General features: G+C 35.8%; 123 protein-coding genes, 1 tRNA gene and 1 pseudogene (2 of these 125 running past the window's edge). 28 read left to right on the top strand and 97 right to left on the bottom strand.

Translation table 11 applies throughout. The annotated features are described in order from the left end of the window. From CRS_RS13495 to CRS_RS24485, 5 genes are all read right to left on the bottom strand, one after another. On the bottom strand, window positions 1-212 hold the 5' portion of the coding sequence (locus CRS_RS13495; protein ID WP_142724559.1) for a hypothetical protein. 109 nt of this gene lie to the left of the window's left edge; only the first 212 of its 321 coding nucleotides appear in the window; the start codon lies at window positions 210-212; the stop codon falls past the left edge of the window. Continuing rightward, window positions 209-505, bottom strand: coding sequence for a hypothetical protein (locus CRS_RS13500; RefSeq protein ID WP_142724560.1), 297 nt, complete (start codon window positions 503-505; stop codon window positions 209-211). The genes CRS_RS13495 and CRS_RS13500 overlap by 4 nt, the downstream gene beginning before the upstream one ends. Then, window positions 495-734: a hypothetical protein gene (locus CRS_RS13505; RefSeq protein ID WP_142724561.1), complete on the bottom strand. Its 240-nt coding sequence runs from the start codon at window positions 732-734 to the stop codon at window positions 495-497. The genes CRS_RS13500 and CRS_RS13505 overlap by 11 nt, the downstream gene beginning before the upstream one ends. Window positions 735-809: 75 nt before the next feature. Beyond that, window positions 810-1,139, bottom strand: coding sequence for a hypothetical protein (locus CRS_RS13510; RefSeq protein WP_142724562.1), 330 nt, complete (start codon window positions 1,137-1,139; stop codon window positions 810-812). A gap of 40 nt (window positions 1,140-1,179) precedes the next feature. Continuing rightward, window positions 1,180-1,353 (bottom strand): hypothetical protein, encoded by a 174-nt coding sequence (locus tag CRS_RS24485; RefSeq protein WP_172617072.1) that lies wholly within the window; start codon window positions 1,351-1,353, stop codon window positions 1,180-1,182. A 123-nt stretch (window positions 1,354-1,476) separates the two neighbouring features. Here CRS_RS24485 and CRS_RS13515 point away from each other — a divergent pair, with 123 nt between their 5' ends. Further along, on the top strand, window positions 1,477-1,722 hold the full coding sequence (locus CRS_RS13515) for a helix-turn-helix domain-containing protein (RefSeq protein WP_142724563.1): 246 nt from the start codon (window positions 1,477-1,479) through the stop codon (window positions 1,720-1,722). Here CRS_RS13515 and CRS_RS13520 read toward each other — a convergent pair. From CRS_RS13520 to CRS_RS13590, 18 genes and pseudogenes are all read right to left on the bottom strand, one after another. Further along, a complete protein-coding gene (locus CRS_RS13520) occupies window positions 1,719-2,363 on the bottom strand; it encodes a hypothetical protein (RefSeq protein WP_142724564.1) in 645 nt (214 codons plus the stop codon). The two genes, CRS_RS13515 and CRS_RS13520, sit on opposite strands and share 4 nt — an antisense overlap. Further along, window positions 2,347-3,009, bottom strand: coding sequence for a hypothetical protein (locus CRS_RS24700; protein WP_228451254.1), 663 nt, complete (start codon window positions 3,007-3,009; stop codon window positions 2,347-2,349). Before CRS_RS24700 ends, CRS_RS13520 begins: the two co-directional genes overlap by 17 nt. An 85-nt stretch (window positions 3,010-3,094) precedes the next feature. Further along, window positions 3,095-4,003, bottom strand: a complete 909-nt coding sequence (locus CRS_RS13525; RefSeq protein ID WP_142724565.1) for a DUF6291 domain-containing protein — start codon at window positions 4,001-4,003, stop codon at window positions 3,095-3,097. Between the two features lie 70 nt (window positions 4,004-4,073). Further along, window positions 4,074-4,730, bottom strand: a complete 657-nt coding sequence (locus CRS_RS13530) for a DNA cytosine methyltransferase (RefSeq protein ID WP_142724566.1) — start codon at window positions 4,728-4,730, stop codon at window positions 4,074-4,076. Next, window positions 4,727-5,149 (bottom strand): helix-turn-helix domain-containing protein, encoded by a 423-nt coding sequence (locus tag CRS_RS13535; protein ID WP_142724567.1) that lies wholly within the window; start codon window positions 5,147-5,149, stop codon window positions 4,727-4,729. The genes CRS_RS13530 and CRS_RS13535 overlap by 4 nt, the downstream gene beginning before the upstream one ends. Then, window positions 5,118-5,252, bottom strand: coding sequence for a hypothetical protein (locus CRS_RS24750; RefSeq protein ID WP_262711790.1), 135 nt, complete (start codon window positions 5,250-5,252; stop codon window positions 5,118-5,120). Before CRS_RS24750 ends, CRS_RS13535 begins: the two co-directional genes overlap by 32 nt. Before the next feature lie 8 nt (window positions 5,253-5,260). Further along, window positions 5,261-5,527, bottom strand: a pseudogene (locus tag CRS_RS13540) (DUF3127 domain-containing protein); the annotation flags it as partial. Beyond that, window positions 5,527-5,757, bottom strand: coding sequence for a hypothetical protein (locus tag CRS_RS13545; RefSeq protein WP_142724569.1), 231 nt, complete (start codon window positions 5,755-5,757; stop codon window positions 5,527-5,529). The gene CRS_RS13545 and the pseudogene CRS_RS13540, both read right to left, overlap by 1 nt. A 1-nt stretch (window position 5,758) precedes the next feature. After that, a complete protein-coding gene (locus tag CRS_RS13550) occupies window positions 5,759-6,595 on the bottom strand; it encodes a hypothetical protein (protein WP_228451255.1) in 837 nt (278 codons plus the stop codon). Next, window positions 6,579-7,091 carry a hypothetical protein gene (locus CRS_RS13555; protein ID WP_142724571.1) on the bottom strand — a complete coding sequence of 171 codons (513 nt, stop codon included), beginning with the start codon at window positions 7,089-7,091 and terminating at the stop codon, window positions 6,579-6,581. Before CRS_RS13555 ends, CRS_RS13550 begins: the two co-directional genes overlap by 17 nt. A gap of 1 nt (window position 7,092) precedes the next feature. After that, window positions 7,093-7,368 carry a hypothetical protein gene (locus CRS_RS13560; RefSeq protein ID WP_142724572.1) on the bottom strand — a complete coding sequence of 92 codons (276 nt, stop codon included), beginning with the start codon at window positions 7,366-7,368 and terminating at the stop codon, window positions 7,093-7,095. Window positions 7,369-7,392: 24 nt separating this feature from the next. Then, complete coding sequence (locus CRS_RS13565) at window positions 7,393-7,920, bottom strand: hypothetical protein (RefSeq protein WP_142724573.1); 528 nt, start codon at window positions 7,918-7,920, stop codon at window positions 7,393-7,395. 2 nt (window positions 7,921-7,922) lie between these two features. Then, window positions 7,923-8,144, bottom strand: coding sequence for a hypothetical protein (locus CRS_RS13570; RefSeq protein WP_142724574.1), 222 nt, complete (start codon window positions 8,142-8,144; stop codon window positions 7,923-7,925). Then, window positions 8,129-8,281, bottom strand: a complete 153-nt coding sequence (locus tag CRS_RS24490) for a hypothetical protein (RefSeq protein ID WP_172617073.1) — start codon at window positions 8,279-8,281, stop codon at window positions 8,129-8,131. The genes CRS_RS13570 and CRS_RS24490 overlap by 16 nt, the downstream gene beginning before the upstream one ends. Beyond that, window positions 8,278-8,508 (bottom strand): hypothetical protein, encoded by a 231-nt coding sequence (locus CRS_RS13575; protein ID WP_142724575.1) that lies wholly within the window; start codon window positions 8,506-8,508, stop codon window positions 8,278-8,280. Before CRS_RS13575 ends, CRS_RS24490 begins: the two co-directional genes overlap by 4 nt. A gap of 79 nt (window positions 8,509-8,587) precedes the next feature. After that, window positions 8,588-8,989, bottom strand: coding sequence for a hypothetical protein (locus CRS_RS13580; RefSeq protein WP_142724576.1), 402 nt, complete (start codon window positions 8,987-8,989; stop codon window positions 8,588-8,590). A 59-nt stretch (window positions 8,990-9,048) separates the two neighbouring features. Then, on the bottom strand, window positions 9,049-9,312 hold the full coding sequence (locus CRS_RS13585) for a hypothetical protein (protein WP_142724577.1): 264 nt from the start codon (window positions 9,310-9,312) through the stop codon (window positions 9,049-9,051). Next, the gene (locus tag CRS_RS13590; protein ID WP_142724578.1) at window positions 9,279-9,548 is read right to left on the bottom strand and encodes a hypothetical protein; all 270 of its coding nucleotides are present in this window, start codon (window positions 9,546-9,548) and stop codon (window positions 9,279-9,281) included. The genes CRS_RS13585 and CRS_RS13590 overlap by 34 nt, the downstream gene beginning before the upstream one ends. A gap of 182 nt (window positions 9,549-9,730) precedes the next feature. On the opposite strand from CRS_RS13590, the gene CRS_RS13595 reads away from it, so the two are divergent. Beyond that, window positions 9,731-10,162 (top strand): hypothetical protein, encoded by a 432-nt coding sequence (locus CRS_RS13595; RefSeq protein ID WP_142724579.1) that lies wholly within the window; start codon window positions 9,731-9,733, stop codon window positions 10,160-10,162. Window positions 10,163-10,389: 227 nt separating this feature from the next. Here the strand turns inward: CRS_RS13595 and CRS_RS13600 are convergent, their stop codons facing one another. Beyond that, window positions 10,390-10,794: a hypothetical protein gene (locus CRS_RS13600; RefSeq protein WP_142724580.1), complete on the bottom strand. Its 405-nt coding sequence runs from the start codon at window positions 10,792-10,794 to the stop codon at window positions 10,390-10,392. A 46-nt stretch (window positions 10,795-10,840) separates the two neighbouring features. Next, window positions 10,841-11,140, bottom strand: coding sequence for a hypothetical protein (locus CRS_RS13605; protein WP_142724581.1), 300 nt, complete (start codon window positions 11,138-11,140; stop codon window positions 10,841-10,843). A gap of 222 nt (window positions 11,141-11,362) precedes the next feature. On the opposite strand from CRS_RS13605, the gene CRS_RS13610 reads away from it, so the two are divergent. Beyond that, the gene (locus tag CRS_RS13610; RefSeq protein WP_142724582.1) at window positions 11,363-11,809 is read left to right on the top strand and encodes a hypothetical protein; all 447 of its coding nucleotides are present in this window, start codon (window positions 11,363-11,365) and stop codon (window positions 11,807-11,809) included. A gap of 422 nt (window positions 11,810-12,231) precedes the next feature. Here CRS_RS13610 and CRS_RS13615 read toward each other — a convergent pair whose 3' ends face one another. The 9 genes from CRS_RS13615 to CRS_RS13655 form a co-directional block, all read right to left on the bottom strand. Beyond that, window positions 12,232-13,137, bottom strand: coding sequence for an AraC family transcriptional regulator (locus tag CRS_RS13615; protein WP_142724583.1), 906 nt, complete (start codon window positions 13,135-13,137; stop codon window positions 12,232-12,234). 183 nt (window positions 13,138-13,320) lie between these two features. Further along, window positions 13,321-13,821: a hypothetical protein gene (locus CRS_RS13620; protein ID WP_142724584.1), complete on the bottom strand. Its 501-nt coding sequence runs from the start codon at window positions 13,819-13,821 to the stop codon at window positions 13,321-13,323. A gap of 227 nt (window positions 13,822-14,048) precedes the next feature. Then, window positions 14,049-14,867 carry an oxidoreductase gene (locus CRS_RS13625; RefSeq protein ID WP_228451256.1) on the bottom strand — a complete coding sequence of 273 codons (819 nt, stop codon included), beginning with the start codon at window positions 14,865-14,867 and terminating at the stop codon, window positions 14,049-14,051. 278 nt (window positions 14,868-15,145) lie between these two features. After that, window positions 15,146-15,583 carry a DUF2147 domain-containing protein gene (locus tag CRS_RS13630; RefSeq protein WP_228451257.1) on the bottom strand — a complete coding sequence of 146 codons (438 nt, stop codon included), beginning with the start codon at window positions 15,581-15,583 and terminating at the stop codon, window positions 15,146-15,148. Between the two features lie 449 nt (window positions 15,584-16,032). Beyond that, window positions 16,033-17,148, bottom strand: a complete 1,116-nt coding sequence (locus CRS_RS13635) for a glycoside hydrolase family 43 protein (RefSeq protein ID WP_142724586.1) — start codon at window positions 17,146-17,148, stop codon at window positions 16,033-16,035. An 11-nt stretch (window positions 17,149-17,159) separates the two neighbouring features. Next, window positions 17,160-19,628 carry a glycosyl hydrolase 115 family protein gene (locus tag CRS_RS13640; protein ID WP_172617074.1) on the bottom strand — a complete coding sequence of 823 codons (2,469 nt, stop codon included), beginning with the start codon at window positions 19,626-19,628 and terminating at the stop codon, window positions 17,160-17,162. Between the two features lie 632 nt (window positions 19,629-20,260). Beyond that, entirely contained in the window at window positions 20,261-20,743 is a 483-nt protein-coding gene (locus tag CRS_RS13645) for a MaoC family dehydratase (RefSeq protein ID WP_228451258.1), read from the bottom strand. A 309-nt stretch (window positions 20,744-21,052) separates the two neighbouring features. Further along, entirely contained in the window at window positions 21,053-21,247 is a 195-nt protein-coding gene (locus CRS_RS13650) for a cold-shock protein (RefSeq protein WP_142724588.1), read from the bottom strand. 52 nt (window positions 21,248-21,299) lie between these two features. Then, window positions 21,300-22,418 carry a DEAD/DEAH box helicase gene (locus tag CRS_RS13655; RefSeq protein ID WP_142724767.1) on the bottom strand — a complete coding sequence of 373 codons (1,119 nt, stop codon included), beginning with the start codon at window positions 22,416-22,418 and terminating at the stop codon, window positions 21,300-21,302. Between the two features lie 458 nt (window positions 22,419-22,876). On the opposite strand from CRS_RS13655, the gene CRS_RS13660 reads away from it, so the two are divergent. Then, window positions 22,877-23,824 (top strand): beta-1,6-N-acetylglucosaminyltransferase, encoded by a 948-nt coding sequence (locus CRS_RS13660; RefSeq protein WP_142724589.1) that lies wholly within the window; start codon window positions 22,877-22,879, stop codon window positions 23,822-23,824. 88 nt (window positions 23,825-23,912) lie between these two features. Here the strand turns inward: CRS_RS13660 and CRS_RS13665 are convergent, their stop codons facing one another. The 18 genes from CRS_RS13665 to CRS_RS13750 all read right to left on the bottom strand — a co-directional run bounded on the left by CRS_RS13665 (window position 23,913) and on the right by CRS_RS13750 (window position 40,873). Then, entirely contained in the window at window positions 23,913-25,631 is a 1,719-nt protein-coding gene (locus CRS_RS13665; protein ID WP_142724590.1) for a S41 family peptidase, read from the bottom strand. An 83-nt stretch (window positions 25,632-25,714) separates the two neighbouring features. Continuing rightward, window positions 25,715-26,077 (bottom strand): hypothetical protein, encoded by a 363-nt coding sequence (locus CRS_RS13670; RefSeq protein ID WP_142724591.1) that lies wholly within the window; start codon window positions 26,075-26,077, stop codon window positions 25,715-25,717. Continuing rightward, window positions 26,074-26,913, bottom strand: coding sequence for a tetratricopeptide repeat protein (locus CRS_RS13675; RefSeq protein WP_142724592.1), 840 nt, complete (start codon window positions 26,911-26,913; stop codon window positions 26,074-26,076). Before CRS_RS13675 ends, CRS_RS13670 begins: the two co-directional genes overlap by 4 nt. 27 nt (window positions 26,914-26,940) lie before the next feature. After that, entirely contained in the window at window positions 26,941-27,360 is a 420-nt protein-coding gene (locus CRS_RS13680) for a hypothetical protein (RefSeq protein ID WP_142724593.1), read from the bottom strand. A gap of 6 nt (window positions 27,361-27,366) precedes the next feature. Next, the gene (locus tag CRS_RS13685) at window positions 27,367-27,942 is read right to left on the bottom strand and encodes a hypothetical protein (protein ID WP_142724594.1); all 576 of its coding nucleotides are present in this window, start codon (window positions 27,940-27,942) and stop codon (window positions 27,367-27,369) included. Between the two features lie 149 nt (window positions 27,943-28,091). Continuing rightward, window positions 28,092-29,036 carry a hypothetical protein gene (locus CRS_RS13690; RefSeq protein ID WP_142724595.1) on the bottom strand — a complete coding sequence of 315 codons (945 nt, stop codon included), beginning with the start codon at window positions 29,034-29,036 and terminating at the stop codon, window positions 28,092-28,094. 283 nt (window positions 29,037-29,319) lie between these two features. Further along, window positions 29,320-30,198 (bottom strand): M48 family metallopeptidase, encoded by an 879-nt coding sequence (locus tag CRS_RS13695; protein WP_142724596.1) that lies wholly within the window; start codon window positions 30,196-30,198, stop codon window positions 29,320-29,322. 19 nt (window positions 30,199-30,217) lie between these two features. Beyond that, a complete protein-coding gene (locus CRS_RS13700) occupies window positions 30,218-30,652 on the bottom strand; it encodes a hypothetical protein (protein ID WP_142724597.1) in 435 nt (144 codons plus the stop codon). Continuing rightward, entirely contained in the window at window positions 30,652-31,368 is a 717-nt protein-coding gene (locus tag CRS_RS13705; RefSeq protein ID WP_172617075.1) for a type IV pilus biogenesis/stability protein PilW, read from the bottom strand. Before CRS_RS13705 ends, CRS_RS13700 begins: the two co-directional genes overlap by 1 nt. After that, the gene (locus tag CRS_RS13710) at window positions 31,361-32,728 is read right to left on the bottom strand and encodes a glycoside hydrolase family 19 protein (RefSeq protein WP_142724599.1); all 1,368 of its coding nucleotides are present in this window, start codon (window positions 32,726-32,728) and stop codon (window positions 31,361-31,363) included. The genes CRS_RS13705 and CRS_RS13710 overlap by 8 nt, the downstream gene beginning before the upstream one ends. Then, entirely contained in the window at window positions 32,716-33,420 is a 705-nt protein-coding gene (locus tag CRS_RS13715; protein ID WP_142724600.1) for a hypothetical protein, read from the bottom strand. The genes CRS_RS13710 and CRS_RS13715 overlap by 13 nt, the downstream gene beginning before the upstream one ends. Continuing rightward, window positions 33,420-35,246, bottom strand: coding sequence for a phospholipase effector Tle1 domain-containing protein (locus tag CRS_RS13720; RefSeq protein WP_142724601.1), 1,827 nt, complete (start codon window positions 35,244-35,246; stop codon window positions 33,420-33,422). The genes CRS_RS13715 and CRS_RS13720 overlap by 1 nt, the downstream gene beginning before the upstream one ends. 21 nt (window positions 35,247-35,267) lie before the next feature. Then, entirely contained in the window at window positions 35,268-36,371 is a 1,104-nt protein-coding gene (locus tag CRS_RS13725) for a DUF2931 family protein (RefSeq protein WP_142724602.1), read from the bottom strand. Window positions 36,372-36,407: 36 nt separating this feature from the next. Then, on the bottom strand, window positions 36,408-36,704 hold the full coding sequence (locus CRS_RS13730) for a hypothetical protein (protein WP_142724603.1): 297 nt from the start codon (window positions 36,702-36,704) through the stop codon (window positions 36,408-36,410). A gap of 1 nt (window position 36,705) precedes the next feature. Then, the gene (locus CRS_RS13735; protein WP_142724604.1) at window positions 36,706-38,565 is read right to left on the bottom strand and encodes a type VI secretion system Vgr family protein; all 1,860 of its coding nucleotides are present in this window, start codon (window positions 38,563-38,565) and stop codon (window positions 36,706-36,708) included. Window positions 38,566-38,785: 220 nt separating this feature from the next. Then, on the bottom strand, window positions 38,786-39,199 hold the full coding sequence (gene tssD / locus CRS_RS13740; protein ID WP_142724605.1) for a type VI secretion system tube protein TssD: 414 nt from the start codon (window positions 39,197-39,199) through the stop codon (window positions 38,786-38,788). Between the two features lie 244 nt (window positions 39,200-39,443). Next, complete coding sequence (locus tag CRS_RS13745; RefSeq protein ID WP_142724606.1) at window positions 39,444-40,139, bottom strand: VIT family protein; 696 nt, start codon at window positions 40,137-40,139, stop codon at window positions 39,444-39,446. 410 nt (window positions 40,140-40,549) lie between these two features. After that, window positions 40,550-40,873 (bottom strand): low affinity iron permease family protein, encoded by a 324-nt coding sequence (locus CRS_RS13750; protein WP_142724607.1) that lies wholly within the window; start codon window positions 40,871-40,873, stop codon window positions 40,550-40,552. A 374-nt stretch (window positions 40,874-41,247) separates the two neighbouring features. Here CRS_RS13750 and lgt point away from each other — a divergent pair, with 374 nt between their 5' ends. Continuing rightward, window positions 41,248-42,084: a prolipoprotein diacylglyceryl transferase gene (gene lgt / locus CRS_RS13755; RefSeq protein WP_142724768.1), complete on the top strand. Its 837-nt coding sequence runs from the start codon at window positions 41,248-41,250 to the stop codon at window positions 42,082-42,084. Between the two features lie 75 nt (window positions 42,085-42,159). Here the strand turns inward: lgt and CRS_RS13760 are convergent, their stop codons facing one another. Continuing rightward, window positions 42,160-42,915 (bottom strand): SDR family oxidoreductase, encoded by a 756-nt coding sequence (locus CRS_RS13760; protein ID WP_142724608.1) that lies wholly within the window; start codon window positions 42,913-42,915, stop codon window positions 42,160-42,162. 683 nt (window positions 42,916-43,598) lie between these two features. On the opposite strand from CRS_RS13760, the gene CRS_RS13765 reads away from it, so the two are divergent. Further along, window positions 43,599-44,027: a cold shock domain-containing protein gene (locus CRS_RS13765; protein WP_142724609.1), complete on the top strand. Its 429-nt coding sequence runs from the start codon at window positions 43,599-43,601 to the stop codon at window positions 44,025-44,027. A 223-nt stretch (window positions 44,028-44,250) separates the two neighbouring features. Here the strand turns inward: CRS_RS13765 and CRS_RS13770 are convergent, their stop codons facing one another. From CRS_RS13770 to queG, 8 genes are all read right to left on the bottom strand, one after another. After that, window positions 44,251-45,702 (bottom strand): TolC family protein, encoded by a 1,452-nt coding sequence (locus tag CRS_RS13770; RefSeq protein ID WP_142724610.1) that lies wholly within the window; start codon window positions 45,700-45,702, stop codon window positions 44,251-44,253. Continuing rightward, the gene (locus tag CRS_RS13775) at window positions 45,683-48,805 is read right to left on the bottom strand and encodes an efflux RND transporter permease subunit (RefSeq protein ID WP_142724611.1); all 3,123 of its coding nucleotides are present in this window, start codon (window positions 48,803-48,805) and stop codon (window positions 45,683-45,685) included. Before CRS_RS13775 ends, CRS_RS13770 begins: the two co-directional genes overlap by 20 nt. Before the next feature lie 28 nt (window positions 48,806-48,833). Next, window positions 48,834-49,922, bottom strand: coding sequence for an efflux RND transporter periplasmic adaptor subunit (locus CRS_RS13780; RefSeq protein WP_142724612.1), 1,089 nt, complete (start codon window positions 49,920-49,922; stop codon window positions 48,834-48,836). Between the two features lie 61 nt (window positions 49,923-49,983). Then, window positions 49,984-50,316, bottom strand: a complete 333-nt coding sequence (locus CRS_RS13785; protein WP_142724613.1) for a hypothetical protein — start codon at window positions 50,314-50,316, stop codon at window positions 49,984-49,986. 284 nt (window positions 50,317-50,600) lie between these two features. Next, window positions 50,601-51,053, bottom strand: a complete 453-nt coding sequence (locus CRS_RS13790; RefSeq protein WP_142724614.1) for an SRPBCC family protein — start codon at window positions 51,051-51,053, stop codon at window positions 50,601-50,603. Between the two features lie 51 nt (window positions 51,054-51,104). Continuing rightward, a complete protein-coding gene (locus tag CRS_RS13795; protein ID WP_142724615.1) occupies window positions 51,105-51,752 on the bottom strand; it encodes a murein L,D-transpeptidase catalytic domain-containing protein in 648 nt (215 codons plus the stop codon). Window positions 51,753-51,755: 3 nt separating this feature from the next. Next, window positions 51,756-52,439 (bottom strand): TIGR02117 family protein, encoded by a 684-nt coding sequence (locus CRS_RS13800; RefSeq protein ID WP_142724616.1) that lies wholly within the window; start codon window positions 52,437-52,439, stop codon window positions 51,756-51,758. Window positions 52,440-52,799: 360 nt separating this feature from the next. After that, entirely contained in the window at window positions 52,800-53,738 is a 939-nt protein-coding gene (gene queG, locus CRS_RS13805) for a tRNA epoxyqueuosine(34) reductase QueG (RefSeq protein WP_142724769.1), read from the bottom strand. Window positions 53,739-53,908: 170 nt separating this feature from the next. On the opposite strand from queG, the gene CRS_RS13810 reads away from it, so the two are divergent. Further along, window positions 53,909-54,208, top strand: coding sequence for a rhodanese-like domain-containing protein (locus tag CRS_RS13810; protein WP_142724617.1), 300 nt, complete (start codon window positions 53,909-53,911; stop codon window positions 54,206-54,208). A 27-nt stretch (window positions 54,209-54,235) separates the two neighbouring features. Continuing rightward, window positions 54,236-54,853 carry a hypothetical protein gene (locus CRS_RS13815; RefSeq protein WP_142724618.1) on the top strand — a complete coding sequence of 206 codons (618 nt, stop codon included), beginning with the start codon at window positions 54,236-54,238 and terminating at the stop codon, window positions 54,851-54,853. Between the two features lie 88 nt (window positions 54,854-54,941). On the opposite strand, the gene CRS_RS13820 is transcribed toward CRS_RS13815, so the two are convergent. From CRS_RS13820 to CRS_RS13865, 10 genes are all read right to left on the bottom strand, one after another. After that, complete coding sequence (locus CRS_RS13820; RefSeq protein ID WP_142724619.1) at window positions 54,942-55,718, bottom strand: alpha/beta fold hydrolase; 777 nt, start codon at window positions 55,716-55,718, stop codon at window positions 54,942-54,944. A gap of 15 nt (window positions 55,719-55,733) precedes the next feature. Then, window positions 55,734-56,723, bottom strand: coding sequence for a nitronate monooxygenase family protein (locus tag CRS_RS13825; protein WP_228451259.1), 990 nt, complete (start codon window positions 56,721-56,723; stop codon window positions 55,734-55,736). A 70-nt stretch (window positions 56,724-56,793) separates the two neighbouring features. Then, complete coding sequence (locus tag CRS_RS13830) at window positions 56,794-57,291, bottom strand: hypothetical protein (protein WP_142724620.1); 498 nt, start codon at window positions 57,289-57,291, stop codon at window positions 56,794-56,796. A gap of 62 nt (window positions 57,292-57,353) precedes the next feature. Continuing rightward, on the bottom strand, window positions 57,354-58,721 hold the full coding sequence (locus tag CRS_RS13835; RefSeq protein ID WP_142724621.1) for a peptidylprolyl isomerase: 1,368 nt from the start codon (window positions 58,719-58,721) through the stop codon (window positions 57,354-57,356). Between the two features lie 86 nt (window positions 58,722-58,807). Beyond that, the gene (locus CRS_RS13840; protein ID WP_142724622.1) at window positions 58,808-59,731 is read right to left on the bottom strand and encodes a PfkB family carbohydrate kinase; all 924 of its coding nucleotides are present in this window, start codon (window positions 59,729-59,731) and stop codon (window positions 58,808-58,810) included. Between the two features lie 27 nt (window positions 59,732-59,758). Then, window positions 59,759-60,316 carry a gliding motility lipoprotein GldD gene (gldD, locus tag CRS_RS13845; RefSeq protein WP_142724623.1) on the bottom strand — a complete coding sequence of 186 codons (558 nt, stop codon included), beginning with the start codon at window positions 60,314-60,316 and terminating at the stop codon, window positions 59,759-59,761. A 44-nt stretch (window positions 60,317-60,360) separates the two neighbouring features. After that, complete coding sequence (gene mutY, locus CRS_RS13850) at window positions 60,361-61,443, bottom strand: A/G-specific adenine glycosylase (protein ID WP_172617083.1); 1,083 nt, start codon at window positions 61,441-61,443, stop codon at window positions 60,361-60,363. 84 nt (window positions 61,444-61,527) lie between these two features. Further along, window positions 61,528-61,989 (bottom strand): hypothetical protein, encoded by a 462-nt coding sequence (locus CRS_RS13855; protein WP_228451260.1) that lies wholly within the window; start codon window positions 61,987-61,989, stop codon window positions 61,528-61,530. 78 nt (window positions 61,990-62,067) lie between these two features. Further along, a complete protein-coding gene (locus tag CRS_RS13860; protein WP_142724625.1) occupies window positions 62,068-63,429 on the bottom strand; it encodes a DUF5458 family protein in 1,362 nt (453 codons plus the stop codon). 20 nt (window positions 63,430-63,449) lie between these two features. Beyond that, window positions 63,450-63,896, bottom strand: a complete 447-nt coding sequence (locus tag CRS_RS13865) for a type VI secretion system contractile sheath small subunit (RefSeq protein WP_228451261.1) — start codon at window positions 63,894-63,896, stop codon at window positions 63,450-63,452. 352 nt (window positions 63,897-64,248) lie between these two features. Here CRS_RS13865 and CRS_RS13870 point away from each other — a divergent pair, with 352 nt between their 5' ends. Further along, complete coding sequence (locus CRS_RS13870; protein WP_142724627.1) at window positions 64,249-65,295, top strand: hypothetical protein; 1,047 nt, start codon at window positions 64,249-64,251, stop codon at window positions 65,293-65,295. A gap of 64 nt (window positions 65,296-65,359) precedes the next feature. On the opposite strand, the gene CRS_RS13875 is transcribed toward CRS_RS13870, so the two are convergent. The 4 genes from CRS_RS13875 to CRS_RS13890 form a co-directional block, all read right to left on the bottom strand. Further along, entirely contained in the window at window positions 65,360-67,456 is a 2,097-nt protein-coding gene (locus tag CRS_RS13875; RefSeq protein ID WP_142724628.1) for a M13 family metallopeptidase, read from the bottom strand. Between the two features lie 378 nt (window positions 67,457-67,834). Then, a complete protein-coding gene (locus CRS_RS13880; RefSeq protein ID WP_142724629.1) occupies window positions 67,835-69,892 on the bottom strand; it encodes a M13 family metallopeptidase in 2,058 nt (685 codons plus the stop codon). Window positions 69,893-70,053: 161 nt separating this feature from the next. Then, window positions 70,054-73,452: a polysaccharide deacetylase family protein gene (locus CRS_RS13885; protein ID WP_142724630.1), complete on the bottom strand. Its 3,399-nt coding sequence runs from the start codon at window positions 73,450-73,452 to the stop codon at window positions 70,054-70,056. 89 nt (window positions 73,453-73,541) lie between these two features. Continuing rightward, a complete protein-coding gene (locus tag CRS_RS13890; RefSeq protein ID WP_142724631.1) occupies window positions 73,542-74,792 on the bottom strand; it encodes a CinA family nicotinamide mononucleotide deamidase-related protein in 1,251 nt (416 codons plus the stop codon). Window positions 74,793-74,905: 113 nt separating this feature from the next. Between CRS_RS13890 and CRS_RS13895 the strand changes: the two genes are divergently transcribed. Next, complete coding sequence (locus CRS_RS13895) at window positions 74,906-75,379, top strand: hypothetical protein (protein WP_142724632.1); 474 nt, start codon at window positions 74,906-74,908, stop codon at window positions 75,377-75,379. Between the two features lie 83 nt (window positions 75,380-75,462). On the opposite strand, the gene CRS_RS13900 is transcribed toward CRS_RS13895, so the two are convergent. Then, window positions 75,463-76,005 (bottom strand): lipocalin family protein, encoded by a 543-nt coding sequence (locus CRS_RS13900; protein WP_142724633.1) that lies wholly within the window; start codon window positions 76,003-76,005, stop codon window positions 75,463-75,465. A gap of 72 nt (window positions 76,006-76,077) precedes the next feature. Then, complete coding sequence (locus CRS_RS13905) at window positions 76,078-76,812, bottom strand: LytTR family DNA-binding domain-containing protein (protein WP_172617077.1); 735 nt, start codon at window positions 76,810-76,812, stop codon at window positions 76,078-76,080. Between the two features lie 242 nt (window positions 76,813-77,054). Here CRS_RS13905 and CRS_RS24495 point away from each other — a divergent pair, with 242 nt between their 5' ends. Continuing rightward, window positions 77,055-77,234, top strand: a complete 180-nt coding sequence (locus CRS_RS24495; protein ID WP_172617078.1) for a hypothetical protein — start codon at window positions 77,055-77,057, stop codon at window positions 77,232-77,234. A 90-nt stretch (window positions 77,235-77,324) separates the two neighbouring features. Here the strand turns inward: CRS_RS24495 and CRS_RS13915 are convergent, their stop codons facing one another. Together CRS_RS13915 and CRS_RS24755 are read right to left on the bottom strand one after the other, a co-directional pair. Beyond that, window positions 77,325-77,780, bottom strand: coding sequence for a DUF4386 domain-containing protein (locus tag CRS_RS13915; RefSeq protein WP_262711791.1), 456 nt, complete (start codon window positions 77,778-77,780; stop codon window positions 77,325-77,327). Beyond that, window positions 77,767-78,015: a DUF4386 domain-containing protein gene (locus tag CRS_RS24755; RefSeq protein ID WP_262711792.1), complete on the bottom strand. Its 249-nt coding sequence runs from the start codon at window positions 78,013-78,015 to the stop codon at window positions 77,767-77,769. Before CRS_RS24755 ends, CRS_RS13915 begins: the two co-directional genes overlap by 14 nt. A gap of 187 nt (window positions 78,016-78,202) precedes the next feature. Between CRS_RS24755 and CRS_RS13920 the strand changes: the two genes are divergently transcribed. Both CRS_RS13920 and CRS_RS13925 read left to right on the top strand, forming a co-directional pair. Next, a complete protein-coding gene (locus CRS_RS13920) occupies window positions 78,203-78,556 on the top strand; it encodes a WG repeat-containing protein (RefSeq protein WP_142724634.1) in 354 nt (117 codons plus the stop codon). Window positions 78,557-78,564: 8 nt separating this feature from the next. Beyond that, window positions 78,565-79,392, top strand: a complete 828-nt coding sequence (locus CRS_RS13925) for a GLPGLI family protein (RefSeq protein WP_142724635.1) — start codon at window positions 78,565-78,567, stop codon at window positions 79,390-79,392. Between the two features lie 6 nt (window positions 79,393-79,398). Here CRS_RS13925 and CRS_RS13930 read toward each other — a convergent pair whose 3' ends face one another. Then, the gene (locus tag CRS_RS13930; RefSeq protein WP_142724636.1) at window positions 79,399-81,192 is read right to left on the bottom strand and encodes a histidine kinase; all 1,794 of its coding nucleotides are present in this window, start codon (window positions 81,190-81,192) and stop codon (window positions 79,399-79,401) included. A 133-nt stretch (window positions 81,193-81,325) separates the two neighbouring features. On the opposite strand from CRS_RS13930, the gene CRS_RS13935 reads away from it, so the two are divergent. The 3 genes from CRS_RS13935 to CRS_RS13945 all read left to right on the top strand — a co-directional run bounded on the left by CRS_RS13935 (window position 81,326) and on the right by CRS_RS13945 (window position 84,423). Beyond that, on the top strand, window positions 81,326-82,243 hold the full coding sequence (locus CRS_RS13935; RefSeq protein ID WP_142724637.1) for an SIMPL domain-containing protein: 918 nt from the start codon (window positions 81,326-81,328) through the stop codon (window positions 82,241-82,243). Window positions 82,244-82,354: 111 nt separating this feature from the next. After that, a complete protein-coding gene (locus tag CRS_RS13940) occupies window positions 82,355-83,029 on the top strand; it encodes an SIMPL domain-containing protein (protein WP_142724638.1) in 675 nt (224 codons plus the stop codon). Window positions 83,030-83,232: 203 nt separating this feature from the next. Next, window positions 83,233-84,423: a VWA domain-containing protein gene (locus CRS_RS13945; protein ID WP_142724639.1), complete on the top strand. Its 1,191-nt coding sequence runs from the start codon at window positions 83,233-83,235 to the stop codon at window positions 84,421-84,423. A gap of 124 nt (window positions 84,424-84,547) precedes the next feature. Here CRS_RS13945 and CRS_RS13950 read toward each other — a convergent pair whose 3' ends face one another. Continuing rightward, window positions 84,548-85,753 (bottom strand): FAD-binding oxidoreductase, encoded by a 1,206-nt coding sequence (locus CRS_RS13950; protein ID WP_142724640.1) that lies wholly within the window; start codon window positions 85,751-85,753, stop codon window positions 84,548-84,550. 114 nt (window positions 85,754-85,867) lie between these two features. On the opposite strand from CRS_RS13950, the gene CRS_RS13955 reads away from it, so the two are divergent. Further along, a complete protein-coding gene (locus tag CRS_RS13955) occupies window positions 85,868-86,248 on the top strand; it encodes an STAS/SEC14 domain-containing protein (RefSeq protein WP_142724641.1) in 381 nt (126 codons plus the stop codon). 78 nt (window positions 86,249-86,326) lie between these two features. Here CRS_RS13955 and CRS_RS13960 read toward each other — a convergent pair whose 3' ends face one another. Beyond that, window positions 86,327-87,532, bottom strand: coding sequence for an MFS transporter (locus CRS_RS13960; RefSeq protein WP_142724642.1), 1,206 nt, complete (start codon window positions 87,530-87,532; stop codon window positions 86,327-86,329). A 172-nt stretch (window positions 87,533-87,704) separates the two neighbouring features. Between CRS_RS13960 and CRS_RS13965 the strand changes: the two genes are divergently transcribed. Further along, a complete protein-coding gene (locus CRS_RS13965) occupies window positions 87,705-88,604 on the top strand; it encodes an AraC family transcriptional regulator (protein ID WP_142724643.1) in 900 nt (299 codons plus the stop codon). Window positions 88,605-88,863: 259 nt separating this feature from the next. Here CRS_RS13965 and lipA read toward each other — a convergent pair whose 3' ends face one another. Beyond that, window positions 88,864-89,730, bottom strand: coding sequence for a lipoyl synthase (gene lipA / locus CRS_RS13970; protein WP_002981042.1), 867 nt, complete (start codon window positions 89,728-89,730; stop codon window positions 88,864-88,866). Window positions 89,731-89,845: 115 nt separating this feature from the next. On the opposite strand from lipA, the gene CRS_RS13975 reads away from it, so the two are divergent. After that, window positions 89,846-90,478 carry a hypothetical protein gene (locus CRS_RS13975; protein WP_228451262.1) on the top strand — a complete coding sequence of 211 codons (633 nt, stop codon included), beginning with the start codon at window positions 89,846-89,848 and terminating at the stop codon, window positions 90,476-90,478. A 58-nt stretch (window positions 90,479-90,536) separates the two neighbouring features. Here CRS_RS13975 and CRS_RS13980 read toward each other — a convergent pair whose 3' ends face one another. After that, window positions 90,537-91,097: an RNA polymerase sigma factor gene (locus CRS_RS13980; RefSeq protein ID WP_142724645.1), complete on the bottom strand. Its 561-nt coding sequence runs from the start codon at window positions 91,095-91,097 to the stop codon at window positions 90,537-90,539. Window positions 91,098-91,348: 251 nt separating this feature from the next. Between CRS_RS13980 and tyrS the strand changes: the two genes are divergently transcribed. Further along, window positions 91,349-92,644 carry a tyrosine--tRNA ligase gene (tyrS, locus tag CRS_RS13985; protein ID WP_142724646.1) on the top strand — a complete coding sequence of 432 codons (1,296 nt, stop codon included), beginning with the start codon at window positions 91,349-91,351 and terminating at the stop codon, window positions 92,642-92,644. A gap of 199 nt (window positions 92,645-92,843) precedes the next feature. On the opposite strand, the gene CRS_RS13990 is transcribed toward tyrS, so the two are convergent. Then, window positions 92,844-93,350: an outer membrane protein gene (locus CRS_RS13990; protein ID WP_142724647.1), complete on the bottom strand. Its 507-nt coding sequence runs from the start codon at window positions 93,348-93,350 to the stop codon at window positions 92,844-92,846. Window positions 93,351-93,534: 184 nt separating this feature from the next. Between CRS_RS13990 and CRS_RS13995 the strand changes: the two genes are divergently transcribed. Next, on the top strand, window positions 93,535-95,529 hold the full coding sequence (locus CRS_RS13995; protein WP_142724648.1) for a sensor histidine kinase: 1,995 nt from the start codon (window positions 93,535-93,537) through the stop codon (window positions 95,527-95,529). Next, window positions 95,519-96,157 (top strand): response regulator transcription factor, encoded by a 639-nt coding sequence (locus CRS_RS14000; protein ID WP_142724649.1) that lies wholly within the window; start codon window positions 95,519-95,521, stop codon window positions 96,155-96,157. Before CRS_RS13995 ends, CRS_RS14000 begins: the two co-directional genes overlap by 11 nt. 46 nt (window positions 96,158-96,203) lie before the next feature. Here the strand turns inward: CRS_RS14000 and CRS_RS14005 are convergent, their stop codons facing one another. Beyond that, a complete protein-coding gene (locus tag CRS_RS14005) occupies window positions 96,204-96,635 on the bottom strand; it encodes a hypothetical protein (RefSeq protein WP_228451263.1) in 432 nt (143 codons plus the stop codon). Window positions 96,636-96,881: 246 nt separating this feature from the next. Between CRS_RS14005 and CRS_RS14010 the strand changes: the two genes are divergently transcribed. The 3 genes from CRS_RS14010 (at window position 96,882) to CRS_RS14020 (ending at window position 99,484) form a co-directional block, all read left to right on the top strand. Further along, window positions 96,882-97,520, top strand: a complete 639-nt coding sequence (locus CRS_RS14010; RefSeq protein WP_142724651.1) for an alpha/beta hydrolase — start codon at window positions 96,882-96,884, stop codon at window positions 97,518-97,520. 112 nt (window positions 97,521-97,632) lie between these two features. Then, on the top strand, window positions 97,633-98,952 hold the full coding sequence (locus CRS_RS14015) for a PDZ domain-containing protein (RefSeq protein ID WP_142724652.1): 1,320 nt from the start codon (window positions 97,633-97,635) through the stop codon (window positions 98,950-98,952). 4 nt (window positions 98,953-98,956) lie between these two features. Continuing rightward, window positions 98,957-99,484, top strand: a complete 528-nt coding sequence (locus CRS_RS14020) for a hypothetical protein (protein ID WP_142724653.1) — start codon at window positions 98,957-98,959, stop codon at window positions 99,482-99,484. Here CRS_RS14020 and CRS_RS14025 read toward each other — a convergent pair. Continuing rightward, complete coding sequence (locus CRS_RS14025) at window positions 99,477-100,520, bottom strand: L,D-transpeptidase (protein WP_172617079.1); 1,044 nt, start codon at window positions 100,518-100,520, stop codon at window positions 99,477-99,479. The genes CRS_RS14020 and CRS_RS14025 overlap by 8 nt on opposite strands. 285 nt (window positions 100,521-100,805) lie before the next feature. On the opposite strand from CRS_RS14025, the gene CRS_RS14030 reads away from it, so the two are divergent. From CRS_RS14030 to CRS_RS14040, 3 genes are all read left to right on the top strand, one after another. Continuing rightward, complete coding sequence (locus tag CRS_RS14030) at window positions 100,806-101,855, top strand: response regulator transcription factor (RefSeq protein WP_142724655.1); 1,050 nt, start codon at window positions 100,806-100,808, stop codon at window positions 101,853-101,855. Window positions 101,856-101,990: 135 nt separating this feature from the next. Further along, window positions 101,991-104,837 carry a TonB-dependent receptor gene (locus tag CRS_RS14035; RefSeq protein ID WP_142724656.1) on the top strand — a complete coding sequence of 949 codons (2,847 nt, stop codon included), beginning with the start codon at window positions 101,991-101,993 and terminating at the stop codon, window positions 104,835-104,837. 19 nt (window positions 104,838-104,856) lie between these two features. Continuing rightward, window positions 104,857-106,038, top strand: a complete 1,182-nt coding sequence (locus tag CRS_RS14040) for a phosphatidylinositol-specific phospholipase C domain-containing protein (RefSeq protein WP_142724657.1) — start codon at window positions 104,857-104,859, stop codon at window positions 106,036-106,038. An 80-nt stretch (window positions 106,039-106,118) separates the two neighbouring features. Here CRS_RS14040 and CRS_RS14045 read toward each other — a convergent pair. From CRS_RS14045 to CRS_RS14090, 10 genes are all read right to left on the bottom strand, one after another. Continuing rightward, window positions 106,119-106,192: transfer RNA gene (locus CRS_RS14045), tRNA-Asp, on the bottom strand. Window positions 106,193-106,477: 285 nt separating this feature from the next. Beyond that, window positions 106,478-107,638, bottom strand: a complete 1,161-nt coding sequence (locus CRS_RS14050) for a DegT/DnrJ/EryC1/StrS aminotransferase family protein (protein ID WP_142724658.1) — start codon at window positions 107,636-107,638, stop codon at window positions 106,478-106,480. A gap of 12 nt (window positions 107,639-107,650) precedes the next feature. Beyond that, complete coding sequence (locus tag CRS_RS14055; RefSeq protein ID WP_142724659.1) at window positions 107,651-108,253, bottom strand: acetyltransferase; 603 nt, start codon at window positions 108,251-108,253, stop codon at window positions 107,651-107,653. 19 nt (window positions 108,254-108,272) lie between these two features. Beyond that, the gene (locus CRS_RS14060) at window positions 108,273-108,878 is read right to left on the bottom strand and encodes a sugar transferase (protein ID WP_142724660.1); all 606 of its coding nucleotides are present in this window, start codon (window positions 108,876-108,878) and stop codon (window positions 108,273-108,275) included. After that, window positions 108,871-109,968 (bottom strand): glycosyltransferase family 4 protein, encoded by a 1,098-nt coding sequence (locus tag CRS_RS14065; RefSeq protein WP_142724773.1) that lies wholly within the window; start codon window positions 109,966-109,968, stop codon window positions 108,871-108,873. The genes CRS_RS14060 and CRS_RS14065 overlap by 8 nt, the downstream gene beginning before the upstream one ends. A gap of 508 nt (window positions 109,969-110,476) precedes the next feature. Continuing rightward, window positions 110,477-111,613, bottom strand: coding sequence for a hypothetical protein (locus tag CRS_RS14070; RefSeq protein WP_142724661.1), 1,137 nt, complete (start codon window positions 111,611-111,613; stop codon window positions 110,477-110,479). Next, window positions 111,610-112,989 (bottom strand): phenylacetate--CoA ligase family protein, encoded by a 1,380-nt coding sequence (locus CRS_RS14075; protein WP_142724662.1) that lies wholly within the window; start codon window positions 112,987-112,989, stop codon window positions 111,610-111,612. The genes CRS_RS14070 and CRS_RS14075 overlap by 4 nt, the downstream gene beginning before the upstream one ends. Next, complete coding sequence (locus CRS_RS14080) at window positions 112,990-113,793, bottom strand: glycosyltransferase family 2 protein (protein ID WP_142724663.1); 804 nt, start codon at window positions 113,791-113,793, stop codon at window positions 112,990-112,992. After that, the gene (locus CRS_RS14085) at window positions 113,793-114,878 is read right to left on the bottom strand and encodes an EpsG family protein (protein ID WP_142724664.1); all 1,086 of its coding nucleotides are present in this window, start codon (window positions 114,876-114,878) and stop codon (window positions 113,793-113,795) included. Before CRS_RS14085 ends, CRS_RS14080 begins: the two co-directional genes overlap by 1 nt. A 10-nt stretch (window positions 114,879-114,888) precedes the next feature. Next, window positions 114,889-115,343: the 3' portion of a glycosyltransferase family 4 protein gene (locus CRS_RS14090; RefSeq protein WP_142724665.1), read on the bottom strand. It continues 628 nt past the right edge of the window; the window shows 455 of its 1,083 coding nt (coding positions 629-1,083); its start codon lies off the right edge, out of view; the stop codon is at window positions 114,889-114,891.

The following is a 115,343-nucleotide window of genomic DNA, read 5'->3' on the forward strand; positions in this document are numbered from 1 at the left end:
TCTATGGATTTAAGCATTTCAAGCATTTCAGGGGCTTTGGAGATTAGCAATGCGTTCGCTTCCATTTCCTCCCTTTGTCCAACGAGACCGCATCCATATCTATCATATCTATCTATTGATATTGTCGTATTATTAGGCAGAACTATATCAATAGAAGAATTGTCACCACCTGAATATTCCCATTTTCCTTTTGTTCCTTTGAATTCACTCATGATTCTTTTGTTTTTAGTTTGGTTAGTAATTCTTCGATTTTGTCTTCCATTTGACTTGGCAGTCCGTCAAGTGGCCATGCTTTTGAATAATTAAAAACTTCTTCCAGAATCTCCTTCATCTCATCCTCATAGTCGGGCTTTTCTTCTAGCCAGTGGGTAATACCTTTGAATCTTTCAAAATACATACTTCTACAAGTCATGATTGATGGTCCATTAGCTATTACACAGAAGTAATCACCTTCTTTCTCCGGAATTCGCTCCGATACGGATACTTTAATGTATTTAGTTTTCATTTTCTAAAGCTTTTAATAGTTCATCAGACATTATAACAGCCTCTTGTGCTAACATTATCCTGTGCCCTTGCTCAATAAAGGGACACAGACTAGAATTTGCAATAAATCCCTGTAATAACAGCCCTGCAAAGTATTCACGTTTTGTTAAACCACATCCATCTATTTCTCCATCTTTGAAATATGTTGGATTTGTTGGTTCATTTCCTAATTTTTGGATATTGTCACTCATAATATTTTTGATTTAATTGTTTGAAATAAAACCCCGGGCGACTGAAATGATCAGTCCGCCCGGAACAGTCAGCCGTTATAGGTGGCCAGCCTTTGTTTTTAAATCTCTCACCTTTTTCACCTGAATTCTCCCAGCCTCTTGAGAAGGTCGATAAGAATGTGTCACTTGCATTACTTCATAAATCGCTTTATCAGTTATGTAAAACTCTCCTTTTGACGGAGGAGTAATGTAGCAGCTCCCTCCAATATCTTTACCCGAATCTGAGTCCATGAAGATAAATTCCGATTCTAACCTTACAGCTATTGATGATTCAAAAAGATCTAAAATATCTTTTAATTTATCAGCTATTTCTTCATTAGTTTGTAATGTTAATAGCTCTAGTAAGCTTTGTTTGAATGTTTTCATTGTTGTAAATTTTAATTGTTGTTGATTTTGCTTTTGTTTTTTAATGGTATTTAATTGTTGACTTCGCACCCGCCCCGTGCTTTACTCCAACAGCATCAATTCCCACGAAGTTTTTTGATTTTACTTCTGTCTTAGCAGGATTTAATATTGCTGCTGTTGCTAAACCTCCAATTAATAATAAAGTGTAAGCGATAATGATTAATGTTGTTTTCATGTTGTTTGTTTTTGTTGATACAAATATAAAACTATAATTTGATATTTGCAAACTTTTATCAAACTTTTATTTTACGGATTTCCATAATTATCAAACTATAATTTTATTTACTATATTTGTAAAATGAAACTGAGAATAAAAGAAGTTGCTAAATCAAAAGGCATAGATCTTCAAACGCTGGCTAAAAAACTTGATATTACTTATCAGGCACTTAACGCTCGTATGGTAGGCAATCCTTCGATAAAAATTATTCAATCAATAGCTGACGCTCTCGAGTGTTCTGTTTTTGAGCTTATAGCTTCAGATCAGTATGCTGAACACTCTTACAATGAGAATGGAGAATGGCGAGGCGTTTTAAAAAAGAACTAGCTTTTCCTCAAAATCGACTCCTGAAATTTAATTACTCGCTGTTGATGCTCTTCGGTGGAAGTTAAAAAAGTGAAAACAAAATCTTCTATTCCTATTTCTTTCTGATCAAAGTTTTCATTACCAGTGAAGTGCTTATTAAGTTGCTTAAAGGCTGTTATCAGGTCAAATACTCCATCACGGGAATGAATTAAGCCTTTGTTTTTTAACATCTTGGTTCCGGTGTCAATAATTGTCGTTCCGATTGCGCAGAAACTTAACCATTTTTCTACTGCGTCTCTGTCCTTTTCATTGTAATTTTGAGGGCCTGTTAAAGGTTTGATCAGTGGCTTTTGCTTTACTTGTGCCGTGTTTATGAATGAAACTGATACAGGCACATTACCTGTTCTGTTTTTTAAAAGTTTCGAGTAATTCATTTTCTTGATAAAATTCTCTTCGTTGAAATTGTTGATTCTATTTTTAAATTCCTGATTGAACTTTGAAAGTCCTTCATACTTTCGTATGTGATACATTACTGTTGAGTGATCTTTTTTGACTATATGAGCAATATTCATCAGTGTATATCCTGCATTACGCAAATTGTAAATGAATATCGAAAGATCATCAAGCATATCCGTCGGTGTTCGGTTAACTTTTGTTTTCATGGCTTTTTATTTTTATTTGTTCTGAAACCCACTCATAAACCTTGTCATTTTTAACGTGAGTTATTGCCATTGCATGAAGTCTGTCAAAAGCAAATGCTATATCGTTAGTCATTGCTTTTTTCTTGTCTTCGAAATACTCGGAAAGCTGTTTTAATTCAAAAGCGTTAAACAGTACTGAATTTGGCTTTAATTTTTCATTAGCGAGTATTTGTACCATTTTCTCTTTTATTGCAGTTTTTTGACCATTTGTGTCACTTACAAAGCTTGACAATCCTCCTTTCTTGATTGCGAATTCATAAAACAGAAAAGCATGTTCACATTTTTCACCTTTTTTTACAGCATCCACCAAAGCATCCCAATTCTTTTTCTTTTCGGCCTTTATTTCTTCAGGAGATCTTTCAGGTTCAGGGTTTAATATTTTCTTCAGTTGTTCTCTTCCGGCTTCCAATTGCTTATCGTTTTGCTTGTATCGCTCATATGCTTTCAAAATTTTTCCGGTGGTATTGGTTGATAGCATTGGCAGGCATTCTATCTCGTTTCCGTTCTGATCAAGCAACTCTCGCTTCAATGCCATCCTATGCGCTTGAAAAATTTCCGAAGCTGTAAGGCGATAATCCATGATGAATAATAACCAAGTATCTTTCATTTCGTCTTTTTCCCTTTGTCGTTCCCTCACTTGAAAAAGCGTAAGAATATCATTCACTAGCTTCTCCTTGATTTCAGCTGATGATTTAGCGATAGACTCCAGGAATATTTCCCTTTGAAAAATCTTCGGCAAGTCTTCCAGCTGCCTCTTGGATATTATAAGTTGCTTGTTGTGCAGGTGTATTATTTCCTGCGGTTCCTGTTTGATTATTTGATTTTCCATAAATTGGTTTTAAGTGAGGTATGACATTACGGAGTTTGTTTTTCCAAGAAATAATTGGCTTTTTGTGACCATCTTTCCATCCTGATTCAATCCAACTGTTGTACTTTGCCCGTACAGCGAATTCGTATAGTGAAAAATCGAGTTTAAGTTCGTTTTGATATATTTCCCTGGCTGACTTTAAGAAAGTGTCCAAATCGGGCGGTTCTGCCTTTTCTTTTTTTTGCGCAACTTTTTTTCTTTTTTCGTCTTCAGATAATTTTACCGGATCAGGTTCATCTGAAAACAATTCTTCGGAATTTTCTTTTTTTAATTTTTCTTCTTTTGTTTCTTTTCCTAAAAGAATATCATTATCACTAACAGTAACACTTACATTATCACTAACAGTATCATTATCATTATCAGCGACGTTTGCGATAATTTTATCGCACTGCGATACTTTGCGATCTTTTGCGATCTTTTCGGCTTCTTCTAGAGATAACAATCCTGACTCGTATTTTTCATAAATCTCTGGATGCCACTTTTTTAAATTCCCAATCCTTCCGGATTCTGATTTCTTATCTAATTTTGTTTTATACTTCTTTAGATCTCTTTTCAAATGTTGCTTTACTGGTTCAAAGGCTAATTCAATTATAAAATCTTCGGTTTCCGGATTTTCATCATTGACATAACTCAAAATATGCATGAACAATTCTCCGGCTTTTTCCTTTGGTAATTTTCGAACAGAATGTATGAGATCTTTATACAGCAAAAAACCATTCTTATCTTCAGCCATATCTTATAATTTAACTTTTGTTAATTCAATCTATACCCATGCTAAAACATCACTAATGCATGGTAGTTTTTTAATCTTCAAGTATCATGTACTCGTTGTCAAACAGGCTATTTATTTTAAAATATGATTGTTTTGTATTCATTGCGGAATCTATAATATGTTTACCTAGTTCAGGGTCTACCATATTTCGCAAAGCCTTCCTTTTGTCTTTTATTTTGGAATCTTTTATATTGAAACCATAAATCGTTGAGTAACCTTTTATATTATCATGCTTTCTCTCATCTTCAACCTCAAATGGTAAAATTTTAAAATTAGACCAATAAAAGTGTCGATGTAGTTTATGCGTAGGAGGAATTAAAGGCTCATAATATGGCCGTACATTTTCTACCACCCATTTAGTTTCGTTTTTAGCAAAATTCATTAATAGAATTATTTCCTGATAAAGTTCCATTGCCGGATATAAAGCTTCATATTGGCCTGAATTAACTCCACACCTTCTTATGTCTGAATGAGTAGGGCATGGCGGAGAACTCCATATAAAATCAAAATTCATATAATTTTTCAACAAATAATCATGAGCATCTGTTACTATCATTTTATCATTTGGAAAAACTCTAGAATACTCATCAGCTGTAGCCTGATCATATTCAACGGCTGTAATTTCGTGTTCATCACCCCAAAGTTTTCTATTTCCTCCTATTCCTGCATAAAGATTAAGTATTTTCATAATTTATCAATAGCTCTTTGTATCCTCAATCTTTCAACATCTTCGCGTTTAAAGAAAAATCTTCCTCCTATCTTAGTACATTTTAGTTTTCCTGATCTTCTGTGATGCTGAATGTTTTTAGTTGTAATTCCGAGCTCTTTTGAAGCTTCTTTTGCATTCAATAGACCATTGCCTATATTTTCTTGTTTTGGATTTTTTGATCTTTGCTTTTCAAGTTCTATAGTGTACTGGCATTCGCCTTCTCTGGCCTTTCTAACAGGCCGATTAAGCTTTTTAGCGTATTCTAAGGTTGCTGTAGCATCTAATAATTCTACCATTTTAGCTACTCTACTGTTTGGAATATTACCTTCAGGAAGTAATTGCTGTTTTAGCCTATTTTTAATAGCTTCAATTTCTTGGTTTGGTTTTGGATTTTTCATTGGTTTTCTTTTTGTCTTTTTCGATTCGGATTAATCTCTTTTCATTCCACTTAAATAGGCCGTTAGAGTCACGGCCTGACCAGTATCCGTCTTTTTCTTTCATCAGGAAAGTTTTTGAATTTTCCACGCAACTATTGAGTTGAAATATTTAGTTTCGCCTAATGGAGAAGTCCACTCCCGACCCCGGATATTAATTCCTACATTTACATTATCGCCTTCTTTATACGGATCAAGTATATCAATCTTGTCTCCCATTATTTCGATATTGATTGGTTGTGGATATTGTTCTGTTGTAAGTATTACGAATTCTCTTTTTTGAAATCCTGAAGCAAATGTTTCAGTTTGTCCGATTCTTTTTATTGTTCCTTGTAATTCCATTATTTAAATTTTTCTGTTAGTAAGTTTTCATTGATCCAATCAAATGCTTCCGATTTCCACGTATTTGTTTTACGGATAAGAAGTCTTTGTTTATTGGGATAAATATCAATCCATCCGTGTTTTTCGTGATACAATCCATAACTGCCATTTTTCCGCATAAACACGCTATACTCAAACCCCAAGAACTGCAATACAACTTTTTTGAAGAAAACTTTATTTGATTGGCTCATTTTAAATTAATTGTAAGTGTTTTGCTAATGTTGTGTTTAGTGAGTTCAGATATTCTCTTGCCAGGACAATCATGTCTTTCATTTGAGCGATTACTTTTTCGTCTCTGTAAATGATGAATTCTTTAATTCTAGCCTCTTTGGGAATATCTGCATAAGTCATGTTGTTGGTTATTTCCTGATCTAAATCTTCAGGAAGACCATCAATAAATCCTAATTTCCATCCAGTTCTTCTTTTCTCATCAAGTATCAATTCGTCTGGAGTATCAACAAGTCCATAAACTAATCTTGCTTTCTTTACGTTGGGCCTTAGATCCATGTAAGCCTGCAGCTGGTATTCATAATCTTCATTCGGTACGTCATCATTAAAAAGAGGAAATGTTTCGTAATCCCATGAACTTTTAAAATCAATTATTTCGTCATCCTCTTCAATATCCATTTCTCCGGAGAAGAAATCGTTTTCATATCGAACCTCATTCTTAATTAAAAAAGTCCCTCGTACTTCATTGTACTGATTTATATTTTCCTCTTCAACAGATATTCCTTTTGCCAGGTACTTACTTTGAATATCTTTTTTCCTATTAAAAACCGTTTCCTTAAAAATTGTTTCTAAATATGTTTTTGCGCCATCTGATAATTCAGGCTTTGCATCCCTCTTTTTAATCAGCTCACCAAGAGTAACTATTTGCTTATCGGTAATTTTCCTAGACTGTATTTTTTGCATTAATCCAACCAATGTTTCGGACTGATTTTGTGTTAAAGGCTTCGGAAGTCCTTTCATTATCTTACCAATAGCATGAGGGCGAAACTTGTAATTTGAAAAATCATGCACTCTTAACATTCTCTAATTCTTTTTTTCGTTCAGTTACTAATACTTTGTATCTCTGTTGTTGCTCTTTTGACATCTTGCCAAATAACTTACCAAGCTCTGAAACCTCCTTACATGCGTTTATTTCGTTTGTCAGATCAGCATCAATGATTGGCTGCTTCCTTACTATTCTAACACCTCCAACTACGTCTCCTTTCATTTTTACTGTAGAGTCAATAAATAATTCAATTAATAATCCTTTCCAGTCTTCAACGAATGACGATCCGGAGAATCCTTTTAATACTGCAGCATTTGTTGCATTTAATACTAGAGGCTTAATGTTTTCTTCAAAATATGCGATATTGAAGTTTCCTTTTTTCCCCGCTACACTTACTCCCAACTCCTGTTTAACTTCCCGTATTTTGAAAACAAGCCTTCTACCCTCTTCCAGATAGTCTTCAAGATCTGCTACTCCAAGGTGATCAGACTTGTAAACTTTTCTGAAGTGTGTTTTAGATTGTTTTTCCATTTTAATTGATTGTTTTTGAATAGACCGCGTAAGATTTACTGCCGATCTTTCTTGATGTAATTTGATAGATTTTATGTTTTGCTTTTAGCTCTGAGAAGCGTCCGGAAATAGTGTGTATTGGAACTCCCAGTATATTTGCGATCTCAATTGTTGTTCTTATCCCATCTACTAGATCATATACTTTCTCCCACATTTTTGGAATAGTCACCTTTGCCTTTTGAAATGCCAGTTTGGAATTAGCGTTGTTACGCCCCCGGCTGTAGTCTTGAATATCCATATCTTCATTTTTGCTTTGGTTATTTTACCATTTAAAATTTCCGGCATCTAAGTAAACCTGACAGTGACGCCTTAAAACTGATTTATTTTCAAATGGATTGTTTACTGTCTTGGAATTAATTCCCAAATCTTTATGGCATGCCCTTATTAATCCGTGCCATGTAAATTCTTTTGCTGGCTGACCACAATGCCAATCTCTTTGGGTAAATCGGTGCCACTTTCCGGCTTCAACTTCATACTCTTCGCCGTATTCATCTTTAAAAATCGTTAATGGAGCATTTGACAACCATAAGTACATTGGTTTCGATTCATCAATTTTACTTTCATCTTCCTTTAATTCTGAATCTCTTGGTATCATATCTCTGTGCCAATTTGGAATACATGGGTACTGGTTAGGCATTAACATGTGAACTTTAACATCCCATATGAAATCATTAGGATTTTCAGGAAAAGATTTTAATAACTCTGCCAAATCAGGCATTAGTTCTAACACATCAGCATATTCTCCTTGGATTACTCCGCAATGTTGTTTTTTCCAATTTATATTTTCCATGATTATTGATTTGATTGTTTAACTTTTGATTTGATGTTTCGTTCGATTTGGACTGTTACGGTTTTCATACCTTTTTCGATACTGAATATCTTTCCGTAAATCTTTTTCTTTTTTCCATCCTTACCACGCCTTGTCGCGTAAGAAGTATCTCCCGGTTCTTGATAGCTCAATCTATATTCCCAAAACCAGCGATCATATGTTTGCTCGATTAACTGTGTTTGCATGAATTTGATTGTTTAAACTCTTTGATGAACTCGTTTAAGGCTGTTGTCTCCATTTCGGATAATGGCTCATGCCCAAGACGTTTGTGGTTTACATAGAAAACACCACCAACGTTTTCTATTATTACAGTTACTTTCATGATAAAGTGTTTTGAATGGTTTCTAAAAACTGTGAGAATTGAGACTCACTTTCAATCTTAATGTCTTTTTCCCTACCTGTACCGATACAAATCGAAGCAGAATTATTGTAGACATATACTATTACTGAAGGTTCTGAACTTGCTATTTGAGACTCATAATAAACCTCATCTGATATTTTCTTTGTGAAGCCATTTGAGATTAAGAATTCGTGTGATAAGTTTTTCATGGTTAATGATATTTGATTAAGTATTCAACGAAGTACATGTACTGTTGGCCGAACCAACGCATTGTTAATAGTAAGGTTCTCATGATGCGAGTTTTAAAAAGTTAGACCTGTTTTCTGAGAATTTAACCGTTGAGGTTCTGAATAAATTGATATTGTGCATTCCGTCAATCGCTCTGCTTCTCCAATAACTCACATGATGCATCTGTCCTCCTTTTGATCCTTTACGATAAGATGAAAACCATCTTGCAATCATTCTCTTTATCCTCTTATATCCCGGATTTGATTTTAACACCATTCCCGAAACCTGTCCTAAATTATTAATGATCTTAAATTCATTAAATCTTACATGTATTCTCTCTCCATCTTCCAACCACACAATCCCATGTACTCGCATTTTATTGAACTTGTAATCAAGTTGTTTGTAAAATTCAAAGCCCCTGATCTTTTTTCCTAAAATTGTTTTTTGTACTTTTGCTTCCATGTTGTAATAATTTTATTGTTACACGATTTTGCTTAAGTCGTCTGCGCCACAGGCGACTTTTATTTTCTATATCCTCTACGATTTGCAGCTCTTAACAAAGCAATCTGGACGCTTGGGCTAATTTCTCCGGCATCCACTCCGGATTCATTCTCTAATGCTAATTTTTCTAATAATTGAATTCGACTCCAAACATCTTCATTCTCCTTCTTCTGTTTTTTCTCTATTCCAATCTGCCTCATTTTTAAAGCCTGAATTTCATTCTCCAAAGCGCCCATGATTGATTTTATTTCTATTGTAGTATTTGACTTAATTCTTTCTTGCATCTTAAAGCCTCCTTTCTTTTCGCTTCTGCATTTTCTAAAGCTTTCTGAGCTAAGCATATAATTCCTTTTTCATTTCCTTCAGAAACATTGTTCGCTCTTCTTTTTACATAGTTAAGCGTAGAAATACTTACACCTGTCTCAGTGCTTACATTTGCTACATCTTCCTTAGTTGTAAAGTCTCTCAAATAATTGGAAAGTCTTAAACTAATAGGTTGACCGTATTTCAATTTTTCCATACTTTATTTATTTTAATTAAAAAATAGTTTTATCCCTGTTTTTTCACATTCAACAAAAAGACTAACTTTGCGTTGTTGTTTTGTTGAGACAAATATATAACAAGTTATATTACAAACCAAACTTTTTATATAATTTATTATACTTTTTATATAACTAGTTGATATTCAATTAAAAATATTTTATGGACAAAAGAGATTTATTGCTAAAAGAAGCATTGAAATTGATAAATAAGTATTCTATAACGGCTTACGACATTTCACAAGGTACAGGAATATCAGCAGTAGGAATACAAAAGATTATTAATGGGGAATCAAAACGTCCTTTGGAAAGAACATTAGAATCTATAACTAGTTACATAAAACAAAAGCATAGTTTAGAATCTTTAGAAACCAATGATGAAGAAGATATTGACATAAAAAACAAGCCACATGATGAACAAATGGCAATTCTTCACAACGAAATAATAGAATTAAAAAACGAAAACAATAAATTGTCAGATAAAATAGATGATACTATAGCATTAATAGAACTTTACCTATCACCTATTGCTATGAAAATGGAAATAAATATCGATCCAGATTTAAAAAAGAAAATACTTGATCATCTCAATTAGAACTGGTGCGTAGAATTGATATATAAAAATTAAATTGATTTAAGTCTAAATTTGATAAACATAGATTAAACAATATTATTGATTGTTGATCTGTAAATATCGATTTTTTTAATTTAATAAGTAATACATGGTTGTTGCTTACGTAGTCATCAAAAGTAATAAGACCACATCTATAAAGTTCCTCATTCCTAAAATGAAGAGTCATTATTTTTTTTCTGTTTTCTTTTTTACTTTCCATCTTTTTTATTTACGATTCGCTCAATTGTATTAAATTGTATTTCGTCTTTTAATTTTAAATCTTTTATATGTTCATTTAATCTATAAATAACATAAAATCCAGGTATAAGCATTATCAAAAAGCCAAGTCTATGCCACCAATCAGGATCAATTTCATATCCAAATCGCATTAATTCATACATTGTTAATGAATATAATGAAGCATATATTGGCAATATATAACAATGAGAATAAGCACGCATATATCTTCCTATACAACATAAAACAATAGCAACATAAAGACTCTCAATCCAGATGTCAGACCTTAGTTTCACACCTCTTCCATCTAACATTTCATTAAAAGCTGGATCAATCCAAGACCATATATTATCAGTAAAAGGTACAAAGCCCGACAATATAACTATTATCGAGCCAGTTAACTTTAAATATGTAAGTCTATGCTTACCTCCTAGGCGGTACAGGAACGTCTTTTGGGTCTCCTCCATCTTCCGGTATTGGATTTGGGTCTGGGTTAGGGTCTAAACCTAACGAATTACTGCTACGAATAATTATCGTATCCTTAGCAGCTTCAGGCTCTCCTTCTCGGGCCTGCATTCCAGACTGGTTTAACTTAAATTTTTGGTTACTAGCTTTGACCTTTTCAATAGCTTCATTTCTTGCCTCTTCATCTCGGTCATTAGAGCACGAATATACCGTTAAAGCTAATGCGATTCCGGCAATAATTAATCTTAATGTCTTCATTGTTAAAATTTTAAAGTGAATCACAAAAATACTAATTATAAAATGGTGTGCAGCTCACAACATATTCGTATCATCGTTGCGAATATAATATATTATTTCAATAAAAAATGGTTTTTATGTACCTATAACAAAACATTTTAATTGTGCAATCCGTATAAATACGGGTTTCAGTAAAAATTGAATATTTTTTAATTTTTATCTTTGTTGAAAAATAAATAAACTATGAAAAAAATTATTTTAATTATATTATTTTTTATTCCATACATATTTTTCTCTCAAATTAAAGAGATTGAGGTAAGAGAATGTAATAATATAGGCACAATAAGCCAGGGGGTATACTTTATAAAAAATGAAAAATGTACTGACGGAAACTATAAATTCACATTCAGAGATTTTAATTATTCCCACATAACTATTAACAGATTTTTCGAATTTAAAGATATAGATGGCGCTTATGATAAATTATTCGATTCAATTATTAATGGTTTCTCTGATATTAAAAAAGATTTATATTTTGAATTACCGAATCAAATTTTAATTATAAAATACTCAAGTACATTAGGAATGAAGGGATTTTCCTTTTATATCAAAGATAAAAAAACTGGCGAAGAAGGAGTTTCAAACATATTTTCTAAAAATCAAGCATATAAATTATTTGGTAAAAAATAAACCACCATTGTACTTCTATTTTTAAATATTTTTTTTATAATTGCCGTGTAAATTACCGTGTAAAATAGACGTGAAAACGCGTAATTTTAAGCAAACACAAAATACAACATATCTAACAATCAGCATGTTAGAAAATGAGATATACTACCCAGCTGGTCTCAAACACCAGTTCTTAGGAGTACCGGTTCGATCCCGGTCCTGGGTACAAAAAACCTCTGAAATCATTTGATTTTCAGAGGTTTTTCTTTTTAGGGTGATCAAAAAGGGTAGCTGACTTAAACTTTAATCAATAATCATCTTTTTAAACAAAAAATATTATTTTCAAATTCTAAACAGCTGTTAATAAAAAAATTGACTTAGTTATTAAGTTAATTTTCATAACAGATATATTATTGCCTATATGTCTAATAATAGAAGAGTTTTTAATTTAAATTACGATATTCCTGTGGTGTATTACCTGTTTTCTGTTTGAATAACTTGCTGAAATATTGTGGATACTCAAATCCCAACTGGTAAGCAATTTCGCTGATGCTTTTGTCACTACCCAGTAAGATATTCTTCGCTTCTTCTACCAGAAAATAATGGATTTGGTCTTTAGCATTCATCCCGGTTTCCTTTTTGAGAAGGTCGCTCAGATAATTGGGTGACAGGTTGATTTTTTCTGCCAGATAACTTACCGTTGGAAGTCCTTGCTCCCTGATCGTATTAGAGTTGAAATAATCCTGCAAAATACTCTCGACCTGCGAGACGATATCACGATTGGAAATTTTTCTTGTAATGAACTGTCTTCCATAATATCTCGTACAATAATTCAGAAGAACCTCTATATTGGATACGATGAGGCTCTGGCTGTAGTTGTCGATATTCTCTTCCAGCTCATTCTGTATTTTCTGTATGCAGTCGAATAATGTTGTCTTTTCTTTATCAGAGAGATGAAGAGCTTCAGAAGATTCATAAGAAAAGAATGTATATTCTTTCATTTTCGCGCCCAAAGAGGTCCCCCTAACCAAATCCGGATGAAAAAACAAGCCCCAGCCCATCATATCTTCTTTATTATCAATCTCGCTGTCCATTGTGAGAACCTGCCTTGGTCCTATACAGATCAGACTTCCGTCCTGAAAATCATAAGATTGTCTGCCATAACGCAGATTATTGGCACAGTAATTTTTAAACATGATGGAATAAAAGTCACAGCTTACACGTACATCTTCTTCAATCATCTCATCTACTTTACTAAAGTCGATAACTGCGACCAGCGGATGTTTCGTAACGCCTTTTACAAATTTATTGATTTCAGAAATACTTTTTATATGAATAATAGGTTGCATAAAACAAATAATTTAATGAGTTAAACGATAAAAAATAAGGCTTGTGCTGTTGAAGCACCGACAAAACAGGAGCCTCTACTCTTGCAATAAAAGGTGATGCTGTATGGAAAACCAGTTCATGCCCATTACGCCGGTTGCCAGAATTGGTTTATTTTATCGATTGTTGTCATTCCTGTATAATTTTCATGATTGTATTTCAGCCAAAATGGCTTTGTAATAAATATCTGCCCTTTCCTGTGAAAAATAATCTACAACAAGACCGGCCAGTGCAAAATAAGTCAGCACAATACCCATGCTCAGCCAAGTAGGATTTTTGGTGGTCCAGAATATCAGAAGAGTAGCCAAGAAAAAGACAGTTGCCACAATTTTAGAAACTTTGTATCCATATTGAAAATCATCTACCCGCTTTTTTTCCAGTTTCGCAAATTCCACCTTATCTTTCTGATAGATTTGTGGCAGCTCTACCATACGTTTCGGATTGGAATATAACATCCCGCCACCAATAGCAGAATAAATTGCCCCTGCAACGAGCAAGGGGATGAACAGTGCCTTTGCATTAGTCGTGGTCCCTATTTTCCAAAAAAGAAAACCAGCTATAATTGTTATAATGCCGAAAGCTACGATGAGTTTGGCTTCAAACAATTCGCCTTTTATCCAGCTGATGGTATGTTGTATCAATTCCATAATATGATTTTTTATATTTTTATTAACTGTACTTCGTCCAAAATTCTGCAGGATTCCAGTATATCTAAGCGTTCTGCAGGATTTAATGCATAATCCAGCATCAGGTCGGCAAGGGCATTTACCTGTAGACCTTACCATTAGCTCCGGAAACTCCTATCAGAATGGCTTTCATCATTCTCCTTTTTAAATTTAAACAAAATACAAACAACTCGGGAAGCAGAAACGGCCTAAGCCATTTTTGTAATTATACTATCAAACATCCTGTCACTGAAATATTTACGCATCCATAATACAGGACCTGCGAAATATCCTTTGGCATAGCGGGTTTTAGGTTTTGCCACTGTTGCTGCCTTCACAATTTCTTTAGCCAGCAATTCGGGCTCAGAAAGGTTTTTCCCGGAAGTGTACATTTGCTTCATATTATCAGCGGTTTTATTAGCGCCTGCCGCATACGCTCCGCTCCCTGATGTTTTCTTCAGGTTATCTGCTGCAATGCTTCCCCATTCAGTCTTGATTCCGCCCGGTTCTACGATCACCACATCAATCCCGAAAGGTTTGGTCTCGATTCTCAGACAGTCTGACCAGCCTTCCAAAGCATGTTTTGTGGCGTGATACCAGGCTCCGTAAGGCGTATAGATTTTCCCGCCAATAGATGAAATATTGACAATGCGACCAAAATGCTGCTTTCTCATTGAAGGAAGAATCAACTGGGTAAGACGTGCCAAACCAAATATATTGACCTCGAACTGTCTTTTTGCTTCTTCAATAGAGACATCTTCCACAGCTCCATAAGAACCGTAGCCTGCATTATTGATGAGGATATCGATTTTACCTTCTTTCTGAAGTATCGTATTGACACAATCGACAATGCTCTCGTCTTTGGTCAGGTCAAGTGAAATTACCGAAACACCTTTCGCTTCCAGAGATTTCATTTTATCTGTTCTTCTGGCAGCGCCATACACCTTATATCCCTTTTGACTTAATAAAACGGCTGTAATCTCCCCCATTCCGGAAGAAGCTCCTGTTACTAATGCTACTTTACTCATAGTATTCATTTTTATTGGTACAAAGTTCCGATTTATTAAGATCACCTGATAAGACAAATCCACTATTGTTGTATACAAATCCATTATGCCCTTTTGTAGAAATTCCTTTCATTTTGATCAAAAATTAAATAATAAAACCTCACAAACTAAAAAGTCTGTAAGGTTCTATTATTATAAAAAGAAATATTTTTTTAAAAATCCTTTCCTCTCATACCATCTATCATCACGGCTCCATTCTACCAATGACGATTCCATAATTTGAATTAATTTTTAAATTTTTACTTGATCCTATGGAATGTAGCTGTCTTTCCAAGCAATGATACCCCCATAAAGCCACGAAGGTTCATCTTTCCGTCTTTTATCCAGGCTTTACACTTGTAAGTGTCTCCACTTGGTGCATTGTATATCTTTCCGTCTACATACTCTTCTCCATCCCATGTAAGCCCTGTGAGGCTTGTCATTCCTATCAAATCTCTCGAGCGGAGTTTTACATCCGGGTTTTTGGTGTCTTTTTTAGAGGTCACCCCATCTTTCTCAACAATCTGGTTGCCCCAAAGATATCTGCCATAATATTTGTCGCCTTGTCTAAAGATTTCCATCTTCACATCTTTTTTGTCAGACTCCCATTTTCCCAATATGGCATCCGCTTTGTCCTGTGCAAAAGTTCTGCCGGCAAAAGTCAGCATCAATACGAATAAGATTTTTAGTGTTTTCATTGCTTAAAAATTTAATGGTTAAAAATTGGTTTATAATGATATATTCTTTTGCTTCAACTTACTGATGCAAAGATAACAAGAACAGTATTGAGGGAGATAATACAAATCCACGGTTGTTGTATACATTTTACAGAAATGTATAATTGGGCAGCTAGAGCATGAAAAACTGCAAACCAGTTATAAAAAACATTGTAACCTACTTATGAGTAGAAAAAGAATCAGGAAATCTTTAAAAACCTCAGGACAATGTCTGGTTTTTGAAAGGACATAGTTCGAATGATTTTATCTTTCAAATGGTTACACTGAGCTGAATCGGAATGAATTATTGATAATGATTATCGAATATTTTGCTGAATATGAATTATTAAGGACATAACAATATTATATTTCATGGTAATGGTGAAAGTATCAGAATATACAAGTTTCAACAAAAGGAAAATGATATTTAATTAATATTTAATAACCTGTTCCGTCCACGTAGGCCCGTCAATAAAAAACCTTCCGTCTTTGTAATGCACCGGCTCGATTCCCATTTGTGGACCCAGTTCCCAAGGTTCGAAGGTCTGGCTGTAAGGATACGGTCGTTTTTCATACATAAAATAGTGGCAGGAATTCCATAAGTTTCCATCCGGACCAATAAATAATGCGTTGTGGCCGGTTTCCTGATAAGGGTCTTCGGTATCGGTAAACTGCAAATTTTCATAACCACCGTCTTTTGCCATTTGCTGTCTGTAGCCTTTTTTGCGGGTTCCGAAAATCGGTTCAGGTGAAGCGAGTTTCCAGGGTCCTAAAGGTGATTTTGATTTCAGCAAACCAACTTCATAACCTCTTGTCCAAGTGGAAAAAAACATAAAATACAATCCTTCTTTTTTAGTAACGAAGGGACCTTCGATTCCACCAACCATCCATTCCGGCCAGCCTGGTTGTTTTTTATCCAGGAATTTTTGAATAGGCGTGGTTAACTTTCCTGTTTTTAAATCGATTTTAGCCTGAAACAATCCATTTCCGCTACAATACAGGTAGACCTGTCCGTCCTCATCTTCGAACAAAGTGGCATCGTTATTATATTGTGGAGTAAGCGGACCATTCAACAGTTTGTATGGACCCGTAACTTTATCTGCTGAGAACAGCCAAATGTTGTGCGTCGCCATTCCTTTCGGATCTTCTTTGGTTACCTTTCCGCTGTTTACAATCAAGTAATATTTTCCTTTAATGAAATGAATTTCTGGAGCCCAGAAACGACCGTTATAAGGACAATCTTTGGGAAGTTTCTTAGCATCAATCAAAAAAGAGTGCTGTTTCCAATTCACCATATCTTTTGAAACCAACATTCGGACGCCGGGATTTTTGCCTTCCCAAACAGGATTGGAAGTTCCCACGCAATACCATACATCATCAACCTTAATGATGAAATGGTCTCGCATAGAAATGGCAGTATCTCTGGTAATCGGATTGGTGTATCGAAATTCTCTTTTAGCTGAAACTTTTGGTTTTTCCTGAGCAAAATTCATATTTGAAGTAAGAATAAATAAAAATGATAACAGAATATTTTTAAAATTTTTCATATTTTGAATATTTATCTTTTATAAGGACTTTCATCCATCTTCAAGTAAGTTTCTTCATAACCATCGTTATCAATTACCACTTTGTACAGGACAATTCCCGGGTCTAAGGGTTCAATTGTCAACGTGTAATTTCCGTTTTGATTGGCAGGAAGCGTGAAGATTTCTACTTTTTCTACCAATCTTGCGGCGGCTGCCGGGTACATTTTGGAATAATTATTCGCCCATGTCAAATCCTGATTGATGTCGATGGTTTTTGTCGCATTCTTATCTAAATAAGCTTTGATGCTGTGACCGCCTTTTTTGAACGGAAGTGTAGAATCAAAGAATAAATGGACTTTTACGCTGAAAGGTTTATCTTTTAATTTGAATTGATATGCAATGGAAGTTCCATCCGTTTTTTCGGTGTAAGGCATCAGTGCAATCCCGGAAAGTGTTCTTCCCAAATCAGGAATTACTGTCCATTTTGTTTTTGATGAGGCTCTGTTTTCATAGAAATGTTCTGCTTCTATTGCAACCACACCATTTTTTTCTTCAAAAATATATCCGCCTGTTTTTGCTTCTTCTCTCTTGACTCTGTAAACGGACGGCTTGATGTTTCCTCCTTTCGGTTCCTCCCAGGATTTGTATCCGATGTGGATCTGGTCCATCATATGATTCCATTTTCCACTGGAAATATTGAGGTTGTAATCTTTGGTATATTCTGTATCTCTGGCAAAACACTCATTGGCATAATCTGCCCAATAATTGGCTTTCAAATCTTTTTCTTCAGCCAGTTTATGATTCATCGCAACTGCGTAATACATATCGTAAAGATTCGCCATTGCACGAATGGGATGCAGAACAATCTGTTTGTAGGTATCTCTGTAAGCCTCATCTAAATTGATGAATTGTCTCAAAGCTCTTGTTTCCAAAGATAAATAAGCATCTCTTACCTGCAAAAATTCACCACTTTGAAGATTGTAGGTTTTGTCGTTCAGCATTTCTGCCGAAACTCTTGAATTGTATTTACAGTAAAGATTAATGATTTCTGCAATTTCTTTTGCACTGGTCTTTTCAAAATGTTCTTCTGCAAACTTCACCGAATAATTTTCAAGATTGTCCTGTGTAAAAGAAGTGGGATTCCATGCCATATTCAGGAAGAAATCCATCGGATATTCATTCGGTTTCAAGTCTCCAACGTTCAGAATCCATATTTTATCAACTCCGTAACTGTACGTTAACTGCAACTGTTCCCACATATGTGGAATCTGCGTCATATTCAACCATTGATAGGCTCTCGGGGCACCGTGCAAATCGACGTGATAGTACATTCCGTAACCGCCTGGATGTTTTTTGGATTTCAGCTCAGGAAGCCGTCGCACATTACCCCAATTGTCGTCGCAAAGCAAAATAATGACATCATCTGGAACTTTCATTCCCTGATCGTAATATTCCAAAACCTCACTGTATAAAGCCCAAAGCTGAGGTGTTTTTTTAACAGGTTTTCCTGTTACTTTTTCAATAACTTTTCTTTGATCAGTCATTATCTGCTCCAATTGCTTAAAGTTGGCTTCGGCACTTCCCAGATTGGTCATCGGTTCGTCTCCATCGCCTCGCATTCCCATTGTTACAAGATTGTCATAATTTTTATTACGATTGAATCCGTCTTCCCAGAATTTCAAAAGAGCGTTTTTATTAGTGTGATAATTCCATTCTCCATTTCCGTATTCTTTGCGGTGATTGCCCCATTCTTTCTGGGCTCTCATCATTGGTTCGTGGTGGGAAGTTCCCATGACGATTCCATATTCATCGGCTACTTTAGGGTTGAGCGGATCGTCTTCATTAAAGGCTTTCCCCCACATTGCTGGCCAAAGATAATTGGCTCTGAGACGAAGCAGAAGTTCAAACACATGTGCATACATTTTACTGTTGATGCCTCCGAATTTCGTTCTTGCCCAGGTTCCAAAAGCAGGTTCTTCATCATTAATAAAAATTCCACGGTATTTCACTTTCGGTTCGCCTGAAGCAAAATATCCCGGAACTACATATGCTGAAGGACGTTTCTGAAAAGGAACATCATTCCACCAATGCCAAGGCGAAACGCCAAGCTGTTTTGAAATTTCATAAATTCCATAAATCGTTCCCCGTCTGTCACTTCCTGCAATGACGAGCTGTTTTTTAGATTTTGGATTTTCCACGGTTGTAATGACAAAACTCTCCCACTTTCCCTTCAAATCAACCGCTTTGATTTTTTTTGAGGTAATCAGTTGATCAATCTTCTTACTGGTTCCAACTGTTCCGATGATTACTTCAAATTCACCGGAAGTTTCTGAGGTGAAAAGATTAGGTAATTTTCCGGTCACTTTCTGAATGTCCGACTGTAAGTCTTTTGCAGCGCGAACCACGGCAACATTTTCGGATTTGTCATACCATAAATCTGCAGCTTTTCCTTCTTTTGACACCAACGGAAAACCGTTATCACCTGAAATGAGGCTTGCCATAATTCCAGAAGTTTGCTGGGCAGAAATCAAGGTAAAAAGTGAGAGACAGAGCATACAAGCAGCTATCATATGATAAATTCTGAACATTATGTTTACTTAGTATAATACATTTTTACTCTTAGATGAATTAGCTATATGTTGTAGGATACTTCTTTAATACACAAATTATCTTAGCCAAAGTAAATTTCATCTGCTTCAATAACAGCTTATAAAGATATTATTTTTAAATGTATTTTTTACATTTATTAATTAAAATCATGAAACTGCTCTCCACTTTACTCATAATTTGAAACAGAAAAAACTTATTATTTTATATCAAACCTTTGGTGAATTTTTACCTTATATAAGCCTAATTACTTATTTTAGAATTCCTGAAATTCTTTCCAAATCATCCGTCAAATTTTCGATATATCTTCGGTCCCAGGCACAAAAAATCCTCTGAAATCATTTTGATTTCAGAGGATTTTGATTTTTAGGGGGGGTGGTCAATTTTTTCTAAATTAAAATGATATTGAAGCCATTCATGAGGCAAAAAATTATGTGATTATTTAAAGATGTGCATCAGTTCAGGTATATATCTGACTGAATTATATGCCTCCCCTATCCGGATTCCTTTTATTTCATGTACCTCATCATAAAAAATGATAGAGAAAGATCACATCTCCTGTATAAGCGGCCTTCAATTGATCTTTAATCAGCAATTTTGCCTGAACTATTACTTTTACGGTTCCTTTAAGATTAGTTACAGACCTGATTGTGGCCTGCAGTTTCACCTCATGATCTACCGGAACTGCCTGCCCAAATTTGAAATTTTCGATCCCGTAATTAATTTCCATTTTAACATTTCTCACATCAGCAATCTGCTTCCAGAGATAAGGAATTAACGACAGTAAAAGATAGCCATGGGCTATGGTAGACTTAAAAGGGCCCTCATTCTCAGCTCTCAGTTTATCTGTATGAATCCACTGATAATCTAAAGTGGCTTCCGCAAACCGGTTGATCTGATCCTGGTCTATTAAATGCCATTCGGAAGTACCGATCATTTGGCCCTCGAAAGACTTATATTCATTAAAATTATTGATGATGGTCATAATATTTTCTGGTCTTCCGACCATTAGATTTTTCGTGGATGCTATTATTTTGGTATAATCAACGATTCTAAAAACCAATTTTCCCGCTTAGGAATCTCTCTTTCGATCGCAGATCAGTAAGGTATTTTATTCCATTTTTTTTAAACCCTTTAAAACCTCTCACCAAAGCGAGAGGTTTATGAACATCATGGAAAATAAAAAGTAATCTAACTTACATTAATGTTCTTTCAAACAATATATCCAGACCCAAAGGTCTATGGATTCTGAATCGTAAAAAAAATATAAAAAATATGATACTGAAAATTATTTAATACTGATGTATCCGAGGTTCAGCTATGCTAACTTTACGTTAATCGCGTTCAACCCCTTTTCACTCTTTTGTACATTGAAAACGACTTTATCGTTTTCACGGATTACACGGGTGTCTAATCCTGAAGAATGTACAAATATATCTTTACTCCCGTCTGCAGGAGAAATAAATCCGAAGCCTTTTGCTTCATTGAAAAATTTTACTGTGCCTTGTTGCATTGTAATTATTATTAAAAATTATATGTATTAAAATCTGTAAACTTTACAGGTTCTATTTTTGAAATAATCTGACAGGCATGGTAAATCCTATCAGCTTCTGAATATTTTTCAGATCCGGACGTTCATCCGAATCGCAAAATGAAATGACCGTTCCCTGCGCTCCTGCTCTGCCTGTTCTTCCGATCCTGTGAACATAGGTTTCAGGAATATTGGGAAGTTCGTAATTGACCACATGCGGAAGGTCATCTATATCAATCCCTCTTGCGGCAATATCTGTTGCTACCAATACTTTAATTTTGCTGCTTTTAAAGTCATCAAGAGCATTCTGTCTTGCCGTCTGCGATTTATTCCCATGGATCGCAGCTGCAAAGATTCCTACCTTTTCCAACTGCTGAACCAATTTATTGGCAACATGTTTGGTACGGGTAAAAACCAATGACCGTCTCATATTTTCATTTTGTAAGATATCAATCAAAAGACCGGTCTTATCTTCTTTTTCTACAAAATATACAGACTGCCGGATACTTTTGGATGTTGAAGAAACAGGATTCACAAAAACCTCCACAGGATTTCTGAGGATAGAGTCTGCAAATTTCCTGATACTGCCAGGCATTGTGGCAGAAAAAAACAGCGTCTGTCTTTTCTGAGGAATAAGGTTCAGAACTTTTTTCACATCGTTCACAAATCCCATATCAAGCATTCTGTCTGCTTCATCCAGAACAAATATTTCAATTTTGGAGAGATCAATATGTCTTTGGTTCACTAGATCCAGTAATCTGCCCGGTGTTGCGATCAGAATATCCACTCTTTTTCTCAATGCAGCAAGTTGACTTCCAATAGAAACCCCGCCAAAAATTGAGAGCTGTGACAATGGTAAATATTTGCTGTAAATGGCAAAATTCTCTTCAATCTGTACAGCCAGCTCACGGGTTGGGGTAAGGATTAAAGTTCTTATTTCTTTATGTTCAGGAGTATATCTTTTTAAGAGCTGCAGGATAGGCATAGCAAACGCAGCCGTCTTCCCGGTACCGGTTTGTGCACAACCTATAATATCTTTTCCGGCAAGAATATGGGGTATTGCAGTACTCTGTATTTCAGTAGGTTTTGAATATCCTGCTTCTGTTACGGCACGGATAATCGGATTGATTAAATTTAAGTTTTTAAAATTCATCATAAACTCGGGAATCCCGGTATTTTATAAACAAATCCGTTTTACAGAATTTGAATTGGGGTATTGTTGAGGATAAACAAATAAGAATTTTCTTTTCTATTCATCATTCTAATTTGCTTAACTTTTACAATATCTATTTATGATAAAAATAATACTGATAAGCCTGCAATAACGTATCATTCTAAAATAAAAAGAACCTTTAAAACACCAATTCTTATTATTCGAAACTAGATTGATAATAGGGCAGCTGAAAAAGCAAAAACTGAAAGAAAAAATGTGATTTTAAACTATTACAGAGTAGCAAAGGCAGAAACCTGTTTTATAAATGCACTGCAAAGCTACAATAAATTAAACTAATAAAATCCAATTTAATTCACTGATTATCAAAAATATATTCGTAGCTTTCGCACACAACTAAATTGTTTGCATAGTGCGGATGATTTTTAAATCCATTCTCAATGCAAACCTCAGCGACGATAACACAACCCCAGCCTCAGACTTTAAATACCTCTTCCGCTTCCCATATAAGAATTGCGTATTTTATTATGATCCATCATAAACCTGAGGTATTCAAAGACATGTTTCAGAAAATATATACCAGAGATCAATTTTATCTTATTCATATTGACAGAAAGGCCAATGCAGAAATGACAGAAGAAATACAGCTGTATTTGGTACATTTTCCCAATGTATATCTGCTGGAAAGCATGAATATTGTTTCCGGAGGATTCAGTATGATCCAGGCTGAGCTCAATGCGATGGAATATCTGCTGAATGTAAGTCTGGAATGGGATTATTTCATTAATTTAAGCGGTGAAGACTATCCCCTCAAATCACAAAATATTATACGCCAATTCCTTACGGCCAATAATGGAAGAAACTACCTTTTTTATTACGATCAGAAGTTTTACAGACCAGATACGCTTCAAAGAATACAAAATCATTTTACGGAACTGACACATAAAGTATCTTCCCTCATTTATAAAAGAGAATTTATGAAGGGGGTTATCCCCTATATTGGCGGAAAGTGGCTGATTTTTACCCGGGAAACCTGTGTATTTATGACCAATAACAAGAGGGTCATGGATTTTGAAGATTATTATCTTCATACGCTTTTGCCTGCCGAGTCATTCTTTCAGACTGTTCTCATGAATACGGCCTTCAGTGATATTATTGTAAATGATGATAAAAGAGCTATTATTGAAAAAGTTTTTTTTAACAAAGAACAGTATAGTTATGACTTTATTAAATCGCTGAAATCCGGCAATCAGCTTTTTATCAGAAAAGTCAATAATAAAACCGATAAAAATATTCTTCAGTATATCAGCGACAGTTATCTTCTTCCTTTACCTGAAGTTGACGAGGTAGAAAGGGAGCTCAAGAGAGACAGCCGTCAAAATAATTGATTAAAAGTTATTATAATCCATACATCATACTTCAAAAAGTTCAGTAATATAGAAAAGGAAAATAGAGAGTATCATTCTGTCGTAACAACTAATTCAGTCCTTTTAAAACCCTTTCAAGTTCCAGATCTTTTTTCTTGATCATATCGTCGTCAGAATACTTAATATATTCATCAATCTTTACTCCTACTTTTTGAGTCTGCGTATTATCATAATAGAAAATACCGTTTCCTGTAAATTCAAGGGTATAATTTCCAGGGAGTTTTATTATGCTGATGTCACCGTCAGCACCGGCTGTTCTCTGCCCAATGGTTTTGGCCTGAGGAAAGACATTCTGAAGATTCATGGTATTCCATTCGCTCATACTTAAAGTTTCAGGATTGACGATCAAAAAAACTTTCCCTTTGTAAGGATGGATGGTTTTGTTTTTGAGATCAGGATAATAGGTTCCGAATTCTTTATAGCTGATAGGAATATAAGTCCCGATATTTTTGATATTGGGCTTATAATATTTTCCAAAATGATTTTCTACAGGTGAAAAGTATTTATAAACATAATGAAACACAAATCCTCCCCAGTCAGGATATCCCCGCATATCAAAGACTATAGCCTTTTTCGATGAAGCATCTTTGAAAACTGCATCCATATGATCATCAAGTTTTTCATCCGGTATATTATTCATAAGGGAGAAAACATCATTAATTTTAAAATAGGCGATATCCTGATGATCTATTTTATAATGCTGACGCCGGCGGGTTTTATTCTGGATATATTCCGTTACGACAGCTCGCTGCTGTTTGTCTGTAAAATTAACAAATTCCGTATCCGCATGATAGGTTTTATGATCCTTTGACTGTATCTTTAAATCTTTACGGGGCTGATCATCCGGCCAGATCAGGTTTCTCTGAAAATCTGACATCATGTACAAAAGTGTTTCCGGATTGGAAGCGGAGAGCAGCTCTTTCTTTTGCTTAATAATCTCACGGACACTCTGACCGTTGACTTCTGTAATCTGATCCCCAACATGAATATTCGCTTTGGAACAGATCTCAGGTAAAAGAAGCTCGGTGATCAATATATAATTATCCTTTATCACATAATCGAAGGGAGGAAAATATAATCTGTGGAAAATTTCATTCTTCTCATTCAGCTCATTATAAAATTTGAAAGAATGAGTATCTTCCATGGCAGCAACCACTTTTGTCAGAATGATTTCAAAATCTTTTCTTGAAGTACAGCGAACAGCCTGTTCTACCCAATCTGAAAAATACATCTCAGCTTTTTTATCCATCAGGTATTTGTGAGGGTAGAGATAATCGATAGTACCCTGTAATTTTGCCAATGCCAGCATACGATAAGCTAAAGGTAGGTTTTCATCTTTTTTAAATTCAGGAGTTTTCTTTTCGGATAATTTATCTTTATTTCCAGGCTCAGCAATAAATCTATGATTATAAATATCATTCAATAATTGCTTATTTTCAGGACTGATTCTTTTATTTTTCTGAAACCATTTGAAATCCTGATTAACAGCCAGTACTTCTTTCGGGTTATCAGTAACCGTTAATTCTGGAAACTGGTGAGTGAGGTTTTGCGATAAAAAGGTAATAATTGTATTTTCATCTGTCTTTTCATTTATTTTTCCTACAGTTGCTAAAAACAGACTGTCAGCATCTTTTTTTCCGCTGGCTACATCAGGGTGATAGTATTGTATGAAATTCCAGGTTTTCATAAAATAAACATAATTCCCTTTCTGAGCCCCAACGGCAGTATAAACAGCCATTACAAGAAAAACAATAAAAATATTCTTCATTTACTTGAATTTATGATGTAAAATACACTTTTAAAAGTATAATTTACCTATTTATTATAAATTTTTATGAATACCTGAATAAATTATCGCTTTTTAATTTCACGGAAATCTTTCTTAAATAAGTGAATATATTTTTCATCACATGCTTTAAAATGCAGATATAGATTCCCAGAATTGCCGGAATTCTGAATCGAAATTGTATCATTTGAAAATACTCCTCCAATATCATCCCTGAAGTCAAGATAGGTCACTTCATTTTCTTTAACAACTTTTACAGTCCCTTGTATTTTCTTATCTTTTTTACTACTGAAAACAAAATGATTCATCGCATCAATTTTCAGGGAAATTTTGCATTTAGAACCAGCAGAGAAATAACTTCCTGAAATACTTTGAGAAAACAAGAGGTATGGAACCAATACAAATAATATAGAGATTGATTTGATCATTTTATTCTTTCTTCCACATACTTTGGAACCTTATTAAAATCTTTCTTTTGGCTTTTCATCAAGGCAAGGTACTTTCTATAGTTTAGGATCGCTGACTCTTTATTTCCAATGCCCCAATAGCTATCTGCCAGATTTAAATAGGCTACAGTCCTGGCAGGAAATTTCTCAATAATCTGCTGCAAAAGCTCAATTCCAACTTGCTGCTTTCCATTTTCTGAAAGTATATATGCTACATTATTATAGCAATCTAAATTAGATTGTGATAATACAAATTTCTTTTTTAGTTCAGATATTGTTGTTTTATTAAAACGGTCTGCTAATAGGGGATAGTTAAACAAATCTGTATATAGCTTTTTGAGTTCTTTATAAGGGGTTAATATTCCTTTATCATCAAAAAAAGTTAATGATTTAAATCCCTTTGAATCAACTTCAAGAATTTCAGGATCCACATCTTGCAGAGGAAGATTGATATTTTTAGTTGAGATTTTAAAGTTTTGGTCTTTACATTCCTGACAAGGATTATAAAAATTCATATTTTTTATAATCCAATCGTTTTTATAAAAGATATTTATGGTACCATAGAGTACTTTATCACCAGTATAATATACTGAAATTTCATAGGGATTGGTATACCTGATTGTTGTATTTATTAAAGTCATTATTTCTGGCAATTCAAAGTTATCCGAGGTTTTATTTCCAAAATGAACAGTTAAGAGCCCTTTTTCCAACACAACCGTATCGGCTAAATGATCACGATCCAAGTCATAATAATTGACTTGAGCCGAAACAAAACTCAAGAAAAATAAACAAAAAAGTAATGCTATTATTTTTTTCATTTTTAACATGGAAATAATTTTGATTTTTCATTTGTGCAACAGATAACATTCTCTATCATTTTCTATCATTCCTTTTTGTGCAAATTCCTTAAGAGCCTTAAAATAATATTTATCTCTATTTTCTTTAAAATAAAGTCTATCACCAACAATATCATTTCCTAGGAAAGTTCTCTTGATTATCAAAAAGTTCTTTTTACAACAATCAGCGGTAACTTCTATCGGGGCATTGTTCCAATAATTAGCTGTTTTTATATTTATATTTTTACCCAACCATTTATTATCTTTCTTTTCGATTGATAAGTAGACACTATCTTCTCGTACTTGCTGATGAATTATAATATTAGTATTTAAAGCTTTATTCCAAATTTTTATTTCTTGAGCATTAGTAACAATTCCAATTAATTTAAAAATTACCAGATAAGCCAACTTAATTGTTTTAACACTCATTATATATTAATATTTTATCAACCTTTCCTTATACTGTGATGCAATAAACCTCTTAATTTCTTTCCATGTAAAAGAAATTGAATACTCAGGATAGCCACTATTCGTTCTATTCTTCTCATCGTAAAAAATAAAGTTTATTCCTGTGATGTTTCCTGATGTATTTGTATTTATTTTATATTGATTGAGATTGTTTATTGGAAATGATATACTTTTATCTGATTTTAATTTTTTACGACATACCTGCAAAAGCATTTTTTTATTGATGAACAGGTTTTCTCCAACTTCGGTATCATTCATTTCGTCAAAGAAATAATAGACTATATCTTCCCATGGGGAACCATAAGACTGTATATATACTGATACATTAAGCAATCCGTTTTTATTCAGATAAATTTTATAATTTTCAAATCCATATTGGTTATCACGCAGTGAATTTGTTGAAATTAAGTTTTTTAAAGTATCTTTTTTCGCGTTCAGTCTTCTCTCTGCACTGTCGAAAAAAGTACCGTTAAAAAGATCATAGCTTTTTTGAATTTTCTTATAAATTCCGATATTCTTAGTTCCTATTTTTAACTCCTGCAACTCGAAGCATTCCTTAGAAGTACAGACCGAATCTTTTAAAATAGAGACCTCTTGAGCATATGAAGTAAAGCTAAACAAAAAAATACATAATATGTTGAGGTAATTTATCATCCTGAATATCTTTAACCCTTAAACATCTTAGAAATACTTTATTTTGATGAAATTATTTTAGCAATACTCGCTGAATTTAATCTAAATACCTTGGTTGGAAATGTTTTATAAGAAATCTGTTTAATTTCATATCGGGTTTCTTTTCCTAATCCTGTCTGCAATGAAGTTACTTTTTCGTCATAGATATTTTTATCAGGATGTATAAGAATTTTGCTATCCGTAATAAGCCTGCTTTCTATATTGACATGTTTGGCATATGTAAAAAAACCTTTATCAGCTGAAATTATTTTTTTTTCTATTTCCTGATCTCCTTCTGTAGACTCTTTTAACATATATTTCTGTATACCGGCATCATTATATAAGAATTTAAGATTCCATTTATCAAGATAATCACTCGCCTGGGTCCTGTAAGACTCCATATATCCCTTTAGTATCTTAAAGTCCTTATGTTTATATTTTTCATATGATGAAATATATTTTAAATCATCAAGATTATATCCTGTGAGGAAATCTTCCAAAAAATCAATAAGATCGGGAATGTTTAAATCCTTGCCTACATTTTTCTGTAAATAGGTATAATAAGGGCTGTCTAAATAAAATACATCTTTATCTCCGACTAAAACAGACATATCTTTATCATTGAACACAATTTTAAGCTGGTTGGTATAGCTTTCATTCTTAGAAGTTAACAAAAGGATATTTTCTCTTTTTGTCAGGGTATATAAATCCGGCACCTTCTTTTCTGATAACTTCGCATCTGTAAATTTGTAAAATGCAACGCTGTCTTTTTTTGGACTTAATAAGTAAATAAGATGGCTTGTAGTTATCTTGTCCTTTTTATCAATCCTTTTATCATCAACATATTCTCCCTTGTCAATAGTTTTATTAACAATATGGGTAATACTATATGATTTAGATGCCTGTGCACAGGCATTTGTATAAAACACCGTAAAAATGAATAATATATATGCTAACTTTTTCATTATTTAATATAGAAAAAATTTTACTTTTTTCATTTTAATCCCCATTAATATAAAAATCAGCAGATAGATTGCTTTAACTTTTTTGATAAGCATATAATCTTATTATTGTATCAATCTCTTCCTATATTGCTGCAATAAATTTCTCAATTTCTTTACGCATAAAAGAAACTGAATATTCAGGATAACAACTGTTGATTCTATTTTTATAGTCATAAAAATGAAACTTATGCATGTTATGTTTTCTGTGGTATTTGTGTTTATTATATATTGAATAAGTATTTTATCATTTTATTCTTTCTTCCACATATTTCGGTACTTTATTAATATCTTTTTTTTGAGATTTCATTAAAGAAAGGTATGTTTTATAATTTTCTACAGCTTTCTCTTTTTTTCCTATGTTCCAATAACTGTTTGCAATATTAAGATAGGCTACTACCCGATCAGGATATTTTTGAATGACTTTTTGTAATACATTAACCGATACTCCAGGGTTTATATTTTCAAGGTTCAAAGCAAAATCATTTATTTTAGTAATGTTTCTGGATGAAATAATAACATAATCTAACCAGCTTTTGTTTGCAACCCAATCATAATAGCTAAATTTTGTCTTAGAAAAATCAGCAGCCTCTAATTGTATTGCGGCATCATTATCTGCTTCAACCGAAAAATAACTTTCTTTGTAATTATAAAGATTAAAACTATTGTTTGAAAATTTTAATGTAAAATCAATAACAGAATATTTATCCGAATCAACAGGAGCAATACAAGTTGTATAACAAAGTAAATTATTTTCAAACTTTAAATTGCCAATATTCATATCAGGTTTACCACTGCATTCTTTACATGGAAAAATCATATTATTTTCATAAGTAGATAATTCCGCATTATTTTTATTCTTAAAAACAATAATTAGCTTTCTTGGAGTAAGTTCCTCAGGCTCTTTAACATTCTTCAATGTTAAAACATATAAATCATCACGAGTTCCATCATTATTAAAATCATTATGGAGCTGAGCTACAACTTCATTTGATTTTAATAAAGACTCTACTTTAGACGTTTGGGAATGACAACTTACCACCGAAAGCAGAAGTAATAAAGAAATTTTATTTATCATCTTTAAATATTTTAACAGTTCTATCAAAAGCATCTCTTCTGTCGCCACTGATACAAATAGAATTTTATCAAAATATTACTTTACCTTCATTAACCCATCTATTTTTTTTATTCCATTTTCCTCCACAGTCTGTTTGTAGTTCCATCACTACTTTTCTGTTCAGAACATCGACAATAACACATAAATAATTCTCGTATAATGTTTTGTTGGTTCCGTCTTCTACATATCCCTTAGAAATATAATCCATTACTATAAATCTTTTATTTGGAGAAATACTTAAAATTTGTCCTCCGGAATAATTTGCATTATCATAACCTTTTATTTTATACTTTTTACCACTTTTCAGAATAAAAGGTTCTTGATACATATTGAATTCTTTATTATACTCATTAAACCCTAATTGGCAACCTTTTGTAATAGAAATAAGTGGCAAGTCCTTTTTCGTCTGTGAATAGGCTATATAATTAATTAGTAATAAAAATATTATTAGATTTTTATTCATTATTTCACTCTTTCCAAAACGTATTGTGGAATCTTTCTTGAATTATTTTTTTGGGATTTCATTAAAGAAAGGTATTGTTCATAATTAAGACTTGCTTCCTCTTTTTCCCCAGCAATCCAAAAACTATCTGCCAAGTTTAAATAAGCAACAGTTCTATGGGGATATTTTTGAATTATTTCTTTTAATATAATGATAGCAAACTGATTTCCGTTTTTAGTTTTAGCTAAATAATATGCAAGATTATTATATTGATCTATATTATTATCTTTTATTGGAACTTCAATAATCATTTTCTTAATATCAGATAATTTACAAGAAACAACAAAATCTGAAAGATTTTTCTGACAAGACAATAATGAGTATAAATTATCGAAATAACTTTTTTTGACCAAATGGATGTACATTTCATTACATTCTTTAAAATGTGTATACTTATTCATTGAATTACCAGAATTTTGTATAGAAATTGTGTCATTTGCATACATACCTGATATACCATCTGTAAAATCAAGATAAGTTACATTGCTTTCTTTAGAAACCTTTAAAAATCCTTTATTTTTTTTTACTTTTCCAACATTAAAAGTAAAAGAATTATCATCATTTATTTTTAAATTTAGTTTACATTTTGATTCTACAGGTGAATAATTGCCTACAATATCCTGAGAAAAGACAAAGTGGGAAGTGAAAAAAATAAAAAATATAAATGGTTTAATCATCAAGTTTCTCAATTTTAGCCTTATTATTTTTACCCCATTTGAGGTTTTTAATATCGCTTGTTTCATATTTATATGTACCTATTGATTTTAATTTATTTGTTTTACAATCCTGCTCTATTTTCATTAATTTAATAATGGATTTCACATTACTTTTCCTATGATCAAAGCCATTTAAACCTCCATTTATTCTAACAGAAATAAAAATAAGATCATCTTTATCTGCATAACCTCCAAGCTGTCTATCATCCCAGAACCAAGCTGCTGAATCACAAGTATAGGTTAAATCATTTGCAACAACCTCTGGTGTATCAATTAAGTCTTTTTTACCAATATGTTTAAAATACTTTTCGTAAGTATCTTTCCATGTTAGTTGTATCAATCCTTTTCCTTTATATTTTGGTCCATAACCTTTAACATTATGCCCGTGCTTTATACATTCATTATATCTATTATAAGCTCTTTGGATTTGTTTAATTTGCTGAGCATTAAATTTTTTATTAAGTTCTGCGCTTAACTTTTTATCTTTCTTATAATTAGCGTAAGGTTTAAAGCTGTCATACCCTTCCTGATGAGTAGAATGATCATAATCCCATCCTGAGGCATATTCCATAGTTGTATTCAGCCTATCAGACTCTGTTTCAATCTGAGCTAGAAAATGAGCTTTTCTAAGACATGTATTTATATTATTATCCTTCATTGCTTTATTCAGAGCATCTGTAAAAGCCTTATATGTTTTCATTCCCTCAGGTAAAGGACAATTTTTTGCAGTAAATAATTTCTTAGATTTATAGAAAGATTTTATATCATCTTCTGTAAATTCTTTGTCACAATAACACTTTTTATCATCCTTCTCTTCCGGTACCGGTGCTCCCTTCGGATCAATTTTTTCCGGAGCATTTACCTGTCCGGAGGTTACAAATTCTATTTTCCCTGATTCAGGTGGTATATTTCCTGGCATTTTTCCTACTCCTGGTAAAGTAGATTTTTTTAGCAGCACGAAGTTTTCCTGCACTTTTGCAGTTCCAAAATCCTGCCATTCTGTGAGGGAAATCATCTGAAAACCATCATCAAAGATAAAATTGGGTATTTGCTTTTCTACGACAGTTCCTGTAAGCTTATCTTGTGTTGTCGGCACATTATTCAATACTTTAAACTTTCCCAAATGGGCATTGAATTTTATTCTTGCCCCATCTATTGCCAATAATAAACCTTCATCTTTTTTGTCTTTTTCATCATTTTCGGCTCGTTTGTCATCCATCTTCTGCTTATTATCAGCCTTTACTTTGTCGTTATCCTGTGCCGTATTCTGATTCTGGGTTTCCGGAGTATTGCCTTCTCCTTCGTTCTTTAGCCTATCCATAATAATGAATGTTTTAAGTGAGAATTCTGTTTTTTTATTTCTACAAAACCTTCTTCATAGTGTTTTCCTTTGCAGATAAATATTCCTCTGAAATCATCAATCCCCGTCTGTTCCAGATTTTGGGCAGAGATTTTTAAAATCATTTTCTCTCCATCTCTTTCAGGTGTCATGATTTCTGTAAATCCTTCCGGAGAGATTCTTTTTCTTGGGGTGTCAAATGATTGCAGCAAACCGTTGAAGAGCAATCCAAACATATTATATTCTGTCAAAAAATCAATCAGTCGGCTTTCATCTTCCAATAGGCTGCTGATCTGACTGAAATAGCTATCTATGGCTTCCCCTTTATGGTTTTTTGATAATTCAGCCTGCAATTTCCCCCATCTCAGCCGAAGAAAAAGCAGGTTATCTACTGCTGTAAGATTGCCTTCATGATCAACCCTGCATTCCAGTTCGTCAAACAGATAACTGATCTTTTTTATAAATCTTCCCATAGCCGTATCGTTATCCGAAAAATCGAAGTCAACCACCAGAATCTGAAACAGGTACTCTTCTCTGGCCTTTCCAAGATAATAGATCTCAATCTGCCGGGCATAGCTTTTGGTGACCGCATAAACAGGATTCCGCTGCTCCGTTACGATTGTTTCCAGCCTGTAGGTTTTCTGATGAAGATTTTCCAATACAGTAATCATCATTAAGGGTATATTCTTCTTTGGTAATCATTATTGGGATCCATACCCATCCAGTCCCTGTTTGCCGACCAATGAAGGTATTTATTACGCATAATTCTCAACAATGTCTGAGGGTGATAAGCCGTAACCACCACCTCCTGCAGAGTCTTTGTTTTAATTATATTACCGTCTTTATCTACTACTTCATCAGGTATTGGCTCCTGTACCGGCTCCGGATTTTCTAATCTTTCCCTCGCTCTTTCCTGTCTTTCTTTTTCAACTACTTCATCCGGTTTAAAACTCCATTTTTCCCCGCCGTCAAAGACATAATGATGTAAAATGTCTCTTGCCTGACTCAGGCAATTATCGTGCTCTATAGAATAGGTGGTTTCTGTTTTTATGTTCAACTGGTGATCATACAGGTTTTTTCCAAGTTCTTCCATAAACTGCAAAGGAATATAGCTGTATTCTTTTCTCAGAAAGCGGATTCCGGTAATCTTCCGGTATACAGCCCCCATCGTTAAAACATTCAGGAAACTGTTATTAATTTCTATCTGATCTTTATTAAACCAATGTTCATCAATCAGTTGCTGTCTGCGCTTATTGAGGAACCACACCGGCTTATGATTGGATGTTTCTATTTCATCTACCGTTTCTTTTCCGCTTTCATAAGCACCACCAATGTCACAATGAACTCCTGGAAATTCTTTTTCAATACTGCCCGGGAATCTTGTTAACGAAAAATTTTCACGATGTTCATTTTCTGCTGTAAAATGAACTGCTTTAAAGTAAGATCCGGGATTCAATAACTGTAACTGCTCCACATCATCTCCAAAATTATATTTGGGACCTAAAACAGAATGTTTCATTCCTTCCCATCCTACACGTCTCATTCCTCCCATATCGCCATATTCTTCATATGATGAAACGGTATCATATACCCCGATAAAACGGACATCCAGCTCTAAATCTTCCAGTTCTTCTTTTGTCAGAATATCTTTACTTAAAAGATAATATCCAAGAAAACCAAATTTCGGCAGTTTACCATCTATGATAAACTGAGGGTCCACTTCAGTATCATCTTTATCCAGCCAGATATCACCATATTCAGGAACCATCACCGGGCCTTCAGGAGAATTGAACTGGGTATAGCCAACCACTTTTCTTGATTTTCTGATCTCCACATCTTTGGCTCTTTTCTTTCCGTTGATCTCATAGGCAAAATTCCTTGCGGCTGCGGCTCCACGGCTGAAACCGAAGGTATCAATATATATTTTTGTAAATTGTTTATCCGCATTTAAACTATTTCTAATGATGACTTTAATTCTATCTGCCAGTTTTTCACATCCTTTTCTTACCTTTCCTCTTACCCCTGTTATACCCGATCCGTATTGGAAACCGTCATCTACATCCCTACGGTTATCCAACGTTCCAATACCCTCTATATAAATGGCATAAGTGTTCTGCTCACAACACTTGTATAACCTGGCAACATTGGTAAAGTCATTACTAAAACTGTTGTCAACCCCCATTTTATCTAAGCGGCTTCTGTGAATCGCTTTAAGATACTGATCATACTCAGATCCTGCATCCGGATTTTTTTTATGATCTAAATTATCATATTCTTTTTCCTGTTGCTTAGTAGTAGCTTCTATAGCTTCTTCTTTTTTTGCAACTACTTCATCAGAATCGGTGCTTTCAATTTTATTTTTGCCATCTTTATATTTTTGACGGAGCTCAGTATTTTTAAGATTATTCAAAGTTCCATCAAAGAAAACACCTATCTCCAAATGCAGTTCGTCAATTGGTGGTGTATTATTTCCTGTATTATACACAAATGTTTTTCCCATAATCTTAAATTTGAAAACTTCTTAATTTTTCTTTTTCGATTTAAACATTTCTAAACTATCTGTCTTAATAAAAGCTTCTTTACCATTTTCCCCTTTTAGTTTTACCGTAAAAAAGCTAAATGCTTCGTTCACTTTTATAACCAATTCGGCTTTGGTACTTTTGGGATCATCACCAAAAACTTTGTTAAAAGCCTCAAAGCTGGATTTTTCATCCAAATTACATCCTGCCCCATATCTGTTATTATCTTTATCTAATACTGACATTGAAATTGAACTGGGAATTGCTCTCAAAACATAGTCCGACAAAGGATTTTTTGCGGCATCAAATTGTTCCCATTCTCCGTTTATCATTGATATTCCAACATCTCTCAAAGGGTTCAATTTTGAGCTTTCCGGAAGTTCAAAAATGACTTTCCAACTAAACCTTGTCCTATAAACGTCCCACAGGCCCAATGGTATTGGTTTTCCTCTATTTTCTTCCTGTATTTTTTTGGGAATAATCTGTTCCCTTGTATGCACCATATCCAAATAATCCTTTCGCCAAAACCGATTTTCATGACTATCCAGTTTAGCAATTTCTGATTCCGGAATAGTTATTTTTTTCCCCAGATATCTTCCTATTTCTTTTTGCCACCCAACTCCGGCCACCCAAACAACCACTACACCTCCCGGTGCCATACCAACTGAAATAAGATTATAGTTTAAATGTTGTACTTTTCCACTCGCTCCTTTTATTTCAAATCCCTGGCTAAAATATTTTCTTATTTTTTCTGTATCAATATTCGTATCTAACTGGTAAAACTGGTTTTCCATGTAAGACATCCAGACGAAATCCAGTCGGGCCGGAAGACTTTTAAAGCCATTATCCATCCCATGATTGATTGAGCCCCAGGCATTACTGCCAGGCACAATACCAAAGCCTAAGCCTACCCATTCTCCTCCTTCACATTCAATTCCTCCTTTGTATACTTCCATAGGATATCCTAAGGGAGCTGAAGTCCCTTCTGTCCATTCATATTTTGTCATAGTCTTAGTTTTTTGATCTTCTTTTTTTTCCTGACACGAGATCTGGATGAAAAATAAAAAGCTTAGCAGGTATTTTATTATTTTATTCATTATAAACATCTTACAACCTTAAAAATAGTTTAGTGGCAGTTATTTTTATGCCATTAAAGGAAGAATAATTATTAAAATCAATGATATTGTAATAAAGCATATTCCAAAAGAGTAAAAACAGTACAAAACAAAGTCTCCTATTTCATTTTTCTTATTGATAGAGGTCAGAAAGAACGGCAGTGCAAACAGTACCGGAAAAAATGCCAAAATCATCCATAAGGCAACCCATGCATAATCTCCATTTCGAAACTGTGTCATATCTATAAAACTTAATTCAATAATGACAAGCACCACTACTGCCAGCAAAGATGAAAAGAAAGAGATCAACGTTTTTTTTAACATATTATCCTTTGTTCACTTTAGCATCTATTTTCCCCAGCATTTTGGCGACCCCTGAACTCTGCAGTAAAATATCACCATTTTTTGCTTTGTGTGTAGTTGTAGACGTTGTTTCCTTTAAATCACCAGTCACATTAATCGTTTTATTTTCGTTAACGGTCTGCTTGTAGTTTTTAGAGGTAAACTTATGATTGTTAATGATATTAACAGCATTGTCGTTACCAACACTTGTTTTCATATCCTTTCCTACATTAATGTTGAGGTCTTCCCCTGCATTGAATGTCATATTTTTAGGAGCAGTTACTACAATATTACCTTTCCCATCCATGAAATAATTATTCCCGCTCGGGTCTATAATATTGACACTTCCTTCAGCATCATTCATTAAAATCCGGATTCCGCTTCTGGTCTGTATTGATTTCAAATGATTATCTGCCCCGCCTCCGAGAGCAGTACCTCCATGAAACATCCCACCCATTACAAAAGGGCGGTCCGGGTGATTGTGAACGAAACCTACCATCACCTGATCTCCCACTTCCGGTATGGCCACATACCCCCTGTTTTGAGTGATCTGATCTGTGCCGCCGGCATCCGGAGCCATCATTCTGATAAAATTGGTTGTATCATGCAGCTGCCAGTCGAACCTCACAGTAACTCTTCCCTGCCCCAGCGGATCAGTATTGGATATTACAGTGGCAATCTGCGGCTGTGCAATAGGCATAGTAAATTCCGGTGTTGGCATATATCCTGTGTCTGAAGCGATGGCCTCAAATCTTCCTTTATAATGTCCAAGAGTATCTACCTCATGAATCACTTCCGTCATCATCAGTTTGGTGAAATAAGCTGTTTTATTGGTGTCGGTTTTCCGCATATTGATATCAGCAACACATCCGGGATATAAAAAAGGAATCGTAGTTCCTCCGGAGACGGTAAATACCTCTACGGCTTTGCTGCCGGCCAGACTCGTCTGGGAAATAACAACATCCATATCAGTGGCTGCTTTTATAGGAGCAACCTGCAAAGAAGGTGTTTTGAATATTCCTTCATTTTTTTTATAGGCAGTCTGGGCAAGGTTACCTACATGTTTTATAGGCGTTTCTCCGGAAATCAATTTAGCGTTGGAACTGCTGTTATAGCCGTAAAACTGAGGCTTGATGTGTACCGCTTTCAGCTCTACATTCACATCGGAAACATTGCTTCCATATATCAACTCCAGAGATTTGTTCTGGGGCGGCATATTACCGAAATGCAGTATCTCCCCGTCATAATAGAACTGTTCTCCATAGGCTTCTGCCATTCTGCAGAGATAATTATAATGGGTTTCATTATACTGGGCGCTGTAAAGGATCTGAGAGGATGCCTTTGCATTGATCTTCACATCAAACTTACTGCTTTCTATTCCCTGCTTTATAACTTCTTCAGCAATGATACCCATATTTACGGGTTTATCCCCGCCAAAGCTTTGAGTATGTGGGGCAGCATCCAGTAAAATGGTTGGGCTGTATCCTTTCAGCACAATATTTCCCAGACTGTGATTTTCCTGACTGAATCCTACTTTGGTGATGACTCCTACAAAAGTCCTTTCCGGGCTTCCTTCCACATCTTTATATTTAAAAACAACGGTTAATCGTTTTCCTAAAAACTGCTGGGCTTCTTCCAGATCATGATTCTGTACTCCATCTAAAGTATCGTGAGCTAAAGTGAGTTCGAAATAGTGGTGACTTTTCACGCTCTGCTGTAAACGGAAATGCTTGAAGTGTTTGATGACTTTGCCTTCAATCACAATATCCAGTTTCACTACGCGGTTGATTCCAGGAATATGATTCTCTGAAATCTTTTCAGAATTCGAGATATTTTTATTCATATTATATAAGTGTTTGGTACGTTTTTTATTTCAGAAAAATCTAAAAATAAATTACATTTTTCATAAAATTATAAATTTTTCACCATATAAAATTCACAGTATCAGCTTTATTTTTTCTAAATCTTAGTGTAGTCGTTATTTTTACAGGTGAATATTGACAAAAAAACAGAACAGCATCCTGATGTACTATTCTGTTTTTATATTGATGTGATCATTAATTCTATCCTTGAGACGAAGGCCATCCTCCGTTGTAAGAAGAATTTCCAAGATCAATTTGCTCTGCACTTACTACAAAACTGATGTACATACTGTTTTCATCTACTGCATCGAAATCTACTTCATGCTGGATAACATAACCGTTTGTCCATTTTAATGTTGTTAAAGTTCCTTCTTCGTGAGATTTGTTAAAAGTAACTTCTCCTACGGTCGGCTTATATTTACCATTCAGTAAACTTTCAAGGATATCCGACTTCTCAGTAGCTTCTACTGTAATTTTGATCAATGCATTGGAAGGATCTGATGCTACACGTCCGGATACGTCTGTAGCTCTTGATACGCTGTAATTGAGTTTTAATAATTTTTGTCCTTCACCGTTGTTGAATTTTAAGATTCCTCTTGAATTTCTTTCTGCCATGATTGTAAATTTTAATCGTTAATATTTTGTGATCTGATGTTGTTATATCACCAAATTTAGAAGTATTGAACGAAATAAAATACAATTCAGACACAAATATGAAAAAGTGTCGTACTTTTACGACTAACACCCGTTAGGCAACATATCAATTGTAAATCAGAAGATTATTCACCATAAAGCAGAAGTACAAACTGATAAACCAGTGGAAAGAAGACTCTTTTTTTATATACAGTCAGACTAGTTCTCAGGCAACATTAACTCCGAAAATATGTCCTACCAGTGCAGTGATTCCCATGGCAACAGTTCCCCAGAAACAGATTCTCAATACAGCTATTTTAATATTGGAACCTCCGGCTTTGGCAGAAATTGCTCCTAAAAGCATCAGAAATATAATGGCAAACCCATATTGGAAGTATACCATTTGTTTAAGGGGAGCCAATAGGGAGACGGTAAACGGCAATAAAGCTCCTACAGCAAATGAACTGAAAGATGCCATTGCCGCCTGTAAAGGTTTGGCTTGTGTTATTTCGTTTATTCCCAATTCGTCACGCGCATGGGCTCCCAATGCATCATGTTCTGTAAGTTCGATTGCTACCTGCATTGCTGTTTCTTTTGTACAGCCCCTTTTTTCATAGACTTTAGCCAATTCTCTGAGTTCTATTTCCGGCATCTGTTCAAGCTCAATCTGCTCACGAATCAGGTCTGCTTTTTCCGTATCTTCCTGTGAACTTACAGAAACATATTCCCCTGCTGCCATAGACATTGCCCCGGCAATCATCCCTGCCAGCGCAGCAAGAATAATAATATGACGTTCCGGCTCTGCGGCTGCAACCCCGATGACAATACTTGTTGTAGACAACAGTCCGTCGTTCGCTCCCAATACCGCCGCCCGAAGCCAGCCTACCCTGTTTACATAATGTTTCTCCAGCTGATGATGCATAATTCTTATTTTGGTGGTAGGCTAAAGTTACCAAATGTTTCATCAAGAATCATTTTAAATTAAGTATCATTATTATGGATAAATATATTATTCTTTGATCAAAGACTGATCTCTGAATATTAATATCAAAGTTGTTTAAAATTATCCCAGCCAAAAAGGTCACAAAAGGCTTCATTTTAAAACACTTGAGTTCACTTAGGTAAGTTTAAAACGATACCGCAGAAAAGTTCACATAAGATGAAAATCAAAGGTTTTTACAAAACTTAGCGATGCGTATTACGCATAAGGCTTGGCGCTGAAAAACTTCTGTGCTTTTTGTGGTTAAATAATGATTATACTAGTTTAAACAATCTCAACATTATAAAAGTACAGTAAAGAATGAACTAGCAAGGAATAATGTGTAAGATAATCTATTTATATCTATGATAGGGCATTTGCTGATTTTCCGGCCGGTCATTATCCGGTATATTTTTTTCTCTGCGCTGTTTTTCTGTATCTTTATAAAAGTTATGAAGCTGATCCGGCTCATTTTCTGTCAGCTTTTCTGTTTCTTTTATCCTTTCTGTATCTTTGCCTGCTTCAATCAATTCATTAAGTTTATACTGAAGTGCTTTTATGTCTTTATTCTGTGCATTTCTGATAAAAAATATGGCAAGCCCTGCAATTCCCAAAAAGGTACTTCGCTTAAAATAGGTCTGCCAATCCGGCCATCTGTCTAAAATATGCTTAATCATAACTGTTATTTTTTAAATTTATAAAAAACAAGCCATCCTTTTGCTCCATGCTCCATAACAGTATTATTATGGGTTAGTGAATCTTGATCCCTGTTTTTAATTTCTTATTGATATCTTAAATAATCCCGGATTTTAGAATCCGGATCATACACCGAACGGTCCATTGTAAGTATAAATTGCCGAATCCTGTAAAATCTGGACAAAGAGACCGGCAGGTACCATGAATGATACAATGAATTTTATACTATTAAATTTTGTGGTGTGTATAGTTTCAAATATAGCCAATATACACCTAACACTTTATGACTCAGATCATAGAACTTCCGATCTGTACCATTCTTCCCGAAAAATTCTATTTCCCTATCTTTGCAGCAATGAATTTATTATATATCAACTGGGATATCAATCCCGAAATCGTCAATATCTTAGGACTTCCCATCAAATATTACGGATTGCTATTTCTTGCAGGACTTGTTCTAAGCCTGAATATCTTAAAACGTATCTATAAAAAGGAAGGCCTCAGTGCACAGGCCCATGAAGCTTTATTCTCTTATGCACTGATAGGAATTCTGGTGGGAGCAAGACTGGGACACTGCCTTTTTTATGATTTTGATTATTACTCCCACCATCCGCTTGAAGTATTTTTACCGATTCAGAGAGGACCGGACGGGAGCTACCATTTTACAGGATTTGCAGGTCTTGCCAGTCATGGCGGCGGTATAGGTCTGGTGATCATGCTTCTTATCTATGCAAGAAAATTTTCTATCCCGTTTATGACTGTTTTGGATGCTATAGCGATCGTACTTCCGTTGGGTGGAACTTTTATAAGGCTTGCCAATCTTATGAATTCTGAGATTATAGGAACTCCTGCCAATGTTCCATGGGCCTTTATTTTCCGTCAGGTAGATAATCTTCCGAGGCATCCTGCACAGCTTTATGAGTCGATCTCTTATTTTATCATTTTTCTTGCTGTGTACTTTATTTATAAGAAAAACATCTTTACTATCGGAAAAGGATTTTATTTCGGAATCAGCATTCTGCTGATCTTCATTATGAGAATTCTGATTGAATTCATCAAAGTAGACCAGGTGGAATTTGAACACGGAATGAGCCTGAATATGGGACAGCTTCTGAGTATTCCATTTGTTCTTCTCGGATTATTCTTTATCATCAAAAGTATATTGGAGAAAGGAAAGATCAAAACCACTTAATCTTCTATTTTTTACAATAAAAACTCACTGAAAGCTGTTTTCAGTGAGTTTCCTTTTTAATGGATTTACCATAGATTATCTTGTTGTGTAGCCACCGTTGGCAAAGATGGTCTGCCCGGTGATCCACCATCCGTCTGTTACCAGAAATTCTACCAGCGGAGCTATATCTTTAATATCTGTCAAACCTCCCAATGCTGATGCTGATTTATGATAGGCTACGGCATCATCGGTTTCCTGCCCATAGAAGAAAGGAGTATCCATTGGACCAGGTGCTACTGCGGTTACAGAAATTCCTCTGCCTCCAAATTCTTTGGAAGCTGCTCTTGTAAAATGCTCTACCGGTGCTTTTGCCCCTGCATAGGTGGAATACAGTCCTGTGTAAGCTGCCAGCAATGAGGTAACAATCGTACAGATTTTTCCGTGATCATTCAGTTTTTTACCCGCTTCCTGTAAAAAGAAGTAGGCTGATTTTGAATTGACATTGAACATCGTATCATATTCTGCTTCTGTAGTTTCTGAAAATGGTTTTTTCAGGACCATTCCTACGGTATTGATCGCAATATCAATTCCTCCGAAGCGGGAAACTGTTTCATCAAAAAATTTTGTGATATGGTCTACCTTGGTAAGATCTCCCTGGAATAAAAATGCTTCTGCTCCCAGTGCCTGTACCTCAGCCAGCGTCTTTTCACTTTCTGCTTTTGAGCTTTCACTGTTGTAATGGATGGCCAGTTTAGCACCTTTTGCTGCAAAATCTCTGCTTAATAACCCTCCTAAGTTTTTACCGCCTCCCGCAATTAAAACAACTTTTCCTTTTACATTTTGTGTTGACATTGTTTTTATTTTAAATGTTAATGAGACAAAGATGGATAATAAAAGCGGTCTCAACATGGTGAAATTTTCGGAAATTTCATTTTATCAATCCTCTACAGAAAAAACATTTGCTATTTTTATGTAAACAATACTTTTTCAATAGGATGTTATTTACCAGTCAGATACGGCTTGAGTCTCTCTTTTTTATTTAAACACTTTAGTATAATTCCCAAACAGCTATCCATTTTAGGCATAACATTTGATACCTTCCTCCCGTATCACGCACCACCACTTCATTTTTAATATATTTTTTTATAATCCTCAGGTTTCTGGGGATTTTTTATGATGAGTCCTGACTTCATTATGGTGTTGCCCTCAGAATATAAAACATCAGGTAAAACCATTTCTGATAATCAATTATTTAAAACAGGATTATTCATTTTATTTGTTGTATATTTGTACATTATAACCAAAGTCTTTACTTTGTTTTCTGTAACGACCAGAATATTTTTATTCAGTCCTTGCTTTTTGAGCAGCCATATTTTTTAACTTTTATTCTTCTATCAAGAACAATACTCGTCAGAATTTTAAAGCTCTGTATGATTGGGATTACCCAAGACAGGAAACATCGGCAGGCTTTATAGGTCTCATGCGGGCCAGATTGAACCAATTAATTTATAGAAACTAAATACTAAAAATAATTTATGGCAGATTCTTTTTCTAAAAAGGAAAATTTCAAGAAAAAAATTCAAAAGCAAAAAGAAAAGGCGCTAAGACGCGAAGAACGTAAAACGAACAATAACAAAGGGAAGGACATGGAAGACGTATTCATGTACGTAGATGAATTCGGAAGATTAACTTCTACTCCCCCTGAACAAAGACAGGAAGTAAACCTTGATGATATTCAGTTGGGTGCTGCACCTATCGTTGAAGAAGATCCAAGAAAAACAGGAATTGTTACTTTCCTGAGTGAAAAAGGATATGGTTTCATTACGGAAGATAATTCCAAAGAAAATATCTTCTTCCACAACAACAACTGTGCAGAGCCGGTAAAGAAAGGGAATAAAGTATCTTTCGAAAAAGAGAAATCTCCAAAAGGATTTTCTGCTGTTGAAATTCAGCTTGTTAAATAATAGGTACTTATAAAATGTTTCTGCAGTAGAAGCAGATCCATTTTTAAACCATATACAAAGAGACTGCCCTTGGGACAGTCTCTTTTCTGTACATATAAAAATTTAAGTTATAAAAACGGGTGCAGTATCCAGGAATGATTTTAACTACGAATACGGGAATCCAGAATAGAGTGAAAAAAGAAGCTGCCTGAAAAGACAGCTTCCTTCATCGTAAAAAGTAAAATCAATCCAGTTTCCCGCCCAATGCTTTAAACAGCAGGACGTTATTTCTGGTATTCTGATGCTGAAACTGTAATAAATCCAATTCAGCGGTTAATTTACTCTTCTGAGAGTTAATCAGTTCAAAATAATTCGCGTAGCCTGTCAGATAAAGATCATTGGAAACTTCAACTCCACGGTCCAGAAAAGCCACTTCTTCTGATTTCAGTTTCAAGACACGTTCATAGATTTTAGTTTGTTTCAAAATAGATTGCAGTTCATTAAAAGCTGTCGTAATACTTTTCTGATAGTTTAAAAAAGCAATTTCCTGCTCTTTGCTGGCTACCTTAAATTCGTATTTCAGCTGCCCTTTATTGAAAACAGGAACCATCAGCCCACCCAACAGCTGCCCGGCCAATGAACCTGGTTTAAAAAACGTTCCCACAGAAAAAGAATTCAGTCCGAAGCCTGCTCCCAGATCGATCTTAGGGTAAAAAGCAGCTCTTGCCGCCTTCGCATCAGCATGAGAAGCTTCTAAAACATAGTAATTGGCCGCCACATCCGGTCTGGAATGAATAACATTTTCTACGTTTATGGTTTTATTCAGGACATCCATATTGGTAGGCATCAGTATTTTCCCCCGTTTCACCTCTCCGCCATAGCTTCCTGTCAATGTTGTGATCGCCTGTTCTACCGTAACGATTTCTACTCTGATATGTTCTATCTCTGCAAGCCAGTTGTTATTCTGTGCCTTGAACTGCTGCACTGCCAGTTCCGTGGCTTTTCCCACTTCACGCTGTGCTAAAACAATTTCAAAAGCTCTTTGCTGAAGATTATAGTTCTTCTGGTAAATGGCAAGGCGATTGTCCAAAGCCACCAGCTGATAGTACAGGTTGGCAATATCAGTGAAAAGCTCTACCTGTAATAATCGCAACCCTTCTGTGGAAGCCAGGTATTTCTTCTGGGCAGCAATTTTTTTATTTTTGAGTTTCCCCCAGGCATCTATTTCCCAGCTGCTTCTTGCTCCCAGCCAGTAATTAGGCGTAAAATCCCGGTTGATTTTCTGATCTTCCGTAATATTGGGCGAAAGATTGGTGTCATAGTTTCCAACGCCTTCCATCGTATATTTCCCGTATCGGTTACCGGAAACGTCTACTCCAATTTCAAGGGAAGGCAACAGGTTCATCTTTGAGCGCTGAAGAAAACTGTTGGCGATCTCCACTCTCTGCTGGGCAATCTGGAAATCAGGATTAGCCTGAACTACTTTATCAAAAAGCTCAAGCAGATGCGGATCTGTAAAGTAAGCCTTAAGATTGATCTGCTGGAATTCATCCGAAGATTTATTATTATCATTTTGGATGATTTCATTGGGTAATTCCTGCGTCTTTTTCAGTTCTGTTACTTTAGGAACGGCACATGAAACCAGGCACAGCCACACCATTCCATACCATATATTTCTATGATTTGATCTTTTCATTTTTCTTTTTATTTTCAAGTTTTGCAAAGAATATATACAGTCCCGGAATCACAACCAGTCCGAAGATGGTTCCGATCAGCATTCCTCCGGCAGCAGCTGTACCAATAGAGCGGTTACCGATGGCTCCGGCTCCGGATGCCAAACATAGTGGAATAAGTCCCGCCACGAATGCAAAAGAAGTCATTAAAATCGGTCTTAAACGTTGTCTTGCCCCTTCAATCGCTGCAGGAATAATATCAAATCCCTGCTTATTTCTTGCCACGGCAAACTCCACGATCAGGATAGCATTTTTAGCTAAAAGCCCGATCAGCATGACCAATGCTACCTGTGCATAGATATTATTATCCAGCCCTGCTGCCACCAATGCGATGTAAGACCCGAAAATTCCTGTCGGCAGACTTAATAATACCGGCATCGGAAGAAGGAAGCTTTCGTACTGTGCAGCCAGTAAAAGATATACGAATAAAAGACAGATCGCGAAGATATAAACGGTCTGGTTTCCTGATAGGATCTCTTCTCTTGTCATCCCTGACCATTCGATATCAAATCCTCTCGGTAATGTTTCTTTGGCTACACGTTCTACCGCTGCAATGGCATCTCCGGAGCTGTAACCGTCTGCAGGTTCACCATTGATCATGGCAGACATATACATATTGTACCTTGTAAGTACTTCAGGGCCGTACACCTTCTCAATGGTGATGAAAGTTGAGAAAGGGACCATTTCGCCCTTGTCATTTTTTAAATATAAATTCAGAATGCTTTCAGGAGTATCTCTGTGCTCAGGACTTGCCTGCACCATCACTTTATACATCTGGCTGAAACGGATAAAATTCGTAGCGTAATATGATCCCAGCATGGTTTGTAGTGTTGACATCGCGTTGTCTACTGACACACCTTTCTTCGCTGCCATATCATAATCTACATTGATCATGTATTGCGGGAAAGTAGCATCAAAACTGGTAAAACTGTTCTGCAGTTCGGGCGCTTCATTGAGTTTTTTAACAAAATCCTTGGTGATCTTATCTGTATTTTCAATGGTTCCTCCGGTTCTGTCCAGCAAACGCAATTCAAAACCACTGGTATTTCCGAATCCGGGAACGGTGGGTGGTGCAAAGATCTCAATCTGGGCATCTGCAATGCTTTTCGTTTTTTCGGAAAGCTCTGCGATCAGATCATTCACTGAAATATTTCTTTCTTTCCAGTCTTTAAGGTTGATCATCGCCATTCCGTAAGATGAGCCTGCAATCTCTGTTACGATGCTATAGCCCGCAAGTGTAGTCACGTTTTCTACTCCATTAATCTTTTTGGCAATAACAGTCACTTCATCCAATACCTTTTCTGTTCTTTCTACCGTTGCTCCCTGTGGCGTGGTTACACTTACATACACCATTCCCTGGTCTTCCATCGGAATAAATCCGGTAGGCAGGAACTTGCTGGTCACAAAAGTCAGTCCGATGAATAAAAATAACAGTCCGAAAGTCACTGTAGTTCTTGTAGCAAATTTTGATAAAATACCGACATAACCATTCGTCAGTCTTTCAAAGCCTGTATTGAAACTTTGGAAAGCCCTGTCGATGATGGTTTTCTTTTTATTAGGATCATGAGGTTTTAAAATAATTGCACAAAGCGCAGGAGTAAGTGTCAGTGCGTTCACTCCTGAAATCACAATACTGATAGCTAGCGTGAGTGAAAACTGACGATAAAATACTCCAACAGGCCCATCCAGGAACGCCACAGGAATAAATACAGCAGACATTACAATCGTGATGGCCACTACAGCTCCTGCAATTTCTTTGGTGGCACTGATGGTTGCATCCATCGCATTCATTCCCTCCTCCATTTTAACGTGGACAGCTTCTACGACGACAATTGCGTTGTCAACCACAATTCCGATCGCGAGAACCAATGCAAACAGTGTCAAGAGATTGACAGAGAAATCAAGCATATCCATGAATGCAAAAGTTCCTACCAACGCCACCGGAACAGCCAGTACAGGAATCAATGTGGAACGCCAGTCCTGAAGAAAGATAAATACCACAACTCCCACCAGAATAAAGGCTTCGATAAGAGTTGTCAGTACCGCACTGATGGAAGCATCAAGGAATCTGGAAACATCATACGCCATGTTATATTCCATTCCCGGAGGAAAGGATGTGACTTTCAATTCCTCCATTTTAGCCTTTACACTTTCAATAACTTCAGAGGCATTGGAGCCTGGACGCTGCTTCATCATAATGGATGCCGAAGGTCTTCCGTCCGTTTTGGAAACCATACCATAATTCATTGCTCCGAACTCCACTTTGGCAATATCTTTAAGCTTTAAAATGGTTCCATCCACATCAGACCTGATGGGAACTTCTTCATATTGTTTAGGCTCAAAAAACTTTCCTTTATATTTGATTACATACTGAAGCTGGCTTGAGGTTTTACCTGACGTTTCACCCACTTTTCCGGGTGCTGCGGAAATATTCTGCTTTTGCAGGGAAGTGATGACTTCATCTGCAGAAATATTGTAGGCTGCCATTTTCTGCGGATCCAGCCATACTCTCATTGAATATTCTTTCTGTCCCATGATTTCGGCACGTCCTACCCCTTCAATACGTTTCAGCTCCTGAAGGACATTAATATCTGTAAAGTTATAGATGAACTGCTCATCCTGACTGGGATCCGTACTGGTGATATTAAGGTACATCAGCATGCTGTTGACCTCTTTTTCAGTAGTCACTCCAGCCCTGATCACCTCTTCAGGAAGTTCATCAAGAATAGTGGTTACCCTGTTCTGTACATTTACCGCTGCAACATCAGGATCTGTTCCCACTTCAAAGAAAACCTGGATAAGGGTAAGCCCGTCATTAGAAGTTACTGTAGACATATAGGTCATCCCAGGTACCCCGTTAATTGCCCTTTCCAAAGGCAGTGCCACTGCATTGGCAGACACTTCAGCGTTCGCTCCTGTATATTTTGCTGTAACGGTTACTGAAGGCGGTACAATATCCGGGAATTGAGTGATGGGCATTTTCAGCAGCGCCATGACTCCCAGCAGTACAAATAATATGGAAATCACCAACGAAAGAACCTTTCGTCTTATAAACATTTCTACCATAGTCAATTGGTTTAAAGATTATGAAAGGTTAATACTTCTTTTTGATTTTGATGATATCACCATCTTTCAAAGACTGGGTTCCTTCATAAATGATTAAATCTCCTTTTTTAAGACCGCTTTCTACCATATAGGAATCTCTAAGGGTAGTTCCGATCTTAATGCTGGTCATTTTCACTTTATTCTGCTTATCCACTACAAAAACATAGGTCTTATCCTGAATGGAGAAGGTAGATTTCTGTGGAATTAGGATCGCATTATTCTGCTGTTCGGAAATAATAAGCTTTCCGGAAGTACCGTGCTTGATCAGACGGTCCGGATTCGGGAAAAGTACCTTATAGCGGATAGAACCCGTAGCTCTGTCAATTTCACCTTCGGCTGTTTTTAAAGCTCCGTTGAACTGGTAATTAACTCCATTGGGAAGCGTCAGTTCAATCTTCTGATGATTACCGATTTTATCATTGGCTAAAAGCTCAAAGTACTGGTTTTCAGGAATGGAAAAATAGGCATATACTTCGTTCAATTGGGAAAGAGTGGTCAACAGGGTTCCGTTTTCCACTAAGCTTCCATCTTTATGAGGAATCACGTCAATCACTCCATCAAAAGGTGCCGTGATCTTTGTAAAGCTTATTTTCTGAAGGACGGTTCTCTTTTCAGCATCAGCAAAAGCATGTTTTGCCTTCGCAGAGGAAAGTTTTGCCTTCACCATTTCCAGCTCGTTATTGGCCACAAATTTTTTAGCATGAAGACTCTGGATCTGCTTCAGTTCAACTTCTGCAATACGAACATCTGCTTCGGTCTGCTTTAATGCGGCATTCGCTTTCAGAAGTTCCATCTGCAGTTCAGCATCACTGATTTTAAATAAAGCCTGGCCCTGATGGACAAACTGTCCCTCATTGACATAGATATGCTGTATAATGCCTCCTATTCTGGAACGCATCTCAACATTCTTTTTAGCCTGAATATCAGTAACAAACTGGTTACTCACCAGTGTATCCTTTTCTTTGATTTCCAGTACGGGGACTTCTTTTTCTTTCTGACTGTTTTTTTTCTTGTCTTTACTGCATGACACAGCGAATAATGTTGCAAGAATGCAAATTATTACGTTTTTACAATACATTTTTAAATGTTTAAGTTATAAGATTTCCGTTAAAAGTGATTGGGTTTTCAGAAACTTAAACTTAGTACAGCTGGAGGAGATGGAGAAAAGATTTAACTCCGCAAATAATGGAAACTGCAATTTCCGGAAGGGTAATTTTAGGAATAACTTTTACTATTCCTGAAAAGTCTGCCACTGCAGAATCATTTTTTCTGACTGAGTGTTTTACAATTTTTGAAGCAGCAGGCAGCGCATGCGTGTTCATATCTGCTTCTTCATAAACATCCAGAACGTGAATGTTTGTTACAGGAGGAACGTGAGGAATATTCTGCAACGATTTTTCTGCCCAATTCGAATTGAAAAGGGAAAAAACCAGTATGATATAAAATAAGAAAAATGACCTCAGACCTGCCATGTCAATCAGAATACTTTAGTTTTTCAGTAAAAACGATAGTGCTGCAAAAATAGAGATTTTTGTGGGAAAATCCAGTCACAGAACTGTTAAAAAAACTTAAACAATAGTTGATTATTCTAATTATTGGAATTTAGATTCTCCGGAATGACAAATACACGCATAAACTTAGCAGTCTGTTATTCCGAAGGAGCCTAACTTAAGTTTTGGCTAAAGCCAATGGAATTTTGGTTATCATTTTTAAACGGGCTAAAGCCCGTTTCTATTGAATGATTAAAATTGAATAGTTAGAACAATTTGCTGAGAACCCTGAAACGATAATCAAAGATATATTCCAGCTTCTTTCTGACGAAAAGGCGATGGGCAATTTCACCTAAAAAACCCATAGGAAGTTCATAATCTATAGTATCTCTCATCAAAACGCCTTCTTCATTAGGAATAAATTCATGATGGTGGTTCCACAGTTTGTAGGGACCTTTTTTCTTAAAATCTATGAAACTTTTCTTAAAATCTACGTGGGTGATCTCAGTCTGCCATTTCATCTTGATCCCGAATAAGGGCGAAATATAATAATCGATGAGCATTCCTTTATAGATTTCATCATCTTCCATTTTCGTCAATACAATAAAGCCCATGTCTTTTGGAGTGATCTCTGAAAGATTGTTGGCTGAGGAAAAGAATTTCCATGCGGTTTCTATATCACAGGTGAGCTGTTGCTCACGGAAAAGCCTATGTTTCATAAAATGGAATCAATTGACAGGATTATTGTGGAACAAATCTAAGACAAAAATTTAATGATAGATCCACATCAACACGGGTTTTCCCGATTTCTGAATCATCGGATCAATTTCTCTCATCGCATTATTGGAAACAGTTGGGCAGCCCCAGCCTTCCGGTGAACCTTTGGGAAATACTTCTTCATCACTCATCAGATTCCAGGAATGAAAGACAATAAACCTTTTCAACGCATTACTGTTGGTCTCCTCAAGACCATGCATCAGGTATTTTATATTAATTCCCCATTCGCTGTAGCCTCTTCCTTCCAGTTTATATTTCCCTAAAGAGGAAAGATGACTTCCGTCTTCGTTGCTGAATTTCGGATTGGCTTTAGAATCATCCTTACTCCATGAATTGAAGCCACAGCCATGACCTACCAGATATTTTTTAGAAATCTTATTGTTTTTAAAATCCCAGACAAAAAAACGGTTAACTCCGGAATGGAGGCTCATATCAATAAGAATACAGAAATCACGGTTGAGGTTCTTTGAAGTACAGAACTCCAAAGCTTCTTTTGCTTTTATTTTTAATCTGGAAAGATCAGCTTCCGGTTTGTTTTCAGCAACAACAGATCTTTCTACTGCTCTTCTTATATTGTCCTTTCTATCCTGTGAACATGAACTTATGCAGAGAAGAATGAAAAGCAGATAAATTCTCTTCATGAATTATTTATAGTGTTGAAAGATTCCAAAGTCTGAAGGTGTCCAAAGTGCAGCCTTCTGTCCTGCCGCTTTTAAAGCATTATTAGACCAGGTATTGCAGGTATAAAGAAAGCTGTACGTACCTTTGGCATCATAGAAAGCATCGTTATCGCTATATACAGCATTTGTAGGGATCAGAATAAAATTCCCGTTCTGATCTCTGTCAAATTTGTCTTCCACAAATTTTACCAGATTCTGATACTGGCTCCTGCTGATCATGATCATTTTACAGTCCTTCCCTTCTTTCATCGTATTGTAATAGGTACAGTGCATGGCAGAATCACTTAACCAGAATGCGGCTTTCACTGCGGTAGAAAACTTAAGGTCAGCCCAGGTAGGAGTATCAAGGTAAAAACCTTTGTCTCCCCATCCTATTCCGATGTACTGATAATCTGTCTTTTTTGATTTTGTATTGGCAAAAGGGATGATTCTGCTCCAATCCTGAAGATCGTTTTTTACAGGCATTACTATATCTGTATGCACTCCATTGGTATAAATATAGATCGGGATTTCTTTCTTCTGGCCGTCATTTTTAGCTGAAACAGGAATATATGGAATGAGTAATGCAAGAATTATATAGATAATAACAATTCCCAAAATAATTCCTACCACTTTCAGAAGGTATATCAGTATTGTTTTCACAGTCATGTTTTTTTAATAAAATTTAATCTTTAATTTTTGGTAAAAGTATTTGTTTTAATCGAAAAAATGGCTATATTTATTTACGAAATATTCACAAATATGCGTAAAAATACCAAATCCCAAAAAAGATTTAAAATAAGAGTAAAAACTGCTCCTAAAAGAATACAGAAAAAACGTTGATTTTCGGTGAGATTATGATCTCCTGAAAATCAATTTTTCTTTATAGGAAAAGCTTTTCAAGAAAATTATTGATACAAATCTTTACCTCCTTAAAGCGAAAAATTTAAGGAATGGTCGGTTATCAGCTTTTGTTTGGAACTTCAAAAAATTCCAAAAGAGGGATTGTCACCGAAAGTTCAGGGAAAATCAGTCAGAAGATTTCTGTAAAAACTCAATATTTCTCTTGAGTCCTGCAAATTTGGTACGTTTCACGGGAGATTTTCTGAAAATTTCTGAGAAAATTTCCTGGGTAAGTTCCTTCCATTCTCCTTTTTTAAAATTTTTCAACGCTTCGTTGGGCTGAAAACGGCTCTGTTTATTAGGTGCTGCAAAACGGTTCCACGGACAGACATCCTGGCAGATATCACAACCGAACATCCAGTCTTCCATTTTATCTTTAAAATAATCCGGAATTTCATTTTTGAGCTCTATCGTTGCATAAGAAATACATCGGCTGCCATCAATGATTTTTTCAGAAACAATAGCATCTGTGGGACAGGCATCAATACACTTCCTGCAGGTTCCGCAATGATCCGTAGTGGCATGATCCGGAATGAGTTCAAGATCACAGATAATTTCTGCCAGAAAGTAAAAAGATCCATTCTGCCTGGTAATGAGGTTGGCATTTTTCCCTACCCAGCCGATTCCTGATTTTCTGGCCCAGCTCCGCTCCATTACCGGTGCAGAATCTACAAAAACCCGGAACCCGAATTCTCCTATTTCTTCCTGCAGCTCCGCTACCATCTCACGCAGAATTTCTTTGATGACTTCATGGTAATCTTCTGCATAAGCATATTTTGAAATTTTATAATTCTCCAGAACCGAAATCTTCTCCTCAGGAAAGTAATTGTAGGAAAGTGAAATCACAGATTTGGAACCTTCTACCAAAAGGCGTGGATCCAGCCTTTTATCGAAATGATTTTCCATGTATTTCATTTCGCCGTTATAATTGTTCTTCAGCCATTTTTCAAGATGGGGAGCATCTTCTTCAAGAAAATCTGCTTTGGAAATGCCACAACTCTGGAATCCAAAACTTTTTGCCTTGGATTTTATCAGTTGGGAATATTTTTCGGCACCGGCATTCATTAATTTCACACTGCAAAATTAAGATTATTTTATCAATCTGATCATTGATACCGAAGTTCAACTTACAATCGGCTTGCTATCTCTTATTTTCTGAAAAATTTATGTTTTAATTAGGATTTTTTTCAAAAAAAATTTGCGTAATTTCGTTTCTGATTTTAAAACAAACAACTATGTCTTTAATAGAAGTAATACAATCCGGAAACTATGAATTGATCGACGTTCGTGAGCCAATGGAGCTTGAAATGGACGGTAATATAGACGGTGCTAAGAATATTCCTCTGGGTGAAGTAGAAGATAGACAAGATGAAATTCTATCGATTGAAAAACCGGTAATCTTATTCTGCAGAAGTGGAAACAGAAGTGGAAAAGCTTTGGATTATCTTAATACTCAAGGATTAAAGGACGGTTATAACGGTGGAGGCTGGGCCGAGCTGAAGGCTGTTCTGGAAGCAAATCAGGGAACTTTTTAAAAGTTCCTTTTTTTATACTTTACTTCTATGAATCTGAAAAATCAATTTGAACAGCTTTGCTCTCCGTTTACAGGAAATCAGCACCTTATCGGTGACCTGTGGAAGGAGATTGAAACCAGATATTCCGAAAAAGGCAGACACTACCATAATCTTCTTCATCTTGAAAATATTCTGGTGGAAGTTGAAGCAGTAAAAAGCAAGATCTCAGATTTTACCACAGTCTCTTTCTCTGTATTTTACCATGACATTATCTACGATGCCACTTCCAAAACGAATGAAGAAAAAAGTGCTGACAAAGCTGAAAAAAGGCTTACCGAACTTCACGTCAGTCAGGGTAAAATTTCAATAATCTCTGAGCAGATCCGCGCTACAAAAACTCATCTACGATCTGATCATGCAGATACCAATTATCTTCTGGATGCTGATCTTTCTGTTCTGGGTAAAGATTTTAACACCTATCTGGAATACACTCAGAATATCAGAAAAGAGTATTCCATTTATCCGGATTTCCTGTATAAGCCGGGACGAAAAAAAGTTCTGAAGCATTTTCTGGAGCTTGAAAGTATCTTTAAAACAGAGTATTTTAAGGAAAAATATGAAACTCAGGCAAAGAAAAATCTTGCTACCGAACTTCAGTTACTTTAATTCAACAGTAAATCTTTAAGTTTTCCCATTGAAAAAGACACCCTGGATTACAAGATGTCTTATAAATATTGTTACAGGTAATTCTGTATTAAAAAAATTTACTGATAAATTCTGTTGCTTTCTCCAATACAAGCTCAGGGACTTCTTTATGAGGGGTATGCCCTGTTTCAGGAATAATATATTTTTCTGCACTCCCACTGACCTGAGAAACGGTTTTTTCAACCTGATTCAAGGTACCGTATTCATCAGCTTCTCCCTGGATAAATAACAATGGACAGGTAATATGTTTCAAAAGGTATTCAATATTCCAGCTTCTGTAATCATCGCGGGTCCATGTTTCTGTCCAGGCTTTGAAAAGCATTTCTACTTTATCTCCGTGGTACTTTTGTAAACGCTCTGCAAGATTAGTTGTCTTATAGGCTTCCCATGCGTCATAAACACCTTTCAACGTTATGTCTTCCACAAAGATATGTCCGGCTTCACAAATAACGGCTCTTACCCATTCCGGATAAACAGCTGCCATAATCAGAGCGATTGTTCCTCCATCGCTATGTCCAAATAAAATAACATCCTCAATATCAGGTTCAATTTCAAGCAAGAGTTCATTCAGTACATGAGCTTCTAATTCCATATAATTCACCGGTCTTTCATGAGTAGGCATGGGGGTTGATTTCCCATATCCTAAACGGTCATAGGCAAGAATATTGCATTGCGTGATTTCGGATAATCTGGCAGGAAAGTCTCTCCAAAGCTGTACTGAACCGAGTGAATCATGCAGAAAAACAATGGTTGGTCTGCCCTCAAACGGATTATAATGTTCTATATATAATTTGTTTCCCTTTACATCAATTATTCTTCCTTCCATTGAGTAAAATTATACTTAAAAAGCAGGCATTTTGGTTTCTTCAAATTCTTTGAGCAAATGATTGAATACGGCTTCCACCGGAAGAATTTCATCAATCAAAGCAGACACCTGACCTATTTCCAGCTCTCCGTCTTCCATGTCACCTTCAAACATTCCCTTTTTGGCCCTGGCTCTTCCCAATGAAGCGATCAAAGCGTCTTTGTTTCTTCCACTTTGGTAAATTTCTTCCAGTTCATTAAAGAATTTATTTTTAACCATTCTTACCGGTGCCAGTTCTTTCAATGTAAGATGGGTATCTCCTTCCTGCAGTTCTGTGATTTTCTTTTTCCAGTTTTCATGGGCGCTGGCTTCTGTAGTGGCAGCAAAACGGGAACCGATCTGTACACCATCTGCTCCAAGAATCATGGCAGCTTTAATTTGTGAACCTAATGCAATTCCGCCTGCAGCAATTAATGGTTTAGAAATGTGTTTCTTCACATTTGGAATAAGACAGAATGTGGTTGTTTCATCCCTTCCATTATGACCTCCCGCTTCGAAACCTTCTGCTACGATGGCATCTACTCCTGCATCTTCGCATTTTACAGCAAATTTTGTAGAGGAAACGACATGGGCTACTTTTATGCCTGCTTTCTGAAGAGTTTCTGTATAGGTTTTCGGGTTACCGGCTGATGTAAAAACGATCTTCACTCCTTCTTCAAGGATAATCTGAATAATTTCCTCAATATTGGGATACAGCATAGGTACATTGACTCCGAAAGGTTTATCTGTGGCCTGTTTACATTTCTGAATATTTTCTCTGAGGATATCAGGATACATACTTCCTGCTCCGATGATACCCAATCCTCCACAGTTGGAAACCGCAGAAGCAAGTCTCCATCCGGAGTGCCAGATCATTCCTGCCTGTATAATCGGATATTTAATATTAAAAAGGGTTGAAATTCTATTTTGAGTTGCCTCCATATCATGAAGTTTTTTAGCAGCGCTGAAATCTATAAAATTGCTCATGCGTAAAAATACTAAAAACAACGATTTCCAGAACCTTCTATTGATTAAAAATATACGGAAAACGATATAATTATTTTGAATACTGATCTAAAAGGTTATCAATAACCGGGCTTATTTTCAAAAATTTTTGAACAAGCTCATGGATATTCTGTTCTATAGTATCTGTATTGAGTTCTGTCCAACCTTCCAATAATGTCAGCGGCCCATAATCTACGCTTACATTTGGCCATTCACTTTGATGAATTGAAAACTCTTTTCTGAAATTTTGAGCAAAATCTCTGCTGGATATTTTGTAAGCTTTCAGCATTCTTAATTTCAAAGCATGGATATTATAAAAAATCTTTTCCTCACGAATTGTCTTGTCATTTACCCAGACTGAAAAGAAAATACGCCCTTCAGCATTTAAAGGTGATTGTGGGGTTCCAGACCATTCAGGTTTATAAACTTTTAGTACAACAGATTCTAAAATTGTATCAATGGATAATTTCAGTCCATATGTATTCAGTATTTCTTCAGAAATTCCGGATGCTGCCAAGTGAAACCTGTCAAGATAAAAATTATCATCCATACCCTTATTTTTTATAAATATATCAATAAAAAAACCTTCAGAAAATCCGAAGGTTTTTTATTTTATTTTTTGATTGATTCTTTCTTCCAGTTAGATTTGAAGTTACAGCTGTCGTAACGTCCGTCTATAGAAATAAAAGTGGTTGGCAACTTAGAATTGACAAACTTTTCAACCATTTCACTTTTCTTTTTATTCAGCGCCATCTGTTTGATTCTGCTGAAATCTGTTTCCAGTGTAATCTGGTGAGAAGGGATCACATCTTCAATTTTGATGATTTTGATCGTCTTTCTTCTGTTCTCCTCATCTTCAAAAGCAGTCGTAATATCTCCTTTGTTCAATCCGGCTAACTCGTAGCTGATTGTTCCCGGGATACTTTCTCTTTCAATTTTATCAGAACCATCCGCTCCGGGAATTACCCCTGCATTGAATTTTGTTCTTTTATCATCTGAGAATTTGAAAGCAGCATCTTTAAATGTTATTTTACCATTCAAGATAAGTCCTCTGATACTGTCTAATTTTGCTTTTGCAGTTTTGATCTCCTCATCAGTAGGAGTAGCTTTCAACAGGATATGTCTGGCATCATATACCTTACCTGATCTTTTCAGTAACTGAATAATATGGAATCCGAATTCAGATTCAATAGGATCTGAAATTTCATTTTCCTGAAGATTCAGTGCAGCGGCTTCAAATGGTTTAACCATCTGGCCTTTGTTGATATTTTTATATAAACCGCCGTTAGCAGCTGATCCTTCATCTTCAGAATAAATTCTGGCCTGGCTTTCAAACGTTTCCCCTCCCAGAATATCCTGTTTGATCTTTTTCAATCTGTTGATAAGATCTTGCTTATGGGCTTCCGTTAAGGTAGGATAGATCATAATCTGAGCCAAAGTAACCTCATCTTTTATCTGTGGCAGCTGTGTTTTATACATATTGTAGAAATCAGTTACCTCATTGGGAGTTACATCAGCTTTATCGGTAACTCTCTGATATTTTGCCTGCCCATAATACTGGTCAGTATCTATCTTTTCGATGGCATTTTTCATCTCATAAGCATTTCTAAACTTATAAGCGGCCAGCAATGTTTTTTCGTCCGGAAATTGAGAAAGCAACTGACGGTATTTAGCGTTAGCCTGTTCTTTGATTGCTGCAGAACGGTTTTCAATTAAGGTATCTTTTTTTGCTTCATATACAAGAAGCTTATTGCTGATCAGGTTTTCCAGGAACTCACATTTATCTGTGTTGGCAGCTCCCTGTTGTTTCCCATAATTCATCTGCTCGATTACATCAGATTCCAAAACAATCTCATCCCCGATAACAGCTGCAATACCATCCACTAAATCTCCTGGTTTAAGCTGGGCTTTCATCATATTTGAAGAGAATATCATGATGAAAATCCCAAGAAGAAAAGTGATTTTTAGTTTATTTGTCATTTTACTATTTTAACAAGTTGCAAATTTAGAATTCTTAACGAATTTCACTCAATTTTTTATTATAAATATTTCTTAAAAAGACTTATTTACTGCAGTTCAACATCAAAAGTCGTCAATTCTTTGAATTGTCTCAATCTGCTGAACATATCTGCTTCGTTTACTTCCTCTATTCTTTCTGTACCGAATTTCTCTACAGTGAATGAAGCCATTGCAGATCCAACAATAAGAGCAGACTTCATCGTATCAAAATCGATTTTTCCTTTTTTGGCAAGATAAGCTGCAAATCCTCCTGCAAATGTATCACCAGCCCCTGTCGGATCAAAAACATCTTCTAACGGAAGAGCAGGAATAGCAAATACTTTATTATCATGGAAAAGTAAAGCTCCGTGTTCTCCTTTTTTGATGATTACGTATTCAGGACCCATTGTATGGATCTTTTTAGCAGCTTTTACCAGAGAATATTCTCCTGAAAGCTGTCTTGCCTCCTCATCATTGATGGTAATGACATCTGTTTTTGCAATCATATCCATTAAGATATCCCATGCACTGTCCATCCAGAAATTCATCGTATCAAGGATAACCAGCTTAGGACGGTTGTTCATTTTTTCCAGTACTGATAACTGAACTCCCGGGTGTAGGTTTCCAAGTAATAAAATTTCGGCATCCTGCATTGAATCAGGGATTTTCGGGTCAAAATTTTCCAGCACATTTACTTCTGTAGCCAAAGTATCTCTTGTATTCAGGTCATTGTGGTATTTTCCGGACCAGAAGAACGTTTTTCCTTCTTTTACAATTTCAATTCCTTCGATATTGACATCTCTGTCTGTGAACATATCAAGATGTTCCTGTGGAAAGTCTCCTCCTACTACAGAAACAATTCCGGATTTAACGCCTAAAATTGATGAAGTGATTCCGATATAAGTGGCTGCACCTCCTAAAATTTTGTCCGTTTTACCAAATGGTGTTTCAATTGCATCAAATGCAACACTTCCTACAACTAAAAGTTTCATATATTTTTCAATGTATATTAAAAATAATTATTTTTTCCATTCAAAAGTGTCCAGCAGATGTTTCATATCATTTTTGATATAATTTACTGCAGGGGCAAGAGAGTCCGGTTTCGGTCTCGTATTAAAGTATAAATAAGCAGTCACGAAGTGTCTCGTACTGTCTGTAATGTAAAACTGAAGATTGGAAGCGCTCTGTCCTTTCAGTTCATAGAAGTTCCCATATACTTTCTTTTCAGGATATTCGAAGGATTTGGTATCTATAGAACTGGCTTTAATGGTATGTTCATACACCATTTTTTCAGCTTCCTTGATATGAGCATCAAAGTCATTCTGTATCGGATAATAGGTAATAAAAAGCTTAGCCTTCATTTTCGGATAATTCAGATAGAACCAGCAAGGTTTTTTGGCTGGTGCGAGCGAAGCAAAGTCCGAATATTCAAAGGAATAGGCGCAACCGTTTTCAAACTTTTGGTATTTCGGGGCAGGGTATTCAAGACGCAGTTCTCCATAAGGTTTTGGTGAAGGGTCTTTTCCGCATGAAATTAAAAGCAGCGATACAAAAATAAAAATGACTTTTTTAATCATTTTGCAAAAGTACAAATTAGATTTCAGATTTCGGAAGACAAATTTCAGTCTTTCAGAGCGTTTTGAATGTAATTTTCCAGAGGCTTTGGAAACGATTTTTCATGAGAGCCCTCAATATCTGTAATCTGGTATTGATTTTCAGCGATAAAATTATTCCATATCTTTTCTGAAATGACCTCAACATTCAATATTTCAATGCTTAAATTCTTATGAGTCAGCTTATGGGTAACCGTTTTTGAGCCGGTAATAAATGGCTCCATATCAACAGGAATAGCGGTAGGAAATTCAAACAATTTCTTCCAGATAAAATCATCTGCTCTCTGACGGATCAGAAACTGTCCGTTTCTGTGAACAAAATAATAGGTCAGAGCAAGATCTTCTGCTTTTACTTTTTTTGTTTTTACGGGATAATCTGAGATCTTCTGCAGGGAAAATGCCAGACAGTCTTCATTAAGAGGACATTCTCCACACAATGGATTTTTGGGCTTGCAGATCTCTGAACCTAAATCCATCATCGCCTGATTAAAATCTCCCACATTATCAGGCATAACTAAAGTTGCCAACTCAGAAAAATAGGTAAACGCCCTTGAATTCGAAATATCAAAATCATCCGCAAAAATACGGCTCAGCACCCGGTAAAAATTTCCGTCAACAGCGGGTATTCTTCCATTGAAGCATATACTTGAAACAGCAGCAGCTGTATATTTCCCTACTCCTTTCAATTTTAAAATTTCTTCATACTGGTGAGGAAAAACTCCCTGATAATCATTCATGATCTGTTGGGCAGCTTTATGGATATTGATCGCTCTTGAATAATAACCCAATCCTTTCCAGTAAAGTAAAACTTCATTTTCTTCCGCTCCTGCCAACGTTTTTACATCAGGAAATCTTTTAATAAAATTATTATAATGGTTCAGTCCCTGACTGATCCTTGTCTGCTGAAATACAATTTCGCAGATCCAGATCTTATAAGGATCCTTTGTCTGTCTGAAAGGCAGATCTCTCGCATTATTCCTATACCATTCCAGAAGTTTGTTACCAACGTGTAGAAAGTCTGAATTTCTTTTATCCTTCTCCAAAAATTTTTGTTTTGCTTTTTTATAAGATACTTCGACTCCGTTCAGCATGACACCGCAACTGTTATTCATTTATTAAACAGCAGCTGCATAGCTATATACTGCAAGTCTATGTAACATCTGCAAAGATAAAATTTATTTATCAGCTTTCACAGTATATACAGGAGCTGCTTTTAACCACTGATAATTAAGGTTTCTGTCCTTCTTTAAAAAGCGGTACCCTTCCAGTTTTTTCAAATAAACATACATAGAATCACTGCTTTTTATCTTGAGTTTATACTGGGATAAAAACAGCATGGGCATTTCGACCGTAGAATCTCTCACCGTCTTCAATACTTTTCCTGATTTTACTTTATAAAGAAAGAATGATTTCCCACGTCCTTTGGAGCTGTCGGCCAGCTTTACCTCTGAACTGGCAATAACGAGTTCACTGCCATCAAAGCATTCATCTTTATTCATGATATATGCTTTTCCTTCCTGGTGTTCGTCTGCAAAAAGATCATTTTCGTAATGCCCCGGGCTTTGGTATTTTTTTTCGCAACTCATCAAAAGTACCATCAGCAGAGTGGGTAAGCCAATGATAAGTTTCTTATTCATATTCAATTTCATAGATGTTGGTTGAAAAAAAACCGATGTAAAATTGCATCGGTTTTTATTATTTAAAGTATATTTATTTTACTCCTGAGCATATTCTGCATCCCATTCGTTACCATCATCTCCTTTATGTCCGTCAAGTTTAATAACAAAACTTTTTGTAGGGAAATAAGGTGTCATACGGATATCCAGCCATACTCTGTCTTTATTGACTCTGTCCTGCTCGAAACGAACAATTTTAAATTTTTCGATCAGTTTGTCCGGTCCTTTGATGCTATCAAGGAAGGTTACAATCTGCCTTCTCAAATCGTCTTCGTTTTTTGCATTCCAGTTTTCGAAAGCTCTTCTGTTCAGGAAGTCAAGCAATACCTTGGTTACATAGTCGAATACACGAACTACAGAATAGGTCTGAAGACCAATATTGTCTCCTGTAAATAAGGTCTTTGCAGAGAAAGCCATAATTTTTCCATATTCGTTGACCATTGGTACAAGACCCATTTTTTCCAGCTGAGAAATTTCACTTTTCTTCAACTCGAATTTTACAGCGTCTACTTCGTTGATGTTACCATGTTTTTTACCTGCGGCTACCTGAGACATCAGAGTTTTGTGGATTTTTCCGGCTAACGAAGTGGAAGGTGGAAGTTCTACATTTTCTTCTTCTCCTACTTCTTCTGCTTTACCACGTCCTACCAGCCAGTTACATGTCATAATAACATTACTTCTGTGGAGTTCTCCTCCTGTAAGGTTTGCAGAGTGAAATAAATCTACCACATCATCCGGTTTGTCAAGGTTGGCGAAGTCTGTAACCATCATTACTTTGTTTTCGTTACAGATCTTTGCCCATTTCTCAATGACCTTATTGGATCCTAAATATCCCGGTATTGCCAGGATTGAATAGTTGTCTCTAAGGTCAAGACGGTCGTAGTAGTTTTTAAATTCTTCAGAAATGGCATCGATGAACAGGGGATTATCCAGATCGGAAACCTGCTCAAGGCTGGCATTTACGATACTTACGTTATCCACTTTATCCAATTCTGTATTTTTGTAGAATTGCGCTACTGTTCTGTAGTTGGTTTCCAGCATACGAACAGCATCCAGTGTGCTTTTTAAGTTTTTCTTCAGATTCTGATCGGCCTGCTGTGCTTTGTTTTTGCACGTTTCTGCCATTTTATCAGCTGATTCTTTACCCTCTAAAAGGCTTACCCAAAGATTGATCTTCTGAAGAAGCTCTTTTCTTTCGTCTGCTTTATTGCTATCGTTCAGGAAGATTTCTTTTCTTGCCTTTCTTGTTGGGTTCATATTGGCAATACCGTCTACGACGGATTCAACAAAGCCAAATCCTCCCATTTTATTGAGCTCTGCAAGCGGGTTGCCTTTCGGCTGTCCTGCATGTTGCTGCTGCCCCTGCTGCTGGCTTTCCTGTGCCTGTAATTTGCTATCCATGATTCAATGTAAGTCTTTAATTATTTTTCAAGTTCTTGTGCCACTTCTTTCAATACTTCTATGAACGCTGCTCTGGTCTGATCGTTCTCCAGCATGTTTCGTAGAATTTTGTTAGTTTTCAGCTGACGTACAATTTTATTGTACTGCTCCTGTTCCATGCTCAGCTGCTGCAGATAATCTGACTTCTGAGTAAGGCTTTTAGGGGTAAAGTCTCCAAGATTTTGAAAACGGAATTCCTCTTCTACTATTCCCCCATCTTCTGTCTCGTGCTGTACCGATACTGAAGGCTGGAAATGTTTGAAAACATCTTCCACTGTTTTTAATCCTGTTATGACTTCAGGGGTATAAGACTCTTCTGTTGTAAGCTGGCTTACTATCAGTGATTTATTTTCCTGGATTTCCTGGATAGCTTCATTAGCGTCTACTTTTACCTCGTTTCCGCCAACACCATAATTAAACATTGCCATATTATTGTTATTTTGAGATTTACTATTTTGGTTTGGATCTGTCTTTGAATAATTTACAGACGAATCAAATAAATTACCAATCCAATGTTTAAATTTAAAAAAAAACTGTAACATACAAAATTTTACTAAGATTTTTCTTGAGTCATCAAAATTTACTACCATTTATCTGACATAAAATCATCACATTACGATGTCACTAAGCTATGAAAAAATAAATGAAATCTTCCAGAAAAAATAAAATAAAAATTTTGTTTCCTTCGCTTTATACAAAAGTATCAAATGAACTTTAAAATAAGAATTCCTCAGACGTTACAAAAAATATTCATTATATTTAAACAAAGCGAACAGCGTCATGAAAGATGTAAAAATAGCATTCAGAAAACCCATATTTCCAGTTTCAGAAGCATTACATCAATATCTGGAAAAATATAACAGAACGACCAAGATCAGGTTCCTGTATGAAGACCTCCTGAGGTTCAGCGACAGTGTGAGTATCCTGGATAAAGATGGCAAGGATACTTTGTGGCTTGGGGTATTATATTCTGAATATGAGTTTAAAGAAATAGAAGCTAATCTCAATAAAATTTATACTCTCCTTCATTCTGATGGAGATATTGCTACCTTACCATATCTGAAAGTGGATACCATTGATTTCTGTACCTTCGGAAACTCTAAACCGTTTCGGATCCGGGTGAGAAATATACTTAATGATAATTATACGTATTTTTATATTAAACAGGCGGATGCCTCCCGGATATTCGGACTGGAGCTTGAAGATCTGCTTTCTCCCAACAGAATCAACTTTCTGGTGTATAAAAATACATTGATTGAAGAGCATATTTTAGGAATTCCCGGAGATGTTTTTATTCAAAAGCACCTGCCCAATTGTACGGAACTGGAAAAAGCACAGATTTCCAAGGAATTTGTAAAGTTCAATGAGCGCTGCCTCATTGGGCTCCTGGGTGACATGCGCTCTTACAATTATGTTGTTATTCCAATACATGATTTTGACCAGGTGATTTACAGAATTCGCCCCATTGATTTTGATCAGCAGACTTATGAAGGAAATCTGAAAGTCTACCTTCCTCAGTATTTCAAAGAAAACAATCAAATGGTCAATATGGTTCTGGAAAAACTGAAACCCAGCTCTATAGAACAATACCGTAAGGAAGTCCGTTCACAGATCGTAAAAAGAGTAACCAGCAGTAAAAACAGATTTGATGAACTGATTTCTATTATGAAAAAAGACAATATTGCACCGGAAACCAATGTTATAGAATTAAGAACGGCCTTGCAAAAACTTACTTATGATGTCAATTTCAAATACTGTAAAACCATGGGCGACATTATGGAAACCGGAATAAAATTTGTGCTAAGGAATTACAAGAGAGAATATTAAGAAAAGAAAATCCATCTCAAACAATAAGAGATGGATTTTTCTTTTCTAACAATTTCAGGTAAAATTACCAGATTTTTATTCTGTCCTGAGGAGCTTTATACATTTTGTCTCCCGGTTTGATATCAAATGCTTTGATGAATGAGTCCTGATTTACCAAAGGACCGAAAGCTCTGAACATTCCCGGAGAGTGTGGATCTGTTTTCACCTGGTTGATCATATACTGATCAGTCGCTTTAGTTCTCCAAACGGTTGCCCAGCTCATAAAGAATCTCTGATCCTGAGTGAAGCCACTGATTTTTCCAGGATTTCCTTTATCTTTTAAATACATCTGAAGTGCATCATAAGCTACTGCTACCCCTCCTAAGTCACCGATGTTTTCACCACTTGTAAATTTACCGTTCACGAAGCTGCCCTTTACGGGTTCATAAGCACTGTACTGCGCTGCCAGCTGCCCCACTTTTGCATCAAAGTTCTTACGGTCAGCATCTGTCCACCAGTTATTCAGGTTACCATCCCCATCGAAACGGGAACCACTGTCATCAAATCCATGAGAAATCTCGTGACCGATAACAGCTCCGATACCACCAAAGTTCACGGCTGCATCTGCTTTAGGGTTATAGAAAGGTGGCTGAAGAATAGCTGCCGGGAATACAATTTCATTGTTTGATCCGCTGTAGTAAGCATTTACAGTTTGCGGAGACATTCCCCATTCTGTTTTGTCAACCGGTTTTCCTACTTTATCCAGACTTCTCTGATACTGCCATGCTGCTACATTCTGAAGGTTAGAATAAAGCGTAGCACCATCTTTTGGAGATTCCACCTTCAGTTGGGTATAATCTTTCCATTTATCAGGATATGCGATTTTCACAGTAAACTTGGATAATTTTTCCTGAGCTTTTACCTTAGTTTCAGGAGACATCCAGTCTATATTCGCAATATGTGTTTTGAATGATTTTAAAAGGTAATCAATATACGTTTCCATCTGCTTTTTGGCCTCAGGAGTAAAGTATTTGTCTACATACAGTTTTCCGAAAGCTTCACCAAGAACACCATTCACAAGGGTAAGCCCTCTTTTGTTCATTGGACGCTGTTCTTTTTGTCCCTGTAAATATTTAGCATAGAAATCGAATCTGATCTGCTCTAAGCTGTCATTCAGATTGCTCGCATTTCCATTAATAATATGATATTTCAGATAGTCTTTCAGCAAAGGAAGGTTTTTCTGTGTGATAAACTGATCCATATTCTGGTAGTACTTCAGCTCTCCGATGATCACCCTATCTGTATTTACGCCTGCATCTTTCAGGTATTTTGCCAGATCTACATTTTTAACCACACCTGATAACTCTGATACGTTTTTAGGATTATATCTTAAATTGGCATCTCTGTTCTGCTCAAGCGTCAGCAAATAATTCGCAAGCTGTTTTTCAAAGTCCACTACATTCTGCGCCGCCTGGGTATTATTTTTGTATCCCAATACTCCGAATAGCTTCCCAACATACGTCTGATATTCTGCCAGTGTTTTAGTATTGGCATCATTTACTTTCTGATAGTAATCTCTTCCCAGGCCCAAATCCGGACCACCAAGATACACCGCATTCATATTGGAATTCTTCATATCAGCGCCTACCCTCCATCCGTAGAAGGAATTATCTCCTAACCTCGTAGCCTCTAAAAGGTACTTCTGAAGATCATTAAGATTTTTAATGGCATCTACTTTGGCAAGATCCGCTTTGATAGGTGTAAGACCTTCTGTATTTCTCTTATTGGTATCCATAAAAGAAGCATACAGATTCTGAATTTTCTGCCCTTCTGATCCGGCTGGATAGGTTTCTGTAAGAATTTTATTCAGGATATCCAATGAAGCATCATCCACATTTTCTCTCAAAGCATTGAAAGATCCCCAGTTTGCTTTATCGGAAGGAATCTGAGTCGTTTTCACCCAGTTTCCGTTCACATAGCTAAAAAAGTCATCCTGCGGACGGACACTTGTATCCATGTATGACAAATTAATCCCCTCCTCTTTTGCTTCTTCTTTTACCGGCTCAGCTATGGTCGCTGTAGCTTCGGTTTTATTCTCTGTCTTTGCAGTCTTTGCCGCACCACACGAATTAAGAAATACTATGCCTGAAAGGGCAAGTATTCCAATATTTAGCTTTTTCATTAAAGATAATTTTTGATTTTACACAAACTTCTCAAATATACAAACTTTAATGATATGTAATGAATGATATTTATATATGGGTGAAAATTGGAGATTTAGATTTAGATTTAGATTAAAGGTTTAAAGTTCATAGTTTAATGTTTGGTGCTATTGGGTGGACCACCCCGTCAAAAAATTCTTTGAATTTTTGCCACCCCTCCAAGGGAGGGGAATGATGGAAGACGTTATTATAACTATTATCCCTTCGATTCGTATCACAATCCCTATTACTTTTTACTTATTACTACTTTCCCTAATCCCTAAAACCTGCTACCTATCATCTATCATCTGCTACCTCTAAAAAAAACAAAACCGCCCATTGCTGAGCGGTTATTATTGTTACCAGATTTTGATTCTGTCTTCAGGAGCTTTGTATAATTTATCTCCTTTTTTCACATCGAAAGCTTTGTAGAAGGCATCAACGTTGATCAGCGGACCAAAACTTCTGAAATATCCCGGAGAGTGCGGGTCAGTTTTCACCTGGTTGATCATATATTTCTCACTTGATAATGTTCTCCAGACTGTTGCCCAGCTCAGGAAGAATCTCTGATCCTGGGTAAATCCACTGATTTTACCTGGATTTCCTTTATCTTTTAAATACATCTGAAGAGCATCGTAAGCGATATTTACCCCTCCTAAGTCAGCGATATTTTCACCGTTTGTGAAAGTACCATTCACAAAAGTTCCTTTTACCGGCTCATATTTATCATATTGAGAAGCAAGCGCTTTTGTTGCTTTTTCAAAATTAGCCTTATCTTCCGGAGTCCACCAGTCTACAAGATTACCGTCTGCATCGAACTGTGCTCCTGAATCATCAAATCCGTGGCTCATTTCGTGTCCGATAACCGCACCGATACCTCCAAAGTTCACTGCAGCATCAGCTTTAGGATTGAAAAATGGCGGCTGAAGAATAGCTGCAGGGAATACAATCTCGTTGTTCACCGGGTTGTAATAAGCATTAACAGTTTGTGGTGTCATTCCCCATTCTGTTTTATCAACCGGCTTACCTATCTTAGCCAGATCTTTGTTATACTGCCATTCAGCAATATTCTGAAGATTCTTGTAAAGGCTTCCTCCTTTAGCTTCAGAAATGATATTTAATTTTGAATAATCTTTCCATTTATCAGGATAAGCAACTTTTACGGTAAACTTGTTCAGCTTCTGCATTGCTTTTTCTTTAGTAGTAGAAGACATCCATGCTAAGTTATTGATATGAACGGCAAAGCTTTTCTTCAGATAGTCGATCAATTCTACCATCTGAGCTTTTGCTTCAGCAGGGAAATATTTCTCAACATATAATTTACCGAAAGCCTCTCCTAAAGAACCGTTGATCAGCTCATAGCCTCTTTTGTTAAGAGCTCTTTGTTCCTGCTGCCCTCTAAGGTATTTACCATAGAAAGCAAATCTCATATTTCCTAAGTTTTCACTTAAGTAAGCTGCACTTCCGTTGATCATGTGGAATTTCAGATAATCTTTTATAACAGAAAGATTCTGAGCATTTACCAGTTTATCAAAGTTTTTGTAGTATCCTAATTCACCGATGATCACTCTGTCTGTATTTACACCAACTTTTTTAAGATACCCCGGGATATCAACACCTTTAACAAGACTGGAAAGTTCAGCCATTGTCTGAGGGTTGTACTGAAGGGTATTATCTCGGCTCTGTTCATTTGTAAGGTAAGTATTGGCAATGCTTTTTTCGTAATTAACGATACTTTTTGCTGCTTCATCAGCATTTTTGTATCCTAATTCTTTTAACATTGAAGCTACATATTTCTGATATTCAGCAATAGCTTCTGTATTTTTCTCATTTACTTTCTGATAGTAATCTCTTCCCAGACCCAATGAAGCATTTCCTAAGTAAACAGCATTCATTTTAGAATCTTTAAGATCCGCATCAACACCCCATCCGTACAAAACATTCTCTCCGTCTTTTGTTACAGATACCAGGTAGTTCTGAAGGTCAGCCATATTTTTAATGGCATCAATTTTATTCAGGTTTTCCTGGATAGGTTTGATTCCATCTGCATTTCTCTTCTGCATGTTCATATAAGTAGCATAAAGATCCTGGATCTTTTTACCTTCACTTCCATCTGCAAATTTATCTTTCAGAAGGGAGTTCAGGATGGTCATGGAATTGTTATCCGTATCCTCAGCCAGTTTGTTAAAGCTTCCCCACGTTGGTTTATCCGATGGAATTTTGGCTGTTTTCATCCATGTTCCACTCACATAGTTGTAAAAGTCATCCTGAGGACGTACTGAAGTGTCCATCAGGCTAAGGTCTAAACCTTTGTCTGTGTTGTTCACTGCTACTTTAGCAGTTTTAGCTTGTGCGCTCATCGTAGTCTGAGTACAGATCCCTGCTATTAAAAACAAAGAAAGCGTTATTTTTTTCATTATGATAACAATTTATAGAATATGTATTATTTATTTCGAATTTGTTACTTTTCAGAAAAACAAATTTAAATAAATAAGTTGGAAGCTGGAAGTTATGAAAATCATAAGGAATGGTAATACCATCTCTACAATAACGTCCAGTTTCCATCCTCCAGCTTTATCTAAGAAGTCACGATCTCTTTTACATTCCCGGTTCTTTTCAGGAATCCCCAGGACTGCATTTCTCCTTTCAGGGCTTTTCTTAAACTCTTAAACAGCACAATATACATCAGCCATCTGTATCCGAACCTCTGAGGAATAATATACAGGAGATTGATTAACTTTTCCCGCTGTATAATGAATGCAATCAAAGCCAAAGAAGCATCCACCAAAAGGAAGATCAAATAATAACTGAATATTTTGTCTCCGTTTCCGGACAGAATTCCAAAGAACATAATCACATCTGCCAGTGGCGAAAAAAACGGTATAATGTACTGGAATAATAAAATATTCGGCATTGCCCAAAGTCCCAATCCTTTATATTTAGGATTAAGGAAAGTCTGTCTTTGTTTCCAGAACATCTGCATGATACCATAGGTCCAGCGGAAGCGTTGTTTTAAAAACTGTTTTACAGTTTCCGGAGCTTCAGTCACTGCAATGGCTCTGTTTTCGTTTGCCACCGTATATCCTGCTTTCAGTATTTTCACCGTAATATCACAGTCCTCTGCCAGGGTATCAGATGAATAGCCTCCAGCTTCAATAATTACAGATCTTTTAAATGCACCGATGGCCCCCGGAATTACGGTAATGGCATTAATGTGAGCATACGCCAGTCTGTCAAAGTTCTGGCTTGTAGTATATTCTATAGACTGCCATTTCGTAAGCCAGTTTACAGCGTTTCCTACTTTCACATTTCCTGCAACAGCGGCAATTTTTTCTTCAGGATTTGAATTTAAAAATCTTGCAATAAGATATTTTACGGCATCCTGCTGCAGTTTGGTATCTGCATCAATACACACTACATATTCTGCATCCGTCTGCGAAATTCCGAAGTTCAGGGCAGTAGCTTTTCCGCCGTTTCCTTTGGTGAGGATTTTCAGTTTCGGATGATCAGGAAATGCTGCTTTTGCTTTTTCATAAGTAGAATCTTTACTTCCGTCATCTACCATAATGATATTAAAATTCGGGTACGTCTGCTTCAACAAATTTTGCAGAGACGAAACAATATTGACTTCCTCATTATAGGCAGGTACGATAATGGAAACTTTCGGATAGGATTCAAGAACCGGAAATTCATCTATTTTTTTTTCTTTTTTTCTTTCTTTAAAAGCCCAATATGCCATGAGTAATAATCTGATCAGTCCCAGCACAATGAAAATGGTAAATAATGCTACCAGAAAATGGCTTATTCCATAGATCACAGTAGCCAGCACAAGATTGAGCTGCATAATGTAATACGATTTTGTTTTAGGAACTTCAGGCATCAGTTCATTTCTGCTTTTATGCAGAATACTGGTAAGATTGGTAAAATGATATCCTTGCTTCTGAAGGGTCGGAATCAGAATTTTTAAAGCTTTTACTGTTTCTTCTCTGGTATCCCCGCCTGCATCGTGAAGAAGAATGATATTCCCTCTTTCCTGTTTGATACCTGCCATGACACGTTTTACAATTTCATCTGCCTTTATTCCCGGCTGCCAGTCTTCAGGGTCTATGTTTTCCCCAATATCCAGATAGTTTTGCTGTCTGGCCAAAGCCACCGGAATGATCTCCTCGGAAGTGGTGGGTTCAGAGTCTGCATTGTATGGGGCTCTGAACAAAATTGTACTGTGCCCTGTCACACACTCTATCAGCAGACGGGTAAGTTTCATTTCAAGCAACGCCCGTTCCGGGCTTACTTTTGCCACGTTTTCATGGGTAAATGTATGGTTTCCGATCTCGTGGCCTTCACGGTAAATTCTTTTAACCAGAGGAAGATTCTTTTCTGCATTTAATCCTACCAGGAAGAATGCTGCCGGAACATGATATTTGGACAATACATCCAATACCTGTGGTGTATATGTTTCATCCGGGCCGTCATCAAAAGTAAGAACAAGCTCTTTCTGAGGAGCACTTCCATATTTTTTTACTTCGTAAGAGCTTGGATAGGTAATATAATTTTCGTCTGTGATAATTTTCTCTTTCGGATCAATTTCAAGTGCAATTTTTCCGTCGTGAGGGGTATTCAGAACATCCAGTACTTCTCCATCTCCTATATAATCCACCATGGTTTGTCCCTTTACATTTTCCAGCGTTTTCAAATTCAGTCTGGAAAGTCCGGCAAACGTAAGATCTTTATCATAGAAATTCCATACTCTGCTGTCCTCACTTCCCAGCCTCCACAGCGCAGTTCCTGCCAACGGATATTCTGAGGAGAAACGCATAGTATTGAAAATAGAAGCTGCATCGTTGAAAAATACAGTGTGGGTTAAATTTTTAGAATCTGTGTAAGAATAATTTAAATTGAATGTATTGTCATTAAAGTCAATAACCGCTTTACTGGCACTGGCCTTTGTAATGGCCTGCATATAGGTTACAGAAGTATTGTCATCCGTATTGGAACTCCAGTCATAACCATAAGCCCCCAATCCCAGGATGATTTTTTGCGGAGCGGTTTGTTTTACAATTTTACCGGTCTGTTCTTCGATCCATTTTTGGGAAGATACCGGACCGGCGTCACTTCCTGCAGAATATTCATCATAAGCCATCAAAACAAAATAATCTACATAAGGATTCAGTCTTGGGATGCTGTAATCATCATTATCTGTCATGATATCCATTGTCACCAGCAGCTGATTCTTTTTGAAGGTTTCTGAAAGCTCTTTCATAAAAGCGATCAGATTTTCATCAGAATTCAGGTTCATATCCTCAAAGTCAATATTGATTCCTTTGAAATGGTATTTTTTACACTGCAGGGTAATCTTTTGAATCAGTTGTGTTCTTTTGCGCGGATCATTAAGAACTTTTACCAGTCCTTCTGAACGGAATTCTCTGTCGAAGTTGTTACTGAGCATCGGCATAGCAGCCACTCCTGTTCTTTTGATCACTTTGTAGCCTTCCGGGTCTACGTTGGTTTTCAGATCACCTGTTTTGGGGTCAATGAAAAACCATTCCGGAAAAACAAGATTGACGTGTCTGATATTTCGTTTCAGAGACATCAGAGACTGAGGATCCCATGCCACATAAAATGCAGACCTGATTCCTCCCGGAAACTGAGTCCAGTTCCGGTTCTGATTCTTATATCTTTCTGCTCTTGCCTTCTCAATTTTATCAAGATTGGTATGAATGGTTTTTTCAGAAATAAAGTTTCTGAAACCTTTATATTCTTTGGAGATTTTATTCTCCTGAAGGTAAGGTTTATTGGCTGTAATAACAGCTTTATAATCCTCTTTAAAAGGGATTTTAGGACTTCTGTCCAGGGTCATCATCAGTCCCAAAGCAAGCAGAAGCAGTATTCCTACAAAGATAAAAATACGGCTTCCCCACTGTACACTTTTCCAGCGTTTTTTGCTGTTGGTCTGAAAAATCTGTTTGGAATTTTCCACGATTTTAAAATTTTAATGAATGGTTTTCAAAAAGTGTGAAAAACTACATTAAAATTAATTAAAAAAAAATTAAAAAGAAGGATGTTCATTTAACCGTTTACAAGTAGGCTCACCAGATCCTGAATCACTTTTTGGGAAACAAAATTCATAAAGTCCACTCTTTCCAGATGAGGCATATACAGTTTGGATGTTACCTCATGATCTTTGACCCTTATGGTGTAATACACTGTTCCTATATCTTTTCCGTCTTCTCCTTTTCCCGGTCCGGCAACGCCGGTTGTGGAAAGAGAAATATGGGTTTGAAACAATTCCTGACAGCCTTTTGCCATTTCCCTGGCTACCTGCTCGCTGACCACTGTAAATTGGTCTACTGTTTCTCTGGAAACATTTAAAATTTTTATCTTTTTTTCTGTAGCATAAGCTATCATCCCACCCAGGAAATATTTTGAACTGCCGGATACTGAAGTGATCATTTTGGCAAGCTCTCCTCCTGTACAGCTTTCTGCAGTAGAAATTGTCAGATTTCTTTCCGTGAGCATCTCTGCCAGAATATTTTCAATTTTATCCTCAGACACCGCAATGACATGTCCTTCTACTAAAGGAAGCAATTTCTGGATTTCTTCTTCTGTCTGTTGTTTCAGCAATTCTTCATTCTCCCCGGAAGCTGTAAGACGAAGCTTTACACGGGTTCCTACGGGGAGATAAGACAGTGCTATATTTTCAGGTAGCGCCAGTTCCCAGTCTTCAATGGTATCGGCGAGAATGCTCTCAGGAATTCCAACCACGGAAACAATTCTGGTATGAATATAATGAAGCCTGAATCTTTTCTGCAGATAAGGAATGATCTGATCCTTTATAAGCGGTTTTACCTCGTAAGGAACCCCCGGAAGGCTGTAGCACAGTTTTCCGTCCTGTTCCATCATCATGCATGGTGCGGTTCCGTAATGGTTTTGAAAAACGATGGATTTGGTAGGAACAAAAGCCTGTTCCCTGTTTCTTTCGAGAATTTCTGACCGTCCCCTTCTTTCCATATAGTTTTTAAGGTGATTGAACGTCACCTCATCCAGCGCAATTTCATCATCGAAATATTCAGCCAAAGCCTTTTTGGTCTTGTCATCTCTGGTTGGTCCAAGCCCTCCTGTCGTAATGACTAAATCGCCAGTTTCAAAGGCAGTTTTCAATGCATCTTTAATGGTTTCAATTTCATCTGAGATCGTAAGAATCTGAATAACTTTTATTCCTATATTTTTAAGTTCCGTGGCAATAAAATTAGAATTGGTATCTACCGTGTTTCCGGAAAGGATTTCATCACCAATAGTAATCAGAACAGCTTTTTCCATATATTTTCTGTTGAAAAAAATTCTATGCAAATGACGGAAAATTATATGTCAGCAGCAATATAAATTGATTTTTTCTATTTTTGACGGAATTATCTAAAACTACAATAATAATTATGTCTAAATATGATGATGCTTCATGGCATTATGGCGGTGATTTTCCGGAAGGACTTCCTCAGAAAAACGGAGCTACACACACAGGAATGTTTCTGAACTGGTGTATTCATAACGATCTGGTTTCTGATGAACTGAAAGAAGACGCACCAGAGGAAATAGAAAAGGTAAAAAGAAGAGAAATCACAGGGGCAGAATTCATTATGGATTCCTGTGACGGGAAATTTTCTGAATATGACCTGAATGAGCTGGGAAATCTTTTTGCAAAGGATTATTATGCTGATGACACTGATTTTGGAAACAGATACAGCTCATTTGCTAACGATTACGTGAATCTTTTTGATGCCAAAGCAGAAGAAAACGATTATGAATATGAAACATTCTATCATATCGAAGATACCTACGAAAACTATGATCTGATGAAACAGGTTATTGACCACCGTTTTGAAGAATGGAAAGAATATATTAACAGCTAAAAGGCAAAAGGGCAAAACCGTAAAACAAAATACTTTATCTGCCTTTTTACGATTTTGCCCTTCTGTAATTTGCTTACTACTCCCTATTGATTATGCTTCACCCAGATCAGTTTATCTGTATCATAGCCGATTTTCTTGGCTTTCTGAAGGAAACGCTGGCGGATGCTTTCAGGGATATTGGTTGTACGGGAAAGAATCCATAAATATTTTAAACTGCTTCCTGCTACCAGGGCATATTGATAGTCTTCATCAATATCTATAACGTTGTAACCGGCCCAGATCGGTTTAAAAAATGAAACTTTCAGCCGGGCTTCTGTTGGGTCTTTTACAAATTTTGCTTCTCCAATGGATTCATTCCATACTTTTTTAATGTAATCATAGCCTTTGTTTCTTACCTGAACGGTTCCATCCGGATTCTCTGTATATTCTGCGGTCACATTATCCATATTTTTTTCGAACCTGTAATCAAAACGGGCAATCTCATACCACCTGCCAAGATATTTTTTAAGATCAAAATTCTTTACAGCAGATGCCCCCCTGGGAATTCTTACTGAATATGAATTGAATACGATAAGTCCCAGAGCTCCCAATGAGACGGGAAGAATAATTTTATGAATGGTTTTCATGACAGGAATATTTTGGTGGTTAGTATAAAACGTCAAAAATAATGCCTTTGGTCTGTTAAAGACCCACAAATTCTATGAAAATACTTTCAGGAAATTATCTTTAAAGCTTCCCGAAACCTCTATTTCAGTATCATCAGACAACATTACTGTCCCGCTTTTATGATACGATTTTACAAATCCTGTGTTAATAATATGGGAACGATGTACCCTCACAAACGGATTTTCCAGAAGGTCATCAAAATGTTTCAAAAACCGGCACACCATCTTCTTTGAGCCATCTGTAAGATATACCTGGGTAAAATTGCCATCTGCCTGAAGCCTGACGATATCTTCTGTCTTTACAACATCAAATCCCTGCAAGGTTGGCAGGATCAGCTGCTGTTTTTCAGGTTTTAATTTAAGATTTTCAAGAAGGATCTTGTTTCGGTTAAGTTCTTCTTTTTTCTCCAGACTTTCAGCTACTTTATTGACTGCCAGAATCAATTCCTGAATATCAATAGGTTTTAAAATATAATAACTTGCCGATTTGTTCAAAGCCTGTAATGAATATTGTGAAAATGCGGTAATGAAAATGGTTTCATAAGACAATTCTTTAGTTGCTTCCAGAACATCAAAGGCATTTCCAAAAGGCATTTCTACATCCAGAAATACCAATTGGGGCTGTTTTTCGGTGATTAACGGGACAGCTTCTTTAATATTTTCAGCTTCGCCAAGGATTTCCACCTGCGGACAGTATTTGGTAAGATAGTTACTTAAAACGTCTCTTGCTATAATTTCATCGTCAACAATGACAGCTTTTATTTTCATTTGAACAGATATTAGGTGGAAGGTAACAGATTGCAGATGCAAATTAGGAATATTTCACCAACCTTACAATCTTATCCGATTCATATTACTTTACTTTCTTCCAGCACCATACGTACTTTACAATCAATATGGTAATAATACATTCTACCATCACCAGAAAAACATAAAACAGATACCAATCTGAGAAGGAAATTATACCAATAAACAACATGATTAAAGTAAAAAATATCCCAATAATTCTTTTGATCCTTGCCTTCAATACCAGAGAAAGAAATACCATTACAGCAGGAATCGACGGAACAACCGAAGCAAGAAATAATTTAGACGGGAATCTAAAAAGTTGGTTCCTTCCAGCAGACCACGGCCTTCCCTGGAGTATAAAGCTCGAAATAATCGCCGTACAGATAGCATATAGTCACTGAAGTCCAAAGAACAGCCAATATGATTTTCACATTGGTGTGTACATCTTCAAATTTCGTAGAATCGTTAATGGTTATGATTTTGATTTTGATTTACTTTTTGTTTGGTGGTCCAACCAAAAGCAGCCACAGACAGATCCCTATTTCTCCTACTGTTGCCGGCAATGTGATATAACCTGAAATTGGATAGTCTGAAAAATGAGTAAACACAGTTCTTCCAAAGACATTGGCCAGATATCCCAAACATCCCAGCATTAAGAAAATCCCTAACACCTTTGGTAAAAATCCGGATTTATACACCAGATATCCAAAGGGAAGAAGCCATAACCCCCAAAAGATCTGTGTAATTAAGAGTCCTTTGTTATATGTGCTTAAAAGGACCATCATTTGGGATTGCAGCTGCTTTGTCTCAAATATTTTGAGATAATCAGTACCTTCAATAATGGTGAGGACAGAAAATTTATTTTGAAGATTTATAAAGGAAATGGGGATACTGATAAGAGCAAGAATCACCATCAGTTTTGCATAGTTTACATTAACCTCCTTCAACAGTTGATATAATACTAAAGGAAGGAAGGAAGGTGAAAGCGATATAGCAGACGATACTGCTGGCAATACTTAGTCTGAACAACTGTGCCGAAGAAGACATATATTGAAAGGTCAAAGCGGGATTTTCCCAGACAATCAGTTTTGACGGAACATACATTAAACTGAAAAATCCGGTTACTATAACAATGAGATAAAAAAATCCTGCGAGTCTGGCTGTTTTACTGTAAGTATTCATTTTGGATTATGTTTTTTATCTGTTAAGACAATTTTATGCTCAAAATGGTTACAGATTTCCAGATAAAAGAAGATATAAGAACTGAATAGGAATTATAAAAATTAAATTTTCAAGTATTGATAGGCTTTGACCCAATTAATGATTAATTTAACTTTACAAATACTATAATCATTTTAATCCAAAGCACATGAATTTAAAACTCCTTATCCTTATTGGTATTACCCTGTTTAGTTTTTCCTTCTCTCAGGTAAAACTATCAAAAAGAGAAGATCTCAGTAGAATAAATAAAAACTGGAGACTTACTAAAACTATTTCCGGAACCTATGGTATCATAGACAAAAGCGGAAATATTATTGTTCAGCCTGTTTATTCAAAAATTAATAAATTCGGAGAGTATTCCAATGATCTCGCAATGGTAAAAAATATATCCGGAAGTTATGGTTTTATCAACCTATCAGGAACTGAAGCAATTCCTGCTCGCTACGAATTGAAATACATTCAAAATAATTTTTCTTCTTTGTATAAAAAATATATCAAGTAAACTGAAATATGAAAATCTTATCTATAATATTTATCTTAACGGCTATTTCAACAAATTCTCAGACTCACAGATACATTTATGAATTAAAATATAGACCTGAAGCAGGTGCTGCAAATTACAAAAAGCAATTAATGGTTCTGGATGTGAATCCTGATGATATAAAATACTATGATTATAAATTTTTGGAAAAAGATTCCTTAAATCAACTGCATAAATCGCAGGATAGGACCTGGACTTCACAAATACCTGTTAGCAGAAAAAAAGATTCTGATAAAAATATAAATTATGTATTGATTGGAGATAATATTTATTCCTATCCCACAGAAGATAAAATGCAGTGGAGCCTGGAAAAAGAAACTAAACAACAGGACGGTCTGAGTTTACAAAAGGCAGTAACAAAATATGGTGGACGTCACTGGGTGGCGTGGTTTACAAAAGATATTCCTTTCAATCAAGGTCCTTATAAATTTCAGGGGCTTCCGGGGCTGATCATGGAAATTAACGATACTGAAGACAATTTTATCTTTAAGCTGGTAAAAAGTACAAATCTTCCGGCGACCTACGACACCTCCAATATTCTGGAAGTAAGGTATGGAGATAAACCCATCCCTACAAACGAAAAAACCGTTATAAAAAAAGCTATCGAATATTTTAATAATCCTTTAAATGATATCAGACAAGAATTTATTAATAATAAAATATCTTCCTTTGAATATAACGGAGTAAAATACAAACCTGAAGAATTAAGTGGTCTCATTAAAGAAGAGCAGGAATATATTCTTAAAAATTATAATCCTATCGAATTAGATAAATCATTTCCATATAAAAAACCCTAATTCTCACTAAAACAGATTAAACTTTATAATAACCAAAACACCATTATTATTTTCCTTATCTTTTACAGAGCAGGTGATATTTTTTTTATATAAATCATTCAGAAGCTGGATTCTTTCCAGCGTGTTTTTCATTCCTCTGCCCTCCCTGGTCTTCTGATGCTGGGTTTTCTGCTTTTTACTTTCTTCGATGCCTATTCCGTTGTCTTCGATAAGGATTTTCAGATATGAGTCACTTTTCTCAAAGCTTAATTTTAAAAAACCTTTATCCATTCTGTAGCGGAGGCCGTGCCAGACCGCATTCTCAAGAAAAGGCTGTATCAACATTCCCGGAATCTGAAGGTTTTGCATATTCAGACTTTCATCTACTTCAATTTCATAATCGAATTTATCTGTAAAGCGGGTTTTTTCCAAGGTAAGATAATTCTGAAGAAGATCCAGTTCTTGTTGAAAAGGAATAAAATCTTCTGTTGAATTTTCCATCACACCCCGCATCAGTTTAGAAAATTTTGTCAGATACTGATTGGCTTCCAGTTCATTATTGGTTGCGATAAAGTGATTGACACTATTTAAACTGTTAAAGATAAAATGTGGATTCATCTCTCTGCGGAGCGACTGAAGGGCAATTTTTTTATTTTTCGTCTGAACCTTTTTCAGTGTTCTGAAAATAAAAATAATCAATCCCGTCAACAGAATAAGAGTTCCAATCAGACTGTAGTTAAAGACATTTTTCTTTCTGATCAGTTCATCTTTAAGCTCTTTTTCTTTTTCCAGCTGTGAGATGCGCTGTTCTGTATCTTCAAGAACTTTATTGTCAACCAGACTTCGGTCTTTGGAAACGAGATTCGGAAGTTTCCCCAAAAAGTCTCTATACAGCTGAACTGAAGCATCCACATTTCCTGAGATTGCATAAAGGCTGTCCAGTTTTTTTACACTTCTCTGCGCCTCCAGCGTATGACCTTTATCCAGAGCAATCACATACGCATTTTTCAGAAGACCTACTGCTTCCTTCGGATCATTTTTCTTAATATAGATATCTGCCAGTTCCTGGATCTGATTGACTTTTTCCTGTGAATTTTCTTTTACAAAATCTTCTTTCAGTACTTTCTTTTTGGCTTCAATAGCCTTTTCAAAGTTTTTGTTTTCTACATAGAGATCGGCCAGCTTCTGGTTGATGGCCAATGCCTGCTGGGGTGCTTCTCTCTTCGAAATTTTATATGCGGTATTAAGGTTTTCTTCGGCACTGGAAACATCTTTCTGCTTCAGGTTGACATCGGCTAACTGACTGTAGCTTTCCGCAAGATAACCCTGTTCATTTTCTTTTTTACTCAGATTGATGTTATTCTGAATGGCTTCTGTTTTCAGTTCGGGTGTAGGCGAAGAAAGTCTTGCCACATCATTAGAATTGACGGCCTTACTTCTTTCACTGTAGCTTACCTGTGCTGCCATGCTGTAATTGCTTATGGCTGGTGTTATTTTATTCTGTTTTTCCTGTGACTGGGCTAATCTTCTGGTTGCTTTTTCAATATTGGGTTTATCATTGAGCTTTTCATATAGCTTTTTGGCTTTGGTGTAGTACTCTTCGCTTTTCGGAAAGTTTCCGCTGTTAAAAAATGTTTCACCAATATTATAATAAGAATCTGCCTGGGCAGGTTCATTTTTAGTATCCATTGCTTTTTTAAGCTTCTTCGTTTCTACCTGTACCTCTTCCACAGCCGTACTGCTGTTATTGGTGGTTTGGGAGAAAAGTGTATTTCCCCAAAGTAACAGTAAAAAGAGCGTAAAGAGTGTAAGCATTTTCATAAAACAAAGATATAGATATATATAGTCTGCTCAAAAACTATTCACCAAGTGAAGTTTACCTTTCACCAAGTTTAGTATTTGATAACGTGACGGTAACGCTAAGTTTGGAACAAAATAATTCAAATTTAAAATCATGAAAAAGCTAACATTTACATTTTTTCTCATTATGACTTCTTTTTTAAGTCTTTCAAAAGCACAGGTCGGAGGCAACCAAATCTACAGAGACAAAAATAACTACGACAATTCCCTATCCAAAACCCTCCCTGAGTTCAACAATACCAATAGTTATTTCGCTACCGATTCTACTCTGGTTGTGAATGTGAAAGTATTAATGAACAAAACTGCCGACCGGTATAAACTGACCTTAGGACTGAATGAGGAAGCTGAAACCCCAAAAATTGCCATTGAAAATATCAACAGGAGAATCAACGGTTTTATCAAAAGGCTATCCTCAATGGGAGTCAAAAGCGATGATATTTTTGTGGATTTTATTTCACAGACCAAAATCTATGATTACAATATCAATAAAGACTCACAGACAGTTGTCCAGAAAATGGAGGGATTTGAAACAAAGAAAAATGTCATTATTACAGTAAACAAACATTCCATGATAGAAAAACTGATCTCTGAGGCTTCGGACTTCCAGATTTATGATGTTATTAAAGTAGATTATATCAACAGTGATATTGATCACATCCAGGAAGATCTCCTCAAAGAGGCTTATAAAGTCTTCGAGAAAAAGAAAGAAAACTATTTTAACCTGTTTAAAAAAGAAATCATCGGAAGCCCCACAGCTACATCAGGTTTTACTTATATTTTTCCCAAAAGCCAGTATCAGAATTATACCGCTTATGAAAGTGCCTATGTTACCTATCAATCTGACAGCAGGTATATAAAAAAAGAAGAAAGGAAATCAAAGACCTTCTATTATGACGGAACAGATTATACAGGTTTTGATAAGGTAATCCATAATGCTGACCCTGAAGTGGGAATACAGTACATAATGAACCTTAATGTAAAGTATGACCTGAAAAAAAATAAAGAGAAGTAATCATTTTTGAAAGCCCACCAAGTGAAAGCTCTATTTCACCAAGTCTCCCGGTTTCCGGTTTCTCATCTGTGTAATTTTACATCAGAATTAAAAATTTAAAAACAGGAAATTATGAAATTGAAACATTTTTTATTAATCGGAATTTTGACCCTTGGAAGCTTTGTAAATGCTCAGGAAGTAAAGAAAAATGCAATTGAAGTAACAGGCGTTGCCGAAATGGAAGTAGAACCGGATGAAATCATCTTCAGTATCGGAATAAAAGCAGATAACAAAAATGATCTGGCAGATAACGAAAAAAAGTTATTTGATATCTTAAAAAATGCAGGCGTGAAGAACGAGGATATCAAGTTCAAATCAATGTATCAGAATATCTATTCTAAAACAGCTAAGTTTTCTAAGAACTATCAGTTTAAAGCCAGCACAAAATCAAATCTCAGCAAAATCTTTGAAGACCTGAATCAGAAATGGGTAAGCAGCCTGAATATCGCTGAAGTGAAGAATACCAAAATTGCAGATTTCAGAAAAGCAGTAAAGATCAATGCATTAAAAGCAGCTAAAGAGAAAGCAGACTATTTACTGGAAAGCATGGGTAAAAAGACAGGGAATGCTCTTGAAATTGTAGAGATAGAAGATTACACCAGCGATATGATCATGCCTGTGGCTTATAAAGCAAGAACAAGCAATATCCAAATGGAAATGGCTGATGCCCCGATAGATTTCTCCTTTGAGAATATTGAAAATATCAAGCTGAAATACAGCATCAAAACAAAATACGAAATCCTTTAAAATAACAGATTAAAAAAGACAGTTCCTTCGGGAGCTGTTTTTATTTTCTGCCTGCCACAAACTCACCAAGTCAAACCGCCACTTCACCAAGTTTCCCCGTTTTCATCGTTAAACAGGAATAATTTTACTTCAGGAATTCAAAATAACAGACCCAAAAACGCTATTTCCTAATTACAATAAATAACCCATAAAAAAATAACAATATGACAACTTTAAAAATCTTAGCACTTGCAGCAGGTACCGCTTTTTTAAGCTCCGGTAATATTCAGAACAACCGCTCTGTAAATAGTAGTACTGATAATAGTTTATTGGCACAAAAAAATTCATTGATTCCGGTAAACACAGCTGTAAAAGATAATAAAATTCAGGTCGCACTTTTACTGGATACTTCCAACAGTATGGACGGACTGATTGATCAGGCAAAATCCAGACTTTGGAATATTGTGAATACGCTGACCACTCTGAAGTATAACGGTAACGCGCCCCAGATTGAAATTGCCCTGTACGAATATGGCAACGACGGAATCCGTGATGAAAACTATATCCGTCAGGTAGCTCCTCTTACCCAGGATCTTGATCTTGTTTCTGAAAAATTATTTGCTTTAAGAACCAATGGTGGCAGTGAATATTGCGGTGCGGTGATCCGAGACGCCTCTGCCAACCTGAACTGGGACAGCAATGAGAAAAGTATGAAACTGATTTATATTGCGGGAAATGAAGCATTTGATCAGGGAAAAATAAATTATAAAGATGTGGTTTCAAAAGCAAAGGGCAAAAATATTTATACCAACACCATTTTCTGCGGAAGCCGGGAAGAAGGGATCCAGACTTTCTGGCAAAACGGAGCGTCGTTGGGAGGTGGAAAATATTTCAATATCGACAGCGACAGAAAAGTGATCTATATTGAAACGCCTTATGATATCAGAATTTCTGAATGCAATGCCAAACTGAATGACACTTATATCTATTATGGAAATCATGGCTCAGAGTACAGACTTAAGCAGATTACGCAGGATAAAAATGCAGAAATGCAGTCAGCATCCAACCTGGTGGAAAGAGCAGTTGCCAAATCAAAAAAGAACGCTTATAAAAATGATCACTGGGATCTGGTAGATAAAGCTGAAAAAGATGCCGGCTTTATTGCCAGTGTTAAAGAGAGTGAACTTCCTGCTGAACTGAAAGGAAAAAGCAAGGAGGAAATTCAAAAAGCAATCACGGCAAAGGCAGCAGCGCGGGAAAAAATACAGAAAGAAATTGAGGAGCTTTCACAAAAACGTCAGAGTTACATTGACGGAGAAATGAAAAAACGGGGAACAGATGATTCTGATGATCTTGGAAAAGCCATTGAGAGTTCCATTCTTGAGCTGGCAAAAAAGAATGGGTATAGTTTGTAGTTGAACAGGCAGTCTCAAAAAGGCTGCCTGTTTTTTTAAAACTTTTGCACGCTTATATTCGTAATGTATTAAACTTAAATAAACAAAGGTTTTAATAACTCTTGTGACTTTTATGGTAAAAACATCATCTTCCAAATTTAAAATACCTTGATAATGGATGTTTTTTATTTTTCATAAATAAAGAAGCCATCTCCATGCCCGTTACTGAAAAAGTAATTCCGTTTCCCCCGAAGCCCAGGACAAAATAAGAGTTTTTGAATTTTTCATGTTCGCTGATATAAGGTAAGCCGTCTTTCGTTTCTCCGAAAGTCCCAGCCCACACAAAATCAGGATAAAACTGATAATCAGGTTTTATTCTCTTTAAGTTCTTTATAATCCTTTTCTCTTTTTTATCCAAAATTGCATCGCGTTTCTCAGCATTATAAAAATCTTCGTCTTCCCCACCCATCAGAAGTCTTCCGTCATCTGTAGTCCGCATATAGAGATAAGGATCATCAGTATTCCACACTAATGTACTGTCAATATTTTTAAATTTATCTTTATCAATTTCAGAAACAATAGCATAAGTGCTTTTCAGGTTAACAAAATTTTCCTGAATAAGATTCTTACTTTCATAGCCTATACAGTAAATGATCTTTTTTGCTTTGATCTGAAATCCGCTTTCTACGGTAACAAGATTAAAAGCTTTATGATATTCTACCGCTGCCATTTCAGTTTTATCGAAGATTTTTAATCCTTTCTTTACATTATGTATAAAAAGTTCATGGGCAAACCGAAAAGCATCAATACTAGCACCCTGTTTTGATAGGATCCCTCCGAACGTATTTTCAAATCCAAATTGTTCCAGCACCTTATCTGCAGATAACCACTTTACATCAAACCCTGCATTTTTCCTGGCTTCAAATTCTTTTTTCAGCCATTCTGCATCTTTCTTTTTTGAAGCATAATACAACGATTTTTTACGTTTAAATCCTGCATCAGAACGTATCAGTTTTGTTAATTTTTCTATTGAATCAATTGCATCACTGCAGGCTTTATAACTTAAGGCAGCACCTTTTTCCCCTATTTTTTCTATGAGCTCATACAGTGGAACATCTATTTCATACTGGAGCATTGAGGTAGTAGCAGAAGTGCTTCCGTTGCAAAGTTCACGTTTATCAATAACAATTGTATTATAGCCGTCTTTCATCATCTGGTGGGCAATCAGGCTGCCCGTAATACCGCCCCCCACAATAAGTACATCGCATGATTCATTTGATTTTAAAGAAGGATAAGATGCCAGCAACCCGTTTTTTAAAAGCCAAAAAGGTTCATTTGATTTGAGATTCATATTAATATTTTACACTGAAAGTAACAATATTTATACCTTTTTTAACAAATTTTCATTAAATTATGGTGTAATTATTGTTGTTCTTTTAAACTCAAACACCATAAAATATTTATTATGATAACAATTATTCCAGAAGCCCCGGAGAATGTTGCAGCATTCAATGCTACGGGAGAAGTAACAAAAGAGGATTTTGAAAAACTGGTAATTCCGCGCGTAAAAGAAAAGGTAGAGCAGTTCGGTGAGCTGAATTATTTATTGTATTTGGATACCGATCTGGATAATTTTACCATGGGTGCATGGCTTGAAGATCTGCTATTGGGATTAAAAAATCTCACCAACTGGAATCGTTCAGCCATTGTTACTGATAAAGAAGGTATACGTGATTTTACCAGTATTTTCAGTGTTCTGATGCCGGGAGAGTTTAAATCTTTCCCCAAAGAAAATTTATATAATGCCCTCTACTGGTGTAAAAACGGAGATGAGGTAGAGGCATAAAAAACTTATTTATACAAAAGAACCTGTTTCTCTCTGAAACAGGTTCTTTTTTTGATTTCACCAATAAAAATTATATCCTTATTTATCACATGTTACACAATCTGCAACAACTTCTTCCTCATCACTTTGAGTCTGTGATCCGTACAGATACATATATCTTACGCTGATAGCCAATCCTATAAAAGTCATCCCCACTCCTACCAACGATGGATAATTGAATGAATAACCATATTCTAAAGGAATTCCGCCAAAAAAAGCTCCCATTGCATTAGCAATATTAAAACCAGCCTGCATAAAAGCAGCAGCCATCATTTCACTTTTTGGAGCAGCTTTCATCATCATAATATTGATAGGTGGTGCAATAGACATTGATAAGGCGCCACACATAAATGTCAGTACCAAAGCAATATTTTTATATTCTGCCAGGAAGAAAACTCCGCCAAGAGAAATCATCATCAGGAAGATCAGAAGTGCGCACGTCTTTTCAGGGCCCAATTTATCTGAAACTACACCTCCAACCAGATTTCCTACCACCATACCAGCGCCGGCAAGAACCATGACATAGGCCATCTGGCTGCTTTTTATGCCTGCAACAACGGTCATCAAAGGAGTAATATAACTTAACCATGTGAAAAGTCCCCCAAATCCGATCGCTGTAATGGCAAGAACCAGCCACGACTGCTTATTTTTAAGGAATTTCAGTTCTTCCATGAAATGGGTATTCTGATTGGATTCCAGATTCGGAAGCCATAGTTTCAAAAAGAAAATAGCAAAAAGGCCAATGACTGCCACAATAGCAAAGTACAGTCTCCAGTGGAAGGTGTGCCCGATATAGGTAACCAGAGGAACCATTGCCAGATTGGCGACCGTAAGCCCTGTAAACATCATGGATATATAAAAAGCTTCTTTTCCTTTTCCTGCCATTCTAGAAGCTACTACGGTTCCTACTCCGAAGAATGCCCCGTGAGGAAGCCCGGACAGAAATCGTATAACCAACATGCTGTTGTATCCCGGAGCTATCGCAGAAAGAGCATTAAACAGTGTGAAAAGGATCATAAAAGCCATCAGGACCTTTTTAGGTGGAAATTTTACAGAATACCCAATCAGAATAGGCGCTCCTATAACCACCCCCATGGCATAGGCAGAAATTAAATGCCCCGCCTGCGGGATCGTAATCTGCAGTGTTTTTGCAATATCCGGCAGCAATCCCATGACGGTAAATTCCGTAGTTCCTATCCCTAAACCTCCGATTGCCAGAGGTATTATTCTTTTATCAATCTTCATTGTATCTAATCTTTTTCTGAATTATTTTTTGTAATCACCTGATCGTGTCTGTTTTGAAAGTGCAAAATTCGACAGAAAGTTTCAATTTAACTTCTCTTTGAATGATAAAAATTTGCTCCATATTAACCTTTTTATTTAATTTTAAATCCAGAAACAATCAAATCAGGACAATATGAAAATACAGAAAGAAATTATTGAATTTGAAAAAGGAAAATCATTCAAAGTATTTGCTCCTTCTTTGAAAAACTGTTTTTTCTGGCATTATCATCCTGAAATTGAGCTGGTGTATGTAGAAGCAGTAAACGGAATCCGGCATGTTGGAAAAAATATTTCCGGCTTTGCAGACAGTGACCTTCTGCTGATTGGCTCCAATGTTCCTCATCTCAATTTTGATTATGGTATTCAGACTGAATGTAAACAGCTCGTTTTGCAGCTGCGGGAGAGTTTTCTTCAGGATATCATCCTTCCTGTACCTGAATTTGAAAATATTAAAACCCTTTTAGAACGTTCTTATCTTGGATTATCATTTTCCGGAAACACTAAAAATATTGTAGTTGAAAAGCTACAGATCATTAAAGACAAAAGCTCTTTCGAATCCCTGGTTGGACTGATTGAAATTTTACAGATCCTTGCCACTTCTACCGAAGTAAAAGAGCTCAATAAGGAAGACACCAGAATCAAATGGTTCCTGAATGATAAAATCAGAATGGGAACCATCTATGATTATATCCATGAAAACTACGACAGAAAACCTAATGTCAATGAGATTGCACAAATAGTGAGTCTCAGCACTCCTGCTTTCTGCCGTTATTTTAAAAAGCAGACCAACATGACATTCACTGATTTTGTCAACAACTACAGGATCAATCAGGCTAAAATATTCCTGCTGAAAGATCAGTCTGTAACAGAAGTCTGTTTTCAGGTAGGTTTTGAAAGCCTTTCTTATTTTAATAAACTGTTCAAACAGCATACCGGGGAAACTCCTTCTGAATTCAAGAAGAAACATTTCAGACCTATTGAAATCAATGGAAAGATTGCTCCTATTACGAGGGAAACCGTGTGCAATAAGTAGGTTCAGGCTAAAGCTGATTGATTATGTAATGTTTAAAGCAAACTAAAATCTGATCCTGTTGAGATGTGCTTAATGAGATGCTATATTTTAACCAGCCCGGCGAAAATTCAAAGAATTTTCGCCACCCCTCCACAGGCGGAAAATATTGGAAGTATTACCCCATAAAAAGATTAGCCCTTCAATCCGTACCCCTTATCCATACCATCTGCTATTTAATCCCTAAAAACAAAAAACCGTTCATTGCTGAACGGCCTGTATTTTAATGAATATGTTTTTCTGCGTGGTAAGAACTTCTTACAAGAGGAGAACTTTCAACGTGTCTGAAACCTAAGCTTCTAGCAAAATCTCCAAATTCATCAAACTCTTCCGGTGTAATAAATTTCTTTACAGGAAGGTGTTTTTTAGTAGGCTGCAGATATTGACCAAGTGTAATAACGTCTACATTGGCATTTCTGATGTCTTCAATTGTCTGGAATACCTCATCTTTGGTTTCACCTAATCCAAGCATTACTCCTGTTTTCGTTCTTCTTTGTCCGGCTTCTTTCAGGTATCTTAATACTTCAAGGCTTCTTTCATACTTTGCCTGAATTCTCACTTCTCGGGTAAGCCGTTTTACCGTTTCCATATTGTGGGAAATCACTTCGGGAGCAACTTCTACCAGTCTGTCAAGGTGTTTTGTGATCCCCTGGAAGTCGGGAATCAAGGTTTCCATTGTCGTTCCCGGAGAAATTCTTCTTACAGCATTCACTGTTTCTCCCCAAAGAATAGATCCCATATCTTTCAGATCATCACGGTCTACAGAAGTAAGAACAGCATGTTTAATCTTCATCAGTTTGATGGATCTTGCCACTTTTTCTGGTTCATCCCAGTTGACATCAAGTGGTTTTCCTGTTTTTACACCACAGAATCCGCAGCTTCTTGTACAGATATTTCCTAAAATCATGAAAGTAGCTGTACCTTCTCCCCAGCATTCTCCCATGTTCGGGCAGCTTCCGCTTTGGCAAATGGTATTTAATTTATATTTATCAACCAAAGTTCTCAGCTCTCTGTAATTCTTTCCGGTAGGAAGTTTTACGCGGATCCATTTTGGTTTTTGAACGGTAGTGTCTTGAACTGAATTTTCCATTTCTAAAATTGAAGTTCAAAGTTAAGGAATTTTTAATGGAAACCATCAACCGGAGATATTGATGAAACTGATCATTCAAATTTCATTTGTATATTTACGGCTTCAAAATATTCTTATGAGAAAAATATTCTTTCTTTTATTCGTGGCATGCGGAGCATTCTGTTTTGCTCAGGAACAGCTACAGCCGGCAGGCTCCACGGTTCTTGAGACGGTAGACGGAGATCTCGATGGTGACAAAATTCCTGAAAAAGTAATTGTTTATAATACAAAGGATACTACGGATATGGGAAACATCCGTGAAATTCAGATTCTGAAAAAAGTAAACGGAAAATGGACTATTCTTGAAAAATCCAGAAATGCTGTTATGGAAAGCAGAGCCGGAGGTATGATGGGAGATCCTTATGGAGAAACCAAAATTGAAAAAGGAATCCTGATCATTTCCCAGAATGGAGGAAGCAGCTGGAAATGGGATGTAACAGATAAATACCGATTTCAGAACGGACATTTCGAATTAATAGGAACATCCTCTACCTCAGGAAGACCTGGTGATTATTGGAAAGATGTGGATTTTAACCTTTCTACAGGACAGCTGAACTATTCGAAGGAAGTGGAAAACAAGGATGAATATGGTAAATCTTTAAAGGAGACCTATATTAAAAAAGGACTCAAGCTTAATCTTCAAAACAGAAATCAGGAAAAACAGCAAAAAATAATTCTTCCGAAAACGAAAGAGGAAGTTTATTTTTAAATTAAAGCGGTGAAAATGGATGTTTCACTAAAGCACTTTCCTATTGAACAATATTCTTTTAATGATCATCAAATTCGTTATTTTTCAACAGTTCGGCTAGGACTTTTTTAGCACGCATTACCCTTACTTTGGTATTGGCAACGGAAATCCCCAATTCTTCAGCAATTTCTTTGATGCTTTTTTCTTCAAAAAACCTCAGCTTAATAATATCCTGATAGTTGGCATCCAGGGATTCAATAGTCTTAATGATCTTTTTTTGTTCTTCTTCGGAAATCAAAAGTTCTTCCGGCGATTTTGCATATTGATTTTTTACCTCATCAAGGTTTTCAACAGCATCTTCGTTGTCACGGTTCTTCTTTCTCCAGAAATCGATTACCGTATTCTGGGCAATCGTCAGAATCCAGGTTTTAAACTGAAAGTGGGGATCAAACATATCAAGTTTCGACAGTACTTTTGAAAACACGTTTACCGTAATTTCATCGGCATCATTTTCATCCCTCACTTTTTTCATGACAAAAGAGAAAACATCCACCCAAAAAATATTAATGAGTTTAGTCTGAGCCTTCTGATCTTTATCCTTGGCTTTCTGTATGAGCTGGAATAGCTGTTCGTCGTTCATTACTAACAAATATAGATTATTTGGGGCAAAATACAAAGGCATAAAAAGGCGAAATACAAAATCGTGAAAAGGCTGTTCTGTGAATTTTTTCGATTTGTAAAGTCAGCAGCCAAAAAGTTTTCATGATGGTTTATTTTCTTTCCTTACAATTTTTTGCAGTTTGTATTTAGTGCTTTACCATTTTGCTTTTTTATCCTTAATACTTCTGAATTTACTATCTTTGCATCTTAAAATTTTAAAGTTAAAAATCAATGAATTCCTTTATAGAAGAACTGAAATGGCGTGGTCTGTTTGCCGATATGATGCCAGGAACCGATGAACAACTGAACAAAGAGGTAACTACTGCATATATAGGTTTTGATCCCACTGCCGATTCTTTGCATATCGGAAGTCTTATCCAGATAAAAATCTTAGCTCACTTCCAGCAGCATGGCCACAAGCCGATTGCTTTGGTAGGCGGTGCTACAGGAATGATTGGTGATCCTTCAGGAAAATCAGCAGAAAGAAACCTTCTGGATGAAGAAACTCTTTTACACTATGTTGACTGTTTAAAGAACCAGCTTTCAAAATTCTTAAATTTTGAAGGAAATGGGCCTAACAAAGCTGAACTGGTTAACAACTACGATTGGATGAAAAATATTTCTTTCCTTGATTTTGCTAAAAATATCGGGAAGAATATCACCGTCAACTATATGATGGCTAAAGATTCTGTAAAGAAGAGATTCTCCGGAGAAGGCGGAGCAGACGGAATGAGTTTTACAGAATTCACCTACCAGCTAATCCAGGGATATGATTTTCTTCATTTATATCAAAACAACAATGTAAAATTACAGATGGGAGGTTCTGACCAGTGGGGAAATATCACTACAGGAACAGAACTGATCCGTAGAAAAGCTCAGGGTGAAGCATTTGCTTTAACAGTTCCTTTAATCACCAAAACTGACGGTTCAAAATTCGGAAAATCTGAAAGCGGAGAAAATTACTGGCTGGATAAAAAGAAGACCTCTCCTTATAAATTCTACCAGTTCTGGCTGAATGCTACTGATGAAGATGCTGAAAGATTCATTAAATTCTACACATTCTTAGGAAAAGAGGAAATTGAAGCTTTAATTGAAGAACACAGAACTGCTGCCCATGAAAGAAAACTGCAGAAAAAACTTGCAGAAGAAGTAACGGTTTGGGTACATGGAAGAGAAGAGTATGAAAAAGCACTGAAAGCTTCAGAAATTCTTTTCGGGCGTTCTACGGCTGAAGATCTGGTAAGCCTTGATGAGGAAACTTTCCTTGAAGTTTTTGACGGGGTTCCACAGAAAGAAATTGCAAAAGCAGATGTTTTAGGAGTAAGTATTGTTGATCTTCTTTCTGAAAAATCAGGTTTCTTGAAATCAAAAAGTGAAGCTCAAAGAGAGATTAAAGGAAATGCGATCTCTGTAAACAAACAAAAAGTAAATGATACATTTACAGCCAATGCAACTGACCTTATCGACGGTAAATTTTTATTGTTGCAAAAAGGTAAAAAAAGCTACTTTATTGTAAAAGCTCAATAGATACATCTCTCATTATTTATAAAAAAAGACTGTTTTTACACAGTCTTTTTTGTTTAACAGCTTATACAAAAGCCGCGAAAAAATTTCACGGCTCAGTTGAGAAAGTTACCATTTTTAAAAACTTACTGCCATTTCTGACATTGTATAAGAGCTATGAAAAAACTGATTGATATTGAAAATAATTGTATTGTCCGGTTTATTAAAATTTATAGGTAAGTCCTGCCTTTCCTCCTGAAGCGACTGTTCCTCCACCCAATTCCACATGCACTGCAAGGTTTTGAGTAAAAAAATACCTGCCCCCGATTTGACCTGCAAAGCCTACTCCTGAAGATTTGCCATCAAAATAATCGAAATCTGATCCGTTATATTTATAAGAAAATGAATTGTAGGCTAAAGTAGCTCCGGCATATACGTCCCATTTGTTCGGAATCTTAAGTAAGGTATTAAAATGATAATTCCCGTTGGCTCCTATGCCCAACCAGCTTCCTTTAATATCCCCTGAATATTTTTCGGAGGCATAACTCCCCTCTATTCCCACTGTAATATCATTATGTATTGCGTAATCTACCCCCACAGAAACAGGCAGCCCCCATCCGTTGGCTACTCCTATATCCACATTGATCTGTGCTTCTCCTTTCTGTATTCTCTGAGCATGTATACTCCCGAAAAGGAAGATTATTCCCAGTATTATGATTCTCTTTTTCATTCTTAATAGTTTATTTTTTTGTTATTGTCTGCCTGCAAAACTATTGGTCAGCATAACAGGATACAACCCTTAAAAAAAAGTATTTTTTTCTACTGATTTTTAGGTATTTTTCTGTCGTAAATTTTTAATTATCTTCACGTTTAATAAAAAATTGACCTGCAAACTAACACTGAAAATCAAAACAATGAAGAGATCATTATGTCTTCTCTATATTCTAATCCAAGTTACATTACAGGCCCAGGGACTATTTCCGCTTAATGAAAAGAAATATATTGACAGCCTGAAGCTTTCTGTGAATAATGATCCCAACAATATAACTAAAGCTAATGCTTATTTTCTGCTGTCGAGCTATTATAAAAGCATAGATACCATTGCAAGCAAAAAATACCTGGAAAATGGTAAAAAGTTTGGAGGGACAGATCTCTTCACAGAAGCCGTCTATTATTATTACGAAGGACAATATGAACAGGATCTGAACAAAGAAAAGGCCTCGATATCATTTCAGAAAGCTATTAATGCACTATCTAAGCTTAAAGGTCAAAAAGCAGCTCTCTATCTCGCTTTATGCTGGTATAGTTATGGAATTTTACAGAAAAATAAAGAAGGATATCCTTTTCTGATCAAAACCATGCTTGAAAAAAGTATTCCTACTGCTGAAAAGTATGGTGAAGGCAAGGTATTAGGATTCCTGTATGCTCAGCTCGCTCTGATGTTTACGTATAACGCTGAGTTTGAAAAAGCAGGCAGATATAATGAAAAAGCCCTTCAGATTCTTGAAAGAAAAGAGCCTAACTCTACTGAACTATTCTATGCCTATCTTAATACAAGCAGTAATTATTGTTACCAGGCAAAATGCAGTATGGGAAAACAATTTCTGGATAAGGCAGGAAATATGGTACGTCCTTATCCAGACTCTTCTTCCAATACTTTTTATTATTATAACAGAGCATTATATTTCATTGGCGTTCAACAACATGAAGAAGCCCTGCAGACTATTGAAAAAGGGTTATTTTATGCTAAAAAATTTCATCAGAAACTGCAGATGCAGATGTTTTACTTTCATAAATATGACATTTTTAAAAAGCTGAAAAGATATGCTGAAGCCAAGAACCTTCTGGAAGAAATTCTGGCAGAAAAAACACTTGCACAGGATCTGAACAACCGGAAAACCATTTATAGTCACCTTTCAAGTATCAATGAGATTATGGGAAATCTTGACGATGCCTTATCATGGGAGAAAAAATATTCAAAATTAAATGACAGCCTGAATGCTGAAAATATAAAACTGGAGATCAATAAACTTGAAACCAGGTTCAACACCTCTGAAAAAGAGAAAAGAATAGCTTTCCTGAACGCTGAGAGGAATCAGAAACAGATGGAAGTCAACCAAAAAAACTCTTATCTGTGGGTTCTTAGCCTGATTCTGCTTCTGTTTTTGAGCCTTTTAATCTTCTTATTCGTCATTTACAGAAAGAATAAAACGTTGTCTGAACAGAAAGAGATCAATCTTCAGCAGAGAATAGAAGATATTAAACAAAAGGAAGAACTATCGCTTACAAAGGCCATTCTTGAGGGTGAGGAAAGAGAAAGAGAACGTGTTGCCAGAGACCTTCATGATGGCCTTGGCGGAATGCTTGCAGGAGTGAAGATCAACTTTTCTACATGGTCTTCCAATCATCTGAACCCCGAAAAAGATCAGGAATTTTATAAGATTCTGGGCCAGCTGGACAACTCTGTAAGTGAACTCCGGCATGTAGCCAGAAACCTTATGCCGGAATCACTGCTTAATTTTGGCTTGGAAACCGCATTGCATGACTTATGTGAATTTTACAGCAGAAAAAACCTTGAGATTGATTTTCAGGCTATCAGCATTGATAAAACATTACCTTTGAATATCCAGCTTAATATTTACAGGATTATACAGGAACTGTTGGCCAATGCTGTAAAACATGCAGAGGCAACCAATATTTTACTACAATGCTCCCAATCCGGAGAAAACATTCTGATCACTATTGAAGATAACGGAAAAGGGTTCGATAAAAACATAGAAAATACCTCCCAAAGTATGGGACTCCGCAACCTGAAGAACAGGGTCAATTACCTGAAAGGAAAAATGGAGATCAATTCTGATCATCAGGGAACAACAATTAATATAGAACTCAACACCAATGGAGAATGAAAAAATAAATATTGTCATCGTAGACGATCATCCCATCGTCATTGAAGGACTGAGAATGATGCTGAACAGCCAGTCTTTTTTTAATGTAGCAGGAAGTTTTGCATCCGGCGCAGAAACCCTCAGCTTTATCCGTTCACAAATGACAGATATTGTTCTTCTGGATATCACTTTACCGGATGCGAACGGAACAGAACTGTGTAGAGATATAAAAAAAATATCCCCTCATACTTCAGTCATTATGTTCAGTAACCGGTCTGAGCGAAGCATTATCATGCAGTCTATACAAAACGGTGCCAGCGGTTATCTTCTTAAGAACACTTCTATTGACGAGCTTGTGGTATGCATAAGAGGAGCTCTTTCCGGTGATATTGTTTTTTGTAATGAAACCAAGCAGATCATCAGCCGCCCATCTCAAAATGATCTTCCTATTCCAAGACTGACAAAAAGGGAAAAGCAGATCCTGCAGATGGTAGCTCAGGGAAAAACGAGCAGTGTAATTGCTGAAGAGCTGTTTTTAAGCCCTCTCACTGTAGATACCCACCGAAAGAATCTTCTTCAGAAATTTCAGGCAAAGAATTCAACTGAACTTATCAACAGAGCTATTCAGCAGCGCATGATTGAAGAATAAAAAAACCGCTTCAAAAGCGGTTTTTATATATAAACATTAAAATAATTTACGGTTCCAGAAAGCTGTAATCAATAGAAGCAACCAATACTCCCTTCCCTTTCTTTTTTACGGTTCTTACAACCTCTCCATCAATATAAAGATTGATTGTCAATTCAGAATTATCATCCGGCATTGAAGCATTAGCATCAAGGTTCAGCTGTGCCTGACTGGAGTTCACAAAGAATTCTCCACTTGTCCATGGTGAAGTTATAGGTGACTGTGGAGTATTGTATATCGTATTCTGAGTGGTACCTACCTGGGTAACAACACTAATGATGCTCCCACCTGAGGTTGTCTTCACTTCAAATTGAACTACGTGATCCTGAAATTCCTCATCGTCATCTTTTTTACAAGAACTGACAACAGTAATGACAGAAAATAATAAAACGAATAAAAAAGAAAGTCTAAGTAAACTTTTTGAATTGTAAAATTGCTTCATTTCTCCAAATAGATTTTTTAATGTTTCAAATATAAGTTTTTTATTAATATAAAAATAACTTTTATGAAAATTTTCCAATAAAGATTTCCAAATAATATCAAATCAATAAAAAATATAAAACCATTTTAAAATTCAAAAATACAGCCCAAAGAATCAATCTTTACACATCAGTCATCATACGGCTGAAGTTCATTGTACGAGTAATAAAAGTTAAGATTCTGAGTGTAATTTAATTATATTTGCTGTATGAATTTAGATTATCTAGTAAGAGAGCCGGAAAATATTACCCCTAATACCCCTATTCTTTTTATGCTTCATGGCTACGGCAGCAATGAGCAGGATCTTTTCAGCTTCAGGGAAACCCTTCCCAATGACTGGATCATTGTCAGCTTCAGAGCTCCACGTGATACTCAGTTTGAAGGATATTCATGGTATGATATTAACTTCAATGATCCTGAAAATTTTATTGATGTTTCACAGGCAAAAGAATCTCTCAATGCCGTTTTGGAAAATATATTAAAGATCATCAACCACTATGGTCTGATGGAAAGCAAAGCTCATCTGTGCGGCTTCAGCCAGGGAGGAATATTGTGCTATGCTTTAGCCTTAAAACATCCGGAGCTTTTCAATCGTGTTGCCTGCCTTAGCAGTTATCCTGAGGATAAAATTCTTGACGGGATTGTAAAGGATAAAAAGAAATTGGAAGGACTTCATTTCTTCATTTCACATGGAACTGATGATGCAGTAATTCCGCTTGAATGGGGAAGAAAAGCCGCAGATCTCCTTTATGACCTCAGCTGCTATTTTTCTTTCAGGGAATATATGAGTGGACATGGTGTCAATCAGAAGAATTATATGGATCTGATGGAATTTTTCTCCAAGTAAACAGATTTATCCAAAAAAACATTTTACACTGCTTTATTGCAATAGATATGAACATTCCAGCTTTTGGGATGTTTTTTTATTATTATATTGATAATTTCACTAAATTCAGTAAATGAAATTTAAATTGCTTTTACTGGTATTAATTCTAAGCATTTTTATAAATGCCCAGAACTCTTTTGAATTGATTAATACTAAAAAAGCAGTTATTCCTTTTAAGTTCATCAATAACCTGATCTTTATCCCCATTAATGTGAATGGTGCCGAGCTTACCTTTCTGCTGGACACAGGGGTTTCTGAAACTATTCTTTTCAGCCTGGAAAACAAGGAAATTAAGCTGAGTAACGTTGAGAAAATGAAATTCTCAGGGCTTGGAGGCAGCGTAAGTATTGACGGTTTAAAGTCTGAACGTAATACAGGTAAAATAGGAGAAGAAATTATTAATACTTCTATGTCTATCTATATTATTCTTGATGAGGAATTCAATATTTCATCCCATGTAGGAATTCCTGTAAACGGTGTCATTGGATATCATTTTTTTAAAGATCATCCCGTCTATATAGATTACTCATCAAAAAAAATAACAATCTATGAAAATGCTGATCTTCTGAAAAAGAAGACCAAAAGATTTGAAGAATTTGCTATCACTATTGAAAAAGATAAGCCCTATCTGCAAGCAGATGTAGAAATGACCAATGAAAAGAAAGACTCAAAACTAATGATTGATCTTGGCAACAGTGATGCGATATGGCTCTTTCCTACCCTGATTAAAAATTTTGTTTATAACAGACCCAATATTGATGACTTTCTGGGACGTGGATTCAATGGAGATATTTATGGAAAAAGAAGCCGAATTCACAATTTTTATCTTGGAAATTTTAAATTTGAGAAACCTCTTACCGCTATGCCGGATGAATTTTCCATTCAGCATGTTAATCTAGTAGAAAACAGAAAAGGATCTGTAGGAAATGAAATTATGCGTCGGTTTACAGTTATTTTTGATTATACCAATCAAAAGTTATACCTCAGAAAAAACAGATTTTTTGATGATCCTTTTCATTTCAATATGAGTGGGCTTGATTTCAGACAGGATGGACTGGAATGGCAGGAAGACAGGGTAAAAATTGAAACCCAAAAATCTGCTATGGTATCTGCTGAGGTTTACAAAGATGCGTTTCAGTATAAATTCAGCTTAAAACCTATATTTTCTATTTCCGGGGTAAGAAAAGATTCCCCTGCTTATGAAGCAGGCCTGAAAAAGGATGATAAAGTACTCAGCATCAACGGAGAAAAAACGTCTGATATGACCTTGGAAAAGATCGTAGAATTAATGAAATCCAATGAAGGCCGAAATATTACCATGGTCATTAGAAGAAAAAATGAAGAACTGACATTTCGCTTCGCCCTTGAAGACCCGATCCCTTATCAAGAATAATATTATGAAAACTGAAGAAACAACCTTAGACAGAATAAGAACCCGCCCGAGATTTAAAATGTTTACTCATCTTACCAAAGAAGAGTATGCTGAAAATCTGAAAAAATATATGTCAGAACATAAAGATGAATTTTCAGGCAATATCAATAAAGAAGTTGCTACCATCTGGGTCGCAACGGAAGAAGATAATTACTGGAAACCCCGTCTTGCATTACGGGTAGAAATTGAAGATGAAGATACGGTAATACGGGGAATATTCGGACCAAGTTCTGCGGTGTGGACATTCTTCATGTTTCTTTATTTTACCTTTTCTATTCTCTGGATGACCTTCTTTACCATGTATTATGTGGAAAAACAAATAAAAAGCGCTGAATACCCCTGGGCACTGAGCGCTTCTTTTGTCATGTTATTTTTTATACTTCTTACTTATATCGCTGCAAGATTCGGGCAGCACAAAGGAAAAGCAGAAATGCTTAAGCTGAGAAAGTTTGCTGAAGAATCTACCTTACAGTTTGAAAAGAAAATCAATTAGACTGCGGTTCCAAAGGTTTCTCATTCTGTACAGGAGCAGTCATTGCTTTTGCCGTTTTGATAGAGTCGGCTACTTTTTCTCTGTTGCTTTGTTCCTTCAGCATTTTCGGAACCTCAGGCTCTAAAAGTTTTGTCAGTTCTTCAACAGATATATTGTTGGCATTAGGATCATCCAGAAGCTTTCTCCATGGTTTTCTTCCTCCCCAGTTATAATCTCCAAATACCATTACTGCAGTACCCCTTGCTTTGGTAGTAGCCCCACCAGGATTCAGAATCCATGTATCTGCATAAGAATACAGCCACTGGGCATCTTTCCTCAGCAAACGCAGACAGGAGTGTGAAGCAGGATATCCCGGCAGAGTATATTCATGCCATCCGATTCCTCCTATATTGTGAATATTAAAATTATAAGGAAGTTTCCATTCACTACTCACAGTGGATATTGCCAGTTTCTTTTTCCAGTTGGCAAACGTAAGCCCTCTTGTTGTCTGAGCTGCTTTTTTCCCCATACTTGTAGGTCCCCATCTCACGAGACTTCCGTTGGAATATACAGCAAAAGCCTGTATAGGGTATGAAAAGATGACAAACTTTTTCACTCCATTCAATACATCCAGCTGCATTGGAAATGGTGAGTATGACATCAATGTTGTATCTATTTTGGCAGGAACCACCAATGTATCGGAATTCCACTTACTTTTAGAGTCCAGTCTGTTTAAAGCTAAAATAGCTGTACGCTCCTCAACGCTATACTTTTTGCCGAATGCTGCATAAACAGAATCCCGCATTTTTTTATCTTTCGGAAGAACAAAAGCATTATAAAAACCATTCTCCTGCATTACAGGCGGAACAGATTCTTTCTTGACTACAGGAACAGAATCTTTCTTTAGAGAATCTTTTTCTGCTTCCTGAGCTTCAGAAGCAGATACAGTATCTTTAAAAGTATCGCTTATTTTTTCTATTTCTTTTTTACAGGAAACAAGGAAAACAGCGCACAAACATGCATAAAGAAAGGATTTTTTCACAGATATGTTTTTCATAAATAAATCGGCCATTTAGTTTGGCTACCCAGTACAAATATCAGACCTAAAATTGAATCATAAAAGAGATTGTTAAAAATACCGTAAAAAAACGGAGGCTTTCTCTCTGTAAATGAGGATAATTAGCTAAAATAAGAATAACCAATCAATATACAAAACCGGAAATCTCTAAAAACTGATCAGAATTTACTCCTTGATCACCTACACATTTTAAGCCAATATTTAATAATTTGTTAAAGATGCTGTGCCCATATTATCAATAATTTTGACAAAATATCAGTTCTCATGTTATACATTATCATGGTAGTTGTACTACAGGCACTTATTACGCTTACTCTGCTCATTTCTCTTATCAAAAACAGGGAGTCTGTATTGAATATGCTGTTATTGTATATTGGAATTGTCACCCTGGATATGGGATACGAATATTTCATTATTCAAAAATTCGGTTATGAATCTGTTCTGTATGAAATTCCGGGAAGCCTTCGTGTTTTCAAAGGTCTTATTTTTCTGTACATCACTACCTATTTAATTCATGCAAAATGGAGCGATAAGCTTAAATACCTGATTCTTCCTCTGACACTGGTGGTTATTCATCATGCTATTGCTATTACAGCCAAAATGCTTGATCTTTCATGGGCAGACCTTGCCATCAGTTCATATAAATCTTATTTTGTTTATTACAGTTACTACTGGCTTGCCTGTCTTCTTTTATGTATTTATTTACTGACAAAATACCGAAAAAATATTACTCATCCTGCTGCCGGTAATTTCCGTTACCTGGTTTACTATGTATTATCGGGAGTTTTAGCTTTCTGGATGGTTTACCAGTTGGGATGGGATACGTTGATTTATCAGAAAATCTACAGCCTTCTGTTTCTTTTCCAGTTTGGGTGGATTTTGTACGTTTATATTTTAACATACCAACATAAGCTCCAGGAACAGCAAAACACATCACATCTATCCGTACCTAAAGAAACCTATCAGTATAAAGACCTTTCAAAAATAGACTTTGATGCTGTACAAACTGCTATCATATCCTTCTATAAGGAGAGTCATGAATATCTGGATGAGGAATTTACGCTAGACCAGCTTGCCAGCCATCTGAGGATAAGCAAAGCGGATTTAAGCATCACTTTTAATAAACATCTTCGTTCCAATTTCCATGAATACACCAATAGAAACCGTATTCAGCATTTCAAGCAGATTCTGCTTGAAGATCCTTCAGCCAGTGTAACAGATCTTGCATTTCAATGTGGTTTTAAATCAAAATCTACTTTTTATAAATATTTTAAAAAGGAATTTGACTGTCTTCCTTCTCAGCTTGTTCATTAGTTACAATTATTTAATATTAGCAACTTACTGATTTACAATTCAGTTCATCTCGAACTCAAGAGAAACAGTTGGATAAAATTTAAATGAACCAAAACTTTTGCAGGAGCCGACATCTTTGCATCAAACTTTATAAGGATGTCACGAGAAAGACTTTTTCTAACAAAAGCAGCATTTTTTCTTCTTGGGCCTTTGGCCTTTGCACAAACTACCGTTCACGGAACAGTAGTAGACAGCCAGGGAAATCTTCCCAATGCCCTGGTTTATATTGAAAACAGCGGACAGAAGGTAACTTCCGATACTGATGGTTCCTTTGTTCTTAATAATGTTTATGACGGCAGTTATAAACTTATTGTGGAATATAAAGGGTATGACAGTGTTTATATTCCTTTCACTGTAACAGATAAAAAGGAAGTGAATCTCGGATTGATTAAATTCGGAGCTAAGTTTAAGGAAAACAATCTTCAGGAGGTAGTGGTTACCAGTGTATACAAGGCATCACAGGCAAGGGCAATTACCATGAAAAAAAATTCCAACACCATTACAGAGGTACTTTCTGCCGATGCCATCGGGAAACTGCCAGACCGTAATGCTGCTGATGCCGTACAGCGAATGCAGGGAGTATCTATTGAAAGAGACATGGGTGAAGGCCGTTTTGTAGCAGTAAGGGGGACACCTATACAATGGACAGCTTCTACTCTTAATGGAAACAGAATGCCAAGTGCCAGCGGTGATAATGCCAACCGCGGCGTACAGATGGATATCTTTCCTTCGGAACTTATTCAGAATGTACGCTTGTCTAAAGCTCTCACACCCGATCTTGATGGAGACGCCATTGGCGGAAATGTGGATTTTATCACAAAAACCTTCCCCAATAAAGAGACTTTGGCAATAAGTATGGCCTCAGGCTACGTCAACATGTCTAAGTCACCAACTTATAATACTTCTGTCGTTTATGGAAATAAAATTACAGATAAACTGAAGTTCATTACCTCGGCAGTAATCTGGGAACGTTCTACAGCTATAGACCAGATGAGAAATATTTATAACTATGGACTGAAAGATAAAACAGCTTCTTATTCTATCAACCAGCTTCAGCTTCGGGATTATCTGGCAAACCGGAGAACATTGGGATTCAATTTAGGATTGGATTATGAGATCGACAGCCGGAATAAATTATACGGGAAAGCTCTCTACAGCCAATATAAAGACGGTCAGTCTGTAAGGGAAACCTATTTTAACTTTGATAATAAAAATGTACTGCTTCAGGCCCGCCACGCGGATTATCTTACTGATCTATATTCTATGCAGCTGGGTGGTAATCACCAGATAGGACAACGTATGCAGGTAGATTGGTCGATGTCAAAAGCACGTTCTGAATTTAAATTCAACTCGCCGGATAATCTTGATCCCTCTGAAAGAGGTTACCCTATGGTTAATTTTGTACAGCCAATGACTTATGGAAATCTGTCTTCCGACGGAAGGAAGTATATGGCGATGGATGCTCCTGACGGTACTGGTGATATGGGGAGATATACCTTGCCCTACAACCAGCAGCAGATTACAGCAGATAAACTCAAACTGAATCAGATTATTCTGAGTCAGAACCGTAACAGTGAGACAGATCTCAGAGGGCAAATTGATATTAAATATAAACCTGCAGATAATTTTGAGCTAAAATTCGGAACAAAGTACAATAATAAAAACAAAGTTGTAAACAGCTCCCTGCTTGTTTGGATGCCTAAATCAGCATTAGGAATTCCCGGAGCTCCGGTTACTTACCTGAATCAGCTTGAGCGTGAGAATTTCCCATATAAAGGAGGTTTCATGAATCCTTTGGATCATCCCTATAATGCTGTAATCATTGATCAGATCACTAACGGACAAATCGATCAGATGTACAATCCTGCTACACAAAATAATTTAGGATTGATGCAGGTAAGCAGTAAAGACAGCAACTCCAATATTACCAGCTCCTACAGAGGTAGTGAAAATGTATGGGCGGCTTACCTGATGGGAACATGGAAGATTTCAGAGCAGCTACAGGTATTGGGAGGATTCAGAAATGAATATAATGAAGTTACTTTCTGGGGTAAAAAAGTAGTCTCTGATAAAAACAATAAAACGGAAGATATTAAAGACACAAAAACGTACAATGTAGTCCTGCCTATGGTCAATATGAAATGGAATATCAGCAGTGACCGCATCCTGAGACTGGCTTATACCCGCTCTTTTGCAAGACCTGATTTCAATGACCTCAACCCAGGAACCATTGTCAACGACATTAGCAATACCATCACCCAGGGAAACACTAAACTTGATCCTACATTTTCAAATAATTTTGATCTTATGTTTGAGAACTACTTCGGAAAGCTGAATCTGATAACTGCAGGAGTATTTTATAAAGATATCACCAATCTTATCTACAAAGACCAATCTGTGGTAGATCTTGCAGGAAGAACCTATACATTCACAGCTCCTAAAAACCTGGAAGGAGCAAAGCTTTTTGGTTTTGAGTTCGGGATATCCAAGCGTTTTGAAAACCTACCTGGCTTTTTGAAAAACATTGGCTTTGAAGGAAACTATACGTATATCTCCTCCAAAATGAATATGCCGGTCTATGAAAACGGCCAGCAGACAGGAACCATGTCTACAACGATTCCCAATCAGGCCAAACATATTTTCAATACCATCCTCTTCTATGAAACGAGTAAGCTAATGATCCGTTTAGCCGGAAATTATAAAGGAAACTATGTAAGCGAAATCAGAGCTGCTGCGGGTGCAGACCATTATCAGTATTTTGATAAAAACTTTACTGTAGACCTTTCCACTTCTTACAGCCTTACCAGGAAAGTACGCCTGTTTATAGAACTGAACAATATTTTTAATGAACCCAACCGCTATTATATGGGTACAAAAGACCGTGTAGAAAATATTTCTTACTCAGGAATACGCGGACAGCTGGGATTCAACTTTAATTTTTAATCAAAAAAATTTTATTCATATGACAAAGTATATTTATGGAGCTGCATTTTGTATGACAGCACTGGTACAGGCACAGGATAAATGCCAGAATGTAAGAATCAACCAGTTGCAGGTTGTAGGAACCCATAATTCTTATGCCCAGCCGGCAGACCCCAGAGTACTGGATCTGGTAACCCCAATCATCAATGGGATGATGCAGAAATACAGCAGCAGTATGTCGGAAGAGCAAAAAGCTAAATTTAAAGAATATCACCCTTATGGAATGGATCTGAAAGAAGGTCTGAATTACAACCATCCTGATTTTACAGAACAGCTCAACGCTAACCTGAGAGGGTTGGAAATAGATGTCTATTATGATCCGGAAGGCAACAGATTCAGCCGCCCGGCAACATATGAGATTTTAAAGGCTAAAGGAGTTACTGACCTCGCTCCCTTTAATACAAAAGGACTTGATCAGGCAGGTTTTAAAGTACTCCATATGGCAGATATTGACTTCAGAACCCATTATCCTACTTTAAAAGATGCCCTTACAGCTCTGAAAACATGGTCTGACCAACATCCTGGACACACGCCGGTTTTTATGATGATCGAAGCCAAAGACTCCGGTTTCCCAATTTTTGAAAACAGTACAAAAGTTCTTCCTTTTGATAAAAAAGCTTATGATGAACTGGATGGGGAGATTGTAAAATATCTGGGAAAAGATAAAATTATCACTCCAAAAGAAGTTCAGGGCAAATACAAAACCCTGAAAGAAGCTGTTACCCACAACAACTGGCCAAAGCTTAATGACAGTAAAGGAAAATTTATTTTTATGCTGCTTCCCGGTAGTGCAGGCACTTTGTCCTCTAAAAATAATCCTTATCTGATTGATGGTTCTTTAAAGGAAAGAATGATGTTTCTGAACAGTGAACCTGATGATTCTTTCGCAGGCTTTATATTAAGAGATAATGCTATAGTAAGGCAAAAAGAGATACAGGATCTGGTAAAGCAAGGCTACATGGTAAGAACCAGATCAGATATTGAAACCTATGAAGCAAAAACCAATGATTTCACCAGATCTGAAGCAGCATTCAGCAGTGGTTCCCAGATCATCTCCACCGATTTTTTCCGTCCCGGAAACACGTATGGAACACCTTACTTCATACAGCCTCCTCAAGGAAAAGATTATCTTAATAATCCTTTAAATTTTTCATGCAGATAATATCATGTTGATTAACTGTCAAGTTATTTAAGGACGGGACAATGGACACAAAAAGTCTTCTATTTTCAGAAGGCTTTTTGCGATCCGGACGGGACTCGAACCCGCGACCTCCGCCGTGACAGGGCGGCATTCTAACCAACTGAACTACCGGATCAATTAAAAGTATTGTTTTTAATTGGCAAAATATAGTTTTTTATTTTTTTCAAAAAATACATTGCCTTTTTAAGCTATTGTAACATACATATTTTCAAATATAAAATTAGAAAAAATTACTTTTAATACCTTTTTAAATAAAAGAAAGTTAACTTATAAAAACACACACAAAATCAACATTCCTGTTACTTTAAAAGTATTTATTTTAATCTAATTTTAAGATGATGAATTTCCATACCAATTATTACAGATAATCACTTTTATTATTATCTATACTAAGATAAAATTATCCTAAAACCGGATGTTCTTTCTTACTGGGAAATACCTCTATCATAACTTTTTCAATTCTGTCTCTCTCATCATCAGACAAATTAGATCCGGAAGGCAGACATAAGCTATTTTCAAAAAGGGTTTCTGCTACTTTTCCACCATAGTATGGTGCATCTTCAAATACAGGCTGTAAATGCATAGGCTTCCAGATAGGTCTGGATTCGATATTGTCTTCTAAAAATGCCAGTCGCAAATCTTCACGGGATTTTGATGATTTTGTTCCGTCTATTGTAATAACAGATAACCAATGATTACTATAAAAATCAGAGTTTGGTTCTGAAAGTAATTCAACACCCTCTATTTTTTTACAAATTTCAGAATAGAAATCGTGCATTTTTCTGCGGCCTTCTACTCTGTCTCTCAGAACTTCCATCTGTCCTCTACCAATACCGGCACTGATATTACTCATTCTGTAATTATATCCGATATGTGAATGCTGATAATGCGGAGCTTCATCTCTGGCCTGTGTAGAAAGAAATACAACTTTGTCTTTATCTATCTGGGAGTGGCATACCAAAGCTCCTCCTCCTGAGGTTGTAATTATTTTATTACCATTGAATGATAAAATACCAAAGCGTCCAAAAGTACCACACGCCCTTCCTTTATATTGAGAGCCTAATGATTCTGCAGCATCTTCAATTAAGGGAATGTTATATTCTCTGGCAATTGATAAAATTTCATCCATTTTTGCCGGCATTCCGTAGAGATTGACAACAATAATAGCTTTCGGTTTTTTACCTTTTGCAATTCTATCCTCTATTGCCTCCTGCAAAGCTACCGGACACATGTTCCAGGTATCTATTTCAGAATCTATAAACACGGGAGTAGCTCCCAGATAAACAATAGGATTGGCAGAAGCCGAAAACGTCATAGACTGACATATTACTTCATCACCATAACCTACATTGCATTCCACTAACGCCAAATGTAAAGCAGCAGTTCCTGACGAAAGTGCAGCTACCTTTACTTTTTCATTTAAGAATTTTTCCAGATCCTTTTCAAAACCGTCAACATTGGGGCCTAAAGGTGCTATCCAATTGGCGTCAAACGCTTCATTGATATACTTTAATTCATTTCCTCCCATATGGGGGGAGGACAACCATACTCTTGATTTCATATTCTTAATATTCTAAATTTTTAAACTTCTACTTTTTATTATTCTTCCGGGATTACCTACTACAGTGCAGCCATCCGGTATATCACTGATAATAACCGCTCCGGCACCAATAGTACACCATTTTCCGATTGTTATCCCCTGTATTACACTGGCTCCTATTCCTATATGGGTTCCTTCTCCCACATATACATTCCCTCCCAGCGCAGCATTTGGAGAGATATGTACAAAGTCCTCAAGCGTACAATCATGATCAATGGAAGAATTTGTATTGATGATACTGTGTTTCCCTATTCTTACTAATGCATTAATAGTTGCTCCGGGCATCACAATAGTCCCTTCCCCTATCTTTACTCTTTTGGATATAATTGCCTTAGGATGGAAAAGTGTAACATAATTGAATTGTTCTTCCTGTTCCACTATTCTTTTCCTTACCCTGTTATTCCCTATAGAAATAATGACATCAATACCATGTGGCGGAATTTCGTTAAGAACAGGATAGTTTAATACCTTATCTTTCATCAAATTTTCATCAATAAAAGCCTCAATACTAAAACCATTCTCTTCAGCCACTTCAGCCACTACCTTACCATGACCACTTGCTCCGTATAAATACATGCTTTGTCTAGATTTTTAATTAATTATTTCCTTTAAAAGCTTCTACTGTAGCTTGCTCTACCTGGTTTATTCCTTCTCTTATTATTACTTTTTTTATCGTAAGAAGGACGACCTTACAATCTATTGCGAAAGACAGATTGTCTACATACCATACATCCAGTTCAAATTTCTTTGTCCAGGAAATTGCATTTCTTCCGTTCACCTGTGCCCAACCTGTAATTCCGGGGCGTATGGTATGCCTGCGTTTCTGAGTTTCGCTATATAAAGACAGGTACTGAGGCAAAAGGGGGCGTGGCCCTATAATTGCCATATCTCCTTTCAGTACATTGATCAATTGTGGAAGCTCATCCAAGGAAGTCCGGCGTATAAAACTTCCAACCGGAGTTAAGCGTTCCGAATCCGGCAGATAATTGCCCTGTGTGTCTTTTTTATCATTCATAGTCTTAAACTTGATGATATTGAATATCTTCTCATTCAATCCCGGTCTTGCCTGAACAAAAAAAGGTTTACCCTGATTGGCAAAGTACAATAAGACCATTACAATGATAAAAATGGGTGCCAGTATAATTAACGCGATTAACGCTATCAAAAAATCCAGAACCCGTTTCAAAAAAAACTTATACACGATATTCTCTCTCTTTAATCAATTTGTTGTATTCACTTAATATAGCATTCCAGATCACAGATTGCTCGAATCGGTTTTCAATCATTGGCCGGGAATTCATTTTTAATGATTCATAATAGTCTCTGTCTGATATCATTTTCTCCATTTCTTCTTTGAGCCTTTCACTATCTTTTACCGGAACAATTACTCCATTCTGATTTTCTACGATAATTTCATTGCATCCGTTGATATCAGAAACGATACTAGGCAGCTCCATTGCTCCGGCCTGCATCACTACATTGGGAAATCCTTCCCGGTAACTAGGAAAGACCAGTGCATCAGAAATCGCGAAATAAGGACGCACATCTTTCTGAAATCCTACAGAGATGATATCCGGATTAGTTTCAATTTCCTTTAATGTATCCGGAGATAGCGGATCCAGCTCCTGTTCCAGGGGACCCACCAGTAATAATTTTGAATGTTTACCTTCTTCTTTATTTAAAGCAGAAAAAGCTTTTATCAGTTCATTAATTCCTTTGTCCCCCACCAAGCGTCCCACAAAGACAAAGACAAAATCAGAGTCTTCTATTTTTAATTCTTTTTTGAGGAGAATTTTCTGGTCTTCTGAAACTTGTTGGGGTGAAAAGAATGAAGTATCTATTCCGTTTGAAGAACCATTTCCGATTACTTTCAGCTTATACCTATCTGTATATTTATGCTTTATGATATAATCAGACAGTCCTTTTGAGTTGGGATATACTTTGGTAGCAGAAGCATATGTTAATTTTTCTACAAAGTCTAAAACCTGACGTTTTACACCTGTCACCTCCATTAGTGGTAAACCCGCTACAGTATGCAATCTATGAGGTACACCAGCCATTCTTGCAGCAAGCATCCCTACAATTCCAGCTTTAGGTGTATGAGTATGAACAATTTGTGGTTTTTCCTTTTTTAAAAGCTTATAAGTATTCCATAAAGATTTGATATCTTTAATAGGTGTAATCTTGCGGGACATATCAATCGCAACTACATCTATTTCTTCATCATTTTTAACCTCTTCCAGTTCTTTGCCAGGCGAAGAAACTCCTATCACATCAAAATGTTCTGACATAAACCGGTGCTGCCCCTTCAATAGAATTTTTAAGGAAAGTGGTACAGTCGTAATCCGTATTAATTTAGCTTTCAACTTCTGTTATATTTTATTGTTTATTTCTATTAACCTAGAACTAAATAATAATTTTTTTCCTAAATATTTTGTGTAGTGTTATTTTTTACTCATTCCACTTAAAATCACAAATTTGTGATTTTAAGTGAGATAAAGCAATATTTTGAACTGATGTTAACCTTTAAATTGTTCCAAGCAGAAATAATTATAGATTAACATAGTATCATTACTATTCTGGAAAATCATAAATTTTCCCGTTTTCTATTGTGTTTTTTGAATGTATAGCTTTTTTGTGGCGGTGACAAAATTATCAATTTCTCTTGCCAGCTATTTATAGATCTTGAATATATTTAATATAACATGAAAAATGTTTTTAAACCTGAACCTTATAAAGATTTAAAAATTTTAAACAGGTTTATTATCTCCTCTACATGAATATTAATTAAATATTGGTTTAAAATTTTAATTTACTGTTATCTTTAACATTTTTTAAAAGTGATTGTGTAGAACTATCAACTTTATTTTTAGTATTAAATTTATAATTGTTCATTTGAATCATAGGATATAATCCAAACTGATCCCTTTTTTCAAAAGGTCTTGTCACATTATTTGTAATAAAATTATCCACTTTAAAATAACCTGTCATTTCTTTGATATTAGGTTTATCCTTGTACCCCGCTATATAAATTCCAGAATCGGCATTTTCAACCGAAATATTTGTGCAAGAAATCGTAACAGATTTTGATATATTCTGGTTACCATATTGTGGCAGATTTAAGTCTATACCTACATTTACATTATTTATCTTAACATTTTCAATATTAATATTTTCTAATATATTAGAACTATCATCAGGTTCAATATCAATACCGGCCATGGGATTCGTTCCATTAATATTTGTAATTAACAGATTTTTTATTAATACATCTTTACCTCCTGCAATTGTTATTCCATTTCTTCTTACATTATTAATAATTCCTCCTATAATATTAATATTCTCTGTTGAAAATAATTTTTCTTGGGCAATACCCGCTCTGATATTCCTCATGGTCTTTACCAATACAATCCCATCTCCCCAGCAATCAGAGATGTTGGCATTAAAAATTTCTATATTTCTGGAACCTCTGATATCAATACCAAATCCCCATTCGCCTTTAGAATCCAAATGCTTGTCACGATCTCCTATCAAGGTAGGATTATAAATTTTAACATTCTCAACTCCATGTAAACTTATAATCTGATATCTGACATCAGCGGTAGGCTTTAAAATCAGGGAAGAATTTTTCTGAAAATATATTTGTGAATTTGACTGTGCAAAAATTCCACTTGTCATTAATGGAAAGTCTGGCATTATCACTTTATTATTACCGTCAATCGCTTTCTGGATATAGGCAGTATAATCTACCGATCCGTCTTTCACATATCCTTTTGGAAGTATTGTCTCTATTTTAAAAAAATCATTGGTTTGAACAGTGATTTTCTGATTTACTATTAATGAATTATCAACTGCCACTTTATCCTTTCGCTGAGAACAGCAAATGATAGAAAATGTTGACAGCCCTAATATTAAAAATGATTTTATAATTTTCATAATAAATCTTTTATATTATTTTTTACTATTCTATATTTACCACTACCTTCTACAGGAATCTCATTCACATAGTTAATATGTATTTTCATAACATCCCCCACTCTGTCTCTCCAATTGGAAAGGAATACTTTTTCAATCTGCTTTGAATAGATTTCCTGATCAACAACTACATATAGCTCAAGTTCATCTAATTTATTCTGTACTGCCTGAAATCTAATAATCCCTTTTGTATCTTTCAAAGTATTGGAGACATTCCCAAGATTTATTTTACCATTTTCAACTGAATAGATAAAATCATCAATTCTTCCTAAAATTTCTTTTACCAAAGGATTATTGTTCCCACACGTACATTTTTTTTCAGCATCTTCAAGTGTTATTGAATCTCCGATATCATATCTTACTAAAGGTGTTCCAGTTGTTGTAAATGAAGTGACTATCAACCTTCCGGATTGTGCAGGCTGATTATTTTCATCTAAAACCTCAAAAACACCAGTTTGCAGTTCCAAATGCAGATTTCCTTTTTCACATTCTATTATAAAGGGAGCTCCTTCAGAAGAAGCATATTGATTATACAGTTTTGCTTTAAAAAATTTCTCGATATAGTATCTTGTTTCTTCAGTGATGGTTTCTGCTGTCGGGAAAATTGCTTTTACCTTATTTTCAGGAAAATCGTATCCATTGGCAATACCATATTTGGCAATTTCCAATATGGTAGATGGAAATCCTACTAAATACTCAGGGCTGAAATGAATTAAATCTTCTACATAATATTTAAGATAATCATCTTTGATATGAAATGTGGAGTAATAGCGAACATGGTGTATAAAATCTGTTTTCCAAAATACATTTTTCTTCACATCCCTGGCTGTCAAGAGATTTTTACCAGAAAACCATGCGGTTTTTTTTCCCAATTCATACCCGAATCTTGATCTGAAATCATCTAAAAAAGCAAATCTTTCCTGACTGTCTTTGAAAAAGAACTTCACTTCCAGAGATTTTCCTGTAGTACCTCCGGTTTTGGACTTTTCTAATTTTTCAGATGTTTTTACTGTTATAGACCCAATATTATTACGAAGTACTTCTTTATTAACGATTGGCAAACAGGTAATATTATCAATAGATTCCACATTCTCAATATTACCAATCGACTTTTTATAATAATCTGAATTTTGAATTACAAATTTTATAAACTGTGAATATCTGTTTTTCTGATATTCTTTTAGTTCTTCTAACGATAATGTCCGGTTTGCTTTTTTCTCTTTTCTGAAATTTTTATACTCACCACCATATCTTCTTTTATAGGCCTGTCTGTTATATATATAGACCATAAAGTTCTGAAGGAAATCAGGCAATATTTTATATATTTTCTCTTTCATTTAAAAACCCTGTTTAATCATTAACTTAATAAAGCTTGCAAAATCAATATTCTTCAATAATGAAGCATATTTTCTATAAAGTAAATTTTTAAAATATTTTTTTTCGTCTACAGATGTTACTCCGGAAAAATCCAAATGATAAACAATAGATTTAGTAATATCAGATTTTCCTCTGCTATTGTTCTCAGCCTCCTGCAGATAAAGTTCCGTAATTACGGGTGAATAAGCTATTCCATATTCTCTGGCTAATCTTCCCCACAGATCCATATCCTCTCCTCTGGATAGGCGTTCATTAAATAATTTTGCTTTTAGTAAAGCTTTTTTACTTACACAAACACAAGAAGTATGGATTAATCCTTTTTTGAGAATCACTTTGAAATAATCTTTAACAATTCCTTCTTTAAGTTCATTCTGCTTTCTATTATCAACAATTTTTTCTTCTGAATACTTTCTTGCAAAATTCGTGACAAAAACATCTGCACTACTTTTATATTTGGTTATCAGTTTCTGAATTTCTTCTAAATGATTGGGCAGCCATTCATCATCAGCATCCAAAAAAGCGATATATTCAAATTGAGATTTTTCAATCCCTACATTACGGGCTGAAGAAACACCTCCATTCTCTTTATTAAACAATTTTACCCTGGGATCATTAATTTCATTGACTATATCCGGACCTCTATCTTTACTTCCATCATTAATAATAATGATTTCAAAATGCTGAAATGATTGATTCAGCACTTTAAGGATCGTTTCCTTAATATATTTTTCTTTGTTATACAAAGGGATTACTACTGATATCATTATTTTAAATTAAACATTAAAAACAGGAAAAAACAGATAAAAAACACTCCAAACAAATTAACAACTCCAATTTTTTTGTTAGTTTGTGTATACGGATACATCAGAAAAGGGATGAAAATCCATGACAAGAATCCAAAACGGTCACTGAAAGCAGCAGAAAACATGAGAAAGAAAAAAGCAGAGGTCAGCATATATGTTACATAAAACCTTTTATATTTTAAATGCTCCTCAATATTTTCAATACCTTTAAGAGTGTAGTATCCAATCACGGCAAATATAGTGTTGAATACAAAGAAGTTTATCCTGAAACCAGTTTTATAAGCAACTTTAACTCCCTTGGAATAATATTGATCTAATCTTTCCTGCACTAAAATATTGATTACAGGTATTTTACCTAAAAGTTCATTAAGATTAAAATTCGCTAATGACAATACTGTAGCCGCCACATAAATAAAAAATATGACTTTGAGATTTTTAATTCTGGTAGACATTAGGAAAATCAGAATAGGGATTATAATAGAAGCATGATTAAAAAATGCAATAATGAAGAATATAATAGATAACCATTTTTTCTTATCAAAAAAGGTTACTGCAAGAAAAAAGAAAGAGAATGCGATACCCTGTCTGGTTGTGTTAATACCCATAGTCTTAAAAAAGAACATACTAATCACAATAAAGAAAATAAGAAATCTGTTTTTTTGTGTAAGATTTCGTATGCCTATAATAATAGGTATCACATACAATGCCGCATTTAATGTAAAAAATACTTTATAATTATCACTAAGTTTACGGGCAAATAAAGAAATAAAGTAGGTTCCTATATCTTTGAGTTCACTTAAAGATCTTACAACTCTATCGCCGGTAAAATAGATTAATGATCTTTCTGAATCTGTGCCCACTTTTTTATCTCTGATCCCTATCAATAGTATCATTACCAATGCATAAAATAATAATAGAAAATTCTGAACATCATCAGAATTCTTTTTTCTGTAGATATATTCGTTAATCAGAATGACTGCAAAAAGTGCTACACTCATATAAACAAGTGTAAATCTTAAATCAAATGCATTTATAATAGCTTCCATTTTTCTGTTTCTACAACTTCTGCATGATTTTGTCTAATTCAAGATCATAATTATAACTGGAATAAAATGATTTAGCATTACTGGAATATTCTGTATAGTTTTTCAAAATACTCTGCAGTGTTTCAGATACCTGATCTTCTCTCTGGAAATCAATACACTCTCCCATTCTGTTTGCCACAATTGTATTAATAAGTCCCGGAATATCATTTCCTATCATAGGCATAGCAAAATTAGAAAACTCCCAAAGTTTGTTTGGTGCACAAAATATATTGTTCAAAGATGAATGATCATAGGTTAATATACCAATATCTGCATGGCTGGTTACATGTAAATGATAAGGAGGAGCAACAAACGGAATATGGATAATAGAAGGACAGATGGTCTGTAGCTTTTTCAAATATTCTGTTTCTTTACCCATTATAATCAATGCAAAATCTTCTGATTGATTGATATAACGACAGATTC

Source organism: Chryseobacterium sp. ON_d1 (assembly GCF_006829085.1).
In the GTDB taxonomy this organism is placed as follows: Bacteria; Bacteroidota; Bacteroidia; order Flavobacteriales; family Weeksellaceae; genus Chryseobacterium.

Bases quoted from the DNA above. Each gene is read 5' to 3' on its own strand.
- CRS_RS13500 (WP_142724560.1), bottom strand. From the start codon at position 505: ATGAAAACTAAATACATTAAAGTATCCGTATCGGAGCGAATTCCGGAG.
- CRS_RS13505 (WP_142724561.1), bottom strand. From the start codon at position 734: ATGAGTGACAATATCCAAAAATTAGGAAATGAACCAACAAATCCAACA.
- CRS_RS13510 (WP_142724562.1), bottom strand. From the start codon at position 1,139: ATGAAAACATTCAAACAAAGCTTACTAGAGCTATTAACATTACAAACT.
- CRS_RS24485 (WP_172617072.1), bottom strand. From the start codon at position 1,353: ATGAAAACAACATTAATCATTATCGCTTACACTTTATTATTAATTGGA.
- CRS_RS13515 (WP_142724563.1), top strand. From the start codon at position 1,477: ATGAAACTGAGAATAAAAGAAGTTGCTAAATCAAAAGGCATAGATCTT.
- CRS_RS13520 (WP_142724564.1), bottom strand. From the start codon at position 2,363: ATGAAAACAAAAGTTAACCGAACACCGACGGATATGCTTGATGATCTT.
- CRS_RS24700 (WP_228451254.1), bottom strand. From the start codon at position 3,009: ATGAAAGATACTTGGTTATTATTCATCATGGATTATCGCCTTACAGCT.
- CRS_RS13525 (WP_142724565.1), bottom strand. From the start codon at position 4,003: ATGGCTGAAGATAAGAATGGTTTTTTGCTGTATAAAGATCTCATACAT.
- CRS_RS13530 (WP_142724566.1), bottom strand. From the start codon at position 4,730: ATGAAAATACTTAATCTTTATGCAGGAATAGGAGGAAATAGAAAACTT.
- CRS_RS13535 (WP_142724567.1), bottom strand. From the start codon at position 5,149: ATGAAAAATCCAAAACCAAACCAAGAAATTGAAGCTATTAAAAATAGG.
- CRS_RS24750 (WP_262711790.1), bottom strand. From the start codon at position 5,252: ATGAAAGAAAAAGACGGATACTGGTCAGGCCGTGACTCTAACGGCCTA.
- CRS_RS13545 (WP_142724569.1), bottom strand. From the start codon at position 5,757: ATGAGCCAATCAAATAAAGTTTTCTTCAAAAAAGTTGTATTGCAGTTC.
- CRS_RS13550 (WP_228451255.1), bottom strand. From the start codon at position 6,595: ATGTTAAGAGTGCATGATTTTTCAAATTACAAGTTTCGCCCTCATGCT.
- CRS_RS13555 (WP_142724571.1), bottom strand. From the start codon at position 7,091: ATGGAAAAACAATCTAAAACACACTTCAGAAAAGTTTACAAGTCTGAT.
- CRS_RS13560 (WP_142724572.1), bottom strand. From the start codon at position 7,368: ATGGATATTCAAGACTACAGCCGGGGGCGTAACAACGCTAATTCCAAA.
- CRS_RS13565 (WP_142724573.1), bottom strand. From the start codon at position 7,920: ATGGAAAATATAAATTGGAAAAAACAACATTGCGGAGTAATCCAAGGA.
- CRS_RS13570 (WP_142724574.1), bottom strand. From the start codon at position 8,144: ATGCAAACACAGTTAATCGAGCAAACATATGATCGCTGGTTTTGGGAA.
- CRS_RS24490 (WP_172617073.1), bottom strand. From the start codon at position 8,281: ATGAAAGTAACTGTAATAATAGAAAACGTTGGTGGTGTTTTCTATGTA.
- CRS_RS13575 (WP_142724575.1), bottom strand. From the start codon at position 8,508: ATGAAAAACTTATCACACGAATTCTTAATCTCAAATGGCTTCACAAAG.
- CRS_RS13580 (WP_142724576.1), bottom strand. From the start codon at position 8,989: ATGGAAGCAAAAGTACAAAAAACAATTTTAGGAAAAAAGATCAGGGGC.
- CRS_RS13585 (WP_142724577.1), bottom strand. From the start codon at position 9,312: ATGCAAGAAAGAATTAAGTCAAATACTACAATAGAAATAAAATCAATC.
- CRS_RS13590 (WP_142724578.1), bottom strand. From the start codon at position 9,548: ATGGAAAAATTGAAATACGGTCAACCTATTAGTTTAAGACTTTCCAAT.
- CRS_RS13595 (WP_142724579.1), top strand. From the start codon at position 9,731: ATGGACAAAAGAGATTTATTGCTAAAAGAAGCATTGAAATTGATAAAT.
- CRS_RS13605 (WP_142724581.1), bottom strand. From the start codon at position 11,140: ATGAAGACATTAAGATTAATTATTGCCGGAATCGCATTAGCTTTAACG.
- CRS_RS13610 (WP_142724582.1), top strand. From the start codon at position 11,363: ATGAAAAAAATTATTTTAATTATATTATTTTTTATTCCATACATATTT.
- CRS_RS13615 (WP_142724583.1), bottom strand. From the start codon at position 13,137: ATGCAACCTATTATTCATATAAAAAGTATTTCTGAAATCAATAAATTT.
- CRS_RS13620 (WP_142724584.1), bottom strand. From the start codon at position 13,821: ATGGAATTGATACAACATACCATCAGCTGGATAAAAGGCGAATTGTTT.
- CRS_RS13625 (WP_228451256.1), bottom strand. From the start codon at position 14,867: ATGAGTAAAGTAGCATTAGTAACAGGAGCTTCTTCCGGAATGGGGGAG.
- CRS_RS13630 (WP_228451257.1), bottom strand. From the start codon at position 15,583: ATGAAAACACTAAAAATCTTATTCGTATTGATGCTGACTTTTGCCGGC.
- CRS_RS13635 (WP_142724586.1), bottom strand. From the start codon at position 17,148: ATGAAAAATTTTAAAAATATTCTGTTATCATTTTTATTTATTCTTACT.
- CRS_RS13640 (WP_172617074.1), bottom strand. From the start codon at position 19,628: ATGGCAAGCCTCATTTCAGGTGATAACGGTTTTCCGTTGGTGTCAAAA.
- CRS_RS13645 (WP_228451258.1), bottom strand. From the start codon at position 20,743: ATGGTCGGAAGACCAGAAAATATTATGACCATCATCAATAATTTTAAT.
- CRS_RS13650 (WP_142724588.1), bottom strand. From the start codon at position 21,247: ATGCAACAAGGCACAGTAAAATTTTTCAATGAAGCAAAAGGCTTCGGA.
- CRS_RS13655 (WP_142724767.1), bottom strand. From the start codon at position 22,418: ATGAATTTTAAAAACTTAAATTTAATCAATCCGATTATCCGTGCCGTA.
- CRS_RS13660 (WP_142724589.1), top strand. From the start codon at position 22,877: ATGCAAACCTCAGCGACGATAACACAACCCCAGCCTCAGACTTTAAAT.
- CRS_RS13665 (WP_142724590.1), bottom strand. From the start codon at position 25,631: ATGAAGAATATTTTTATTGTTTTTCTTGTAATGGCTGTTTATACTGCC.
- CRS_RS13670 (WP_142724591.1), bottom strand. From the start codon at position 26,077: ATGATCAAATCAATCTCTATATTATTTGTATTGGTTCCATACCTCTTG.
- CRS_RS13675 (WP_142724592.1), bottom strand. From the start codon at position 26,913: ATGAAAAAAATAATAGCATTACTTTTTTGTTTATTTTTCTTGAGTTTT.
- CRS_RS13680 (WP_142724593.1), bottom strand. From the start codon at position 27,360: ATGAGTGTTAAAACAATTAAGTTGGCTTATCTGGTAATTTTTAAATTA.
- CRS_RS13690 (WP_142724595.1), bottom strand. From the start codon at position 29,036: ATGAAAAAGTTAGCATATATATTATTCATTTTTACGGTGTTTTATACA.
- CRS_RS13700 (WP_142724597.1), bottom strand. From the start codon at position 30,652: ATGAATAAAAATCTAATAATATTTTTATTACTAATTAATTATATAGCC.
- CRS_RS13705 (WP_172617075.1), bottom strand. From the start codon at position 31,368: ATGATTAAACCATTTATATTTTTTATTTTTTTCACTTCCCACTTTGTC.
- CRS_RS13710 (WP_142724599.1), bottom strand. From the start codon at position 32,728: ATGGATAGGCTAAAGAACGAAGGAGAAGGCAATACTCCGGAAACCCAG.
- CRS_RS13715 (WP_142724600.1), bottom strand. From the start codon at position 33,420: ATGATGATTACTGTATTGGAAAATCTTCATCAGAAAACCTACAGGCTG.
- CRS_RS13720 (WP_142724601.1), bottom strand. From the start codon at position 35,246: ATGGGAAAAACATTTGTGTATAATACAGGAAATAATACACCACCAATT.
- CRS_RS13725 (WP_142724602.1), bottom strand. From the start codon at position 36,371: ATGTTTATAATGAATAAAATAATAAAATACCTGCTAAGCTTTTTATTT.
- CRS_RS13730 (WP_142724603.1), bottom strand. From the start codon at position 36,704: ATGTTAAAAAAAACGTTGATCTCTTTCTTTTCATCTTTGCTGGCAGTA.
- CRS_RS13735 (WP_142724604.1), bottom strand. From the start codon at position 38,565: ATGAATAAAAATATCTCGAATTCTGAAAAGATTTCAGAGAATCATATT.
- tssD (WP_142724605.1), bottom strand. From the start codon at position 39,199: ATGGCAGAAAGAAATTCAAGAGGAATCTTAAAATTCAACAACGGTGAA.
- CRS_RS13745 (WP_142724606.1), bottom strand. From the start codon at position 40,139: ATGCATCATCAGCTGGAGAAACATTATGTAAACAGGGTAGGCTGGCTT.
- CRS_RS13750 (WP_142724607.1), bottom strand. From the start codon at position 40,873: ATGATTAAGCATATTTTAGACAGATGGCCGGATTGGCAGACCTATTTT.
- lgt (WP_142724768.1), top strand. From the start codon at position 41,248: ATGAATTTATTATATATCAACTGGGATATCAATCCCGAAATCGTCAAT.
- CRS_RS13760 (WP_142724608.1), bottom strand. From the start codon at position 42,915: ATGTCAACACAAAATGTAAAAGGAAAAGTTGTTTTAATTGCGGGAGGC.
- CRS_RS13765 (WP_142724609.1), top strand. From the start codon at position 43,599: ATGGCAGATTCTTTTTCTAAAAAGGAAAATTTCAAGAAAAAAATTCAA.
- CRS_RS13770 (WP_142724610.1), bottom strand. From the start codon at position 45,702: ATGAAAAGATCAAATCATAGAAATATATGGTATGGAATGGTGTGGCTG.
- CRS_RS13775 (WP_142724611.1), bottom strand. From the start codon at position 48,805: ATGGTAGAAATGTTTATAAGACGAAAGGTTCTTTCGTTGGTGATTTCC.
- CRS_RS13780 (WP_142724612.1), bottom strand. From the start codon at position 49,922: ATGTATTGTAAAAACGTAATAATTTGCATTCTTGCAACATTATTCGCT.
- CRS_RS13785 (WP_142724613.1), bottom strand. From the start codon at position 50,316: ATGGCAGGTCTGAGGTCATTTTTCTTATTTTATATCATACTGGTTTTT.
- CRS_RS13790 (WP_142724614.1), bottom strand. From the start codon at position 51,053: ATGAAACATAGGCTTTTCCGTGAGCAACAGCTCACCTGTGATATAGAA.
- CRS_RS13795 (WP_142724615.1), bottom strand. From the start codon at position 51,752: ATGAAGAGAATTTATCTGCTTTTCATTCTTCTCTGCATAAGTTCATGT.
- CRS_RS13800 (WP_142724616.1), bottom strand. From the start codon at position 52,439: ATGACTGTGAAAACAATACTGATATACCTTCTGAAAGTGGTAGGAATT.
- queG (WP_142724769.1), bottom strand. From the start codon at position 53,738: ATGAATGCCGGTGCCGAAAAATATTCCCAACTGATAAAATCCAAGGCA.
- CRS_RS13810 (WP_142724617.1), top strand. From the start codon at position 53,909: ATGTCTTTAATAGAAGTAATACAATCCGGAAACTATGAATTGATCGAC.
- CRS_RS13815 (WP_142724618.1), top strand. From the start codon at position 54,236: ATGAATCTGAAAAATCAATTTGAACAGCTTTGCTCTCCGTTTACAGGA.
- CRS_RS13820 (WP_142724619.1), bottom strand. From the start codon at position 55,718: ATGGAAGGAAGAATAATTGATGTAAAGGGAAACAAATTATATATAGAA.
- CRS_RS13825 (WP_228451259.1), bottom strand. From the start codon at position 56,723: ATGAGCAATTTTATAGATTTCAGCGCTGCTAAAAAACTTCATGATATG.
- CRS_RS13830 (WP_142724620.1), bottom strand. From the start codon at position 57,291: ATGGATGATAATTTTTATCTTGACAGGTTTCACTTGGCAGCATCCGGA.
- CRS_RS13835 (WP_142724621.1), bottom strand. From the start codon at position 58,721: ATGACAAATAAACTAAAAATCACTTTTCTTCTTGGGATTTTCATCATG.
- CRS_RS13840 (WP_142724622.1), bottom strand. From the start codon at position 59,731: ATGAAACTTTTAGTTGTAGGAAGTGTTGCATTTGATGCAATTGAAACA.
- gldD (WP_142724623.1), bottom strand. From the start codon at position 60,316: ATGATTAAAAAAGTCATTTTTATTTTTGTATCGCTGCTTTTAATTTCA.
- mutY (WP_172617083.1), bottom strand. From the start codon at position 61,443: ATGCTGAACGGAGTCGAAGTATCTTATAAAAAAGCAAAACAAAAATTT.
- CRS_RS13855 (WP_228451260.1), bottom strand. From the start codon at position 61,989: ATGAATAAGAAACTTATCATTGGCTTACCCACTCTGCTGATGGTACTT.
- CRS_RS13860 (WP_142724625.1), bottom strand. From the start codon at position 63,429: ATGGATAGCAAATTACAGGCACAGGAAAGCCAGCAGCAGGGGCAGCAG.
- CRS_RS13865 (WP_228451261.1), bottom strand. From the start codon at position 63,896: ATGGCAATGTTTAATTATGGTGTTGGCGGAAACGAGGTAAAAGTAGAC.
- CRS_RS13870 (WP_142724627.1), top strand. From the start codon at position 64,249: ATGAAAGATGTAAAAATAGCATTCAGAAAACCCATATTTCCAGTTTCA.
- CRS_RS13875 (WP_142724628.1), bottom strand. From the start codon at position 67,456: ATGAAAAAGCTAAATATTGGAATACTTGCCCTTTCAGGCATAGTATTT.
- CRS_RS13880 (WP_142724629.1), bottom strand. From the start codon at position 69,892: ATGAAAAAAATAACGCTTTCTTTGTTTTTAATAGCAGGGATCTGTACT.
- CRS_RS13890 (WP_142724631.1), bottom strand. From the start codon at position 74,792: ATGGAAAAAGCTGTTCTGATTACTATTGGTGATGAAATCCTTTCCGGA.
- CRS_RS13895 (WP_142724632.1), top strand. From the start codon at position 74,906: ATGTCTAAATATGATGATGCTTCATGGCATTATGGCGGTGATTTTCCG.
- CRS_RS13900 (WP_142724633.1), bottom strand. From the start codon at position 76,005: ATGAAAACCATTCATAAAATTATTCTTCCCGTCTCATTGGGAGCTCTG.
- CRS_RS13905 (WP_172617077.1), bottom strand. From the start codon at position 76,812: ATGAAAATAAAAGCTGTCATTGTTGACGATGAAATTATAGCAAGAGAC.
- CRS_RS24755 (WP_262711792.1), bottom strand. From the start codon at position 78,015: ATGAATACTTACAGTAAAACAGCCAGACTCGCAGGATTTTTTTATCTC.
- CRS_RS13920 (WP_142724634.1), top strand. From the start codon at position 78,203: ATGAATTTAAAACTCCTTATCCTTATTGGTATTACCCTGTTTAGTTTT.
- CRS_RS13925 (WP_142724635.1), top strand. From the start codon at position 78,565: ATGAAAATCTTATCTATAATATTTATCTTAACGGCTATTTCAACAAAT.
- CRS_RS13930 (WP_142724636.1), bottom strand. From the start codon at position 81,192: ATGAAAATGCTTACACTCTTTACGCTCTTTTTACTGTTACTTTGGGGA.
- CRS_RS13935 (WP_142724637.1), top strand. From the start codon at position 81,326: ATGAAAAAGCTAACATTTACATTTTTTCTCATTATGACTTCTTTTTTA.
- CRS_RS13940 (WP_142724638.1), top strand. From the start codon at position 82,355: ATGAAATTGAAACATTTTTTATTAATCGGAATTTTGACCCTTGGAAGC.
- CRS_RS13945 (WP_142724639.1), top strand. From the start codon at position 83,233: ATGACAACTTTAAAAATCTTAGCACTTGCAGCAGGTACCGCTTTTTTA.
- CRS_RS13950 (WP_142724640.1), bottom strand. From the start codon at position 85,753: ATGAATCTCAAATCAAATGAACCTTTTTGGCTTTTAAAAAACGGGTTG.
- CRS_RS13955 (WP_142724641.1), top strand. From the start codon at position 85,868: ATGATAACAATTATTCCAGAAGCCCCGGAGAATGTTGCAGCATTCAAT.
- CRS_RS13960 (WP_142724642.1), bottom strand. From the start codon at position 87,532: ATGAAGATTGATAAAAGAATAATACCTCTGGCAATCGGAGGTTTAGGG.
- CRS_RS13965 (WP_142724643.1), top strand. From the start codon at position 87,705: ATGAAAATACAGAAAGAAATTATTGAATTTGAAAAAGGAAAATCATTC.
- lipA (WP_002981042.1), bottom strand. From the start codon at position 89,730: ATGGAAAATTCAGTTCAAGACACTACCGTTCAAAAACCAAAATGGATC.
- CRS_RS13975 (WP_228451262.1), top strand. From the start codon at position 89,846: ATGAGAAAAATATTCTTTCTTTTATTCGTGGCATGCGGAGCATTCTGT.
- CRS_RS13980 (WP_142724645.1), bottom strand. From the start codon at position 91,097: ATGAACGACGAACAGCTATTCCAGCTCATACAGAAAGCCAAGGATAAA.
- tyrS (WP_142724646.1), top strand. From the start codon at position 91,349: ATGAATTCCTTTATAGAAGAACTGAAATGGCGTGGTCTGTTTGCCGAT.
- CRS_RS13990 (WP_142724647.1), bottom strand. From the start codon at position 93,350: ATGAAAAAGAGAATCATAATACTGGGAATAATCTTCCTTTTCGGGAGT.
- CRS_RS13995 (WP_142724648.1), top strand. From the start codon at position 93,535: ATGAAGAGATCATTATGTCTTCTCTATATTCTAATCCAAGTTACATTA.
- CRS_RS14000 (WP_142724649.1), top strand. From the start codon at position 95,519: ATGGAGAATGAAAAAATAAATATTGTCATCGTAGACGATCATCCCATC.
- CRS_RS14005 (WP_228451263.1), bottom strand. From the start codon at position 96,635: ATGAAGCAATTTTACAATTCAAAAAGTTTACTTAGACTTTCTTTTTTA.
- CRS_RS14010 (WP_142724651.1), top strand. From the start codon at position 96,882: ATGAATTTAGATTATCTAGTAAGAGAGCCGGAAAATATTACCCCTAAT.
- CRS_RS14015 (WP_142724652.1), top strand. From the start codon at position 97,633: ATGAAATTTAAATTGCTTTTACTGGTATTAATTCTAAGCATTTTTATA.
- CRS_RS14020 (WP_142724653.1), top strand. From the start codon at position 98,957: ATGAAAACTGAAGAAACAACCTTAGACAGAATAAGAACCCGCCCGAGA.
- CRS_RS14025 (WP_172617079.1), bottom strand. From the start codon at position 100,520: ATGAAAAACATATCTGTGAAAAAATCCTTTCTTTATGCATGTTTGTGC.
- CRS_RS14030 (WP_142724655.1), top strand. From the start codon at position 100,806: ATGTTATACATTATCATGGTAGTTGTACTACAGGCACTTATTACGCTT.
- CRS_RS14035 (WP_142724656.1), top strand. From the start codon at position 101,991: ATGTCACGAGAAAGACTTTTTCTAACAAAAGCAGCATTTTTTCTTCTT.
- CRS_RS14040 (WP_142724657.1), top strand. From the start codon at position 104,857: ATGACAAAGTATATTTATGGAGCTGCATTTTGTATGACAGCACTGGTA.
- CRS_RS14050 (WP_142724658.1), bottom strand. From the start codon at position 107,638: ATGAAATCAAGAGTATGGTTGTCCTCCCCCCATATGGGAGGAAATGAA.
- CRS_RS14055 (WP_142724659.1), bottom strand. From the start codon at position 108,253: ATGTATTTATACGGAGCAAGTGGTCATGGTAAGGTAGTGGCTGAAGTG.
- CRS_RS14065 (WP_142724773.1), bottom strand. From the start codon at position 109,968: ATGTCAGAACATTTTGATGTGATAGGAGTTTCTTCGCCTGGCAAAGAA.
- CRS_RS14070 (WP_142724661.1), bottom strand. From the start codon at position 111,613: ATGAAAATTATAAAATCATTTTTAATATTAGGGCTGTCAACATTTTCT.
- CRS_RS14075 (WP_142724662.1), bottom strand. From the start codon at position 112,989: ATGAAAGAGAAAATATATAAAATATTGCCTGATTTCCTTCAGAACTTT.
- CRS_RS14080 (WP_142724663.1), bottom strand. From the start codon at position 113,793: ATGATATCAGTAGTAATCCCTTTGTATAACAAAGAAAAATATATTAAG.
- CRS_RS14085 (WP_142724664.1), bottom strand. From the start codon at position 114,878: ATGGAAGCTATTATAAATGCATTTGATTTAAGATTTACACTTGTTTAT.